At 73.2% G+C, this 115343-nt stretch carries 85 protein-coding genes, 6 pseudogenes and 1 riboswitch (1 of these 92 running past the window's edge); of the genes and pseudogenes, 62 read left to right on the top strand and 29 right to left on the bottom strand.

The genetic code is table 11. The features are described 5' to 3' along the window. Positions 1-674 carry the 5' portion of a M20 family metallopeptidase gene (locus GPA10_RS12715; protein WP_157165623.1) on the bottom strand. Its footprint begins 469 nt before the window's first position, so the window shows 674 of its 1143 coding nt (coding positions 1-674); it begins with the start codon at positions 672-674; the stop codon falls past the left edge of the window. A gap of 194 nt (positions 675-868) precedes the next feature. Between GPA10_RS12715 and GPA10_RS12710 the strand changes: the two genes are divergently transcribed. Genes GPA10_RS12710 through GPA10_RS12700 form a run of 3 tightly spaced genes read left to right on the top strand, consistent with a single transcriptional unit; the run spans position 869 to position 9863 of the window. Beyond that, positions 869-8152: an amino acid adenylation domain-containing protein gene (locus tag GPA10_RS12710; RefSeq protein ID WP_157165622.1), complete on the top strand. Its 7284-nt coding sequence runs from the start codon at positions 869-871 to the stop codon at positions 8150-8152. Between the two features lie 5 nt (positions 8153-8157). Then, complete coding sequence (locus GPA10_RS12705; RefSeq protein WP_157165621.1) at positions 8158-8391, top strand: MbtH family protein; 234 nt, start codon at positions 8158-8160, stop codon at positions 8389-8391. Next, the gene (locus tag GPA10_RS12700) at positions 8388-9863 is read left to right on the top strand and encodes a DHA2 family efflux MFS transporter permease subunit (RefSeq protein ID WP_343040731.1); all 1476 of its coding nucleotides are present in this window, start codon (positions 8388-8390) and stop codon (positions 9861-9863) included. The genes GPA10_RS12705 and GPA10_RS12700 overlap by 4 nt, the downstream gene beginning before the upstream one ends. A gap of 102 nt (positions 9864-9965) precedes the next feature. On the opposite strand, the gene GPA10_RS12695 is transcribed toward GPA10_RS12700, so the two are convergent. Further along, on the bottom strand, positions 9966-10868 hold the full coding sequence (locus GPA10_RS12695) for a LysR family transcriptional regulator (protein ID WP_157165620.1): 903 nt from the start codon (positions 10866-10868) through the stop codon (positions 9966-9968). Between the two features lie 87 nt (positions 10869-10955). On the opposite strand from GPA10_RS12695, the gene GPA10_RS12690 reads away from it, so the two are divergent. The 3 genes from GPA10_RS12690 to GPA10_RS12680 all read left to right on the top strand — a co-directional run bounded on the left by GPA10_RS12690 (position 10956) and on the right by GPA10_RS12680 (position 14204). Continuing rightward, positions 10956-12389, top strand: coding sequence for an aspartate aminotransferase family protein (locus tag GPA10_RS12690; RefSeq protein ID WP_157165619.1), 1434 nt, complete (start codon positions 10956-10958; stop codon positions 12387-12389). A 161-nt stretch (positions 12390-12550) separates the two neighbouring features. Beyond that, positions 12551-13153: a hypothetical protein gene (locus tag GPA10_RS12685; protein WP_157165618.1), complete on the top strand. Its 603-nt coding sequence runs from the start codon at positions 12551-12553 to the stop codon at positions 13151-13153. Between the two features lie 130 nt (positions 13154-13283). Continuing rightward, positions 13284-14204 carry a hypothetical protein gene (locus GPA10_RS12680; RefSeq protein ID WP_343040730.1) on the top strand — a complete coding sequence of 307 codons (921 nt, stop codon included), beginning with the start codon at positions 13284-13286 and terminating at the stop codon, positions 14202-14204. Here GPA10_RS12680 and GPA10_RS12675 read toward each other — a convergent pair. Both GPA10_RS12675 and GPA10_RS12670 read right to left on the bottom strand, forming a co-directional pair. Further along, positions 14116-15345: a cation diffusion facilitator family transporter gene (locus tag GPA10_RS12675; RefSeq protein ID WP_157165617.1), complete on the bottom strand. Its 1230-nt coding sequence runs from the start codon at positions 15343-15345 to the stop codon at positions 14116-14118. The genes GPA10_RS12680 and GPA10_RS12675 overlap by 89 nt on opposite strands. A gap of 84 nt (positions 15346-15429) precedes the next feature. Continuing rightward, positions 15430-16362, bottom strand: a complete 933-nt coding sequence (locus GPA10_RS12670) for a phosphotransferase (RefSeq protein ID WP_157165616.1) — start codon at positions 16360-16362, stop codon at positions 15430-15432. Positions 16363-16473: 111 nt separating this feature from the next. Between GPA10_RS12670 and GPA10_RS12665 the strand changes: the two genes are divergently transcribed. Then, on the top strand, positions 16474-17118 hold the full coding sequence (locus tag GPA10_RS12665) for a LysE family translocator (RefSeq protein WP_157165615.1): 645 nt from the start codon (positions 16474-16476) through the stop codon (positions 17116-17118). Between the two features lie 45 nt (positions 17119-17163). On the opposite strand, the gene fes is transcribed toward GPA10_RS12665, so the two are convergent. Both fes and fhuB read right to left on the bottom strand, forming a co-directional pair. Continuing rightward, positions 17164-18381, bottom strand: a complete 1218-nt coding sequence (gene fes / locus GPA10_RS12660; protein WP_157165614.1) for an enterochelin esterase — start codon at positions 18379-18381, stop codon at positions 17164-17166. Positions 18382-18437: 56 nt separating this feature from the next. Continuing rightward, entirely contained in the window at positions 18438-20915 is a 2478-nt protein-coding gene (fhuB, locus tag GPA10_RS12655; RefSeq protein ID WP_157165613.1) for a Fe(3+)-hydroxamate ABC transporter permease FhuB, read from the bottom strand. A 107-nt stretch (positions 20916-21022) separates the two neighbouring features. On the opposite strand from fhuB, the gene GPA10_RS12650 reads away from it, so the two are divergent. The 6 genes from GPA10_RS12650 to GPA10_RS12625 all read left to right on the top strand — a co-directional run bounded on the left by GPA10_RS12650 (position 21023) and on the right by GPA10_RS12625 (position 27171). Then, positions 21023-21865: a 2,3-dihydro-2,3-dihydroxybenzoate dehydrogenase gene (locus tag GPA10_RS12650; RefSeq protein WP_157165612.1), complete on the top strand. Its 843-nt coding sequence runs from the start codon at positions 21023-21025 to the stop codon at positions 21863-21865. 125 nt (positions 21866-21990) lie between these two features. Continuing rightward, positions 21991-23199 carry an isochorismate synthase DhbC gene (gene dhbC / locus GPA10_RS12645; protein ID WP_058847807.1) on the top strand — a complete coding sequence of 403 codons (1209 nt, stop codon included), beginning with the start codon at positions 21991-21993 and terminating at the stop codon, positions 23197-23199. Then, the gene (locus GPA10_RS12640; protein WP_343040729.1) at positions 23196-24878 is read left to right on the top strand and encodes a (2,3-dihydroxybenzoyl)adenylate synthase; all 1683 of its coding nucleotides are present in this window, start codon (positions 23196-23198) and stop codon (positions 24876-24878) included. Before dhbC ends, GPA10_RS12640 begins: the two co-directional genes overlap by 4 nt. A gap of 81 nt (positions 24879-24959) precedes the next feature. Then, complete coding sequence (locus GPA10_RS12635) at positions 24960-25592, top strand: isochorismatase family protein (protein ID WP_157165611.1); 633 nt, start codon at positions 24960-24962, stop codon at positions 25590-25592. A gap of 5 nt (positions 25593-25597) precedes the next feature. Beyond that, complete coding sequence (locus GPA10_RS12630) at positions 25598-25834, top strand: phosphopantetheine-binding protein (protein WP_058847809.1); 237 nt, start codon at positions 25598-25600, stop codon at positions 25832-25834. Between the two features lie 116 nt (positions 25835-25950). Beyond that, entirely contained in the window at positions 25951-27171 is a 1221-nt protein-coding gene (locus tag GPA10_RS12625) for a glycosyltransferase (RefSeq protein ID WP_157165781.1), read from the top strand. Between the two features lie 188 nt (positions 27172-27359). Here the strand turns inward: GPA10_RS12625 and GPA10_RS12620 are convergent, their stop codons facing one another. After that, entirely contained in the window at positions 27360-29729 is a 2370-nt protein-coding gene (locus GPA10_RS12620; RefSeq protein WP_157165610.1) for an MMPL family transporter, read from the bottom strand. Between the two features lie 154 nt (positions 29730-29883). Then, complete coding sequence (locus GPA10_RS12615) at positions 29884-32274, bottom strand: collagenase (protein WP_343040728.1); 2391 nt, start codon at positions 32272-32274, stop codon at positions 29884-29886. Between the two features lie 159 nt (positions 32275-32433). On the opposite strand from GPA10_RS12615, the pseudogene GPA10_RS12610 reads away from it, so the two are divergent. The 17 genes and pseudogenes from GPA10_RS12610 (at position 32434) to GPA10_RS12530 (ending at position 47372) form a co-directional block, all read left to right on the top strand. Next, positions 32434-33452: pseudogene (locus tag GPA10_RS12610) on the top strand (M24 family metallopeptidase). A 121-nt stretch (positions 33453-33573) separates the two neighbouring features. Next, positions 33574-34737, top strand: a complete 1164-nt coding sequence (locus GPA10_RS12605) for an NAD(P)/FAD-dependent oxidoreductase (RefSeq protein WP_343040727.1) — start codon at positions 33574-33576, stop codon at positions 34735-34737. 60 nt (positions 34738-34797) lie between these two features. Then, positions 34798-35118, top strand: a complete 321-nt coding sequence (locus GPA10_RS12600; protein WP_058847813.1) for a (2Fe-2S)-binding protein — start codon at positions 34798-34800, stop codon at positions 35116-35118. Next, positions 35099-36610: an FAD/NAD(P)-dependent oxidoreductase gene (locus GPA10_RS12595; RefSeq protein WP_157165609.1), complete on the top strand. Its 1512-nt coding sequence runs from the start codon at positions 35099-35101 to the stop codon at positions 36608-36610. The genes GPA10_RS12600 and GPA10_RS12595 overlap by 20 nt, the downstream gene beginning before the upstream one ends. Then, positions 36607-37530, top strand: a complete 924-nt coding sequence (locus tag GPA10_RS12590; RefSeq protein ID WP_058847815.1) for a dihydrodipicolinate synthase family protein — start codon at positions 36607-36609, stop codon at positions 37528-37530. The genes GPA10_RS12595 and GPA10_RS12590 overlap by 4 nt, the downstream gene beginning before the upstream one ends. 1 nt (position 37531) lies before the next feature. Further along, positions 37532-38536 (top strand): proline racemase family protein, encoded by a 1005-nt coding sequence (locus GPA10_RS12585; protein ID WP_157165608.1) that lies wholly within the window; start codon positions 37532-37534, stop codon positions 38534-38536. Beyond that, positions 38533-39936 carry an aldehyde dehydrogenase family protein gene (locus GPA10_RS12580; RefSeq protein WP_343040725.1) on the top strand — a complete coding sequence of 468 codons (1404 nt, stop codon included), beginning with the start codon at positions 38533-38535 and terminating at the stop codon, positions 39934-39936. Before GPA10_RS12585 ends, GPA10_RS12580 begins: the two co-directional genes overlap by 4 nt. Positions 39937-39998: 62 nt before the next feature. After that, positions 39999-40673: a GntR family transcriptional regulator gene (locus GPA10_RS12575; RefSeq protein ID WP_058847818.1), complete on the top strand. Its 675-nt coding sequence runs from the start codon at positions 39999-40001 to the stop codon at positions 40671-40673. 138 nt (positions 40674-40811) lie between these two features. Continuing rightward, a riboswitch (cobalamin riboswitch) is annotated at positions 40812-40993 on the top strand. 30 nt (positions 40994-41023) lie between these two features. Further along, positions 41024-41806: an energy-coupling factor ABC transporter permease gene (locus GPA10_RS12570; RefSeq protein WP_246259052.1), complete on the top strand. Its 783-nt coding sequence runs from the start codon at positions 41024-41026 to the stop codon at positions 41804-41806. Continuing rightward, positions 41806-42183, top strand: coding sequence for an energy-coupling factor ABC transporter substrate-binding protein (locus GPA10_RS12565; protein WP_157165607.1), 378 nt, complete (start codon positions 41806-41808; stop codon positions 42181-42183). Before GPA10_RS12570 ends, GPA10_RS12565 begins: the two co-directional genes overlap by 1 nt. A gap of 6 nt (positions 42184-42189) precedes the next feature. Then, the gene (cbiQ, locus tag GPA10_RS12560; protein WP_343040724.1) at positions 42190-42939 is read left to right on the top strand and encodes a cobalt ECF transporter T component CbiQ; all 750 of its coding nucleotides are present in this window, start codon (positions 42190-42192) and stop codon (positions 42937-42939) included. Further along, on the top strand, positions 42936-43811 hold the full coding sequence (locus tag GPA10_RS12555; protein WP_157165606.1) for an energy-coupling factor ABC transporter ATP-binding protein: 876 nt from the start codon (positions 42936-42938) through the stop codon (positions 43809-43811). Before cbiQ ends, GPA10_RS12555 begins: the two co-directional genes overlap by 4 nt. 64 nt (positions 43812-43875) lie before the next feature. Next, positions 43876-44094: a hypothetical protein gene (locus tag GPA10_RS12550; RefSeq protein ID WP_157165605.1), complete on the top strand. Its 219-nt coding sequence runs from the start codon at positions 43876-43878 to the stop codon at positions 44092-44094. Positions 44095-44234: 140 nt separating this feature from the next. Beyond that, complete coding sequence (locus tag GPA10_RS12545) at positions 44235-44417, top strand: hypothetical protein (RefSeq protein WP_157165604.1); 183 nt, start codon at positions 44235-44237, stop codon at positions 44415-44417. Continuing rightward, positions 44414-45256 (top strand): hypothetical protein, encoded by an 843-nt coding sequence (locus GPA10_RS12540; protein ID WP_343040723.1) that lies wholly within the window; start codon positions 44414-44416, stop codon positions 45254-45256. Before GPA10_RS12545 ends, GPA10_RS12540 begins: the two co-directional genes overlap by 4 nt. Continuing rightward, positions 45253-46185 (top strand): DUF6895 family protein, encoded by a 933-nt coding sequence (locus tag GPA10_RS12535; RefSeq protein WP_157165603.1) that lies wholly within the window; start codon positions 45253-45255, stop codon positions 46183-46185. The genes GPA10_RS12540 and GPA10_RS12535 overlap by 4 nt, the downstream gene beginning before the upstream one ends. Next, positions 46182-47372: a serine hydrolase domain-containing protein gene (locus tag GPA10_RS12530; RefSeq protein ID WP_343040722.1), complete on the top strand. Its 1191-nt coding sequence runs from the start codon at positions 46182-46184 to the stop codon at positions 47370-47372. The genes GPA10_RS12535 and GPA10_RS12530 overlap by 4 nt, the downstream gene beginning before the upstream one ends. 51 nt (positions 47373-47423) lie before the next feature. Here GPA10_RS12530 and GPA10_RS12525 read toward each other — a convergent pair whose 3' ends face one another. Beyond that, positions 47424-48524 carry a S1 family peptidase gene (locus GPA10_RS12525; protein WP_157165776.1) on the bottom strand — a complete coding sequence of 367 codons (1101 nt, stop codon included), beginning with the start codon at positions 48522-48524 and terminating at the stop codon, positions 47424-47426. A gap of 450 nt (positions 48525-48974) precedes the next feature. Then, the gene (locus GPA10_RS12520; protein WP_157165602.1) at positions 48975-49409 is read right to left on the bottom strand and encodes an ATP-binding protein; all 435 of its coding nucleotides are present in this window, start codon (positions 49407-49409) and stop codon (positions 48975-48977) included. Between the two features lie 175 nt (positions 49410-49584). Between GPA10_RS12520 and GPA10_RS12515 the strand changes: the two genes are divergently transcribed. Further along, positions 49585-50427 carry a DUF1206 domain-containing protein gene (locus GPA10_RS12515; RefSeq protein ID WP_157165601.1) on the top strand — a complete coding sequence of 281 codons (843 nt, stop codon included), beginning with the start codon at positions 49585-49587 and terminating at the stop codon, positions 50425-50427. Positions 50428-50570: 143 nt separating this feature from the next. Here the strand turns inward: GPA10_RS12515 and GPA10_RS12510 are convergent, their stop codons facing one another. From GPA10_RS12510 to GPA10_RS12500, 3 genes are all read right to left on the bottom strand, one after another. Beyond that, positions 50571-51395 carry a peptidase associated/transthyretin-like domain-containing protein gene (locus GPA10_RS12510; protein ID WP_157165600.1) on the bottom strand — a complete coding sequence of 275 codons (825 nt, stop codon included), beginning with the start codon at positions 51393-51395 and terminating at the stop codon, positions 50571-50573. A gap of 251 nt (positions 51396-51646) precedes the next feature. Continuing rightward, positions 51647-52834 carry a glutamate--cysteine ligase 2 gene (locus GPA10_RS12505; RefSeq protein WP_157165599.1) on the bottom strand — a complete coding sequence of 396 codons (1188 nt, stop codon included), beginning with the start codon at positions 52832-52834 and terminating at the stop codon, positions 51647-51649. A 102-nt stretch (positions 52835-52936) separates the two neighbouring features. Then, the gene (locus tag GPA10_RS12500) at positions 52937-53344 is read right to left on the bottom strand and encodes a RidA family protein (RefSeq protein ID WP_157165775.1); all 408 of its coding nucleotides are present in this window, start codon (positions 53342-53344) and stop codon (positions 52937-52939) included. Between the two features lie 377 nt (positions 53345-53721). On the opposite strand from GPA10_RS12500, the gene GPA10_RS12495 reads away from it, so the two are divergent. From GPA10_RS12495 to GPA10_RS12475, 5 genes are all read left to right on the top strand, one after another. Then, positions 53722-54918 carry a carboxylate-amine ligase gene (locus tag GPA10_RS12495; RefSeq protein WP_157165598.1) on the top strand — a complete coding sequence of 399 codons (1197 nt, stop codon included), beginning with the start codon at positions 53722-53724 and terminating at the stop codon, positions 54916-54918. Positions 54919-55287: 369 nt separating this feature from the next. Further along, positions 55288-56004 carry a GtrA domain-containing protein gene (locus GPA10_RS44020; RefSeq protein WP_425505724.1) on the top strand — a complete coding sequence of 239 codons (717 nt, stop codon included), beginning with the start codon at positions 55288-55290 and terminating at the stop codon, positions 56002-56004. Between the two features lie 143 nt (positions 56005-56147). Then, the gene (locus GPA10_RS12485) at positions 56148-57584 is read left to right on the top strand and encodes an FG-GAP-like repeat-containing protein (RefSeq protein WP_157165597.1); all 1437 of its coding nucleotides are present in this window, start codon (positions 56148-56150) and stop codon (positions 57582-57584) included. Positions 57585-57775: 191 nt separating this feature from the next. Continuing rightward, complete coding sequence (locus GPA10_RS12480; protein ID WP_157165596.1) at positions 57776-58504, top strand: helix-turn-helix transcriptional regulator; 729 nt, start codon at positions 57776-57778, stop codon at positions 58502-58504. Beyond that, complete coding sequence (locus tag GPA10_RS12475; protein WP_157165595.1) at positions 58504-59982, top strand: FAD-dependent monooxygenase; 1479 nt, start codon at positions 58504-58506, stop codon at positions 59980-59982. Before GPA10_RS12480 ends, GPA10_RS12475 begins: the two co-directional genes overlap by 1 nt. On the opposite strand, the gene GPA10_RS12470 is transcribed toward GPA10_RS12475, so the two are convergent. Both GPA10_RS12470 and GPA10_RS42380 read right to left on the bottom strand, forming a co-directional pair. Beyond that, positions 59912-60145: a DUF5133 domain-containing protein gene (locus GPA10_RS12470; RefSeq protein WP_157165594.1), complete on the bottom strand. Its 234-nt coding sequence runs from the start codon at positions 60143-60145 to the stop codon at positions 59912-59914. The two genes, GPA10_RS12475 and GPA10_RS12470, sit on opposite strands and share 71 nt — an antisense overlap. 271 nt (positions 60146-60416) lie before the next feature. Continuing rightward, positions 60417-61694, bottom strand: a pseudogene (locus GPA10_RS42380) (nSTAND1 domain-containing NTPase); the annotation flags it as partial. Between the two features lie 826 nt (positions 61695-62520). On the opposite strand from GPA10_RS42380, the gene GPA10_RS12455 reads away from it, so the two are divergent. Together GPA10_RS12455 and GPA10_RS12450 are read left to right on the top strand one after the other, a co-directional pair. After that, a complete protein-coding gene (locus GPA10_RS12455) occupies positions 62521-62970 on the top strand; it encodes a hypothetical protein (protein WP_157165591.1) in 450 nt (149 codons plus the stop codon). Positions 62971-63293: 323 nt separating this feature from the next. Next, a complete protein-coding gene (locus GPA10_RS12450) occupies positions 63294-63947 on the top strand; it encodes a hypothetical protein (protein WP_157165590.1) in 654 nt (217 codons plus the stop codon). A gap of 93 nt (positions 63948-64040) precedes the next feature. On the opposite strand, the gene map is transcribed toward GPA10_RS12450, so the two are convergent. Next, positions 64041-64817 (bottom strand): type I methionyl aminopeptidase, encoded by a 777-nt coding sequence (gene map / locus GPA10_RS12445; protein WP_058847833.1) that lies wholly within the window; start codon positions 64815-64817, stop codon positions 64041-64043. A gap of 64 nt (positions 64818-64881) precedes the next feature. On the opposite strand from map, the gene GPA10_RS12440 reads away from it, so the two are divergent. Both GPA10_RS12440 and GPA10_RS12435 read left to right on the top strand, forming a co-directional pair. Then, positions 64882-65193 carry a helix-turn-helix domain-containing protein gene (locus GPA10_RS12440; protein WP_157165589.1) on the top strand — a complete coding sequence of 104 codons (312 nt, stop codon included), beginning with the start codon at positions 64882-64884 and terminating at the stop codon, positions 65191-65193. Positions 65194-65345: 152 nt separating this feature from the next. Next, positions 65346-65786, top strand: coding sequence for a VOC family protein (locus tag GPA10_RS12435; RefSeq protein WP_157165588.1), 441 nt, complete (start codon positions 65346-65348; stop codon positions 65784-65786). 85 nt (positions 65787-65871) lie between these two features. On the opposite strand, the gene GPA10_RS42375 is transcribed toward GPA10_RS12435, so the two are convergent. Further along, the gene (locus GPA10_RS42375) at positions 65872-66168 is read right to left on the bottom strand and encodes an antibiotic biosynthesis monooxygenase family protein (protein ID WP_241844985.1); all 297 of its coding nucleotides are present in this window, start codon (positions 66166-66168) and stop codon (positions 65872-65874) included. 233 nt (positions 66169-66401) lie between these two features. On the opposite strand from GPA10_RS42375, the gene GPA10_RS12425 reads away from it, so the two are divergent. Then, positions 66402-67577: an LLM class flavin-dependent oxidoreductase gene (locus tag GPA10_RS12425; RefSeq protein ID WP_157165586.1), complete on the top strand. Its 1176-nt coding sequence runs from the start codon at positions 66402-66404 to the stop codon at positions 67575-67577. 195 nt (positions 67578-67772) lie between these two features. On the opposite strand, the gene GPA10_RS12420 is transcribed toward GPA10_RS12425, so the two are convergent. Beyond that, a complete protein-coding gene (locus GPA10_RS12420; protein ID WP_157165585.1) occupies positions 67773-69242 on the bottom strand; it encodes a trypsin-like serine protease in 1470 nt (489 codons plus the stop codon). Positions 69243-69295: 53 nt separating this feature from the next. Continuing rightward, positions 69296-70573 carry a S8 family peptidase gene (locus GPA10_RS12415; protein ID WP_079086320.1) on the bottom strand — a complete coding sequence of 426 codons (1278 nt, stop codon included), beginning with the start codon at positions 70571-70573 and terminating at the stop codon, positions 69296-69298. A gap of 360 nt (positions 70574-70933) precedes the next feature. Between GPA10_RS12415 and GPA10_RS12410 the strand changes: the two genes are divergently transcribed. Next, positions 70934-73915 (top strand): ATP-binding protein, encoded by a 2982-nt coding sequence (locus GPA10_RS12410; protein ID WP_157165584.1) that lies wholly within the window; start codon positions 70934-70936, stop codon positions 73913-73915. 10 nt (positions 73916-73925) lie between these two features. Here GPA10_RS12410 and GPA10_RS12405 read toward each other — a convergent pair whose 3' ends face one another. Further along, complete coding sequence (locus GPA10_RS12405; RefSeq protein WP_157165583.1) at positions 73926-74267, bottom strand: hypothetical protein; 342 nt, start codon at positions 74265-74267, stop codon at positions 73926-73928. 2062 nt (positions 74268-76329) lie between these two features. On the opposite strand from GPA10_RS12405, the gene GPA10_RS12400 reads away from it, so the two are divergent. Further along, the gene (locus tag GPA10_RS12400) at positions 76330-77073 is read left to right on the top strand and encodes a Crp/Fnr family transcriptional regulator (RefSeq protein ID WP_157165582.1); all 744 of its coding nucleotides are present in this window, start codon (positions 76330-76332) and stop codon (positions 77071-77073) included. 139 nt (positions 77074-77212) lie between these two features. After that, positions 77213-77686: a hypothetical protein gene (locus GPA10_RS12395; RefSeq protein WP_157165581.1), complete on the top strand. Its 474-nt coding sequence runs from the start codon at positions 77213-77215 to the stop codon at positions 77684-77686. Positions 77687-77809: 123 nt separating this feature from the next. On the opposite strand, the gene GPA10_RS12390 is transcribed toward GPA10_RS12395, so the two are convergent. From GPA10_RS12390 to GPA10_RS12380, 3 genes are all read right to left on the bottom strand, one after another. Continuing rightward, on the bottom strand, positions 77810-78547 hold the full coding sequence (locus GPA10_RS12390) for a VOC family protein (protein ID WP_157165580.1): 738 nt from the start codon (positions 78545-78547) through the stop codon (positions 77810-77812). A 203-nt stretch (positions 78548-78750) separates the two neighbouring features. Further along, on the bottom strand, positions 78751-79620 hold the full coding sequence (locus GPA10_RS12385; RefSeq protein ID WP_157165579.1) for an alpha/beta fold hydrolase: 870 nt from the start codon (positions 79618-79620) through the stop codon (positions 78751-78753). A 210-nt stretch (positions 79621-79830) separates the two neighbouring features. Then, on the bottom strand, positions 79831-80634 hold the full coding sequence (locus tag GPA10_RS12380) for an SDR family oxidoreductase (RefSeq protein WP_198351586.1): 804 nt from the start codon (positions 80632-80634) through the stop codon (positions 79831-79833). Between the two features lie 153 nt (positions 80635-80787). Between GPA10_RS12380 and GPA10_RS12375 the strand changes: the two genes are divergently transcribed. Then, on the top strand, positions 80788-81540 hold the full coding sequence (locus GPA10_RS12375; protein WP_157165577.1) for an SMI1/KNR4 family protein: 753 nt from the start codon (positions 80788-80790) through the stop codon (positions 81538-81540). A gap of 58 nt (positions 81541-81598) precedes the next feature. Beyond that, on the top strand, positions 81599-82480 hold the full coding sequence (locus GPA10_RS12370) for a DUF1963 domain-containing protein (RefSeq protein WP_157165576.1): 882 nt from the start codon (positions 81599-81601) through the stop codon (positions 82478-82480). 29 nt (positions 82481-82509) lie between these two features. On the opposite strand, the gene GPA10_RS12365 is transcribed toward GPA10_RS12370, so the two are convergent. Then, entirely contained in the window at positions 82510-83826 is a 1317-nt protein-coding gene (locus GPA10_RS12365; protein WP_343040720.1) for an aminotransferase class V-fold PLP-dependent enzyme, read from the bottom strand. 594 nt (positions 83827-84420) lie between these two features. Here GPA10_RS12365 and GPA10_RS12360 point away from each other — a divergent pair. The 3 genes from GPA10_RS12360 (at position 84421) to GPA10_RS12350 (ending at position 86249) form a co-directional block, all read left to right on the top strand. Next, positions 84421-85248 carry a methyltransferase domain-containing protein gene (locus tag GPA10_RS12360; RefSeq protein WP_157165575.1) on the top strand — a complete coding sequence of 276 codons (828 nt, stop codon included), beginning with the start codon at positions 84421-84423 and terminating at the stop codon, positions 85246-85248. A 66-nt stretch (positions 85249-85314) separates the two neighbouring features. Beyond that, positions 85315-85980, top strand: coding sequence for a hypothetical protein (locus tag GPA10_RS12355; protein ID WP_157165574.1), 666 nt, complete (start codon positions 85315-85317; stop codon positions 85978-85980). 98 nt (positions 85981-86078) lie between these two features. Then, positions 86079-86249 (top strand): hydrophobic protein, encoded by a 171-nt coding sequence (locus GPA10_RS12350; RefSeq protein WP_157165573.1) that lies wholly within the window; start codon positions 86079-86081, stop codon positions 86247-86249. A 168-nt stretch (positions 86250-86417) separates the two neighbouring features. On the opposite strand, the gene GPA10_RS12345 is transcribed toward GPA10_RS12350, so the two are convergent. Further along, complete coding sequence (locus GPA10_RS12345; RefSeq protein ID WP_157165572.1) at positions 86418-86822, bottom strand: STAS domain-containing protein; 405 nt, start codon at positions 86820-86822, stop codon at positions 86418-86420. A 277-nt stretch (positions 86823-87099) separates the two neighbouring features. On the opposite strand from GPA10_RS12345, the gene GPA10_RS12340 reads away from it, so the two are divergent. Both GPA10_RS12340 and GPA10_RS12335 read left to right on the top strand, forming a co-directional pair. After that, complete coding sequence (locus GPA10_RS12340) at positions 87100-87471, top strand: ATP-binding protein (RefSeq protein WP_157165571.1); 372 nt, start codon at positions 87100-87102, stop codon at positions 87469-87471. A gap of 218 nt (positions 87472-87689) precedes the next feature. Further along, complete coding sequence (locus GPA10_RS12335) at positions 87690-88559, top strand: SigB/SigF/SigG family RNA polymerase sigma factor (protein WP_157165773.1); 870 nt, start codon at positions 87690-87692, stop codon at positions 88557-88559. A 255-nt stretch (positions 88560-88814) separates the two neighbouring features. On the opposite strand, the gene GPA10_RS12330 is transcribed toward GPA10_RS12335, so the two are convergent. After that, a complete protein-coding gene (locus GPA10_RS12330; RefSeq protein WP_058847852.1) occupies positions 88815-89081 on the bottom strand; it encodes a hypothetical protein in 267 nt (88 codons plus the stop codon). Between the two features lie 181 nt (positions 89082-89262). Between GPA10_RS12330 and GPA10_RS12325 the strand changes: the two genes are divergently transcribed. After that, the gene (locus GPA10_RS12325; protein WP_157165570.1) at positions 89263-89661 is read left to right on the top strand and encodes a hypothetical protein; all 399 of its coding nucleotides are present in this window, start codon (positions 89263-89265) and stop codon (positions 89659-89661) included. A gap of 145 nt (positions 89662-89806) precedes the next feature. On the opposite strand, the gene GPA10_RS12320 is transcribed toward GPA10_RS12325, so the two are convergent. Then, entirely contained in the window at positions 89807-90502 is a 696-nt protein-coding gene (locus GPA10_RS12320) for a hypothetical protein (protein ID WP_157165569.1), read from the bottom strand. A gap of 306 nt (positions 90503-90808) precedes the next feature. Here GPA10_RS12320 and GPA10_RS41685 point away from each other — a divergent pair. From GPA10_RS41685 to GPA10_RS12305, 4 genes and pseudogenes are all read left to right on the top strand, one after another. Next, a pseudogene (locus tag GPA10_RS41685) lies at positions 90809-91099 on the top strand ((5-formylfuran-3-yl)methyl phosphate synthase); the annotation flags it as partial. After that, positions 91097-91468 (top strand): annotated as a pseudogene (locus GPA10_RS41680) (aldehyde dehydrogenase family protein); the annotation flags it as partial. The pseudogenes GPA10_RS41685 and GPA10_RS41680, both read left to right, overlap by 3 nt. A 5-nt stretch (positions 91469-91473) precedes the next feature. Then, positions 91474-92616, top strand: a pseudogene (locus GPA10_RS12310) (alcohol dehydrogenase catalytic domain-containing protein). A 101-nt stretch (positions 92617-92717) separates the two neighbouring features. Then, entirely contained in the window at positions 92718-93656 is a 939-nt protein-coding gene (locus tag GPA10_RS12305; protein ID WP_157165567.1) for a class I SAM-dependent methyltransferase, read from the top strand. 72 nt (positions 93657-93728) lie between these two features. Here GPA10_RS12305 and GPA10_RS12300 read toward each other — a convergent pair whose 3' ends face one another. Further along, the gene (locus tag GPA10_RS12300; RefSeq protein ID WP_157165566.1) at positions 93729-93959 is read right to left on the bottom strand and encodes a hypothetical protein; all 231 of its coding nucleotides are present in this window, start codon (positions 93957-93959) and stop codon (positions 93729-93731) included. Between GPA10_RS12300 and GPA10_RS43665 the strand changes: the two are divergent. From GPA10_RS43665 to GPA10_RS12270, 6 genes and pseudogenes are all read left to right on the top strand, one after another. Next, positions 93925-94063 (top strand): annotated as a pseudogene (locus GPA10_RS43665) (transcriptional regulator); the annotation flags it as partial. The gene GPA10_RS12300 and the pseudogene GPA10_RS43665 sit on opposite strands and share 35 nt — an antisense overlap. A 220-nt stretch (positions 94064-94283) precedes the next feature. After that, positions 94284-95609, top strand: coding sequence for a deoxyguanosinetriphosphate triphosphohydrolase family protein (locus GPA10_RS12290; RefSeq protein WP_157165565.1), 1326 nt, complete (start codon positions 94284-94286; stop codon positions 95607-95609). A gap of 154 nt (positions 95610-95763) precedes the next feature. Continuing rightward, the gene (locus tag GPA10_RS12285; RefSeq protein WP_157165772.1) at positions 95764-96639 is read left to right on the top strand and encodes an aminoglycoside phosphotransferase family protein; all 876 of its coding nucleotides are present in this window, start codon (positions 95764-95766) and stop codon (positions 96637-96639) included. 517 nt (positions 96640-97156) lie between these two features. Continuing rightward, positions 97157-99373 carry an MMPL family transporter gene (locus tag GPA10_RS12280; RefSeq protein ID WP_343040717.1) on the top strand — a complete coding sequence of 739 codons (2217 nt, stop codon included), beginning with the start codon at positions 97157-97159 and terminating at the stop codon, positions 99371-99373. A gap of 125 nt (positions 99374-99498) precedes the next feature. Continuing rightward, on the top strand, positions 99499-100815 hold the full coding sequence (locus GPA10_RS12275) for a sensor histidine kinase (RefSeq protein ID WP_343040716.1): 1317 nt from the start codon (positions 99499-99501) through the stop codon (positions 100813-100815). Then, positions 100812-101468, top strand: a complete 657-nt coding sequence (locus GPA10_RS12270) for a response regulator (RefSeq protein ID WP_058847860.1) — start codon at positions 100812-100814, stop codon at positions 101466-101468. Before GPA10_RS12275 ends, GPA10_RS12270 begins: the two co-directional genes overlap by 4 nt. Before the next feature lie 131 nt (positions 101469-101599). Here the strand turns inward: GPA10_RS12270 and GPA10_RS12265 are convergent. Further along, on the bottom strand, positions 101600-115343 hold a 13744-nt coding region (locus tag GPA10_RS12265), incomplete at its 5' end, for a non-ribosomal peptide synthetase (RefSeq protein WP_157165564.1).

The following is a 115343-nucleotide window of genomic DNA, read 5'->3' as shown; positions in this document are numbered from 1 at the left end:
ATGCCGTGCACCCGCCACTGCTGCGGCAGATGCTGACGCAGCAGCCCGAGCGCGACCTGCGCGACGGTCAGGGCGTCGGCGGCGTTGCGTCCCTCGTGCGGATTGAGGCTCGGGTGCGCGGCGCGCCCGGTGTACGTGACCGACAGCGTGCCGAGGGCGAAGGACGCGAAGTCGGACATCTCGAACGGGCACGGGTGCACCATCATCGCCGCGTCGACCCCGTCGAAGGCGCCCTGCTCCAGCATCAGGGCCTTGCCCGCGCCGCGCTCCTCCGCCGGTGTGCCGAGAACCCGTACGCGCAGGCCCAGTCGGTCGGCGAACGGGGCGAGACCCAGGGCCGCGCCGACGCCCGCGGCGGCGATCAGGTTGTGCCCGCAGGCGTGCCCGAGGCCCGGCAGGGCGTCGTACTCGCACACGATCGCCACGGTCCGGGGCCCCGAGCCGACGCTCGCCTCGAACGCGGTGTCCAGACCGTACGCGGGGGAGCGCACCGCGAAGCCCGCCGTGCCCAGCGCCTCGGCGCACCAGGCGGCCGCCCGGTGCTCGGCGAAGGCCGTCTCCGGGTGGGCGTGGATGCGGCGGCTGAGGGCCAGGAGGTCGTCGCGGTGGCGTGCTATCTCCTTCCGCACGGCGGACTTGACGTCCTCGTCGGGGGTGGCGGTGGTGCGGGGCATGGGTCCTCTTCGGGTTCGGGTTCGTACGAGGCGGGCTCGGGGCTGGGGCAGGGCGGGTTCCGGAGTCGTGCGGGGCGGGTGCGGGCGCGTGTAACGGGCACCGGGGCTCGCGTGATCGCACCCGGAGAACATAGCTTAGGCTTACCTAACTTCGCGCTGGTGGTCCGGTGCGCCTTGATCGAGGAGTTGTACGTATGCTTCAGCGTCCGGACGGCGCGTTCCCGCTGCTCGCCGCACAGGCCGGCATTCACTACGCACAGGAACTCGACCCCGGCAGCCCCGTCTTCCACACCGCGGACCTGACCGTGATCGAGGGACGGGTCGACGGGGACGCGCTGGAGCGTGCCGTGCTGCGGACCGTGGCCGAGGCCGAGACGCTCCGGCTGCGGGTGCGCGCGAGCGACGGCGAGCCGTACCAGTGGCCCGCGGACACCGCGTCCGTCCATGTGCACCGCCTCGACCTGCGCACCGCGGACCGGCCCGAGGAGGCCGCCCACGCCTGGATCGCCGAGGACCTCGCCCGCCCGGCCACCGCCGACGACGCCGAGGGCCTGATGACCCAGGCGATCATCCGCGTCGCCGACGACCGCACCTGGTGGTACCAGCGGGTCCACCACATCGCCGTCGACGCCTACGCCCTCCAGCTCGTCGGCCGCCGCGTCGCCGAGCTCTACACCGCCCTCACCCGCGGGGAGCAGGCGCCCGAAGCCCGCTTCGCGCCGCTGCGCGCGCTCGTCGACGACGAGACCGCGTACCTCGCGGGCGAGCACTACCGCGCCGACCGCGACTTCTGGTCCGGACGCATGGCCGGCGCCCCCACCCCGGTGACCCTGGCGAACCGCCCCGCCACCGGCAACGCGCGGGCCCCGCGCAAGGCGAGCGGCGAAGTGCCGGACCTCGACCGGCTCGCCGCCGCGGCGGCCACCGCCAAGGCCACCTGGGCGGAGCTCGTCGTCGCCGCGGCCGCCGTCCATCTGCACCGCGTCACCGGCGCGCCCGAGGTGGTGCTCGGGCTGCCCGTCACCAACCGCCGCGGCCCCGCCGCCCTGCGCACGCCCGCCATGACCGTGAACGTGCTGCCGCTCCGCGTCGCCGTACGCCACGGCGACAGCGTCGCCGAACTGCTGCGCCGGGTCGTCCTGGAGATCCGCGCCGTGCGCCGCCACCAGCGCTACCCCCAGGCGGACCTGCGCCGCGACCTCGGCCTCGGCTCCGCCGCCACCCCCCTCACCGGCCCCATGGTGAACATCAAGCCGTTCGACGCCGAACCCCTCGACTTCGCGGGCGTGCCCGGCGCCGTGCGCAACCTCGCCGCGGGCCCCGTCGAGGACCTGGCGATCGGTGCCCGGCCCGGCGCGGACGGGAGCCTCGCCCTCGACCTCGAAGCGGCGGCCGACCGCTACGGCGCCGACGAACTCGCCCGCCACCAGCGGGTGTTCGAGCACCTCGTCGCAGCCTTCGCCGAGCTGCTCCGCGCCGACCCGCAGCGCCCGCTCGGCACCCTGGACCTCCTCGACGCGGAGACCGTGCGCGAGGTGACCGCGGGCCGCGCCGAAGGGCCCGCGACGGAGACGCTGCCCGCGGCCTTCGCCGCGCAGGCAGCCCGCACCCCCGACGCCGTCGCCGTGCGCTCCGGCACGACGCAGCTCACGTTCGCGGAACTCGACGCCGCCGCCAACCGGCTCTCCCACGAACTGGCCGCCCACGGCGTCGGCGCCGAGACGCCCGTCGCGCTCGCCCTGCCGCGCGGCACCGACATGGTCGTCTCCCTGCTCGCCGTCCTGAAGGCGGGCGGCGTGTGCCAGCCCCTGGACCTCGGCCACCCGGCCGCGAGGACCGCCGCCGTCCTCGCGGACGCCCGCCCCGTCTGCGTCGTCGGCACCACCGGCACACTGGCCGCGCTCCCCGCCCACACCGCCACCGAACTGGCCCTCGACGCACCGGACCTGAGAGCCGCCCTCGCCGGGAGACCCGGCCTCGCCCCCGCGTCCGCACCCGCCCCCGGGGACGCCGCCTACGTCATCCACACCTCCGGCTCCACCGGCCGCCCCAAGGGCGTCGTCGTCACCCACGCCTCCCTGGCCAACCTCCTCGCGGGCCACGGCACCGACCACATCGCCCCGGCCGTCGCCCGCGCGGGCCGCCCCCGTCTTCGCGTCGCCCACAGTGCCTCGTTCGCCTTCGACGCCTCCTGGGACCCCGTCCTGTGGATGGTCCACGGCCACGAACTGCACCTGCTCGACGACGCCACGTACCGCGACCCCGCCGCCCTCACCGCCTATGTCGACGCCCACCGCGTCGACTACCTCGACGTGACGCCCTCCTACGCCGAGGCCCTGATCGCCGAGGGGCTCCTCGACGAGGGCCGACACCGTCCCGCCGTCCTCGTCGTCGGCGGTGAGGCGGTGCCCGAACCGCTGTGGCGGCGCCTGAGCGAGGTGCCGGACCTGCACCCGCTCAACCTGTACGGACCGACCGAGACGACCGTCGACGCCTACTACTGGACCGGCGCCGACGCCACCGGACGGCCCGTGCGCGCCAGCCGTGCGTACGTGCTCGACGCCGCCCTGCGCCCCGCCCCCGACGGGGTGGCCGGTGAACTGTACGTCGCGGGCGCCTGTCTGGCCCGCGGCTACCTCGGACGGCCCGACCTCACCGCCGAACGGTTCGTCGCCGACCCCTTCGGAGCCCTCCACGGCGAGCCGGGCGGCCGCATGTACCGCACCGGCGACCTGGTGTCCCGCCGCGCCGACGGCACCCTGGAGTTCCTCGGGCGCACCGACGACCAGGTGAAGATCCGCGGTTTCCGCATCGAACTCGGCGAGATCCAGAGCGTCCTGGCCGCGCACCCCGCCGTGGCCCACGCCGCCGTCATCGCCCGCGACGGCGCCACCGGCAAGCGCCTCCTTGCGTACGCGGTACCGCTGGCCGGAGCCGGAGCCGGAGCCGGAGCCGGAGCCGGAGCCGGAGCCGACGGCGGGGGCGGCGGGGGGACTCCGGCGGTAGCCGGGGCCGACCCCGTCGCGCTGCGCGACCACCTCGCCGCCGCGCTGCCCGCCCACATGGTCCCCGCCACCGTCACCCTCCTCGACGCGCTGCCCCGTACCGCCAACGACAAGCTGGACCACCGCGCCCTGCCCGAGCCGGAGACACCCGTCGTCACGGGCACACCCGTGAGCACCGACGACCCGTACACCGAAGTCGTGCGCGGGCTCTTCGCCGACCTCCTCGGCCTGGACGCCACCGTCGCCCCCGACGCCAACTTCCTAGACCTCGGGGGCCACTCCCTGCTCGCGGCCCGGCTCGCCGCCCGCGTCCGCGAGGCGTTCACCGCCGAGGTCTCCCTCGCCGACGTCTTCCGCACCCCCACGCCCGCCGGGCTCGCGGCCCTCGTCCGCGCCCAGGAGCGCGCCGCCACCGGGGAGCCCGCGATCCCCCTCACCCCCGTCGCCCGCATGTCACGCACCGGCGACCTCCCCCTGTCGCCCGCCCAGCAGCGGCTCTGGTTCCTGCACCGCCTGGAGGGCCCGAGCGCCACCTACAACATCCCCCTCGCCCTCACCCTCGAAGGCCCCGTCGACCACGGCGCCCTCACCCTCGCCCTGCACGACCTGGCCGCGCGCCACGAGACGCTCCGCACGCTCTACCCGGCGACGGACGGCGCCGACGAACTGCCCCGCCAGCGCGTCCTCGACGCGGACGACCCCGCGGCCCGGCCGGTCCTGCACCTCGCGGGGCCGGGCGAGGACCTCGCCGGAGCCTGCCGCCACTGCTTCGACCTCGGCGCCGAACCCCCGCTGCGCGCCACCCTGTTCAGCACCGCGCCCGACCGCCACACCCTCCTGCTGCTCCTGCACCACATCGCCGGTGACGGCGCCTCCACCACCCCGCTCGCCCGCGACCTCGCCACCGCCTACTCCGCCCGCGTCGCGGGCGGCGCCCCCGCGTTCGCGCCGCTTCCGGTGCAGTACGCCGACCACGCCGCCCACCAGCAGCGGCTCCTCGGCACGGCGCAGGCCCCGACCGCGCTCGCCGAACGGCACCTCGCGTACTGGAAGGAAGCCCTCGCCGGACTGCCCGACCAGCTGGAGCTGCCGACGGACCGGCCCCGGCCGCCGGTCGCCTCGCACCGGGGCGACACCGTCCCCTTCGCACTCGACCAGGCCACCCACACCGCCCTGACCCGGCTCGCCCGCACCACCGGCACCAGCGTCTTCATGACCGTGCAGGCCGGACTCGCCGCGCTGCTCACCCGGCACGGCTGCGGCACCGACATACCGCTCGGCACCCCCGTGGCGGGGCGCGACGACGACGCCACCGCGGACCTCGTCGGCTTCTTCACCAACACCGTGGTGCTGCGCACGGACACCTCCGGCGACCCCACCTTCCGTGAGCTGCTGCTGCGCGTGCGCACCGGCACCCTCGCCGCCCACGAGCACGACGCGCTGCCCTTCGACCACCTCGTCGAAGCGCTCAACCCGGCCCGCTCCCTGGCCCGGCACCCCCTCTTCCAGACGATGCTCGCCTGGCAGTCCGTCCCCGACACCGCCTTCGCGCTCGCCCCCGGTACCGGCGCCCGCATGACCGCCGTACCGTCCGGCACCGCCAAGTTCGACCTCACGCTGAACGCCGGGGAGCTGACCGGCGGCGGCATCGGCGGCTTCCTGGAGTTCCGCACCGACCTGTTCGACCGCGCCACCGCCCAGGCGCTCGCCGACCGCCTCGCCCGGCTGCTCACGGCCGCCGCGCACACCCCGGACACCCCGCTCGGGCTGCTTCCGCTGCTCGGCGACGACGAAGTGCGCCGCGCCCTGGTCGACGGCAACGCGCAACCGCTGCCCGGCGGCCGGGCCACGCCCACCACCCTGGCGGAGGTCTACGAGGAGGCCGCCCGCCGCCACCCCGACCGCATCGCCGTCAGCCACGACGGGGAACGGCTCACCTACGCCGAACTCTCCGCCCGCGCCCACCGCCTGGCCCGGCTGCTCGCCGCCCGCGACATCGGCCCTGGCGCCGTCGTGGCCCTGGCCCTGCCCCGGTCGGCCGCCCTCGTCACGGGCCTCCTCGCGGTGTCCCTGTCCGGCGCCGCCTATCTGCCGCTCGACCCGGACTACCCGCAGGAACGCCTCGCGTACATGCTGGACGACGCCCGGCCCGCCGCCGTCGTCACCGACACGGCCACCGCGCCCCGGCTGCCCGCCCACACGCTGCCCGTCATCACCGTCGACAGCCCTGTCGACGGTGCGGAGACCGCCGCGTACGCCGACACACCGCTGCGCCAGGAGGACCGCACCAGACCGCTCGCTCCGCAGGACCCCGCGTACGTCATCTACACGTCCGGCTCCACCGGCCGCCCCAAGGGCGTCGTGGTCTCCCACCACAACGTCACCCGGCTCCTGACCGCCACCGACCACTGGTTCGCCTTCGGACCCGACGACGCGTGGACGCTCTTCCACTCCTACGCCTTCGACTTCTCCGTCTGGGAGCTGTGGGGCGCGCTTCTGTACGGCGGCAAGGTCGTCGTCGTACCCCATCTGACCAGCCGCGACCCCGGCGCCTTCCTGCGGCTCCTGGCAGCGGAGCGCGTCACCGTCCTCAACCAGACCCCGTCGGCCTTCTACCAGCTCGCCGCCGCCGACCGCGATGAGCCCGGACACGAACTCTCCCTGCGCTACGTGGTGTTCGGCGGCGAGGCCCTCGAACTCGGGCGGCTCGCCGACTGGTACGAGCGGCACGCCGAGGACGCCCCGGCCCTGGTGAACATGTACGGCATCACCGAGACCACCGTCCACGTCACCTATTTCCCGCTCGACCGCGCCACGGCCGCCGCCGCGACCTCGTCGACCATCGGCGTCAACATCCCCGACCTGCGCGTGTACGTCCTCGACGACCGCCTCCAGCCGGTGCCGCCCGGCGTCACCGGGGAGATGTACGTCGCGGGCGAGGGCGTCGCCCTCGGCTATCTGGGCCGCCCCGACCTGACCGCGACACGCTTCGTCGCCGACCCCCACGCGCACCTCTTCGGTGAGAGCGGCACCCGCATGTACCGCTCGGGCGACCTCGCGCGGCGCCGCTCCGACGGCACCCTGGAGTACTTCGGGCGCGCCGACCAACAGGTGAAGATCCGCGGATTCAGGATCGAACTCGGCGAGATCGAGGCCGCGCTCGCCACCCACCCCGACATCGCCGACTGCGCCGTCGTCGTCCGCGAGGACACCCCCGGCGACAAGCGGCTCGTCGGCTACGCCGTGCCGTCCACGCCGACGCCGCCCGACCCCTCGGACCTGCGCGAGCACGCGGCACGGCGGCTGCCCGTGCACATGGTGCCCGCCGCGGTCGTCCTGCTCGACCGGCTGCCGCTGACCGGCAACGGCAAACTGGACCGCAAGGCCCTGCCCGCGCCCGGCGCCCCCGCCGCGGCCGGCCGCGGACGCGCCCCGCGCACCCCGCGCGAGGAACAGCTCTGCGCGATCCTCGCCGATGTGCTCGGCCTCGAACGGGTCGGCGCCGAGGACAACTTCTTCGACCTCGGCGGGCACTCCCTGCTCGCCGTGCGCCTCGCCGCCCGCGTGCGGGCCGCGTTCGGCACCGACGTGTCCATCGGCACCGTCTTCCAGTCGCCCACGGCCGCCGCCCTCGACGCCGTGCTCGACGGCGACCGGCACGACGACCCGCTGGACGTGCTGCTCCCGCTGCGCCCCGCCCGCGACGGCGACCGCGCGCCCCTGCACTGCGTGCACCCGGCGGGCGGCCTGAGCTGGTGCTACGCGGGCCTCATCCGGCATCTGCCGCCGGACGTGCCGGTCTACGGCCTACAGGCCCAGGGCGTGGGCCAGGACACCGCGGGCGACCCGCTGCCCGCCACCCTCGAAGAACTCGCCGCGCACTACGCCGCCCGCATCCGCGAGGCACAGCCCACCGGCCCCTACCGCCTGCTCGGCTGGTCCACGGGCGGCATCATCGCGCACGCCGTCGCGGCCCACCTCCAGGCCGGGGGACAGGACGTCGAACTGCTCGCGATCCTCGACGCCTACCCCGCCGAGGGCTTCCGCGACCTGCCCGTCCCCGACCACGCCGAGGCCCTGGAGTCGCTCCTCACCATGGGCGGCTACGGCCCCGACAGCCTCGGCGGCAAGGCCCTGAACACGGAGAACGTCGTCGAGGTCCTGCACCGCGAGAACAGCCCCCTCGCCGCCCTGCCCACCGCCACCATCGAGGCGCTCGCCGACATCTACCTCAACACCAACGACCTCGTACGGGCCTACGGCCACCGCAGGTTCGAGGGTGACGTGCTGTTCTTCCGCGCCACCGTCGACACCATCGACGACACCCTCACCCCCGACACTTGGGCACCCCATGTGAGCGGACGCATCGACAACACCGACGTCGCCTGCTCCCACAAGGACATGACCCTGCCCGAGCCGATCGCGCACATCGCCCGCGTGGTCGCCGACCGACTGACCGAGCTGGAGAAGTGACACCGATGGCCGTGACCGCCGACGCCCCCGCCAACCCCTTCGACGCGGACACCCCGTCCAGCACCTTCCTCGTGCTCGTCAACGACCGCGGCCAGTACTCCTTGTGGCCGCTGTTCGCCGACGTGCCTGAGGGCTGGACGACGGTGTACGGGCCCTGCTCGCGCACCCAGGCCCTGACGTGGGTCACCACCTGCGCCGTGGACCCCGGAGCACTGACCCCCGGAGCACTGACCCGGTGACGACCTCGCCCCTCCCGCTGTCCCCGAGAGCCGCCGTCGTCACCGTCTATGTGGCCGCCATGTGCATGAACGGCCTGGACTCCACGATCGTCAACCCGGCCCTGTTCACCATCGCCGAGGACTTCGGCCGCCCGGTCTCGGCCGCCAACGCCGTGGAGACGGCCTTCCTCGTGGCACTGGCCCTCGCCCTGCCCGTCGCGGGCTGGCTCGGCGACCGCCTCGGCACCAAGAGGGTGTTCCTCGGCGCGCTCGCGGTGTTCACCGCCGCCTCCGCCCTGTGCGGCCTCGCCCAGAACCTGCCCACGCTCATCACGGCCCGCGCGGTCCAGGGCCTCGCCGGAGGCCTGCTCACGCCGGTCGGGATGACACTCCTGTTCCGTACGTTCGCCCCGCACGAGCGCGGCAAGCTGTCCAAGGCGCTGATCGTCCCGACCGCCCTCATGCCCGCGCTCGGCCCGCCCCTCGGCGGCCTGCTCACCGAACACGCCTCCTGGCACTGGCTGTTCTTCGTGAACGTGCCCGTCGGCGCCGCCGCCCTCCTCATCGGCGCCCTCGGCCTGCGCGAGCACGTCGAGGGCGGCACCGGCCGCTTCGACCGCACCGGTTTCTGGCTCGCGACACCGGCGCTCGGCCTGCTCACCTACGCCCTCGGATACGGGCCGTCGCACGGCTGGACCCGTCCCGCCGTCGCCACCGCCGCCGTCCTCGGTACCGTCCTGCTCGTCGCCGCCGTCGTCCACCTGCGGCGCACCGAGGAACCGCTGCTGCGCCTGCGCCTGTTCGCGGACCGTGACTACGGCACCGCGTCGGTGCTCGCGGTGCTCACCGCCGCGGGCCTGATGGGCGTGCTCTTCGTGTTCCCGCTGCTCTACCAGGCCGCGCTCGGCGCCTCCGCGCTCGACGCGGGGCTGAGCGTGTTCCCCGAAGCGCTCGGCCTGATGCTCGCCTCGCAGGTCGTCGACCGGCTCCTGCCCCGCCTCGGGCCCCGCCGCCTCGCCGTGCCCGCCCTGCTGCTCGCGACCGCCGTCTTCGCGCTGCTCGCCGTGGACGGCGTCGCTGATCACGCCTGGGCCGTACGGGCCCTGATGTTCCTGGTCGGCCTGGTCCTCGGCACGGCGGTCCTCACCGTCCAGCTCGCCGGTTTCGACTCGATCGCGCCGCCCGACATGGGACAGGCCATGGGCCTCTTCCAGATCCTGCGCACCCTCGGCGGGGCCGCGGGGATCGCGGTCTGCGCGGCGGTGATCGGGGGCGGCGGCCACGGCGGCGCCGCCGATCCGGGCCCGTTCCGGGCGGCGGTGTGGGGAACGGCGGGGCTCGTCGCGGTCGCCGCCGCGGTGGCGCTGCGCCTGCCCGCGGCGGCGCGGCCGCCTGGGCCGCCTTTCGAGGACGAGTCCCCCCACGGGCCGTCGTTCGACGACGAGGCGGCCGAGGGACGGGTGGACGACGACGAGCCGTCCGGTGCGCGGTGATGTGTGACGCGGTGCGCGGTGATGCGTGACGCGGTGCGCGGCGGCGTGTGACGCGGTGTGCGGTGACGCGTGACGCGGTGCCCAGCGGCGCGTGACAGCGGCTCACCCGCTCTCCGGTCCCCCCGGGCCGTCGCGCAGGGCGTCGAGCACGACCCGTACCGCCGCGCGCGGGGGTGAGCCGCGCCGGACGGCCGCCGTGATCGTGCGCGTCAGGGGGCTCGCCAGCTCGCTGGTCGCGACGCGGTAGCGGCGGTCGACGGCGAGGTCGGGCAGGAGCATGACCGAGAGCCCGGCCTCGACGTGCTGGAGGGCCAGCATGTAGTTGCTGAACCGGCACACCACCCGCGGCTCGAACCCCGACTGACGGCACAGGCGCAGCGCGAGGTTCGCCATGTACGACTGCGGCATGTCGAACGCCCACGCCTCGTCGGCGAAGTGCGCGAGGTCCACGGAGCCGCGCCCCGCCGCCGGGTGGTCGGGCGGCACCACCAGCAGGACCGAGTCCGTGGCCAGCGGTACGAGGTCGATGTCGGGGCCGAGGGGCAGCTCGTCGAAGTCCGTCGTCGTGATGATGATGTCCGCGTCGCCGCCGCGCAGCGCGGGCATGCTCTCGTGCGGCTCCTGCTGAAGGAGCTGCACGTCCAGGTGCGGATACTCGCGGGCGAGCCTGGTCACCGCGGGCACGGCCATCGTGTGGATCGCGCTCTGGAACGCCCCGAGGCGCACGAGCCCCGCCGGTTCCTCGCCGAAGCCGCGCAGCTCGGCCTCGACGCCCTCCATGTGGTCGATGATCGCTCGCGCGCGGCGGGCCAGGATCAGGCCGGCGGAGGTCAGCCGCACCCGCCGCCCCGAGCGTTCGAGGAGCTGGGTGCGGGTCTCGGACTCCAGGGCGGCCAACTGCTGGGACACGCTGGACGGGCTCAGATTGGCGGCCTGGGCCACCGCCCGCACGGTGCCGAGCGTGTCCAGCTGACTCAGCAGCCGCAGCCTCCAGGGATTCATCATCCCCCTATTCTTGTGCGGTTCCACCGAACAGCAAAGCCGAAATTGTGAGATGGACGCGTCGCTCGGCCGCGCCCTACCGTCGGCTGCATGGCTGCTTCCCACACCACCGCCCCGACCGCCTCGTCTCCGACCGCCTCGTCTCCGACCGTCCCGTCCACGACTGTCCCGTCCACCGCCTCCGCCGACACCGCCTGGGGTTCCGCCGGTACCGTCCGCGGCTCCGACGAGGCCTTCTGGGCCGACGCCGACCGGCACCTCGTCCGCTACGGCCCCGCGTTCACCCCCGAGATCATCGAGAGCGCCGCAGGCAGCTTCGTGTACACCGCGGGCGGCCGGAAACTCCTCGACTTCACGTCCGGGCAGATGAGCGCCATCCTCGGCCACTCCCACCCGGAGATCGTCGCGACCGTCCAGCGGCAGATCGCGAGCCTCGACCACCTCTTCAGCGGGATGCTCAGCCGCCCCGTGGTGGACCTCGCCCGGCGGCTCGCCGAGACGCTGCCCGCGCCGCTGGAGAAGGCGCTGCTCCTGACCACCGGCGCCGAGTCCAACGAGGCCGCCGTCCGCATGGCCAAGCTCGTCACCGGCAAGCACGAGATCGTCTCCTTCGCACGGTCCTGGCACGGCATGACGCAGGCCGCCGCCTCCGCCACGTACAGCGCGGGCCGCAAGGGCTACGGTCCGGGCGCGCCCGGCAACTTCGCCATCCCGGTGCCGAACGCCTACCGGCCCGACTTCACCACGCCCGACGGCGCGCTCGACTGGCGCCGCCAGCTCGACTTCGCCTTCGACCTCATCGACGCGCAGTCGACGGGCAGCCTCGCCGCGTGCCTGGTCGAGCCGATCCTCAGCTCCGGCGGCATCATCGAGCCCCCGGCCGGGTACTTCGCCGCCCTCAAGGAGAAGTGCCGCGAGCGCGGCATGCTGCTGATCCTCGACGAGGCGCAGACCGGGCTGTGCCGCACCGGGACCTGGTACGCCCTGGAGCGCGACGGTGTCGTGCCCGACATCCTCACGCTCTCCAAGACCCTCGGTGCCGGGCTGCCTCTCGCGGCGGTCGTCACCAGCGCCGAGATCGAGCAGGAGGCGTACGAGCGCGGCTTCCTCTTCTTCACCACGCACGCCGCCGACCCGCTGGTCGCCGCCGTCGGCAACACCGTGCTCGACGTCCTGACCCGCGACCGGCTCGACGAGCGTGCCCGGTCCCTCGGCGCGTTCCTGCGCCGGGGCCTCGACGAGATCGCGGGACGCCACGACGTCGTCGGTGACATCCGCGGCCGCGGCCTGCTCGCCGGACTGGAACTCGTCACGGACCGGGAGACCAGGCGCAGCTCCAGCGACCTCGGCGCGCGCGTCACACAGCGCTGCCTCGAACTGGGCCTGCACATGAACATCGTGCAGCTCGCCGGCATGGGCGGAGTCCTGCGCATGGCACCGCCGCTGACCGCCACCGAGGAGGAGCTCTCGCTCGGCCTGACGATCCTGGACCAGGCGATCGGGGAGAGCGCCGCGGCGCGCTGAACGGGGGCCGGGACCGGGGCCCGTACCGCGGCCGAGGGCATCGGGGCGTCCCTCACCCGGCCCGGATTCCCTACGACAGCCGACGACCGTGCTGCGGTGCCCTGGGCACGGTGGGATCCTTCCCCCAGACAGCACTCGCACGGGCTGTCCAGGGGGAAACGATGCGGATCACACGGCGCGTCAGGTGCGCGGAAGCGGCGGTTCTCGCGGCGGTTCTCACGGTCGGCGGGACGACGGCCTGCGGCGGCGGAGCGGCCCCGGCAGGACCGCGCGACACCTCGCGGACCGCGGCCACGCCGTCCGGCACGGCACAGCCCGACGGCCCCGGCGCGGACACCGCGGGCGACACGGGCGGGCCACAGGACTCCGGCGGGAGCGGCGCGGAACGGCCCGGCGGCGGTGGCACCGGCGGCAGCGGGTCCGGTGGCGCAGGGGGCGAAGGCGGCGACGACATCCCGGGAGCATCCGCTCCGCCCGTCGACACCGGCGACTCCGGCGACGACAGCAACGGCGTGATCGGGGTGTATCCCGGAGGGGACATCGGCGGCGCCGACTCCCCGAGCCCGCACGACACCAGCGAATCCCCGCCACCACCGTGCGGCGGCACCCCCGAACGACCGTCCTCCTGCGCACCCACGTCCTCGTCCGGGGGCACGTCCTCGTCTGCGGGCACATCATCGTCCGAGGGCACATCGCAGTCCGCGGGCTCCCCGGACGCCGGAGGCACCCCCGTCGCCCCGCCCACCCCGGGCGCCGGGCCCTGAGACGCCGGTGACCGCGCCGGAACCGCCGCGACGGCCGGGGCCCCACCGGACGAACCCGCCCCCGGGCGCGGGTCCCCGCCCGCGTCCCCGCCCCGCGCCCCCGCGCCGGGTCCGCGCCCAGGCCCCGGCGGTGCGCCGCCGACCGCCCCGCCACCCCCGGCCCTCCCTCCGGCCGGACACCGAGCCCCCGCCCGACAGCGCGGCCGAGCGGCTCGACTACGCCAACTCCGTCCTCGGCACGGGATCGTTCGCCGTGGCCCTCATGCTGTACGCGGGCTACCTCTACATCACGGCGTTCTACAGCTACTTCCACCTCGGCACGTTCGCCGTCGGGTTCGACTCCCTGGAGTTCGCGCTGCGCAGTCTGCGCCTGGTCACCCTGCCGGTGTTCGCGGCGCTTGCTCTCGTCTTCCTCGTACCGCACGTTCCGGAGCTGCTGTCGCTGCTCGGCGTGGACGAGCCGCGCGTACGGGCCGTGCGGGAACGTGGCCACCGGCTCGCCCGGCTGGGTCCGCTGCTCATCGCCGTCGGCGTGGTCCTCATGGCGCTCTGGCGCCATCTGCACTCCTTCACCTGGCTGGCGCCCCTGTGCGTGGCCGCGGGCCTGCTGCTCGGCCAGACCTCCGCGGCGGCCCGCGGGCGTCGGCGGCGACGCGGCTGGGAGCGGGCGCTGTCCCTCTTGGTCGCCGGGGTGTTCCTGATGTGGGTCGTGGCCCTCGAAGCGGGGGACCTGGGCCGCAGGGACGCGCGGCGCGCCGGGGACCGCCTCATGAACCGGGTCGCCGTCGTCGTCCTCAGCACCGAACGCCTGAGCATGACGGGCCCCGGTGTCGCGGTCGAGGACCTGGGCCGTGACCTGCACTACCGCTACCGCTACAGCGGCCTGCGCCTCCTGGTGGAGCGGGACCACCGCTACTACGTCCTCCCGCTGGGCTGGCGGCACGACAGGGACGCCACGTACGTCATCGAGGACGACGACTCCGTACGCGTCGAACTGCGCCCCGGTTCCCGGCGGCAGGCAGCGGCGGCGCCGCGGGCCGGACGCCCTTGAGAGCGCTGCGGGGGGCGCTGTTCGCCGTCCGGACGGGGCGGCGGTGGTGCGCGAGGTCCGCGTGCGGGTCGGTGTCGGCGGGGGTGTGGTCGGTGTGGACGGTGGCGGCGGTCAGCCGGGGCACGGCGTGGATCAGGACGTGCTCGGCGGCGACGGCCACGGCGTGGGCCTCGACGACGGTCTGGTGCGGGTCGACGACGATGTCGGCCTCGGCGCGCAGGGCGTGCCCGATCCAGCGCATCCGGACCTGCCCCACGCCGCGTACGCCGTCCACCGCGTGCAGGGCGTCCTCGGCCGCCTCGACGAGACGGGGGTCGACGGAGTCCATGAGCCGCCCGAGCACGGCGCGCGCGGCGTCGCACAGGACGACCGCGATCGCGGCGGTGATGAGCAGGCCCACGACGGGGTCGGCGAGCCGCCAGCCGAGCGCGGCGCCCCCCGCGCCCAGGAGGACGGCGAGCGACGTGAAGCCGTCGGTGCGGGCGTGCAGGCCGTCGGCGACCAGGGCGGCCGAGCCGATCCTGCGGCCCGTGCGGATGCGGTACCGTGCCACCCACTCGTTGCCGGCGAACCCGACCACGGCCGCGGCGGCGACCGCCCACAAGTGGGTGACGTCACGGGGGTCGAGCATGCGGTCGACGGCCGCGTAGGCGGCCAGGGCGCAGGAGGCCGCGATCGTCAGGACGATCGCGACGCCCGCCAGGTCCTCCGCGCGGCCGTAGCCGTAGGTGTAGCGGCGGTTCGCCGCCCGCCGCCCCAGGACGAACGCGATGCCCAGCGGAACCGCGGTCAGGGCGTCGGCCGCGTTGTGGACCGTGTCGCCGAGGAGCGCCACCGAACCCGACAGGGCGACAATCACCGCCTGGACGGCGGTCGTCGCACCGAGGACCGCCAGGGAGAGCCACAGCGTGCGCAGCCCCTCGCGCGAGGTCTCCAACTCCGCGTCGACCTTGTCCATGGCTTCATGGCTGTGCGGCGTGACCAGGTGCGCGAGCCGGTGCCGCAGGCGCCCCCACCGTCCGCCGTGCCGGTCCGGCTCACGCGCGTGACGGTGACGGTGACCGTGAGCGTCGTGGTCGTGGCCCTGGTGCTCCGGACGCGCGTGGTGACGACCGTGCGGGTGGGGGTGGTTGGCTGTCATGCGCGTCACCATGACAGGTGAACCCGATTGCGGCTACAGCCGTCCTACCGCACGTGACCAGGTGCGATGCGCTTGCAAGTACGGTCAGCCGGACGGCGCCGGGAACGGGTTTGCCGACGGCCGTACCGCGCCGAGCAGCCGCGCGGCGCGCGCGAAGGAGCGGGCGCCCGTGACGACTTCGGCGGCGCGGTGCTCTCCGAGGTCCCGGGCGCGGGCGCTGTCCGTGGCGAGGCGGAAGACCAGGGCGCGGGCGACATACGGAAGGAACTCGGGCCCGCTCAGGGACACGGCGGCGCGCAGCAGGCCGGTGCCGGCGCCGTGCCACAGCAGCGCGTCGCCCACCACCACCGCCTCGGCGAAGGCCGGTGGACGCCAGTAGGGCGAGAAGTCGATGACCGCCGGGGGCAGTCCGGGGGCGTACAGCACATTGCCCGTCAGATCGCCGTGGACGAGCTGTGGCGGTGCGGAGGGCGGCGGCCCCGCCAACGCGCTGAGCATCTCGTACGGTTCGCGCAGCGCGGGCACCACGGCGGGCTCCCGCTCCTGCCAGGCGACCCGGTCACCGACGGCCCACCAGTCCGAGCGGCGGTCCAGGAAGGCCGGGCGCGGCACACCGGCCAGCGCGCGGTGGAAGGCGCGTCCGGCCGCGACGGTCTCCAGCCAGCGGGGCGCGCCCGCGTGGTCGGGCTCGGCCCCGGCGACGAAACGGGTGGCGCTCCAGCCCGCGTGGCTCCAGGCGCCGGAGCGGGCCCGCAGCGGGCGGCCGACACGGAAGCCGTCCTCCCGGACGCGGGCCATGACGTCCCCCAGCCACTCGGCGGACTCGGGGTCCCCGGCGTCCGGTTTGAGCACCGCGTCCCCCACCCGGACGCTGTTCCCCGCACCGCCGGGGAGGAGGGCGGGGGTGCCCGTGAGACGGAAGGCGTCGAGGACGTCGGGTCCGGGCAGGTCGGGTCCGGTGGGGTCGGGTCCGGGGAGGTCGAGTCCGGTGGGGGCGGGTCCAGTGGGGTCGGCCATGGGTGCCCATCGTGCCGGACCGTGTACGTTCACTGCTTCCGGGGGGACGGGGGTACGGCTCCTGGTCCCGAAGGTGCACGGACGGGGAAGGTCCACGGAGGAGGCGTAAGGATGGTGTCCGCGCAGAGCCTGCTCGCGTTCGCGGCGATGTCGCTCCTGGTGATCGTGATCCCGGGGCCGAGCGTGCTGTTCGTGATCGGCAGGGCCCTCGCGTACGGCCGTCGCACGGCCCTGGCGACGGTCCTCGGCAACGTGATCGGCTCCTACGCCCTGGTGGTCGCGGTGGCGTGGGGGCTCGGTGCGCTGGTGGAGCGCTCGGCCGCGGTGTTCATGGGCGTGAAGCTGGCCGGTGCGGCCTATCTCGTCCACCTCGGCGTGCAGGCGTTCCGGCACCGCAAGGACCTGCGGGCGGCGGACATGCAGGCGCCGCCGGGCGAGCGGCGCGGGGACCTGCGCACGGTCCTCGACGGCATCTTCGTGGGCGTCACCAACCCGAAGGGCATCGTCTTCTTCGCCGCGGTGCTCCCGCAGTTCGTCGACCACGCGGCGGGGCACGTCCCGCTCCAGATGCTGGTCCTCGGACTGGTGCCGATCACCATCGGCCTGGTCACGGACACCCTGTGGGGGCTGGGCGCGGCGGCGGCGCGTTCCTGGTTCGCCCGTTCCGACCGGCGCCTCTCGCTGGTGGGCGGAACGGGCGGGATCGCGATGATCAGCTTGGGGGTGACGGTGGCGGCCACGGGCCGCGCCGAGTAGGACCTGGCAGGACCGCGCAAGGGGAGGAGCGGCCGGGCGTCGCCCTCACGCGAGCAGCCGCGTGAGCCCCGACGCGAGGCCGCCCCGCCAGCAGGCGTAGTCGTGGCCGCCGTTGAACTCCTCGTACGACACGGCGTACCCGCGTTCCTGGAGGACGTCGTGGAACCTGCGGTTCTCGGCGAGGAGCATCCACTCCTGGACGCCGACTTCGAGGTGCAGCCGTACATCGCGCGGCGGCGTGGCCGCGTACCGGCGGGTGAGCCACTCCGCGCCGATCTCCTCGTCGTCGGACCACCAGAAGGACCCGGACTGGGAGAGCGCGAGCCCGAACCGCTCCGGGCGCCGGTGCACGGCGAACGCGGCGGTGAGGCCGCCCGCGCTCTGCCCCGCCACGACCGTACGCTCCGGCCGCGGCGCCACCGCGAACCGCAGCGCCGCCCACGGCAGCAGCACGTCGGCGAGCCAGTCCACGAACTCCCCGCTGCACGACAGGTCCTTGGGCCTGCGGCTCATCGTGTCCACGAGCAGGGCGACGGTCGGCGGCAGCGCGCCGTCCGCGTGCAGATTGTCCAGGGTGTCGCCGACGCCGAGCACGGGCCCCCACATCTCGCCGTCCAGGAGCACGGCGACGGCGTACGGGCCGCCTTCCGGCGTGTGGCCGGGCGGAAGGTGGGCGGTGACCTTGCGCCCCTCGACGTCGGCGGTCACCGCGCGGCCCCGGGGCACGCCCGGCCTGCGGGCGGTGTGCGGCTGCGGCGGGGCGTCCGGCAGGGACAGCACGGAGGCGGGGGAGCGGCCCTCGCGGGCGGGCAGGGCCGGGGCGGGGTTCAGGGGGTCCGGCACGGCCGCGTCGAGGGTCGCGACCCAGGACGCGCGGTCGGTGCGCAGGAGGTCGGCGCGGGTGCCGTGTCCGGTGACGAACTGGTAGGAGGCACGGTGGTCGGCGCGCAGGCGGTGGCTGATCGCCCACGCCGACGTGCCGTCGACGCGCCGCATCAGATGCCCGGTCAGGTCACCGGCGTGCCGGTCCTTGTCGGTGACGGTGTGCAGCAGGGTCAGGACGTCGGTGGCAGGACGCTCCGGGTCGTCCCGCCACAGGAACGTGACGAGGCGGTGGTCCGGGTCGCCCTCGGGGTCCGGTTCGACGAGCGGGGCGCCGGTGCGGCCCACCCGCAGCCAGAACTCGGCCTCCGCCGCGGGGACCTGGGCGCGGACGGCCTGGCGCAGGGTGCGCAGGAGCGGGCTCGGGGAGTCGTCGTGCATGGCTGGAGTACCTCTCGGGGAGCGGAGCGGTCGGGGGCCCTCGGTGCCGGGTGGCCCTAGACGCGGGTCGCCGCGGACCGGCCGAGCAGCACCCACAGCAGGAAGGGACCGCCCAGGACGGTCGTCACGATGCCCACGGGCAGTTCGGAGCCGGAGAACGCGATCCGCCCGAGGGTGTCGGCGACGACCACGAGCAGCGCCCCGGTGAGCATCGAGCCGATCAGCGGCACCCGCAGCGGCCCGGCGAGCCGCGATGCGATCACCGGTGAGGCGAGGGCGACGAAGCCGACGGGCCCGCAGACGCCGACGGCGAGGCCCGCGAGGGCCACCGCGAGCAGCAGGCAGACGGCCCGGGTGCGGGCGGGCCCCGCGCCGAGGGACGCGGCGGTGTCGTCGTCGAAGCGGAGCACCGCCAGGTGCCTGGCGACGGCCAGGGCGACCGGGATCAGGACGGCCAGGCCGATCAGGACCGGTACGGCGACGGAGTAGCCGCGCCCGTTGAGGCTGCCGGAGGTCCACACGTACAGGGAGCTCGCGGAGTTGAGGGAGCGCCGGGAGAGCACCACCTGGGTGACGGCGGAGGCGAGTGCCGACATCGCGAGGCCCACGACGAGGACCCGGTAGCCGCGCTGCCCGGCGCCGCCGGACACGGCGGTCACCACGACCACGGCGACCAGGGCGCCGAGCGGCCCTGCCCACCAGGCGCCGAACGTGCCGCTGGCGCTGAGCGTGGCGGACAGCAGGACGGCGGCGGTGGCGCCGTCGTTGACGCCGAGGAGTTCGGGGGTGGCGAGGCGGTTGCGCGCCAGGGTCTGGGTGAGACAGCCCGCGAGGCCGAGGGCGGCACCCGCGACGAGCCCTGCGACGATCCGGCCGAGCCGGAACTTCTGTACGAGCAGCACGTCGAAGCGGTCGCCCTGGCCGAGGACCGCGTGGAAGGTGCGCGAGATGCCCATGTCGCTCTGCCCGGCGTACGCGGACAGGACGACGGCACCGGCGAGCAGGGCGGCGAGTACCAGCGCGGCGAAGGCGGGGCGGCGCGCGACGAGCAGCGAGACCGGGCCGCCGCGCAGGACCATGAGCCCGTCGACGCGGCCGGTTCCGGTGCCGGTGGTGCGGTGGGCCTCTGCGGCGCGGTCCTCGCGGGAGCGGAGAGCGGCGCGGTCCTCGCGGGATGCGAGGCCGGGGCGGAGCACCGCCCGCACGGGCGCGAACCGTCGCTTTCCGCTGCCCCGGCTCTCCTCCGTGGCCGGGTCGGTCATGCCCATCGTCGCGAGCTGCCGCGACCGCACGATGCCGATGAGGACCGGCGCCCCGATGAGCGCGACGATCACGGAGACCGGTGCCTCGAAGGGGCGGGACACCACCCGCGCGGCCACGTCCGCGGCGGTGAGGACACCGGCGCCGACGAGCCCGGCGAGCACGAGGCGGGCGGGCAGCCGCGGCCCCGCGAGACCGCGCGCCGCGAAGCCCGCGACGAGGCCGAGGAAGGAGATGGGGCCCGCGAGCGCCACGGCCGCGGCGGTGAGCAGGGTGACCGCGACGGCGACGACGGTACGGGTGACGGACGGGCGGTGGCCGAGGCCCCGTGCCAGGTCGTCGCCTAGGGCGAGCGCCGACAGCGGTCGGACGACCAGCGCGGCGACGACGAGGCCGGCGCCGACGACCGGTGCGAGCCGGGCCAGTTCGCCGTACCCCTCGACGCCCGCGAGCGAACCGAGCACCCAGAACCGGAAGCGGTCGTAGGTCTCGGCGGAGTTCACCACGATCACGCTGGTGAGCCCGCCGAAGGTGGCGCCGAGCGCGGAGCCCGCGAGCACCAGGCGCATCGGCGAGCCGCCGCCCCGCCCGGCGATCAGGAGCACCAGGCCGCTGGCGAGAACGGCACCGGCGAACGCGCAGACGAGATAGGCGAACCCCGAGTCGAGCCCGAGCAGCGCGATGCCGGCCACCACGCCCAGGGAGGCGCCCGCGTTCACGCCGAGCAGGCCGGTCTCGGCCAGCGGGTTGCGGGTGACGGCCTGGAGCAGGCACCCGGCGACGCCGAGGGCGGTGCCGACGAGGACGGCGGTCAGGGTGCGCGGCAGCCGCAGATCGCCGATGACGAGGGACAGCCGGGAGTCGGCGCGGGCACCGCCGCGGTCAAGGAGATAGTCGAGCGCGCCCGACGCCCCCACCTCACCGGCGCCCACGGACAGCGACACGGCGCACAGCACGAGGAGGAGCGCGGCGAGGACGAGGACGCGCAGGCGGACCTTGCGCCCGTCGGCGTCCGGGACGCCCGCCGGAGGCGGAGCCGGGGTGGAGTTGCCCGCGGAGGTGATCCCGGCCGCTGAGGTGGTCTCGGCCGCCGAGGTGGTTTCGGTCCCCGAGGTGGCCTCGGTCCCCGAGGTGGCCTCGGTCCCCGAGGTGGCCTCGGCCGCCGAGGCGGAGTTGGCCGAATCACGCCCCTGCGAGGACGGAGCGGCCAACTGCCCCGCCGACGCGTCCTCTTCGGCGGTGAGCTGCGGTGTACCCGTGTGCTGCGACTGCATGAGGTGAGGTTAGCCTAACCAAACACATTCCCCGCCAGGGGCTGCGTTCAGAACACGCCGTGTCTGATTTAGGTTAGGCTTACCTAAGAATGAGGGGGGAGCTGCTCATGTCCGCACACATATCCGGCATAGGCGCCGAATTGGCCGGGAGAACGGCCCTGGTTACCGGAGCCGGGCAGGGCATCGGCGCGGCCGTGGCCAGGTGCCTCGCCGCCGAGGGCGCCCATGTCGTGGCCACCGACCGCACCGCCGAGGCACTTGACGGCATCGCCGCCGGCCCCGACCGCGCCGCCGACCGGCCTGAAGCACCGGCGCCGCACGACACGGCACCGCCGGGCACCATCACCGCACATGTCATGGACGTCACCGACGCCGCGACGGTCGACACCGTCGTGAACGACGTCGAGCGCGCCCACGGCCCGCTCGACATCCTCGTCAATGTGGCCGGAATCCTTCGCCCGGGGCCCGCCGCCGAACTCACCGACGAGGACTGGGCGGACACCTTCGCCGTGAACACCACCGGCGTCTTCCACACCTCGCGCGCGGTCGCGGCCCGCATGACCGCACGCGGCCGCGGCAGCATCGTCACCGTCGGCTCCAACGCCGCCGGAGTGCCCCGCACCGGCATGGCCGCGTACGCCGCCTCCAAGGCTGCCGCGGCCATGTACACCAAGTGCCTGGGCCTCGAACTCGCCCGCAGCGGCGTACGCTGCAACATCGTCGCCCCCGGATCCACCGACACCGCGATGCAACGCGCCCTGTGGTCCGACGCCGCCGCCCCGCAGCGCGTCATCGACGGCGACCCCGCCACGTTCCGCACCGGCATCCCGCTCGGCCGTATCGCCGCACCCGACGACATCGCCGAGGCCGTCCTCTTCCTCGCCTCCGACCGGGCGCGGCACATCACCATGCAGGAGCTCTACGTCGACGGCGGCGCCACCCTGCGGTGACGCCCCGCACCCCGCCCCGCGCACACGGCCCACACCCGACGGGCCGCACGCGCACCCCATCCACCCCCGCACTCGCGGCCGTGCCTCCCCCTGGAGCACGGGCCGGGAGAGAAACGGAGCCCCCGGTGTCGACGGCACCCGATGTCGCCACACACGTCCCCGCCCTCGCCGACCCGGCCCACCCCGCCGTGGGCGCGGCGACCGCACTCCTCGCCGACTACCGTCCCGGCGAGCGCTTCCTCGGCACGCCCACCCGCACCCTGCTCGGCCAAGGAGTGCACAGCGAAGTGCCGCACGACGAGAGACCCTTGGCGGCGCGCGTCGCCCAGACCCTCACCCGCGCCCGCGCCGACGGCGCCGCGTCCCCGGTCGTCGTCGGAGCCGTGCCGTTCGACCAGAGCGCACCGGCCGCGCTCGCGGTGCCGCAGTCGCTGCGCGACGCACCGCCGCTCGCCGCGGACCCGCTGATCGCCCTGCCCGCCGAGGCACCGGGGCGCGCCGACTGGCGCATCCGGCAGGTGCCGGCCCCCGAGGTGTACGGAGCCTCCGTGGCCGCCGCCGTCGAGCGCATGTGGCGCGGCGACTTCAGCAAGGTCGTGCTCGCCCGCACCCTCGAACTAGACTGCGCCGAGCCCCTCGACGTCCCCGCCATGCTCCAGCGCCTGGCCCGCCGCGATCCCGGCGGCTACACCTTCGCCCTGCCCACGGGGCCCGAACGGACCCTCATCGGCGCCAGCCCCGAACTCCTGGTCTCCCGCCGGGGCCGCCACGTGGTCGCCAATCCGCTGGCCGGCTCCATTCCGCGCAGCGACGACCTCGCCGAGGACGTGCGCAGGGCCGCGGCGCTGCTCCAGTCGGCCAAGGACCTGCACGAGCACGCCGTCGTCGTCCACGCCGTCCACCAGGCACTCGCACCGCACTGCACGGACATGACCGTCCCGGCGAAGCCCACGCTGATCCGCACCGCCGCCATGTGGCACCTGTCCACCACCGTCACCGGCACCCTCGCGGGCCCCGGCGCCTCCGCGCTCGAACTGGCCTGCGCCCTGCACCCGACCCCCGCCGTGTGCGGCACCCCGACCGCGACGGCCCGCGACGTCATCCGGGACAGCGAGCCCTTCGACCGCGGCTTCTTCACCGGCATGGTCGGCTGGGGCGACGCGGCGGGCGACGGCGAATGGGTCGTCACCATCCGCTGCGCCGAGGCCGAGCCGAGCTCGCTGCGGCTGTACGCGGGCGCGGGCGTCGTGGCCGCCTCCGAGCCGGAGGCCGAGACCGCGGAGACCGCCGCCAAGTTCCGGACCTTCCTCGCCGCGGTGGGGGCCGAGCTGTGAGCACCGCCTCCACCGGCCCCGCGGGCGCCTCCACCGGCCCCGCGGGCGCCGCCCCCACCTGGCCTGCCGAGTTCGCCGAGCGCTACCGCGCCGCGGGCTGGTGGCGCGGCGAGACGTTCGGCGGCATGCTGCGCGAGCGCGCGGCGGCCCACCCCGAGCGCGTCGCGATCGTCGACCCCGCCACCGACCGCCGCTGGACCTACGGCGCCCTCGACGCGCGCGCCGACCGGCTCGCCGCGGGCATGGCCGCGCGCGGCATCACCGCGGGCGACCGCGTGGTCGTGCAACTCCCCAACATCGCCGAGTTCTTCGAGGTGATCTTCGCGCTGTTCCGGATCGGCGCGCTGCCGGTGTTCGCGCTCCCGGCGCACCGCGAGACGGAGATCACCTACTTCTGCCGGTTCACCGAGGCCGCCGCCTACGTCGTGGCCGCCGAGCACGGCGGCTACGACTACCGCGCGCTCGCCGCCCAGGTCCGCGCCGAGGTGCCCACGCTGCGCCACGTGTGGGTGGCGCAGGGCGATCCGGGGGAGTTCGAGGCGCTGGCCGACGTGCCCGCCGAGCCCGTGGACCTGCCGGGGCCCGCCCCGCACGACCTGGCGTTCCTGCAACTGTCGGGCGGCTCCACCGGCGTGCCCAAGCTCATCCCGCGCACCCACGACGACTACATGTACTCGCTGTGGGGCTCCAACGAGCTGTGCGGCGTCGACGAGGACAGCGTCTATCTGTGCGCGCTGCCCGCCGCCCACAACTTCCCGCTGTCCTCGCCCGGTTCCCTCGGCGCGCTGTACGCGGGCGCCAGGGTCGTGCTCTGCCCGCAGCCCGCGCCCGAGACCGCGTTCCCGCTGATCGAGCGCGAGGGCGTGACGATCACCGGGCTCGTCCCGCCGCTCGCCCTGGTGTGGACCGAGGCCGCCGCGACGACGCCGCACGACCTCGGCAGCCTCCAGGTCCTGCTCGTGGGCGGCGCCAAGTTCAGCGAGGAGGCGGCGCGCCGGGTCAGGCCCGCGCTCGGCTGCACGCTCCAGCAGGTGTTCGGGATGGCCGAGGGGCTCGTCAACTACACCCGGCTCGACGACCCCGAGGAGACGATCGTCACCACCCAGGGGCGGCCCATCTCGCCGGACGACGAGATACGCGTCGTCGACGACGAGGACAACGACCTGCCCCCCGGCTCCACCGGCCACCTCCTCACCCGGGGCCCCTACACCATCCGCGGCTACTGGAACGCGCCCGAGCACAACGCGCGTTCCTTCACCGCCGACGGCTTCTACCGCACCGGCGACATCGTCCGGCTCACCCCGACCGGCCACCTGGTCGTCGAGGGCCGCGCCAAGGACCAGATCAACCGCGGCGGGGAGAAGATCGCCGCCGAGGAGATCGAGAACCACCTCCTGGCCCACCCCGCCGTCCACGACGCCAACGTCGTCGGCGAACCCGACCCGTACCTCGGCGAGCGCACCTGCGCCTATGTGATCCTGCGGGCCGGCGCGGAACCGCTCAAGCCCGTCGCCGTCAAGCGCTTCGTCCGCGAACGGGGCCTCGCCGCCTACAAGGTCCCCGACCGCGTGGAGTTCGTGGACGTCTTCCCGCAGACCGGCGTGGGCAAGATCTCGAAGAAGGACCTCCGCTCCGCCGCCACCGCCGACCCCGCGCCCCCGCGGCCCGCCACCCCCTGACCCGCCAGGGCTCGGCGCCCCCGGGCCCCTGGCAGCACAGTCCCCGACACCCCGACTCACCCGAACGGAACTCCCCGCACCATGGCCCTGCCCGCCATCAGCTCCTACCCGCTGCCCGCCGCCGCCGAGCTGCCCCGCAACCGCGTCGACTGGAAGGTCGACCCGGCGCGCGCCGTGCTCCTCGTGCACGACCTGCAGAACTACTTCCTGTCGGCGTACGAGGCCGACGCCGCGCCCGTGCCGCAGCTCCTGGCCAACGTACGCACCCTCAAGGAACGTGCCGCCGCCCTCGGCATCCCGGTGCTCTACACCGCGCAGCCCGGCGGCCAGACACCCGAACAGCGCGGCCTCCAGCAGGACTTCTGGGGTGCGGGGCTACCGGACGACGCGCACGCCGCGGCCATCGCCGACGCCGTCGCCCCCGGCCCCGGCGACAAGGTCCTGACGAAGTGGAAGTACAGCGGGTTCGTCCGCACGGGCCTGGAGGAGCACCTGCGCGACCTCGGCCGCGACCAGCTCGTGATCACCGGGATCTACGCCCACATCGGCGTCCTGATGACGGCGGCCGACGCCTGGATGCGGGACCTGAAGGCCTTCGTCGTGGCCGACGCCGTGGCCGACTTCTCCGCCGACGACCACGCGATGGCGCTGCGCTGGGCCGCCGGACGCTGCGCCGTCGTCACCACCACCGACACCGTCCTCGAAGGGAACTGACCACCGTGAGCGCGACCCTGACCCTGGATCAGCTGCGCAAGGACATCGCCGACGTGCTCGGCGAGGAGCCCGGCGACATCCCCCTCGACGAGAACCTCATCGACTACGGACTCGACTCCGTACGCCTGATGACGCTGGTCGGCCGCTGGCGGGAGACGTACGGCGTGGAGGTGGCCCTGACCGACCTCGCCGAGCGGCCCGCCGTGGACGCCTGGGCGGCGCTGCTCGGGCTCACCGCCTGAGGGAGCCCGGGGCCACCGCCGGACGTGAGAGGGCGGGGCGGTCCGGCCGTGTCCGTGCGTTCCTCCCACTACGAGGTGCCGGTGTCGCCATACTGGGCACCGTGCGTGTAGCGATCATGACTGCCGGTTCACGAGGTGACGTGGCCCCGTTCACCGGACTCGGGGCGGGGCTCGTCGCGGCGGGGCACGAGGTGACCCTGGTGACGCACGGCCGGTTCGAGGAGCTGACGGCGGGCTCCGGCGTCCGCTTCCACGCCCTGCCCGTCGACCCGCGGGCAGAACTGCACTCGGAGCGCGGCCGGAGCCTGCACCGCAGCCGCACCGGGCCCGGCAGGCTGCTGCGCGTCATGACGATGGCCAAGGACGCGGCGGCGCAGATGGCCCCCGGGCTCCTCGCGGCCGCCGAGAACAGCGACGCGCTCGTGGTGTCCGGCGCGGTGGCGCCGCTCGGCTGCACGATCGCCGAAGGGCTCGGCCTGCCGAGCGTCGGCGTGAACCTCCAGCCCTTCTACCCCACCGGTGTCTTCCCGCCCCCGATGACGGGGACGCGCTCCCTGGGCCGGACCGGCAACCGCCTCGCCGGACACGCCGTCCTCACCCTCATCGAGCGGATCTTCCACGACACCGCCCGCGACCTCAGGAAGCAGCTCGGCCTGGCGCCCCGCACCCTCGCGGCGTCGCGCCGCGCCCACGAACACCGGCGGTGGCCGGTCCTGCACGGCTTCAGCCCGCGGATCGTGCCCCGGCCCCACGACTGGCGCCCCGGCCTCGACGTCGTGGGTTACTGGTGGCCGCACGACACGGGTCGGCTGCCCGCCGACCTGGAGGACTTCCTGGCCGCGGGCCCGCCGCCCGTCTACGTCGGCCTCGGCAGCGCCACCGTCCCCGACCCCGACCGCCTCAGCGCCCAGGTGGTGCGCGCGCTGCGTGCGGCGGGCCTGCGCGGGGTGGTCCAGCGGGGCTGGGCCGGGCTCGCCGCCACCGGCGACGACGTCCTCACCATCGGCGACGTGCCCCACAGCGCCCTGTTCCCGCGGATGGCCGCCGTCGTCCACCACGCGGGCGCGGGCACGACCGCCGCCGGGCTGCGCGCGGGGGTGCCCGCCGTGCCGGTGCCCATCCAGTTCGACGAGACGTTCTGGGCCGAACGGCTCACCGCCCTCGGCGTCGCGCCGTGCGCGGTGCCCCTGCGCGGGCTGACCACCGCCCGCCTCGCCGACGCCCTGGTCCGCGCCACCGAGGACCCCTCCCACCGGTCCCGCGCCCACGCCCTGGCGTCCCGCCTCGCGACGGAGGACGCGGTGGCCCCGGTGGACGCGGCCCTGGCCAACTGCTGAGGCGCTCCCCTCGCGCCCTGTTGCGGGCTGAGAACAGCTGCCCGGCGATCTCCCGTCGGACAGGCCCTCCGCGATCCACGACGTCACCTCGCGCTCACGGGCCGTCAGAGAGGCCCACCGCTCGGGCCGTACGGCGTCGGACACCGAGCCGGGGGTGGCGAGGAAGCGGCGGATGAGGGTGCGGGTGGTCATGCGCGGTCGTTCCCCTGGCCGGCGCCACGGGGGGAGTCCTGCCGTGCCGAGGACGCCGCGAGGGCGGGGGCGTCGGCCGCGGGGCGGGGGACCGCTGCCCGCGTCAGCGCCTCGCCCTCCACGTCGACCCGCGGCAGGAGCCGGCCGACGGCGCGCGGCAGCCACCACGCGCGGTCGCCGAGCAGGACGAGGGCGGCGGGCACCAACGCCATCCGGACGACGAAGGCGTCGAACAGGACCGCGACGGCCAGTCCGAAGCCGACCATCTTGAGGAGCGTCTCGCCGCCGGTCATGAAGCCCGCGAAGACACACGTCATGATCAGCGCCGCCGCCACCACGACCCGGCCGCTGTGCCGGAACCCGGCGACGACGGCGTCCCCTGGCCCGCTGCCGCGCACGTATGCCTCCCGCATCCGGGACACCAGGAACACCTGGTAGTCCATGGCGAGGCCGAACACGATGCCGACGAGGACGAGCGGCATCTGGCTCATGACCGGTCCTGTCTGGTCGATACCGAGGAGCGCGGCGCCGTGCCCGTTCTGGAACACCGTGACCAGCGCGCCGAAGGACGCGGCGACGGACAGCAGGAAGCCGAGGGCCGCTTTCAGCGGGACGAGCAGGGAACGGAACACCACCGTCAGCAGGAGGAAGGCCAGGCCCACCACGACGAGGAGGTAGGGGATCAGAGCGGCCGTCATCTTCTGGGCGACGTCGATGTTCAGCGCCGTGGTGCCGGTCACCTCGAAGGTGGCGCCGGTGGCCGACTCGGTGCGGGGGCGCTCGTCCCGGATCGTGCGGACGAGGTCCTTCGTGCGTTCGCTGGTGGGCGCGGTGGCGGGGGTGACCCGCAGGACGGCGGTGTCCTCGGCGGCGTTGAACCGGGGCGGGGAGACGGCGACGACGCCCTCGGTGGCCGCGATCCTGTCGGCGACCGCCCCGACCGACGCGGCCGCGTCCTCGGGGGAGCCCGCGTTCCGGGCGTCCACGACGACGGTCAGCGGGCCGTTGAAGCCGGGGCCGAAGCCGTCCGCGAGAGCGTCGTACGCGCGGCGCTCCGAGGTGGAGGTGGGCTTCGCCTCGTCACCGGGCATGCCGAGGCGCAGATCGAGTGCCGGTACGGCGAGTGCGCCGAGGGCGGCCACCGAAGCGAGCAGGACCGGCACGGGGCGGCGCAGGACGAAGCGGGCCCACCGCACACCCATCCGCCGGTCCTCGGCGCGACGCGTCCGGCGCGTACGGAACTCACGCGTACGGAATGCCCGCGTACGGAACCAGCGTGTACGGAACCGGCGCCCCGCCGTTCCACCCGTGCGGCCGCGGCCCCGCCGCCCGCCGCGGACCGCCTCCGGCCAGAAGCCGAGGAGCGCGGGAACGAGCGTGAGCGTGACGAGCACGGCGATCACGACGGCGCCCGCGGCGGTCAGGCCCATCCTGGTCAGCGTCGGCACGCCGATCACGGAGAGACCGGCGAGCGCGATGACCACCGTGAGACCGGCGAAGACGACCGCGGAACCCGCGGTGCCCACGGCGAGGCCGGCCGCCCGCCGGGGATCGTGGCCCCCGGCACGCTCCTCCCGGTAGCGGGAGACGACGAACAGGGCGTAGTCCACCCCGACGGCGATGCCGATCATCAGGGCGAGTTCACCGGTGGACGACGACAGGCCGAGCACGCCGCCCAACGCCATGATCGCGGCCATGCTCAGACCGACGCCGACCACGGCGGAGACGAGCGGCAGCCCCGCGGCGGCCAGGGATCCGAAGGTGATCAGCAGAACGCCCGCCGCGACGACGAAGCCGAGGATCTCGCCGAGGCCCCCCGCGGCCTCGCTCGTCACGGCGTCACCACCGGTCTCGACGGTGAGGCCCGAGTCCCGGGCCCGCTCGACCGCACGCTCCAGAGCGTCCTTGGACGCGCCGGTGAGGTCGTCGGCCGTCACCTTGTAGGTGACGGTGGCGTACGCCGTCGACCGGTCCTCGCTGACCTGGTCCCTGCCGACGTCGTCCGTGCCGGCGCCGGAACCGGTCAAGGGCCCGGTGACGTCGGCGACCTGGCTGCCCCTGCCCACCTCGGCCACCAGGGCCCCGACCGCCGCCCGGTAGCCGGCCGCCGTGACCCGCTCGCCGCCGGGGGCGACGAAGACGATCCGGGCGCTCGCCCCGTCGGCGGCGGAGCCGGGGAACCGCTCGTCGATCAGGTCGAAGGCGCGTCGGGACTCGATGCCCGGTATCGCGCCCTCGTCCTCGGGCGCGTCGCCGGCGCCCAGGGCGCCGAGACCGACGGCGGCGAGGACGGCCACCCACAGCAGGGCCACCCGGCCCCGCCACCGGAAGGCGGCGAGGCCGAGACGGTACAGAAAGGTCGACATGGAAGGACTCCGCATCTGGACGGGAGGGAACCCGACCAGGCTTCCCGCTGCGCCCCGCGCACGTCGTCCGCGCTGCCGACCGTCCCGGCTACTCAGTTTCGTGTACTGATCGCCTTCGGGGTACTCGACCGGTGCCGGGCACGGCCCGGCCGCGTCAGCGGCGCAGCGGACCCTCGCAGCTGAAGGCGGACGTCCCCGCCCGGCCGTCCGTCCAGATGTCCACCGTGCCGAACGAGCAGTTCATGTCGGTCAGGTTGTTGTCGCCCTTCGCGGCCCGGTCGAGGACGAAGTAGTCCACCGTCTCGGACATGTCCTTGAAGACGCGGTCGGGGCTCCCCGAGTCGCCGAGGGCCGCGGTGACGCGGCCGTCGCAGACGAAGCGGGGACGGTCCTGCGACCCGGTGGCCGTGCACTTCGGGGTGATGCCGGTGGTGGCGGCGAAGGAGGCGCGGACCTGGTCTGCTGACGTGGCGCGCAGCTGGTCCAGGGGCGTGTAGGAGGTGTCGGGCACGAACAGGTCGTCGACGTGGGCGATCTGCCGGTCGAGGAACGCGTCGTAGGCGCGCTGCAGCCCCGCGTCCTTGCCGAGCCGGTCGCGCCAGGCGTCGAACGCCGCCGGGGCGTCGGCGCGCAGATGGCCGTACATCTCCTTGAGCAGGGCGGGCCGTTCGGTCCACAGGAACTCGAAGAACGTGCCCGCGTAGTCGTAGAAGCGGAACCCGTCGCCGTCGTAGGTGGCGTGCAGGAGCTGGTCGACGGTCATGCGCGGGCCGCCGTCCGCGGTGTCGGCGATGATGCCCTTGACGAGGGACTTGCGGACCTTGATGCCGTCGTCGCGCGTCGCGCCGTCGAAGAACTCCGCCGTGCCCTCGTCCATCGCGGTGGTCCGGTCACGCTCGTACCAGGGGCCCTCGCCGAACGAACCGGGCACCGCCCAGCGTCCGTTCAGGTAGTGCGTGTACTCGTGCCGGAACAGCTCCTCCAGGGTCAGCGAGGAGTCCTGCGGGACGCGCCGCTGGTAGGTGTAGAACGTGGCGCCCCGCTCGATGTACATGCCGCCGTTGTCGGTGCTCAGGCCGGTCAGGAGCGGCTGGAAGTTCTCGTACTCGGCGCGGGAGGCGTACAGGACGATGTTCAGGGTGGAGTTGGTGTCGCCGGAGAGCGGTTCGAGGGTGCCGAGCACGCGGTGGAACTGGGCCTTGACCTGGGTGCTCGCGTAGTACAGCTGGTCGACGGTGTCCCGGGAGAGGCCGCTGCGTACGCGCAGGTCGTTCGCGCCCTTCTTGCCGTACGCGTAGGTGTGCGGGAAGAGGCGCTTCTCGATGTCCGTCCTGCACACCTGGTGGGGCGCGCACGCGTCGAACTCGTTCAGCCAGGTCGCCACCCTCGCCCAGGGGGCGCTCAGGTCGCCGAAGTTGCGGGCCGTGGTGGCGAGGAGCGGGCCGAGCGCCGCGACGATCTCACCGCGGAGCGCGTCGATCTGCCCCATCCGCCCGTACTCGCCGATCGCGTCGCGCACCACCCACGCGTTGGTCGAGCCCTTCAGGTGGGTGTGGTCGGCGAACGCCTTGAAGGCGGCGCGGTAGGAGGGGTCGGCGGCCACGGCGGCGCGGAACGCGGCGTCCTGGTTGCCGGGGTGGATGCCCAGGTAGTTGAGGGTGAGCGCGGAGAGGGCCGCACCGCCCCAGGAGGCGTCCTTCGCGGTGTCGGGGTGGGCGGCGTCCATGGTGGTCAGGACCCGCTTCACCAGGGGGAGGTGGTGCTGGCGCAGGCCCTCGGCGCCGGCGGTGGTGAGGGCCTCGCGCAGGGTCTCTGCGTTGCTGCGGGTGACGTCGAAGGAGCGGGCGGCCGCCCCGAACGCGTCGATCGACCGGCGCACGGCGGCCAGTGTCGCCGGGTCGGAGATGTCGACCTCGTCGTGCGAGAAGGCGTGGTAGGCGACGGCGTGCAGATAGGTGAACATCTCCAGGAGGTGCGTGCCGTTCCTCCCGTCGTGACCGGCGGCGAGCCGTTCCGCGCGGTCGGCGACGGCCTGGATGTGCGCCTTGGACATGACGGGGGCCAGGCGCTGGTCCCAGGTCCATATCAGCGTCCGCAGACAGCCGTCCGCGGTGACCTCGCCGGCGGCGAGGAAGTCGGCGAACCGCTCCGGCGACAGGCCCTTGACGCCGTCGAGCGTGCAGGGCACGGCCGTCCCGCCGATGACAGCGCGCGGCGCCGCCTTGCCCTGGTGGGTCTTCGGGGCGGGCGTGCGAGGGCCGGGAACGCGACCGTCCGTGACGCCTCCGGGCGCGGGCAGGACACGGGCCGCGGGCCTGGGTGCCGTGGCCCTGCGGTCCACCGTGTCGTGCGGCTTCGGGCCGGGGGCCGCGGCGGGTTTCTGCGCCGCCGCGGCGACGGTCGGCGCCTTGGGGGCCGCGGGGGCCGCGGGCTTCTGCGCCGCCGCCACACCGGCCTCGGTGGCCGTGACGCACAGCACGACGGCCGTGGCGGCCGTGAGCAGCGATCTGCGCAGGGTTCTTGAGGGTTTCTTCGGCTGGGACACCGATCACTCCAGAGCGTGGGGGAGAAGAGAGTCGTACCGGGTACCGAACGCGCCCTGATACAGGGCGATATGAGGATGCGTCAGCTAAGTGACCGCTCCGCCATGTGATGCGTAACGTAGTAATGTGAAATTGCACTGACAACCCCTTGGTGCCGAGGAATGTGCCCTGCGCCCGAAGGGGCTCCCGTGACCGAACCCGCCGCCGCGCCCCGCACGGTCAGCCACGACCCGCCGATGTCCGAGGAGTTCGAGGAGTCCATGACCCGGGACTGGGCCGCGACACCGCTGCCCGGCGACATCCGGCTGCCCGCAGCGGCCCTCACCCCCGGGCGCCTCGCCCGGCTGTCCGCGCGCTTCCCCGGCGAGCGCCTCCTCGTCCCCGCCGGTGAGCTGCGCGTCCGCTGGTCCTGGAGCCGGTTCTGGGTCGGCCGCTGGACGTCGTACGTGCCCTGCCGCGTGCCCTCGCGCACCCGCGGGGCGAGCGCTGGATCGAGGAGGTCTTCAACCTGCGCGCCCGCGCCGAGGGCAACGGCACCGGGTACGAGACCATCGCCGCGTCCGGCGCGCACGCCTGCACCCTGCACTGGATCCGCAACGACGGCCCCCTGGACGCGCGTGAGTTGCTGCTGCTCGACGCGGGCGTGGAGACCGACAGCCTCTACACGGCCGACATCACCCGCACCCTGCCGCTGTCCGGCCGCTTCACGCCGGTGCAGCGACAGGTGTACGAACTGGTCCTCGCCGCGCTGGAAGCGGGCATCGCCGCGCTGCGGCCGGGCGCGTGCTTCCGTGACTTCCACCGCGCGGCGATGCGCGTGATCGCCGAGGGGCTCACCGAATGGGGTGTCCTGAAGGGCCCCGACGGAGACGCGCACCGGCGCTACACCCTGTGCAGCAGCGGCCACATGCTCGGCCTCGACGTGCACGACTGCGCGCAGGCGCGCGCGGACGCCTACCTCGACGGAGTCCTCGAAGCGGGCCAGATGCTCACCGTCGAGCCCGGCCTGTACCTGCAACCCGACGACGAGACGCTGCCGGCCGAACTGCGGGGCACCGGCGTCCGGATCGAGGACGACCTCGTGATCACGTCCGAGGGGGCGCGTCTGCTGTCCGGCGCCCTGCCGCGGACGCCCGTCGGGATCGAGGCATGGATGGGGGAGTTGACCGAGCGACGGTAGAACGCTCGTTTTAGAGAGGGAAGTTGAGTGCGGCTTGAGTGCGGTTTGCGGTTTGCGTGCGGCGCGGGCCGCGTGTGTGGGATCCCTTGGCAAGCGATGTGCCATGTGAAATATTACTGAGGTGCCCACGAGAAGCTCCTCGGACCTCATCGTCGTCGGCGCCGGAGTGGTCGGCGCCGCCTGTGCCCACTACGCCGCCCGGCGCGGTCTCGACATCACCGTGGTCGACCGCGGCCCCGTCGCGGGCGGCACCACCGGCGCAGGCGAAGGCAACCTCCTGGTCTCCGACAAGGAGCCGGGCCCCGAACTCCGACTGGCCCTGCTCTCCGGCAGGTTGTGGCGGGAACTCTCCGACGTGCTGCCCGCCCGCGTCGAGTACGAGGCGAAGGGCGGCCTGGTCGTCGCCTCCGGGGAGACGGGCCTGACCGCGCTGCGCGCCTTCGCCCACCGGCAGGCGCGGGCAGGCGTGACGGCCGAGGAGGTGGCGGGGGAGCGGCTCCACGATCTGGAGCCGCACCTCGCGCCGGGCCTCGCCGGCGGCTACCACTACCCGCAGGACGCCCAGGTACAGCCCGCTCTCGCCGCCGCCCACCTGCTGCGCGCCGCGGGCACGCGGGTGCGCCTGCGGCTCGGCGAAGAGGTCGTGGGCGTGCTGACACGGACCGACGGCACCGTGCGCGGGGTGCGGACACCGGCGGGGGAGCTGCACGCCCCGCACGTCGTGAACGCCGCCGGCACCTGGGGCGGCGCGTTCGCCCGCGTCGCCGGGGTCGCTCTTCCCGTACAGCCGCGAAGGGGCTTCGTCCTCGTCACCGAGCCGCTGCCGCGCGTGGTGCGCCGCAAGGTGTACGCGGCGGACTACGTCGCGGACGTGGCGTCCGGGTCGGCCGCCCTCCAGACGTCCCCCGTCGTCGAGGGCACCCCCGCGGGGCCGGTCCTGATCGGCGCGAGCAGGGAGCGCGTCGGCTTCGACCGCACCCTGTCCACCGAGGTGCTGCGCCGCCTCGCCCAAGGGGCGGCGCGACTGTTCCCGGTGCTCGCCCGCGTACGGGTGCTGCGCACGTACGCGGGCTTCCGCCCCTACCTGCCCGACCACCTGCCCGCCGTCGGAGCCGACCCGCGCGCACCCGGACTGCTGCACGCCTGCGGCCACGAGGGAGCGGGGATCGGCCTCGCCCCCGCCACGGGGGCGGTGATCGCGGCACTGGTGGCGGGGGACGAGCCGCCGCTGGACGCCGCCGACATGCACGCGTTCCGGCCGGAGCGCTTCCATGGCACACCCTGACGGCCTCGGCCCGCACCGGCCTTCCACGCTGTGCCCCTCGCCCCCGAAAGGAGCCGCGTCATGACGCGTGACCGCAGCCCCCTCGGCCTCGTCGGCGCGGACGCCGAGGCCGCCTTCGAGATCACCTTCGACGGCCGGACGCTGAGTGCCCTGCCCGGTCAGTCCGTCGCCGCGGCGCTCTGGGCGGCCGGTGTCCTCGCCTGGCGCACCACCCGCGTCGGCGGCCGTCCGCGCGGTGCCTTCTGCGCCATCGGGCAGTGCTACGACTGCCTCGCCACCATCAACGGCCGCCCCAACCGCAGGGCCTGCCTCGTCCCCGCCCGGCCCGGCGACGCGATCACGACGCAGGAGGGGGACGGCCATGCCGGACTCACCGTCTGAGGAGGGTCACGCCACCTCGTACGACCTGGCGGTGATCGGCGCCGGAGCGGCGGGCCTCGCGGGTGCCGTGGCCGCCGACCGGCTCGGGCTCCGCGTCGCCCTCCTCGACTCCTCCGGCGAGGTGGGCGGCCAGTTCTACCGGCACCCCGCGCCCGCCCTCGGCGCCGTCCGCCCGGAAGCCCTGCACCACGACTGGAAGGCCTTCGCCGGGCTGCGCCGCGGCCTCGCGGACAGTGGCGTCCTCCACCTCGCCGGGCACCATGTGTGGACGGTCGCGCAGGACGGTGAGCTGTGGGCCGCGCACGCGGTCACCGGCGCGGACGGCGACGGCGAGCGGCCCGTGTGCGTACGGGCCCGCACGGTCCTGTTCGCCACCGGTGCGAGCGAACGCCACCTCCCCTTCCCCGGCTGGACGCTGCCGGGCGTCGTGGGCGCGGGCGGCGCCCAGGCCATGCTGAAGTCCGGCCTCGCACTGCCTGGCCGACGGATCGTGGTGGCGGGCAGCGGGCCGCTCCTGCCGGCCGTCGCCGTCTCGCTCGCCGCCGCGGGCGCCCGCGTCCCCGCCGTCGTCGAGGCGTCCGGCTACCTCGGCTACGCGCGCAGCCCCGCGGCGCTCGCCGCGAACCCCCGCAAACTCGCCGAGGCCGCCGCGTACGGCACGGCACTGCTGCGGCATCGCATCCCCCTGCGCACCCGCAGCGCGGTCACCGAAGTCCACGGCCGGGACCGGGTGGAGGGCGTCACCGTCTGCCGCGTCGACCGCGACTGGCGGCCGCTGCCGCACACGGCGGACCGGATCGCCTGCGACGCGCTGGCGGTGGGCCACGGACTCGTCCCGCAGATCGAGCTGGCCACCGGCATCGGCTGCGCGACCCGGCGCACCCGCGACGGCGCCCACGCCCTCGTCCTCGACGCGTTCCAGGAGACCTCGGTGCGCGGGCTGTGGGCGGCGGGCGAGACCGGCGGCGTCGGCGGCGCCCCGCTGGCCCGCGTGGAGGGGGAACTGGCGGGGATCGCGGTGGCCGCCCGGGTACGCGGGCGGGAAGCCCTCGTCCGCGGGAGCCACGCTCGTGCGCTGCGGCGCAGACGGGACCGGATGCGGGCCTTCGCGACCGCCATGGCCCGCGCGCACGCCCCGGGACCCGGCTGGACCGCGTGGCTCGACGACGCCACCGACGTGTGTCGCTGCGAGGAGGTCACCGCAGGCACCGTCCGTGAGGCCGTCCGCGACTACGGCGCCCGGGACGCCCGTAGCGTCAAGCTCCTCACCCGCGCGGGCATGGGCTGGTGCCAGGGCCGGATCTGCGGGGCGGCCGTGGCCTGCCTCGCGTCCCCGACCGGGCAGGAGGGCGGGGGCCAGCCCGCGCTGCCGCCCTCGCCGGAGCGCCGCCCGCTGGCCGTCCCCGTGACGCTGGCGGCGCTCGCGGCCCTCCCACCCCCGAATGACAGGTCTCACCCCTCAGGTCACACCCCACAGAAGGGCCCTTCATGACGACCCCTGCCACCCCCGGCGCCACCTGGCAGCCCGACCGCCCCTGGCGCGGCATCATGGTCGCCACCGCGCTGCCCCTGCGCGCCGACCTCTCCGTCGACCACGACGCGTACGCCGAGCACGTCCGCGGGCTCGTCGCCGACGGCTGCGACGGCGTCGTCCCCAACGGCTCGCTCGGCGAGTACCAGACCCTCACCGACGAGGAGCGCGCCCGCGTGGTGCGCACCGCCGTCGAGGCGGCGGGCGACGGCGCCCGGGTGATGCCCGGCGTCGGCGCGTACGGCAGCGCGGAGGCGCGCCGCTGGGCCGAGCACGCGGCCGAAGAGGGCTGCGGCAGCGTCCTGTTGCTGCCGCCGAACGCCTTCCGGGCCGACGCCGCGGCCGTCCGGGCCCACTACGCCGAGGTCGCGCGGGCAGGTGTGCCGGTCGTCGGCTACAACAACCCCTTCGACACCAAGGTGGACCTGACCCCGGACCTGCTCGCCCGGCTGCACGGCGACGGCAGCATCGTGGCCGTCAAGGAGTTCAGCGGCGACGTGCGCCGCGCCTACGAGATCGCCGAACTCGCCCCGGACCTCGACCTGCTGATCGGCGCAGACGACGTACTCCTCGAACTGGCCGTCGCCGGTGCCGTCGGGTGGATCGCCGGGTACCCGAACGCGTTCCCCGCCGCCTGCGCGGAGCTGTACCGCGCGGCCGTCGACGGCGACCTGACGCGGGCCCTGCCGCTGTACAGGTCCCTGCACCCACTGCTGCGCTGGGACTCCAGGACGGAGTTCGTGCAGGCGATCAAGTTGTCCATGGACATCGCGGGGCGGCGCGGCGGCCCGACGCGCCCGCCCCGCGCCCCGCTCACGGGAGCGGCGGAGGCGGCCGTCCGCTCGGCCACCGAGAAGGCACTCGCGGAAGGGCACCGCTGACATGCGCACCCGGCACGTCTACCACGCCGTCGACTCGCACACCGAGGGCATGCCCACCCGCGTCATCACCGGCGGCGTCGGGGTGCTCCCCGGCGCCACCATGGCCGAACGCCGGCAGCACTTCATCGAGCACCGCGACGACCTGCGCACCCTGCTCATGTACGAGCCGCGCGGGCACGCCGCGATGAGCGGTGCCGTCCTCCAGCCGCCCACCCGGCCCGACGCCGACTACGGCGTGCTGTACATCGAGGTCTCAGGACTGCTCCCGATGTGCGGACACGGCACCCTCGGCGTGGCCACCGTCCTGGTCGAGACCGGCATGGTCGCCGTCACCGAACCGGTCACCACCGTCCGCCTCGACACGCCTGCGGGCCTCGTCGCCGTCGACGTGCAGGTCGAGGACGGCGCGGCGAAAGCGGCGACCCTCACCAACGTGCCCGCCTTCTCCGCGGGACTCGACCACAAGGTGGAGGTGCCCGGATACGGCACCGTCACCTACGACCTGGCGTTCGGCGGCAACTTCTACGCGTTCGTGCAACTGGAGGAGCTGGGACTGCCGTTCGACCGGGCCCGCAAGAACGACGTGCTCGCCGCCGGGCTCGCGATCATGGAGGCGATCAACGCGTCCCCGGCGCGCCCGGTCCACCCCGCGCAGTCCGACATCGCCGGACTCAAGCACGTCCACCTCGCCGCCCCCGGCTCCGACGCCCGGCACTCACGGCACGCCATGGCGATCCACCCCGGCTGGTTCGACCGGTCCCCGTGCGGCACCGGCACCTCCGCGCGGATGGCGCAGCTGCACGCCCGCGGGGAACTGCCCCTGCACCAGGACTTCGTCAACGAGTCGTTCATCGGCACCCGGTTCACCGGCCGCCTGATCGGGGCGACCGAGGTCGCCGGGGTCCCGGCCGTCGTACCGCGCATCACGGGCCGGGCCTGGATCACCGGCACCGCCCAGTACTTCCTCGACCCCGACGACCCCTTCCCCGGAGGTTTCCTCCTGTGACCGCCGCCCCGGCCCTGGTGGAGTCGCGCAACCCGGCCGACCCCGCCGACCTGATCGTCCAGGTGCCCGCCCCGGGGGCGTTCGCCGCCGTCGACACCGTGGAGCGCGCCCGCGACGCGCAGCCCGGCTGGCACCGCGAGGGCGCCGCGGCCCGCTCGGCGGCGCTCACCGCCGTCGCGGCCGCCGTCGAGGCGGCCGCCGGCGAACTCGCCGACCTCGCCGTGCGCGAAGTGGGCAAACCCGTCACGGAGGCCCGCGCCGAGGTGGCCCGTACCGTCGCGATCTGGCGGTACTACGCGCAGGCGCCCTACGAGCCGACCGGTGCCGTCCACGATCCGGCGGCCGGGTCCGGGCTGCTGTTCACCCGGCGCCGCCCGCACGGCGTCGCCGGACTCGTCACGCCCTGGAACTTCCCCTTCGCCATCCCCAGTTGGAAGGCGGCGCCCGCCCTGGCGGCGGGCAACACCGTCGTCCTCAAACCTGCGCCCGAGGCCACCGCCTGCGCGCGGCGCCTTGCGGACATCGTCCGCCGGGCCGTGCCCGATGGGGTGTTCACGGCCCTGCCCGGCGGCCCCACCGAGGGCAACGCCCTCCTGTCCGTCGCCGACGTCGTGTCCTTCACCGGCTCCACCCCGGTCGGCCGGGCCGTGGTGCGCGCGGCCACCGCGCGCGGCGTCCCCGTCCAGGCCGAGATGGGCGGCCTGAACGCCGCGATCGTGCTGCCCGACGCGGACATCGACACCGCCGCCGCGCACATCGCCGCCGCGGTCGCCGGTTACGCGGGCCAGAAGTGCACCGCGACCAGCCGCGTCATCGCCGTCGGCGGCGCACTCGGCCCCCTGCGCGAGGCCCTCGGCGCGCAGCTGCGGACACTGCGCGTGGGGGACCCGGCCGACCCGGCCACCGTCTGCGGCCCGCTCATCGACGAGCGCGCCCGCGACCGCGTCCTCGGGGCCCGCGCGGGCCTGACCGAACTCACCGGCGCCACCGGCCAGGCGACGGCCGCCAGCGACGGCTGGTACACGGCACCGGCCCTGGTGAGCGACGTGCCGGCGGGCCACCGGCTGCTGCGCGAGGAGGTCTTCGGGCCGCTCGCCGTCCTGCTGCCCGCCGACGACCTCACCCACGCCGTCCGCCTCACCAACTCCGCCGCCCACGGCCTGGTCACCTCGGTCCACACGGCGTCCCTCGACACGGCTCTCGGCGCCCTCGACCACCTCGACACCGGCATGATCCGCGTCAACGCGCCCTCCACCGGCGTCGACTTCCACCTGCCGTTCGGCGGCACCAAGGGATCAGGGCACGGCCCGCGCGAACAGGGCCGCGCGGCCCTGGAGTTCTACACCTCGGGGCGCACATACACCCTGGGCCCCGCGCACGAGCCCGGGAAAGCAACGTGACATTGTACGCTGGTGATCCCCTCGGCCACGGTGGCGCGGGGGACGAAGGGAACACCACGGGCATGGGGCACCTCAAGCAGCGCAACCTCATCACCACCCGGGAGCGCCTGCGCGACCAGGTGGCACACGCCCTGCGCGCCGCGCTGATCTCCGGCGAACTCCAGCCGGGGCAGGTCTACTCCGCGCCGGGCCTCGCCGAGGACTTCGGCATCTCCGCGACGCCCGTGCGCGAGGCCATGCTCGACCTCGCCCGCGAGGGCCTGGTCGAGCCCGTCCGCAACAAGGGCTTCCGCGTCACCGAGGTCGACGAGCGCGACCTCGACCAGTACTCGGAGATCCGCATGCTGATCGAGGTGCCGATGGTCGGCCGGATCACCCGCAGCGCCGCCCGCGAGGACCTCCAGGCGCTGCGGCCCGTAGCCGAGGAGATCGTACGGGCCGCCCGCGAGCACGACCTCATCGGCTATCTGGAGGCCGACCGCCGCTTCCACCTCTCGCTGCTCGCCCTCGGCGGCAACGACCGGCTCGTCGAGACCGTCGGCGACCTGCGCAAGCGCTCCCGTCTGTACGGTCTGACGGCCCTGGACGAGAGCAACCGCCTGATCCCCTCCGCCGAGGAGCACCTCGAACTGCTCGATCTGATGATCGCGGGCGAGGCCAAGCGAGCCGAGAAGTGCATGATGCGGCATCTGGGGCATGTGCGCTCCCTGTGGGCGAAGGACGCGGCCGGTCGCTGAAGGTGCCGAAGGCGCCGGGGTGCTGCGGCGCCGAACCCGGCGGACGCGGCTTGACCAGGGGCGTACGCGAAGGTGACACGCGCGTGCCCGCACCTCTACTGCCACCGGCCCCCAGTTGTCAGACTTCTCTGTCGCGCACTAATGTCACCACGCCTTGGTGAACGGGAAATCGGTGTGATGCCGGTGCGGCCCTCGCCACTGTGATCGGGAAGTCCGGCTCCAGCCTCACGGCAGCCACTGGGCGCGCACGCGCCCGGGAAGGCGGAGTCCGGTCGGTACGACCCGTCAGCCAGGAGACCGGCCAAGGCGCGTTGTCCATCCACGAGGTGCTGGAGAGGGTCTGCTGAGCCATGCACATAGCCGAGGGTTTCCTCCCGCCGGCGCACGCGATCGCCTGGGGCGTAGCGTCCGCGCCGTTCGTCGTCCACGGAGTCCGCTCCCTCACCCGTGAGGTCAAGGAACACCCGGAGAGCACGCTGCTCCTGGGGGCCTCGGGTGCCTTCACGTTCGTCCTGTCCGCCCTGAAGATCCCGTCCGTGACGGGCAGTTGCTCGCACCCGACGGGCACGGGCCTCGGAGCCATCCTGTTCCGGCCGCCGATCATGACGGTGCTCGGCACCATCACGTTGCTCTTCCAGGCCCTGCTGCTCGCCCACGGCGGGCTCACCACCCTGGGCGCCAACGTCTTCTCGATGGCGATCATCGGACCCTGGGCCGGATACGCCGTCTACAAACTCCTCAAACGGTACGAAGTGCCGCTCATGGTGGCCGTGTTCTTCGGCGCCTTCGTCGCCGACCTGTCGACGTACTGCGTCACCAGCGTCCAGCTCGCCCTGGCCTTCCCCGACCCGAGCAGCGGTTTCCTCGGCGCCCTCGGCAAGTTCGGCGGCATCTTCGCCGTGACGCAGATCCCCCTCGCCGTCAGCGAGGGCCTGCTCACCGTCCTGGTGATGCGCCTCCTGGTGCAGTCGAGCAAGGGCGAGCTGACACGGCTCGGCGTGCTCCTGCAGAGCAAGGGCACACGGCCGGGTACGCGTACGGAGAAGAGCGAGGCGACCGAGGACGCCGGGGCGCCCGGCAAGCCGGCAAAGAGCGAGGCGTCGCGGACGTCCGAGACGGGGGCAAGCACCTGATGAACCGCAACACGAAGATCAACATTCTCCTCGTCGTCATCGTCGTCGCCCTCGCGGTGCTGCCCCTGGCCCTCGGCCTCGGCGACCACAAGGACGAGCCGTTCGCCGGTGCCGACGCCCAGGCGGAAACGGCGATCACGGAGATCGAGCCCGACTACGAGCCGTGGTTCACGCCGCTGTACGAACCGCCGTCCGGCGAGGTCGAGTCCGCGCTCTTCGCCCTCCAGGCGGCCATCGGCGCGGGTGTGCTCGCGTACTACTTCGGGCTGCGCAGGGGCCGCCGCCAGGGCGCCGAGCGCGCGCGGGCGCAGGAGGCCGACGCGGCGCGAAGCGGCGGCGAGGCAAAGGACACCCGGTCCCGGACCGAACAGGTCTGACCCGGAGTGCTCCCCATCGACGCGGCGGCGCACAGCAGTCGCTGGCGCCGCCGCCATCCCGTGGACAAGGCCGTCCTGGGCCTCGGCCTCACGGTCCTCGCCATCTCCCTGCCGCCCTGGCCCGGCGCCGCCCTCGTCCTGGTTGCCGCGCTCGTCCTGCTGCTCGGCCCGGCGGGGGTGGGCGCCCGCCAACTGTGGCGGGCCTACCGCGTACCGCTCGGGTTCTGCGTGACCGGTGCCCTGACCCTGCTCGTCCAGATCGGCGGCCCCGACGGATTCGTCACCCTCGCCGACGGGGGGCCCGCGCGCGCGGGCGGCCTGCTGCTGCGGACGTCGGCGGCCTCGCTCGGGGTGCTGCTCCTCGCGTTCACCACGCCGATGTCGGACCTGCTGCCCCGCCTGGTGAAGGCGGGTGTGCCGGCACCGGTGGTGGACGTGGCACTGGTGACGTACCGGATGAGTTTCCTGCTCCTGGACTCCATGAGCCGCATCCGGCAGGCCCAGGCGGCCCGGCTCGGACACACCACCCGGGCGGCGGCCTGGCGTTCCCTCGCCGGGCTCGGCGCCACCGCGTTCGTGCGGGCCTTCGACCGGGCGGGCCGGCTCCAGGCGGGGCTGGCCGGGCGCGGCTACGACGGGACGCTGCGTGTGCTCGTGCCCGATGTCCGCGTCTCGCGGGGCTTCGTGGCGGCGAGCGCGACGCTCCTCACCGGCCTGGTCGCCCTCACTCTCGTACTGGAAAGGTTTCTGCCATGAGCGAGCCGAGCGCCGCTCCGTACGGGGCGGCCGCACCCCTGGTCGCGCTGCGCGGCGCGTCCTACGCGTACGAGGACGGGCCCACCGTGCTCAGCGGCCTGGACTTCGACGTCGTCGAGGGGCGTGCCGTCGCCCTGCTCGGCCGCAACGGCAGCGGCAAGACGACGCTGATGCGGCTGCTCAGCGGCGGCCTGCGCCCCCGCACCGGCACCCTCGGCGTCGAGGGCGTCCCCGTCACCTACGACCGCAAGGGCCTGACGCGGCTGCGCACCACGGTGCAGCTGGTCGTGCAGGACCCGGACGACCAGCTGTTCGCCGCCTCCGTCGCACAGGACGTGTCCTTCGGGCCGCTGAACCTCGGGCTGCCCGACGGCGATGTCCGCTCCCGCGTCGCGGAGGCGCTGGCCGCACTCGACATCGCCGACCTGGCCGACCGCCCCACCCATCTGCTCTCCTACGGCCAGCGCAAGCGGACCGCCATCGCCGGGGCCGTGGCCATGCGGCCCCGTGTGCTGATCCTCGACGAGCCGACCGCGGGGCTCGACCCCGACGGCCAGGAACGGCTCCTCGCCACCCTCGGCCGACTGCGGGACACCGGCACGACCGTCCTCATGGCGACCCACGACGTGGACCTCGCCCTGCGCTGGGCCGACGACGCCGCGCTGCTCACTCCCGAGGGGGTGCGCACCGGGCCGGTGGCGGCGACCCTCGCCCGGCGCGACCTCCTCGCCCAGGCGGGCCTCGGCCTCCCGTGGGGGGTCGCCGTGGCGGAACTGCTGCGGACCCGGGGGCTGCTGACGGGGGCGGACGAGGAGCCGCGCACCCCGGACGAGCTGGCGGCCCTTGCCGCACGGGCGGTGCCCGGAGCGTGAGCGGAACGTGCGCGGAGCGTTAATCCGATGCCGCTGACCAGGGCCGCGACCTACCATCCGCTGCATGCCGAGACCTCAGGGATTCACGTACGAGCAGCGCGCCGACGGAACCGTCGTGATCACACACGGCTCCCGCAGGGCGGCGACGCTCCGCGGTGCCCGCGCCGCGGAGTTCGTCGCGCAGGCGGAGTCGGGCGACGCCCAACTGGCGATGGCCCGTTGGACGGCCAACTACCGGCGGGGCAACGAGCGGACGGCTAAGGCGCATCCGCGCAACGGCTGACTCCGTCCGCGGGCCGCCGCCCGTGGCGGCCGACTCCGACAAGTTCACAACTAAACAGACAATATGGATAAATTGCCCTAAACTAGTCCGAGGGTGGGCGCCACTGGACAGAGTGGCGACGTCAATATGAGGAGGCACTGATGCTTACTCAGCACACACCGCTTCTGATCACTCCGACGGACACCTCGGCACTCGATGCGGCCATGGTGGAGCCCGAGGCGGTGCTGAGCGACGCGCCGACATATGCGCCGGAAGCCTCAGCTGCCCTGCTCCTCCTGGCTCTCATCTCGCCGAAGCAGCCGAAGGAGCCGAAGGGCAAGTGAGCCCCGATCGGTCGCAGGCCGCATATGCCGCGTCGGCGGCTGACCTGGCTCTTCGTGCCCTCGACGCCCTCCAGGGCGCCGGGGGCACCGCCATGGTCGCCGACCATGTCGAACGTACGGACGACCCCAAGGCGGCGCTGGCCGCGATCCGCATTGTCGGCGCCGATGTCTTCGCCCCCTGTCTCTTGGCGGGCGAGGGCCTCCACCCCGCGGACGCGGCAGCCGTCGCCCAGTCCTTCGCGGTGTTCCCGCCCCCGGTGAGCACCCCCGCCCCGCCCCCGGCCGGGGCTGCCGAGCCGTGGCTGGCCGCCTGGCGTGACTGGGGCACGGCGTCGCTGCTCGCCCGGTTCGCCGGTACGGACACGGGCGCGATGCCCGTCGGCACGGACGCCGACGGAATCCCCGCCGCCGCGGAGGGCACGGAGAGGAACGGTCCCGTCACCGCGGGCGTCGCCGGCGCGCTCGCACCCCGGCCCACCGGGGCCCCGCAGCTGGCGGAAGCAGGCAGCGACCCGGCCGAAACCACCTGGCAGACCTGGTCCACGCGCATGGGGCAGCTCTCCCCGCTCGCCCTGCCCGGACTCGAAAGCCCCGTGCACGCCATGGCCCGCGCCGCCCCGCAGGCCCTCGCACGCGGCGCCACCCGCGCCGTCCTGCGCCGTGACTTCCCCACCGCCGCACGCGTCGCGCGCTGGCTCGCCCTGCTGGCCGCCGAGGGCGAGCCGCTGCCGCTCGACCCCGCGCCCCTGGTCGAACACCTCCGCCTGCACGGCGGTGGCCCGCGCCTCGCCCTCGACGTGGCGATCGCCCGGCGGCTGCTCGGAGTGGAGGACGTATGACGGCGTCCGTGACACGCACCGCACACGACGTGAGCGCGCAGGCCCTCGCCTGGCTGCACGCCCACCGCGAGCGAGGCGGCCTGCCCGCCGACGCGACCGCCGAGCTCGGTGACCCCAACGGCGTCTACAAACCCCTGGGCGAGAGCGCCCTCGCCGCCTCGCTCGTGCTGCGGGAGTCGGTCGCGGGCGGCACGGAGCTGCGCCTGGCCCGCGAGCTGCTGGACTTCTGCTGGAGCCAGTTCCGTGCCGGCGACATGCTGTACGAGCGCCAACTGCGGTTCTCGCTGATGACCGACCCGCTGGAGACATACGTCCCGTTCGCGCGGAGCGGCCTGCGACACGCGGCCCTCGACGGACTGCTGGCCCACACCAGCGCACTGCGTTCCGTCCGGGGCGCCGAGATGCTGCCCAACCGGCGCCTCGCCGTCGCCAACGCCGCCCGCGTCGTGGGCCTCGACCAGGACGGACGCGTCTACGACTGGGCGGCGCTGACCCGGGCCACATGGCTCGCGGCGACCCCCGAGCCCTGGCTCATCGACTGGATGACCGGCTACTGCGTCACCCACACGGTCTTCCACCTCACCGACTGGGGCGCCCGCCCCACCGGCCTGCCGGAGGAGCTCGCCGACTACGTGAGCACCTGGCTGCCGGTGTGGATCGACATCTGGGCCGAGATCGAGCAGTGGGACCTGGTCGCCGAGCTGATGATCGTCGGCTGCTGCCTGCCGGAGCCCCACTGCGCGGCGGCCGACTGGGATCGCCTGGCCGCGGCCCAGCACCCGGACGGTCTGGTCCCGCGCGACGGCGACCCGGTCGCCGACGACCCCGACCAGCGCTTCGCCGACCATCAGCACACCGCCGTCGTCGCCGCGGTCGCGGGCACCCTCGCGGTGTCCCGCACGCTCGGCGGGACGGGGCAGCGGCTGTGAGCCGGGACGGCGGGCGACCCGGCTCCGAGGGCCCCGGACCCGAGTGTTCCGGACCCGGGTGCCCCGTCCCTGCCGGTCCTGTCCCCGAGGGCGGCGAGCCCGAGGGCTGCGGCCCGGGGGACCCCGGGAATCCCGCCTGGGCCCACGACCTGCTCGCCGCCCTGCGCACCGCCGCACCCGGCGCGAGCGCGGTGGCCGTCGCCGTCCGACGCGGACCCCGGCGCGCGCTGCTCGCCACCGGCGGCACGGCCCTGCGCGGCGGCACGCCCGCCGACCCCGACACGCGCTTCGAGATCGGCTCCCTCACCAAGACGTTCACCGCGCTGCTCCTCGCCGAGATGGTCGCCCGCGGCGAAGTGGCGTACGACGACCCGGTCACCCGCTTCCTGCCCCGCGCGGCGGCCCCGCCGGTGCGCGGCGCCCCCATCACCCTCCTCCACCTGGCCACGCACACCTCGGGCCTGCCGCGCCTGCCGCCCGGCCTGGTGCGCAGCGGCGCGCCCGCCTGGTACAGCAATCCGTACGCGGCCTACTCCGCCGACGCGTTCCACCGCGCCCTGGCCCGCACCCGGCCCCGAGCCGCCCCCGGCACCCGCGTGCGCTACTCCAACTTCGGCGTCGCCCTGCTGGGGGACCTGCTGGCCCGCGCCGCCCACGGCCCGGGTGACGGCGCCTACGCCCCGCTGCTCGCGGCCCGCGTCCTCGACCCGCTCGGCCTGACCCGCACCAACTGCGCCGCGAACCCGCCGCAAGCCACCGGCTACTGGCACGGCAGGGTACGCCCCGCCTGGGAGATCCCCGGGCTGCCCGGCGCGGGAGCGGGCCGCTCCAGCGCCCGTGACCTGCTCACCACCCTGGACGCCCTCCTCGACCCCGACGCGGTGCCCGCCGACGTCCCCCGGACGCTGCGCACGGCACTCGCCGACGTCACCGTCCCGCGGATCGCCCTGCCCCGCACGCACCACCGCATCGCCCTGGTCTGGAACATCCGTTCCAGACATGACCGCGACCTCTTCCACCACTCCGGCGGCACCAGGGGCTTCACCACGTTCGCGGGCTTCAGCCCGCAGCGGGACGTGGCACTGACCGCCCTGGCCAACACGAGCCCCACGCTCAACGGCGCCTTCATCCAGCGCGCCTACCTGGAACTGTGGGCACTCGCCCAGCCTGCCGCGCGCCGGACGTGACGCACGCGCCGGCGGCCTCCCCGGACCGGAGGCCGCCGGGGCCCGGCCGGATCAGGCGGTGTGCAGCCTCAACCCGTACCGGTTCAGGATCTCGTTCACCGGCTGGTACCACGTCTCGCCACCGCTGCCGCAGTTGCCCCAGCCGCCGGACGTGACGCCCTGGGCCTGGTCGCCGCTGAGGAACGAGCCGCCCGAGTCGCCGCCCTCGGCGCACACGCTGGTCTTGGTCAACTGGTGCACCACGGTGCCGTCCGAATAGTTCACGGTCTCGTTCTTGGCGAGCACCCGGCCGCAGTGCCACTTGGTGGTCGAGCCGGACCGGCAGATCGAGGACCCGACCGGTGCCTCCGCCGAGCCGCGCACCAACTGGTCCGGGACGGTGCCCCAGCCGAGGACGACGGGCACGGTCCACCAGCCGTGCCCGATGGACACGTACGCGTAGTCGTCACCGGGGAACGACGAGCCCTGGAACGTCCCCATGGCGGAGCCGTCCCAGCCGCGCACGGACGCGCCCGCACGCCCGCAGTGCCCGGCCGTCACGAAGCCGCCGTGCACCGAGAAGCCGATGGAACAGCGGACGTTGCCGGTGTAGTACGGGTCGCCGCCCACGGTCCCGGCGGCGAAGGTGCGGGGGCCTTCGGGGACGGTCGCCACGCGGACGGGGGCCACCGCCCGGGCCCGCTCCAGGAAGGTGCTGACATCGTTGTCGGTCCGGTGTCGGGCGACCACGCTCACCACGACGCCGTTCGTCTCGGGGTCGACGCGCCAACTCGCCACCCCCGCGGGTGCGTCGAGCTTGTCGACGCGTGCCTTCGCCGCGTCGAGCTCCGCGGCGCCGCGCGCGACCAGCCGCACCGCGGCGCCGGTCGCGCGCACCTCCGCGGCGGCCTCCCGTCCGGTGACGGCCACGGTGAGCCTGCCCCGTTCGGCGTCGAACCAGGAGCCGCCGTACGCGGCACCCGCGGCCGCGCGGGCCGCGCGCTCGGTCCTCGCGGCCCGCTGTTCGTCGGCGAGCCGCTCGCGGGCGGCGGCGGGGGTGAGCCCGAGGTCGCGCTGCATGGCGTCGAGCAGCGACGGGGAGGCGGGCGGTCGGGACGTCTGGTCGGCGGCGGCAGTGGTGGGGACGAGCGCGGTGCCGGCGCAGGTGGCCATGAGCAGCAGGGCGGACAGGCCGAGGCGTGCTCCAGTCGTGCGTTTCGCAGTGGCTGTGCGTCTCACGGTGGGGGACCTCTCGTCGTGCCAACAGGAATGGGGTGGACCAGAGTTGCTGAGAGCGCTCTCATCGATGTGCGGCAGAGCGTAGAGAGACCCTGCGGGCAAGTCCATACCTGGCCCCGCGGTTGCCGGGGCGGACGACGTGGCGGGCGCCGTCGAGGACGACGTGGCGGTCGGCCCTATCGGTGGTCGACTCGGTGGTCGACCGGGCGATCGACGGCACGGCCCGTCATGAGGAGGCGGCCTACGGTGTCTGCCGTAGGACCGTTGGACGCAGCGGGCCCAGGTCGACGAGACGGCGAGACGGCCGAGGCGGCTGGGTAGACCCGGGAGGCCGGGTCGGTTCGGGTCGGGCAGGGCGGTCCGGGAGGCCGGGGCGGGCCGCCCTCAGGAGTCGTCCTTCTTCTGGCAACTGGACCCTCCCGGCAGCCTGAAGCAGGCCGTGATGGTCTTGCCGTCCGCCGTGGGGTGGATGCTCCACGTGTCCGCGAGGGCGTCGACGATGGCGAGACCCCGGCCGCCGAGGCTGCCCTCGTCCGCCTTGCGCGGCTCCGGCGCGCCGGGCCCCGAGTCGTGGACGCTCAGGTGCAGCGCCTGCCCGTCCCAGGTCAGCACCACCTGCGCGCCGGTGCGGGCGTGGTGGTGGGCGTTGGTGACGAGTTCGGAGACCGCGAGGACGACGGAGTCGACCGCGTCGGGGTCCGTGTGCGTCCACCCCAGGGAATCCATGTGGGCGCGCGCCCATTCCCGTCCCGCCCTGACCCCGCGGGCAACGGGGAAGGACTGGGCCCAGCCGACGGCCCGTACCGATGCTTCCGACATGACCACCCTCACTTGTTCGTGCGGCTGCTGTTCGTGCGGCTGCCTGCCGTCCGACTACCCCGCGCGGACGTGCTCCAACGGGCCGGTTCCGAACGAGCAGGTCGGGGCGGAGACGGAAGCGGCGCTTCCGAATACCGCGCGCATCCAGCGGCCGAAGGGGGGCATCCGCCGACACATGGGATTCGACGGTGCGGTACGCAGCGGGACCAAGCAGGCGCGGAGAGTGGCCAGAGGGCCCGCGATCGAGACGGCGGCACGGGCGGGATTCGTGGCACGCGGGGTGCTGTACGTGCTGGTCGGGATCATCGCTCTGCGTGTCGCGTTCTCCGACGACGGCGGCAAGCAGGCCGACCGCGGCGGCGCTCTGACGGAGCTTGCGGACAAGCCGTTCGGGAACGTCCTGCTGTGGCTCCTCGGGCTCGCGCTCGCGGGCATGGCGCTGTGGCGGCTCTCGGAGGCGCTGTTCGGCCAGGCGGGACCGGACGGGCGCAAGGCGGGCAAGCGGCTCTCGTCCGCCGCCCGGTTCGTCTTCTACTGCGTGGTCAGCTACTCGGTCCTCGCCTATGTCGCCGGTGACAAGGGCAGCGGCAGCGGCTCCACCGACCGGCAGAGCGACGACGTCACGGCGACCGCGCTCGGCTGGCCCGCCGGGCAGTGGATCGTCGGTGCGGCGGGCGCCGCCGTGGTGGTGACCGGCGGCGTGATCGCCGTGCGCGCCATGCTGCGCAAGTACCACAAGCGCCTGCGGATGAGCGAGATGTCCGTGCCGGTGCGCAGGACCGTGGACGTCCTCGGCGTGACGGGCGGCAGCGGCCGCGGCTGTCTCTTCGCCGCCGTGGGTGTGTTCGTCATCGTGGCCGCCGTACGGCACGAGCCCGGCGAGGCCAAGGGCATGGACGACGTCCTGCGCTCCTTCCGCGAGACACCCGCGGGGCCCTGGCTGCTCGTCGCGATGGCCCTCGCGCTCGTGGCGTTCGGCTTCTACTCATGGGCGTGTGCGCGGTGGCGCAAGGTGTGAGCGCCGTGACGCGGGGCGTCGCGGGGGAGGGTGGCCGGCCGACGGGTGCATGGGCCCGACGGCCGGCGTTCCGTTCAGCGGGTGACGTACCGGTGTCCGTCAGCGGGTGACGTACCGGTGTGCGTCAGGGAGTGACGTACCGGTTACGGCCGGGGAGTGACGTTCTTGACGGGCAGGTCCGCGCTCGCGCCCGCCACGTAGTAGTCCCGGGGAGCGGAGAAGACCACGAACTCGTGGTCGTACCCGCGGATCTTGGCGCGGACGGTGAAGTTGCCCCGTGCGTCCGTGGTGGTCTTCGCGTCGTAGGCGGACTCGTAGTAGGTGCGCAGCAGGACCCGTGTGCCCGCGACCGGGCCGTGCCCGGTGGGCCAGGTGACCTTCCCGGTGACGACGAGGGTGTCACCGGCGCGGACCTTGGTGCGGTTGACCTTGTAGGTGATGGTGCTCGGCACGGCCTGGGCGTGCACCGTGGTGTCACCGAAGTAGATCTCGTTGTCGTCGGGCGGGCCCGGGTCGTACGAGGCCTGGAACTCCACCTGATGGCGCGGGAACAGATGCACGCTGTCCGTGGTCTCCCAGCGGTCCGCCGTCACGTCGGGAAGCGAGAACCGCCCCTCGGCGTCCGTGCGTACGGTGCCGAGCTTCAGGAACTCACGCTCGGTCGGGTCGATGGGGTCGCCCCACGGATTCCAGGTGTTGAACAGGACGGACTTGCCGAGCTTCACCGGCGCGTCGGCCACGGGGGTGCCGTCGGCACGGGTCACGGAGCCGGTGACGTCCACCGTGCGGCGGCCGAAGTCGGTCGACGAGGTGTCGGTGGTGACGGACACCGTGTACGCGCGCTCGGGCGGGCCGCCGGGCACGGACGCGGTGTCCGCGCCGTGGGCGGGTGCCAGGCCGAAGGCGAGGGTGGCGAGGGCGAGGGCGGCGGTCGCGGCCAGTCGCGCAACCGGTGAGGGCGGACGCATGTGCACGTGGACTCCGTCGAGATCGCGGTGAAGTCGGTACCGGTCCCGCCGGGGGCGCGGAGGAGCCCCCTTGGTGCCGGGGACTCCTCCTCCTGGTGGCGCGGGTGCACCCGCCGGAGGTACCGGTGCTGCCTGCCGGAGGTACCGGCGCAGGATTCGACTCGCGGAGCACCGGGCGTGGTTGTAGCGGGCGCCGAGTGTGCATGTCCCGTACGGCGTACGTTCGACGCCCTGTCGCCCTCAGGACAGGTTCACGCCTGCGTGCGCCGCACGCACTCCGTGACGACCGCGCCGAGGCTGCCCGTCCGGTCGAGCAGGTCACGCTGCACACGGGCGCCCGTGCCGTGCTCGAACAGGCCCGCCGCGGACTTGCGCGCCATCCCGAGGTCGCCGTTCGCGTCGAGGGCGCCCTGGGCGTGGTCGAGCAGCGCCGCCACCACCTCCTCCGCGGGGGCGGGCCGCATCGTCACCGGGTGCAGCAGGGGGCCCTCCAGGCCGGAGCGCGCGGCACGCCACGCCGCGAGCCGCAGCACACTGACGCCGTGCCCGAGCGGCGGCGTCCCCGCGCGCCACTCCGCTACGGCCGTGTCCACCAACGCCCGCGCGAGCGCGGCGACGAGGACGGTGGTGCCGGCCTCCAGGCAGACGTCCGCGACACGGATCTCCACGGTGGGGTAGCGGTGGGAGAGGCGGGCGTCGAAGTACACCATGCCCTCGTCCCGCAGGACGCCGGTGGCGATCATCGTCTCCACCTGCTCGTCGTAGCGCTCCGCGGAGCCGAAGATCTCCGCGGGGCCCGCCATGGGCCAGCGCCCCCACACCCTGCTGCGGTAACTGGCGTACTTGCTGTCCCTGCCCTGCCAGAAGGGCGAGTTGCAACTGAGCGCGACCAGGACCGCGAGCCAGGAACGGATCCGGTCGACGACCGCCACACCCTCCTCCCGTGACTCGACCGCCACGTGCACATGGCAGCCGCACGTGAGCTGCTCCCGGGTGGTGAGGCCGAACTGCTGCTCCATCCACGCGAAGCGCGGCCCCACGTTCACCGCCGGACTCGCCGGCAGGGGGGAGGTGGCGAGAGCGGCGACGGCGCCGCCCACGTCGTCGGCGTGCCGGGCGGCGTCGGCACGCCACCGCCGGATCTCGTCCGCGAGGTCGCCCATGTCGGTGTGCGGCTGGGTCGCGAACTCGATCTGCTGCCGGTGCAGCTCCTTCTCGAAGGCCTCGTCCTCGGGGTCGCGGTAGTCCGTGGACCGGCCGGGGCGGCCGTCCGTCCCGGGGACTTCCCCGCCGTCGGCTCCGCTGCTCGCTGTTCCCGCTGCGGCGTCCTCCGCGCTGTCCTTGGCCGCGCGGGCGATGACCGCGGAGGAGAGGGCCCGCGGCTCCCCGCTCTGCCGGTCGAACAGGAGGAGTTCCTCTTCCACTCCCACGGTACGCATCCGCCACCGCCTCTCTTCACCCTGCCTCTTCGGCCGGTTCGGGCATCCGCCCAGGTGCACGTGTACCCCACGTGGCGTAGGCATTCCGGCAGCACATGCGGGTCAGGCAGGGCGCACGGCGACCGCGTCGACCTCGAAGAGCATCCCCGGCAGGGCGAGGGACGCCACGCCGCTCAGGGTCTGCGCCGGCAGCCGGTCGCCGAAGCGGGCGTGCAGGGCCTTGCCGAGGACCGCCAGCTTGTCGACGTCGTGCGCCACGATGTACGTGCCGAGCCGGACCACGTGCTCGAAGCCGAGGCCCACCGCCGCCAGGGCGGCCCCGAGCCGGTCGAAGGCCAGGTCGACCTGCGCGGCGAAGTCGCCAGGCACCGGGGCGCCGGTGGCGTCCGAAGCGTACTGGCCGCCGATGAAGACGAGTTCCCCGGGGGCCGAGACGGCATGGCTGTAGCCGAACGGCGTGGGGTCGTGCAGGGTTTCGGGGTTGGTGATCGTACGCCCGTCGCGCGTCATGGCCGGGGCCCTTTCCGTGGAGGTCGGCCGCCGTGCCGGTCCTGCCCGGGACGGCGTGTCCGGGGCGCCGGGTCCGGCTCCCCGCTCCCTGCAACCCGGCCACGTCATGATCCATTCCGACGCCCGCGGACGAGCCGTCATGTCTGCGTCCGGAACCGCCATGCCTTCGACGGCGACGGCGACGGCGACGGCGGCGGGCACGGCAACGGCCATGCCCGCGTCCGAAACCGCCGCGCCCGCGTCCGGAACCGCCGCGCCCGCGTCCGGAACCGCCACGCCCCCACGAGGTCCGGTGGCCCCCTGCGCGGAATCGCCACCGCCTCTGGCGCGGTTCAGCCCCTACCTGAACGACCACTGTCTGCGACCATGCAATCACCATGGCATCCCCACCTCCTGACGAGGCATCGTCGAACCACCTCCTCGCCCCCGCCGGCGGCACCGCACCATCGAGCAGAAGCTCCGACCCGGCGCGCGGTCGTGCCCCGCTCACCGTGGGCATCGAGGAGGAACTCCTCCTGGTCGACCCCGTGTCCAGGGCCGTGAGCCCGCGGGGACCGGAGGTGGCGCGCAGCGTCGCCGGTGAACTCGGCGGCCGGGTCGGCACCGAACTGACCCGCTATCAGGTGGAGTTGCGGACCGATCCGCACACCGGCCTGGCGGCGGCGGGCGAGCAGATCCGCGCTTCGCGGGCGGCCCTCGTGCGCGCGGCCGCCCGCCACGGCCTGCGCGTCGCCTCCTCCGGGACGCCTGTATTCGGCCAGGCGTCGCCGCTCCCGGTCACGCCGGGCCCGCGCTACGCACGCAGCGTCGCCACCTTCCGCGCCCTGGACGACGAGCAGAGCACCTGCGCCTGCCACATCCACGTCGGCCTCCCCGACCCCCGGGACGCGGTGCAGGTGAGCAACCATCTGCGACCCTGGCTGCCGACGCTGACCGCGCTCGCCGCGAACTCGCCGTACTGGGCGGGGCAGGACACGGGGTACGACAGTTGGCGCGCCACGTGCTGGGGGCGGTGGCCGGTGGCCGGTCCGCCGCCCTACTTCGAGTCGCCCGCCCACTTCGACGAACTCGTGCACGGTCTTGTCGAGGCCGGGGCGGTCATGGACCGCTCCGGCCTGTACTGGGACATCCGCCCCTCCCACCACGTCCCCACCCTGGAGGTGCGCGTCGCCGACGCGGCCCTCACCGCCGGGGACACCGTCCTGCTCGCGGCCCTCGTCCGCGCCCTGACCACCGCGGCCCTGCACGCGGTGCGGACCGGCGAACCCGCACCGCGCCCGGCCCCCGAGATGCTGCGCGCCGCCTGTTGGCGCGCGGCCCGCGACGGCCTGACCGGCGACGGCATCGACCCGGTCACCGGTGGCCTGGTGCCCCAGACCGAACTGGTGGAGCGGCTCCTGGCCCGGGTCGCCCCGGCGCTGCGCCGCCACGGGGACCTCGATCTGACGCGGGAGCAGTGGGCGCGTCTGCGTGCCGAGGGGAACGGGGCCGAACGTCAGCGCGCCGCGTTCCGGCGCCGCTCCAGCCTCCACGACGTCGTCGACTACGTGGTCTCGGTGACGAGCCCCGGCTGAGCCTGAGGGGCGCGGGGTGCGGGGCGCGCGGGACAGAGGGCGCGGGACGCGGCACGCGGTACGCCCGACGGGGAACGCGGCATGGCGGGCGCTCGATGCCGGACGCGTTACGGCGGGCACCCGATGCCGGACGCGGCACGCCCGACGCCCGATGTTGGACGCCCACCGCCCACCGCAGTCGCAGAAGCGGCGCCAGGCGGCCCCTGGCCCTCTTCCTTCGCCCCACTGGACGCACGAACACCGTACGCAGCAGCCGTACGCTGGCCGACTTGCGCACGCTGTGCGGATTCCGTACGGTGTTCCAAGAAGACGCACACTGTTCGGATCGGTCGCACCCGGCTCGCCGAACGGGAGGGAAGAGGAGCCCCGATGGAACGTCACGCACGACCCTCCCGTGACCTGGCGTGGGGCTCGGCCGTCCCGGCCCCCGCGGAGTTCGGGGCCGCGCCCGCCAGGCCTGCCGCCGGGAACCCGCCGGGGCCGCTCACCGCGTTCGCGCGCTTCGTGTTCTGCGGCGGCGGCATCGGCCTCGCGTCCAGCTTCGCGGTGGTGCTGCTCGCGGACTGGATGCCGTGGGCGGCGGCGAACGCGGTGATCACGGTCGTGTCGACGATCCTCGCCTCCGAACTGCACGCGCGCTTCACCTTCGGCAAGGGCGGCCGGTGCGGGCTGCGCGGCCACCTCCAGTCCGCGGGCACGGCAGCGGCCGCCTACGTGGTCACGACCGCCGCGATGATCGCCCTGCACGCGGTGCAGAGCGCGCCCGGCGCGGTGTACGAGCAGATCGTCTACCTCTCCGCGTCGGCACTCGCCGGGGTGGCCCGCTTCGTGGTCCTGCGCCTCTTCGTCTTCTCCGGCGACCGGCGGAGGCTGGCCCTCGGCGCACCGGCGCCCCGCCTCGGCAAGGCGGTGCACTCCGGCGTCACCGTGGAGGTCACCTTCGACGTGACGGAGCAGGGCGTGAAGTGGTCCTACGCCTGGGAGACCGGCCAGGGCGCCGCGCGCAGGTCCGGCTCGGGCTCGGGCCGGGTCAAGGGGCGGTCGTACGGCTGGAAGCCGGGGACGTACGCGGCGCTCGCAGGCTGACGGCGCACCATCTCGGTGATCCACGTGGGCGCCGAGACGGTCAGGTGTGAAGCGGCGCAAATATCCGTACAACCGTTCCAGTACGTCGGAGGTCTTGGAGGCGTCTTTCTGATCGAATCACCGATTCCTAGGGGGAAGCGGACGTGCGACGCCACATCCGTCACGCCATCGCGATCGCCGCGGCGGCCACCACGCTCACCGGAGGCCTGCTGGTCTCCACCGGCAGCCAGGCCGAGGCCGCCGCGGGCCCCGCGCCCACCCGGTACGCCGACGACTTCAACGGCGACGGCTACCACGACCTGGCCATCGGCTCCCCGGACGCCGGGGTGAAGGTCACCGGGACGGACGGGGCCACCACGACGCTCACCGGCGCGGGCTACGTCACCGTCTCCTACGGCGGCAAGAACGGCGCGCAGAAGACCGGCCTGAAGGCCCTCAGCCAGAACAGCCCCGGCGTGGGGGGCGAGGCGGTCCAGGGCGGCCGGTTCGGGAAGGTCCTCGCCAGCGGCGACTACAACGCGGACGGGTACGCGGACCTCGCCGTGGGCGGGCGGGAACAGGTCAGCCTGCTCTGGGGCAGCCGTACCGGCCTCAAGGGCGGCACCTCGGTGGCCGACCCCTACGACTGGCCCGGCTTCGGCTCGGTCCTGAAGGCCGGTGACTTCACTGGCGACGGGAAGACCGACCTGGTCGTCGGCTACGGCACCGTGCTCCGCCTCTTCAAGGGCCCCTTCAAGGCGGACGGCACGCCCGTCTCGACACAGGAGGTGGACACCGGCCGCAACTACCCCGTCTACGGCGAGGGGGCGCAGGACCGGATCGCGGTGGGCCGCGTCAACAAGGGGTCCATCGACGACCTGGTCGTCCTCGGCGAGGAGCGCATGCGGGGCCGGGTGCTCCTCGGCGGGGCGTCCGGCCTTCGCCTGACCCCGGTCACCATCCGGGGCGGCAACAGCGTGACGGTCGCGGACTTCGACAAGGACGGCTACGGCGACGTCGCGGTGGGCGACGCGGCGTCCACGCTGGACACCGAGACCGGCGCGGGCGTGGTGCGGATCAACTACGGCTCGTCCAACGGCGTGGACGAGAACCGCAGCATGCGGATGTTCACCGAGGACACCCCCGGCGTCCCGGGCGGCGTGCAGAAGGGCGACCGCTTCGGTGCCGCCGTCGCCGCGGCCGACCTCAACCGGGACGGCTACGCCGACCTGGTCGTCGGCGCCCCCGGCGAGCGCAAGTCCACCTGCGAGCACTGCTACATCACCGGCGGCGGCCTCTACGTGCTCAAGGGCTCATCCCGCGGCGTCACCGGCACCGGCTCCACCTTCTACGCCTACAACGCCCCCGGCCTGCCCCGCCCCACCGGCACATACCGCATCCCCACGCAGCTCAAGACCACCGACCTGAACAAGGACAAGCAGCCCGAGATCACCATCCCGGTCCGCTCGACCACGCCGGAGGTCTGGTCGGTCGGCACGAAGAGCGGCAAGGTCGCCGGGTCCTCGCCCACCCGAGTCGTGAAGGCACCGGTCGACCCGCAGGTCACCCCCGGCAACGAGTTCGGCGTGCTGGCCCGCTGACAGACCCCGTACGAAGCTGAACCAACCCCCCCCGGGGGGTCGGCGCGCCGCTGCGGCACGACGATCCCCGGGGCTGGTGGAAGCGTGCGGACGATGCCCCAACTTCCCTGCGCCCCGGGCGAGTTGACGGGATTGACGGCCGCCGCTCGGGGCCCGATACTCGGTTCCGAGTAGTAGGGGGCGATTACTTGATGACGAGTCGTCGAGGCAGAGTGTCGAACCCGCTGGGCCTCGCAGTCCTGGGCCTGCTGATGGAGTGCCCGATGCACCCCCACGCCATGGCCGCCCACCTGCGGGAACGCGGTATGGACCGCGTCTTCAAACTGACCACGGGCTCGCTGTACGACGTGGTCCGTGCCCTGGAACGCGCCGAGTGGATCGAGGCCCGGGAGACCCTGCGCGTCGGCGCTCGCCCGCAGCGGACCGTCTACCAGCACACGGCACTCGGACGCGCGGAGTTCGTGAGCTGGGTGGATGAGCTGATTCGCGTCCCGGCCGCCGACGAGTACCCGAAGTTCCTCTCCGCCGCCAGCTACTTGGGCGCGCTCGACCCGCACGTCGCCGTGGCGGCGCTGCGGGAGCGGACCGGCCGGCTGCGCACGCTGCTGGCAGAAATCCGCGCCGCGCACCGTGCCGTACTGGCCGCGGATGAGGTGCCGCGACTGTTCGGGGTGGAGACCGAGTACGCGGTGCGGATGTACGAAGCCGAGCTCGGCTGGATCAGGGAGATCGTCGCCGACATCGAGGAAGGCCGCCTGACCTGGCCGGAATCGGGGTCCGGGCCCGCCGGTCCGGGTTGGATCCACGACAAAGACGCAGACGCAGACGCAGACACAGAAACAGACATAGACACAGAAACAGGCACAGAAACAGACACGGACGGGGACGGAGACCAAGGCGGAGACCCGGGGGAGGGCTGATGCAGGTCGTGGTGGCCGGTGCCGGGCCGGTCGGGTTGATGGTGGCCGCCGAACTGGCCCTGGCGGGCGTCGAGGTGAAGGTGGTGGACCGGTCGCCGCACCGTTCGCCGGTGTGCCGGGGGTTCACCCTCAACGCACGCAGTCTCGAACTCCTGGACCGACGCGGCCTCGCGGACCGTTTCCTGGCTGAAGGCCCGACGGTGCCCTACGCGATGTTCGCCGACCCGGATCGGCCGCTGGACCTGACCGCGATGGACACCGATCACCCCTGTCTGCTCGGCATCGCGCAGACCCGCGTCGAAGAACTCCTTGAGGAGCGGCTGGCCGCACTGGGTGTGCCCGTGGCCTGGGGGCACGAGGTCGTCGGCCTCGTCCAGGACGGCGACGGGGTGGACGTGGCCGTGCGGAGCGGCGGCCGTCGTACGAAATGGCGGGCGCAGTACCTCGTGGGCTGCGACGGCAGCCGCAGCACCGTCCGCAAACACGCCGGAATCGGCTTCCCCGGCACGGAGGCGACCGCGTTCGGCCTCCTGGCGGACGTGGAACTGGCCGACCCGGCCACCTTGCTGCCCGGCCGCAGCGAGGGCGAGCGGGGCTCGGTGTTCGTCATCCCGCGGCCCGGTCACGTACGCATCGTGCTCGACGAGCCGACACCGCCCCCGGACCGCGACCAGCCGGTGCGACTGGACTACTTCCAGCACCTGTTGAACCAGGCACTCGGCCGCCCCGTGGCCCTGCGCGAGCCGCGCTGGCTCACCAGGTTCTCCGACGCCGCCCGGCAGGCCGACCACTATGTCGTCGGCCGGGTCATGCTGGCCGGCGACGCCGCGCACATCCACCCTCCCGCAGGGGCCGTGGGGGTGAACGCGGCGCTGGCGGACGCCGTCAACCTCGGCTGGAAACTGGCGGCGACCGTACGCGGACACGCACCGGAGGGTCTGCTCGCCAGCTACCACCAGGAACGCCACCCGGCCGGGGCACGGGTGCTGCGCACCACCCGTGCGCAGACGCTGCTCGCCCGCCGCGATCCCCGGCTCGCCCCGCCACGGGACCTGTTCACCGAACTCATCGGCCTGGCACCGGTCGGCACCTACCTGACCGAGCTGATCACCGGCCTGGACACCCGGTACGACCCGAAGGTCCCCGGCACCCACCCCTGGCTGGGCAGGCTCACCCCGAACCTGGAGCTGACCATCGGCGACGAGCACACCAGCATCGCCGAACTGCTCACCCCCGGCCGTCCCGTCCTCCTCCACCACGGCTCCCACACCCTGCCCGAGGGCTGGGCGAACAACGTGGACACCTACCGCGTCCACTGCCCCGCCCACCCCGAACTCCAAGGACTGCTGATCCGCCCCGACGGGCACACCGCATGGATCTCCACCACGCCGGACCCGCAATCAACGGTCACCCTTGCCACTGCCCTTGCCACCTGGTTCGGCCCCCCGGACCAGGGAGCCGCTGATAGGCGGCGCTGAGCGCGGTGTCGACATCGCGGGTGCCGGTGGACACGCACAGGGTGTAAGCGGCGTCGTCCATGCGCCGACGGGCTTGGTCGGTGCCCGTTTCGGCGTGCAGGGTGCGCAGCGTCTCGTACTGCTCGACCAGGTCCTTCAACACGGCCGGGTGTGCCATGAGCATGGATGCCTCCTTGGTGCCTACTGGTTCACGCGGGTGTCTCCCGCCCCAGGGGCCCCGGGACCAGCTCGCCCTCTCCCGCATCCCCCATGCCACGTTGACCAGCAGGACTCGCATACGGCTCGCGCTCAACCGGATCCCCGTACCCGACGCGGGAGGCAGGAGCGGGCCAACCTTTCAGCATGTGGAACGGTAGGGCGTGTCGGGCAGGTACGCCCTCCATTCCTTGCGCGGAAGTCCCGCGCCCGCTCGGCCGCCCAGGCGTGCAGGCGTGCAGGCGAGGCCAGCCGGAGATGAGCGCCTCGTGGGCGAGTTCCACGGTGTCCTCGTCCATGGTGATCAAGCGGGCCCGCACCAAGCGGTCCGTGACCTGACCGACCTCGTCCGAGCCCTCGACCAGGTCGAGCTCGGAACGGAGAACGGGGCGGCGGGTGTCCTGAGAACCGTCGCCCGGTGAGATGAGGCGGAGCAGCAACGTCCGGGCCAGATCCGCCTGCGCAGCGGTGAGCTGTGTGTAGAGGGTCTCGGCGGTCTGGGCGATCGCTCCGTGCAGGCCGCCTGCCGCCTCGTAGGCCTTCTTCGTCAGGGCTCGTCCACGGCTGCGGCGCCAGGTTTCCAGAAGCACGTGTGACAACAGTGGCAGCCCGCCCGGCTCATCCTTGCTTTCGCTGATCAACTGCGCGGTCAGGTCGCGCTCCACGATCAGCCCGGCCGCCTGGGCCGGTTTGATGATGGCCGCTCGCAGTTCCGCCGGATTCATCGGGCCGACAAGGAGGGTGGCTGCGGTCAGCGCGTCGGCCAGGGCGCGGTGTTCGGCGCAGTGACCGTAGAAGTCGGCCCGCACGGCGATCACGATGCGCAGCCTGCTGGCCGGATCACGGGCTGTGAGCAACTGCTCGATGAATCCGGCACGTTCTTCCGGATCGGCGCACAGGGTGAAGACTTCCTCGAACTGGTCGATGACGACGACGTGTCACCGTCGCCGTCGGCAGGCTCCAAGGCCCGGGTGTGGGTGCTTGACGGGTGAGAGCCCGGGGTGAGGATGCGGATCGCCGCCAAGCTGCCTGTCTTGTTCCGCAGCGCGGGGATCAGCCCAGCACGTAGCAGTGAGGACTTGCCGCTTCCGGAGGGGCCCAGCACCGCTGCGAACCGATGTGTCGCAACCAGGGACCGGACGTCCGCCACCAGGGTGTCGCGCCCGAAGAACCGGTCGTGATCGCCCGGTTCGGACCGTGCCAGGCCTTGGTAGGGCGGTTGCATCGTGGCATCGCGTGGTTCCGCGAGCACGCTCGCCTCGTGGGCTTCCTGCCACCGGCGTTCCCAGTCCGGCTCGGTTCCGCCACAAGCGCGGACGTATGCCAGGGCGACCGCGAGGGAGGGGAGGTGCGTGCCGGCGGCAGCCTGCGAGAGGGACGTCGCCGAGTAGTTTTGCGGTGCGCGCCATCTGACGGTACGTAGGGCTGCCCGCGTCCTGACGTAGTTGCCGTAACGCGTGCGCGAAATTCTGCACTGGTCCCGCGCCCGGGTCCAGAGACGTTTCCGGTCGACCCATCGGATGCGCTCCCCCTGGATGCCGTCACGGCTGCCGCATGCGCGAGCCAGGCTATGAACGGGAACGAAGGCGCGGCAAGAGCCGCTTCTAGCCCACCACTCCCAGAGTCGCCCATCACTCCCTGAGTTGATGAATGCGGCGAAAGGGGCCTGCTCAACAACTCGACAGCCGGTGAACTGCTGTCTGTCGGCGAGCGGATCGCTGGCAGACGCCGAAGGCAAGGCGCAGCAGGAACGCGCATCACATCAGGCAGGCACCGGGTGTCGGCAGATCGAAGCAAGGAGAACCATGCCCATGCAGGAAGCGACGGCAGCTCATTCATCAGGGCCCAGCACGCATGGCGCGAGGCCATGGGCAACCGTGGTCGACAGTGGGTGGGGCAGGTGGTGGATGTGCGCTGAGTCGCGAGGCCGTTCCGGGCCGTGAACACCCGTTGGAACAACTACCACGGCACTCACACACCTCGTACGGCGCAATCGCTGGCAGCCAGCCACCGGAATTCCGTCACCGCTGTCTCTGCCGATGAAGAGTCCGGCCGAAGGTCCGACTGCGCACTTTCGGCGTGGCCACGCGAAGGAGCTGACCACGCCGTTTGGACGGGCGGGACTTACTGTGGGCGCGTCCATCGGGCGGACAGCGCGTAGAAGCCATCTGGTGAGCGCGCTGGTGTTGACTCCCTCTCGTTCCGGCACATCGGTACTTCGGCACACCGGCGCAAAGGAGAGACTTGCGGCTCCTGAACGGTGATCTTGCCTGGATGGGGCGCGCTTCGTACAGCTTCTTCTGCGCGCTTTCGCAAAAACCGACAGGAGAGTGGGTTGGGAACATGACCAGACGTACTGGCTTACGGAAGAGGCTCGCCGTCGCCACCGGGCTGACTGCCTTGGTCGCGGCGGGAACCGTCGCGTTCGGCGCGGCGCCGGCATCGGCGGGGGAGAACTGTGCTTCGGGGTACCACTGCGTCTTCTACCTGGGCATAGACGACTCCGCCCGGCACTCGTACTTCAACACGGACTCCGACTTCCGCAATGACACGTTCAACCAGCTGACCGGACGCGCAGGGGGCGGTCAGACCGTGCACAACAACGTGGTGTCCGTGAGCAACTCCAGCAGCGGCGGCTACGAAAGCCACTACTACACCGGCGTCGGCACCGACTGGGAGGGCTTCATCTTCTGTGTGAACCCCGGTCGCACGGTCGACTACCTGAAGGACGCTCACCAGGACAGGGCGAGCTCACTGAGGGTGCGCGGTACGACATCGGTCGACTGCTACTGATCGGCTGAATCCGGTCCGCCGGAGCGATCCGACGACCACGGCCCGGTGTCACGTACGCAGTGACGCCGGGCCTGACTCAGGGGGGAAAGATGTCGCGACACGCCAGGGCCCTCTCGTTGGCCGTACTCACACTCGTACTGCTGGCCGGAGCGGTCACCTGCATGTCCACCGACCGGGCTGGGGAATCGCGGGAATCGTGGCCGGGTGGGGCGCCGGACACGGAGGCACTGAGCAGACGCCTGCCGTTCCACGACATCCTCTACACGCGGACCGCGGCGGACGAGAGAATCGAGCGTGCTCGGCGGCACCTAACCGCTGCCTGTATGACCAGACTCGGATTCCGCTATACGCCTGCGCCACTCGTGAAGGGGACAGCGGCACGTGCGATTCCCTTCGGCCTCGAATCGCTCACTCCGTCCGACCCGGGCCGAATCATTAAGGAAGCGGAACCCGCCGAGAAGCCGCAGAGCAAGGCCTTCGGACGGGCGCTCTACGGCGACCGTGACCGGCGGATCTCGGTACGGGGGAGACTGTACGAGGTGACCGCGCCGGCTACCGGCTGTCAGGCGCAGGCGGAGACCCGCCTGCTCGGCGACGGACGGAAACGGCACATGCGGCTTCGGCTGCTTCTGGGCGAGGGGGAGAAGGCGTCGCGGGAACAGCTGGCGCAGGACCGTGAGTTCGTCGCCGCGAACGAGCGGTGGCGACAGTGCGTCCGCAAGGACGGGGTCAAGGCGAAGAACCCTGTCCAACTGCTGCAACAGCTGCCTCGGAACGTGGATGTGCGCAAGCATTCCGCCACGCGGGCGGATGTGCGCTGTAAACGCCGAACGGGCTATCTGCCCGTCGCCTACGCCACGCTCGCCGTGGCGCAGCAATCATGGCTGGACAAGCACGCGCATGTCCTCGCCGGCTGGCGGGAACTGCAACGCCGGCAAGATGCCGCTGCCCGTGCGACGGAAGCGGCGCGTGACTGACTGTCCACACCGTTCCGCCAACCTGGGCAGGAGTATCCGTTGCGTGGACGTTCGTGGGGGCCGGCTTGCCGCGGGTGCGGCCATCCTTGGTGGTCATGCCTGCGTCGGCAGGGTGAGGATGTCGGCGCCGTCGTCGGTGATGGCGATGGTGTGCTCGGTGTGTGCCGTCCGGCAGCCCGTCGCGCTGCGCAGCGTCCAGCCGTCGGCGTCGGTGACGAGCTGGGCGGTGTCTGCCATGACCCAGGGCTCCAGCGCGAGCAGCAGTCCCGGGCGCAGCTTGTATCCGCGGCCGGGTCGGCCGTTGTTCGCGACGTGCGGGTCCTGGTGCATGGTCGAGCCGATGCCGTGACCGCCGAACTCCAGGTTGATGGGGTAGCCGGCTTCGCTGAGTACGGTGCCGATGGCGTGGGAGAGGTCACCGATGCGCGCCCCCGGGCGGGCGGCGGCGATACCCGCGGCGAGCGCGCGTTCGGTCGTCTCGATCATCGCGACGCTCTGTGCGGGCCGGGCCTCGCCCACGAGGAAGCTGATCGCGGCGTCCGCCGCCACTCCGCGCGTGGAGACGGCGAGGTCCAGGGTCAGGAGGTCGCCGTCGGCCAGCGTGTAGTTGTGGGGCCGCCCGTGGAGCACGGCATCGTTGACGGCCGTACAGATGTAGTGGCCGAACGGGCCGCGGCCGAAGGACGGCGCATAGTCGACGTAGCAGGACTGCGCACCCGCATCGGTGATCATTTCCTTGGCCCACTGGTCGATGTCCAGCAGGTTCGTGCCGACCGTGCTGCGCCGCTTCAGCGTGTGCAGGATGTCGCCGACCAGCGCTCCGGTCACCTTCGCCCGGTCGAGCCGGGTGGAGTTCAAGATCTCGATCATGAGGGCCCCTCATCTGGTGCCAATAACTATACCGGTCTAACTGTACCGGTATTAGAATGGGGGCATGGTCAGGTTGCCACTCACCCCCGCCGAGGTCGAACGCGGGCAGCGCCTCGGCGCCCTGCTCCGCAGGGCACGGGGGCACCGCTCGATGCTCGACGTCGCTCTCGCCTCCGGCATCTCGCCGGAGACGCTCCGGAAGATCGAATCCGGCCGTGTGGCCACCCCGGCCTTCCCGACCATCGCGGCGATCGCCGACACGCTCGGGCTCTCCCTCGACGCGGTCTGGACCGAGATCAGCCGGACGGATCATGAGCGCGCTTGCCAGGACCGATCGGTCCTGCCCGTGGCCCGGCACGCGCTGGCCGCCTCGTAGCCCGCCGGGCTGCTGCCAGTCGGTGCTGAGCCGCGATGCGGATCCCTTCTTCGGATCCCGGTGGTCTGTGGATGTCGAGAACGCGACACCGGCTCCGTCCCAGGGACGGCAGCAGCCACCACCGGCCGCGCGGAGAAGAAGGAGAGACCAGCATGGCGATCCAGCGGATGGACAACGTCGGCATCGTCGTCGAGGACATGGATGCCGCGATCGCGTTCTTCGCGGAACTCGGGATGGAACTGGAGGGCAGGGGAGAGGTCGAGGGCCTCTTCGCCGACCAGTGCACCGGGCTCGACGGCGTCCGCTGCGACATCGCGATGATGCGGACCCCGGACGGTCACAGCCGGCTCGAGCTGGCGAAGTACCGCAGCCCCGAAGCGGCCGGCGCCGGGCCGCGCGACCGGCCGCACAACATCGTGGGCACGCACCGCGTCATGTTCGCCGTCGACGACATCAAGGACACCGTTGCCCGCCTGCGCCCGCACGGCGGCGAACTCGTCGGCGAGATCGCCCGGTTCGAGGACAGCTATCTGCTCTGCTACCTCCGCGGTCCGGAGGGCATCATCGTCGGGCTGGCCGAGCAATTGCGCTGAGGAGGCCGGGAGGGCGCCGTTGCCATGGGCGGCGCACCGCCCGTCCCGCGGTGGCGCGGAGCAGGTGAGTACTGCCGGCTGTCCGTCAGGTCAGGGGTGCGCGTACGAAGTGCCGTACCTGAAGCGGCCCGACGAGGTACTCCTCCTCGCCCGGCAGGACCACGGGCTGGTCGCGCCAGTGCTCACCGGCGTAACCGGCCAGGTCCTCCTCGCTGCGCCAACGACTGACGTACAGCAGCGAGTCGGGCGGCGCGAGCAGTACCTCGTGGTCCACGAGGCCCGGATGGCGGGCGGGGAATTCGCGTACCGCGGAGACGATCATTTCGCGGAACGCCTCGAAGCGTTCAGGGCGTACGCGCGCCTCACTCACTCGTATGATCACGGCGATCAGCGTGGCACACGGACGGACGCGGTGTCTCCCTCTCACCGGCCTGACCACCGGCCGACATCGCGCACGGGCACCCGATGCGTGGAAACGGGCTGGGGCGGGAAGGCCACTCTCGTCGACCACCACCCGCGGATCCTCCGCACTCAGCCCCTTGGCCATCAACGGAACGACAGCGAACAGCAACCGGATTGGTGCAGCCACCTCACTCGACGGCGGGGAGAGTCGCCATGCGGACCGGTATCGTCATGACAGCGGGGCCGGGTGTGGAACACCTGGCCGCGCGCGCGGAAGAGCTCGGCTTCGACAGTTTCTGGGTGTACGACTCGCCGATGGTCCACGGCGATCCGTTCGTGAGTCTCGCACTGTGCGCCAAGGCCACCCACCGGATCAGGCTCGGCCTCGGTGTCACCTCACCGGCCCTGCGTTCCGCGCCCGCGGCGGCGGCGGCCATCAGCAGCCTCAACGCCCTCGCCCCAGGGCGCGTCGTCTGCGGGGTCGGCACCGGCAACACGGCGCGCCGCACCCTCGGCATGCGGCCCGCGAGGATCGCGGAGCTGGAGTCGTTCACCAGTGCCCTGCGGGATCTGACCGCGGGCCGCGAGACCGACTACCGCGAGGGGAACCGGTCGAGCCGCGTGCGGTTCCTGCACGTCGGACCGTACGTCGACGTCGAGGCTCCGGTGGAGTTCGTCGTGGCGGCGTTCGGCGTGAAGGCCGCCGCGGTCGCCGGGCGGCTGGGCGCGGGACTGATCTCCTTCGGGCTGCACGACCCCGCGGCCTGGTCCGCCATCGTCCAGGCCCGGCAGGCTGCGGCGCGGGACGCGGAGGCCCGGCGGGCTGCGTCGCGGGAGGCAGAGGCCCGGCGGGCTGCGCCGCGTGAAGGGGAGGCCCCGCGGGCGGATGCGCGGGAAGCGGAGGCCCCGCAGGCGGCGACGCCTGAAGACGGCTCGGGCAGCGCCGGGAGGACCCGCTCGTACCTCATGTCCTCCCTCCACGTTCTCGCCGACGGCGAGGACCGCTACGGCGATCCGGTCAAGGACACGATGGGGCACATCGCGCTGGCCGCACTGATCCTCGGAGCGGAGAACCCCGCCTTCTACGCCGCCCTGCCTCCGGAGGAGGCCGCGGCGGTCGACCGGCTGCTCCAGCTGCGCGGCACCACCCCCACCGATCCCCGGTTCCACCAGGCGCTCTACCGCAACTACCTGGGCCGTCCTTCCCCGGAGGACCGCGAGCTCATCGTGCCCTCCCTGGTGGACAGGTTCGGCCTGGTCGGCACCAGGAGCGAGATCGCCGAGCGGATCGACACCCTGGAGAAGGCGGGGGTCGACGAACTGGTGGTCCAGCCAGTGACGGACGACCCGGAGGCCGAATTGGCCGCGCTCGCACGGCTGCTGGCCTGACACCTGGCATGCGAGACGAAGGCCGGGTGAGAGGCGTCTGCTGGGGCCGGGTGAGGGGCGTCTGCTGGTCTGCTGGAACCTCCTGCGGGCCCGATCGCCCCCCCCCGGGCCCGCGGCGCCGCGGGACGCGACGCGCGCGGAGGGCCCGCGAACGAAGTCGTTCGCGGGCCCCGCGCGAGGCGGTGGATCAGCCGGTCAGCGCACGGTCAGGGCGTAGTCCGCGCTGCCGGTCCTGCCCGCCGTGTCGGTGGCGGTCACGGTGATCTTGTAGGTGCCCGCCTGGTAGGGGGCCATGACGGTCATCCGCGAGGTGCCGCCGGCCGGGACCGACCGCGGGGAGAACGTCGGCGCCGACGGCAGCCCGGTGGCGCTGAGCTTGCTGACGCCCTGCCCGCCGGCCACCGTGACGTCGGCGTTGACATACCGGCCTCCGCTGACGGTGCTCGAAGAGGGCGAGACCGTGGGCCGGGGCCCTTCGGCGCCGCCCGCGTCGCCCACCGTGAGGGTGTAGGTCGCGGACCTGGTGCCGGAGTCGCCCTTGGCGTGGACGGTGACGGTGTGGCTACCGGCAGGCGTCTGTGCCGAGGTCTGGAAGGTGACCTTCGACGTGCCGCCGGACTGGAGGGACGGGGGCTGGAACACCGCGCTCGCACCGGTGGGAAGCCCGGTGGCCGACAGATCGATCCTCTCCGCGCCCGCGTCCCCGGCCTTGCTGGTCAGCGTGGTGGACACATGCTTGCCGGGGGTGACGCGCCCGCTGGACGGGCTCAGCTCCACGGCGAACTTCCCGTCCCCCGGCCGGCCGTCGATCTGCGCCTTGGCCCAGTCGCCCATCTCGTTGGTCAGCCGCGCCATGATGCTGTAGCGGTCGCACTTGCTCGACCCCCACGAGACCACGCCCACCACGACGCCGTCCACGGTGAACGGTCCGCCGCTGTCCCCCGAACAGGTCCCGGTGCGGCCGTCGTCGTAGCCCGCGCAGACCATCACGTCGGGGTTGACCTTGATGTCGAACACCTGGCAGCGACCGGCGTCGTTGACCGGCATCGTGGCCTTGTACAGCACTCCCGAGGAGCCGCCCGCGGCCACCTTGCCGTAGCCGAGTGCCGTCCCCGACCTGCCGGGCTCGGTGAGCGCGGCGTCGGCGGAACCGGCGACCTTCGCCCACTGGCTCTCGGGTACCGGGATGTCGTCCGCGGTGGTGACCACGGCGACGTCGTACCCCTGCCGCCAGCCGTTGGCTCCGGAGTACTTCGGATGTGCCTTGTACGAGGTGACCTCGGTACGGAAACTCTCGTCACCGGGGGAGTTGAGGTCGTCGTCGCCGTACAGGTAGCTCTTGTCGCCGGTCGCGTCGATCATGCAGTGCGCGGCGGTGAGGATCGTGCGCTTGCCGACGACCGAGGCGGTGCAGGAGGCGCCCTGCGGTCCGCCGCCGCCCACCCGCAGGCCGGTGATGACGGACGGGTTCTCCCGGACCGTGGTGCGCTCCCCGCCCACCATCCGGGGGTCGGAGCCGCGGCCCGGACGCAGCTGGTCGGTGGGGGTGGCCGCGGTGGCCGGTGCCGGTACGGGGGCGGGGTCCGCCGCCGCCGGCACGGCGGCCGGTGCGACGGCCACCGCCAGCGCGCAGACCAGGGTTCCTATCAGGTGTCGTGCTCTCATGGTCGATTCCTCGCAGAGGTCGGGGACGGGGGACGGGGGCGGGCGGCGATGGATCAGCCGGCCGCTTCCTCGTCGTCGGCCCTCGTTCCGGAGACCTGCTGCGGGCCGCCGCCGAGGGAGCCGGTGTACAGGAGCTTGTTCGGGGAGCCGGTGCCGGGGCTGGTGACGAGGTTCGGCGTGGCGGCGCCGACGAGTGCGTCCCGCACCTGCTGCGGTGTGGCGCTCCTGTGGGCCTCCAGATACAGGGCCGCCGCCCCGGCGACGTGCGGTGAGGCCATCGAGGTGCCGCTGCCGGTGCGGTAGCGGCCGGTGTGGTCGGCGGAGTGGATGTTGCCGCCCGGTGCGAACAGGTCCAGGCACCTGCCGTAGTTGCCCTTGCGGCTGCCGCCCTTGTCGATCCAGCCGACGGTGATCGCCTCCGGTACCCGGGCCGGGCTGACACCGCAGGCGTCGGTCCCGCTGTTGCCCGCCGAGACCACGACCGTGAAGCCCTTGGCGGTCAGGGCCTTGACCTGCTGGTCGCCCACGCCGACGGTGTCCATGCCGAGGCTCATGTTGACCACTGCCGGGGCCTTGCCGTGGGTGGCGACCCACTCGAGGGCGCTGACGGTGGCCGAGTCGGGCCCGGAGCCGTTGCAGCCCAAGGACCGGACCGCGACGATCCTGGACTTCTTCGCGACGCCCACGGTCCTGCCGGCGATGGTGCCGCTGACGTGGGTGCCGTGCCAGTAGCAGTCACTGGCGTCGGCGTCGTTGTCCACGAAGTCGTAGCCGTACTGTGCCCGGCCCTCGAACTCGCTGTGGTTCTTGTTCACCCCGGAGTCGACGACGTAGGTGGTGAGGGAGTCGGCGGTGTTCGGATAGGTGTACTTCTTGTCGAGGGCGGTGGTGCGCTGGTCGACCTGGTCGAGGCCCCAGGAGGGCGGGTTGGGCTGCTCGCCCGCGGCCCGGGTGGTGCCGTCCTCGTACACCGCCGCCACGGACGGATCGGCCGCCAGCCGGGCGGCCTCCCGCTCATCCGCGCCGCGGACCGCGAATCCGTTGAAGGTGGCCGAGAACGTCCTGGTGACCTCGGCGCCGTAGCGGTCGGCCAGTGCCTCGGCCTGACCGCGGGCGGCCTTGGGGGCGTCGTCCTTCAGCGCGACGACGTACTGCCCGGCGACCGGCCTGTCGGCCTGCACGACGCGGGCCCCGGCCCGGCCGTCGGGGCGCCGGTGGTCGTCGTCGGCGGTGGCCACGCCACCGGTGGTCACGGTACCGATGGTCAGGGCGGCGACACAGCAGGCCGCCGCGAGGGCGTACCGGCTCGCGCTCAGAGATCTGTTCCGCATGACTGCTCCGTCTCCCGCTCGGTGCCCGGCGGAACCGGACCCGAGAAGTGGCCGTCGGGTGGGGGGAAGGGAACGGAGGGCCACTCGGGGGGCAACGATCCGTCCTGCGATCACCCCCGAACAACCGTGGCAACTCCCCGTAGGGGTACGGGATTTATGCGAAGCGCGGGCTTCCGGAAAGCCGCGGCGGTGCCTATCCTCGGGACACCTCAACCACTCGGGACACCCCGACCACGCGGGGCGCCCCGACCACCCGGAACCTCTCGACCACCCGGCACCCTCGCCCCCCCGGGGGGGAACCCCGGGACACCTCAGCCAGCAGTCGACGGCCATGCCGGGCACCTCAGCGGGAGCAGAGCGATGACGCGCGGTACCCAGTCGGCCAGGACCGCCCCCGCCCCTGCCCACGCCTCGGCCACCCCGGCGCGGACCTCCGCACCGCTGCCGCGCACCACCTCACCGGTACTGATCGGCCGCTCCCGCGAACTGGAGACCCTGACCGCCACCGTGGCCGCCGCCCCGTCCGTGGCGTTCGTCGAGGGCGAGGCGGGCGTCGGCAAGACCCGGCTGGTCGCCGAGATGGTCGCCGAGCTGGTCGACGAGCCGGACGACGGCCCGCGCGGCGACCCTCCGTGGACCGCGGTCGCGTACTGCCAGCCGCTGGGCGACCCCTTCCCGTACGGCGTCGTCCTGGAGTGCCTGCGCCTGTGCGCGCAGCAGGTGGAGCGGGTGCGGGGGCGCCTCGGCCCGGTCACCGGGGTGCTGCGCCGCCATCTGCCCGAGCTGGCCGACGCGCTGCCGCCCGCCCCGCCGGGGCCGGGGGACGCCGCCGCCGAACGGCACCAGGTCTTCCGCGCCGTCCGCGACCTGCTGGCGGCACTGGGGCCGACGGTGCTGGTGATCGAGGACGTGCACTGGGCGGACGAGGGCAGCCGCCAGCTGCTGCGCTTCGTGATGACCGATCCGCCGCCCGGCCTGTCGCTGGTCATGACCTACCGTCGCGAGGACCTGCCGGGCGACGCCCCGCTGGGCCGCACGTTCCGCCCGCCGCCGGGCACCACCGGGGTGCATCTGTCGCTCGCGCCCCTCGACGCGGCCGGGGTGCGCGGCCTGGTCGAGGGGATCCTGGGCCGTCCGGTGGAGGCCGGGTTCGCCGAGACGGTGCGGGAGCGCACCGCCGGCATCCCGTTCGTCGTGGAGGAGATCACCTGCGCGCTGCGCGCCCTGCGGGGACGGCTGCGCACCGACGGGACGACGGCGCGCAGGCTCCTGGACGACGTACGGGTGCCCGTACTGCTGCGCGAGGCGATGGCCGAGCGCATGCACGCGCTGCCCGGCGACACCCGTGCCGTTGCCGAGGCGTCGGCGGTGCTCGGCGTGCCGGCCACCGTCGAACTGCTCGGCGCGGTCGCCGGGGCGGACCACGGGCGGGCGCAGGTCGCCACCCTGCTGGAGCGGGCCGTACTGGTGGAGGCGGCCGAGAACGCCTACGGCTTCCGGCACGCGCTCGCACAGCGCGCGGTGTACGACACGCTGCCCGGACCCCGCCGCCAGGAGCTGCACCTGCGTGCCGTCCACGAGCTGGCCCGGCTCACCCCGCGGCCGCTGGTGCGGCTGGCCGCGCACTCCCGGCGGGCGGGACTGACCGAGGACTGGCTCCGCTACAGCGAGGAGGCCGCCGACGCGGCGGTGCGCGCCAACGACACCTCCACCGCGATGGAACTGCTGCGCGCCGCGGTGGCCGAGCCGACGGTCCGGGCCGAGGACGTCAACCGGCTCGCGCTCAAGCTGTGCGAGTGCGCGCTGATCGGCCTGCACCACCGGGAGGTCACCGACCGGATCGAGCAGTTGTCCCGCGATGCCCGGCTCACCGACGAGGTGCGTGCCGAGATGCATCTGTGGCTGGGGCTGCTGCTGATCCGGGAGACCGGCGCCTTGGACCGCGGCCGGGCCGAGATCGAGCTGGCCGTCGAAGCGCTGCACAGCCGGCCCGAACGCCGGCTGCGCGGCATGTCCGTGCTGGCCGTGCCGTGCATGGGCACCGTCCCGTTCACCACCGACCTGATGTGGCTCGAGCGGGTGGAGGCGGCCGTGGACACCCTGGCGCAGGGCTCGCTGCGCACCGCGCTGCTCGCCAACACCCTCTGCGCCCGGACGATCTCCGGCTCACCGGGCGCGGCTGAGCGCCTCCGTCTGCTGCCCTCGGTGTCCGAGGCGGAGGCCGCCGGTGCGTTGCACGACCTGGCCCGGGTGTACTCCAATCTGGCCGACGGCTGTTCCTGGACCGGGCACTACGGGCGGGCCCGGGACTTCCTGCACAGCGGTCTGAGCCTGGCGGGGCGGGCCGGCGCGTCCTACATCGCGGGGACCGCTGAGGCCACCCGCGTGCGCCTCGACTGGTACTCCGGTGCCTGGGACGGCCTCGCGGAACGCGCCGACCGGCTCGCCCGCACCTATGCACACCTGCTGCCGGTCACCAGTGAACTCCACCTGGTCAAGGGCTGGCTGGCCACCGCGCGCGGCGACTGGGACGGCGCCGAGGCGGCCTTCCGGGACACCCGCATGGACCAGCCCGAGTCGGCCGTCGTCCCGGTCGCCGTCGCCGCCACCGGCGGCACGATCGCGCTGCTGCTCCACCGTGACGACACCGCGGCGGCCTGTGCGTACGCCGACCGGGGCGCGGCGCTGCTGCGCCGCAAGGGCCTGTGGGTGTGGGCGGGCGAGGTGGCCTGCCAGGCCGTGGAGGCGTACCTGGCCGCCGGGCGCCGCGACGACGCGCACGCGTTCGCCGACGAACTGGCGGCGGGTATCGCGGGCTTCGACGCCCCGCTGGCGGACGCCGCCCTGACCGCCTGCCGGGCGTGGCTCGCGGATGCCGACGGGGACGGCGCCGCCGGGGCCCGCCTCTTCGAGGACGCGGTCGTCCGCTTCCGGGCCCTCGACCTCCCCTACCGGGCAGCACGGTGCACCGAGTGGGCGGCGACGCGCGCCGCCGACACCGCCACGCTCACCGCTCTGGTGCGCACCTACGAGAAGCTGGACGCGCCCGTGGACGCGGCCCGCTGCCGCCACCTGCTCCGCGGCACCGGCACCGCGACCCCCTCCCGGCGCGGGCGGCGCGGCTACGGCAACGAACTCTCGCCCCGGGAACGCGAGGTGGCGACCTGGCTGGCCGAGGGCCGCACCAACCGCGAGATCGCGCGGACCATGTTCCTGTCCCGCCGTACCGTCGAGGAACACGTGGCCAACGTGCTGCGCAAGCTCGGGGCGGCCTCGCGCCAGGAGGTCCGGCACCGCCTGGGGCACCACCGAGACCAGCCCCGGACGCCCGTTCCACCGTGACGCGGCCGCGTCAGACCTCCACCAGATGCAGCCCCTGGATGTGGTCCCAGCCGTGCTCGGATATCCGTTCCCGCAGCCCGAGTTCGGGGCCGGCGCGCACGAGCAGGCTCTGGGGCGGGGTCAGGCGCCGGGCGAGGACGGTGAGGATCTCCAGGACGCTGTTGGACACGAACCGGGTCTCGGTGAGGTCGAGGACGATCTCGTCGGTGTCGTCGGTGTCGGCGGCTTCGTCGGCCAGGGCCAGGGCGAGGGGGCCGCGGTGGGGGCTGAGGACCTCGCCCCACAGACGTACGCCTGGCTCGTCGGCCAGAGGCAGCATGAGGAGGAGTTCGTCGGCGAAATAGCTGCGCATGACTGCTCCCGTGGACTGGGGGAGAGACGCACCGCTGAGAAGAGGGCGACGACGTGGAGCCAGGGGAGGCCGTGGCGGCTTCTGAGCGGCGCTGTGGGCGGGCGCAGGCTCCCGCTGGATGCAGCCGCTGGCGAAGAGGGCCCCAACCTGGGCCCGAGAGATCGCCGGTAGGTCGGCCGCCGCGCTAACGGCAACCGATCGACCACGGACTGCTATCACCGTACTGCGGACCGCTCCTATCCGACAGGCATATTCCACGTCGGTCTGATGAGACGTGACCTGCGCGGATTAGGGGCGGGTGGGGTGTGCGGGGGACCGGCGCGGTCCTGTTTCCGGCGTAGCGCGTGCGGGCTCGGCCGCGGTACCGGTCGAGAGCGCCCCTGCTCGGCGAACCGCCCGGATATCGGGAAACGATTCCGTCGTATCGGTCCCTTTTCCGGGCCGCGGCAACGCCCGCCCGCTTTCGTGTGCGGGCGATGTGCGGGCGATGTGCAGGCGAGGCGATGCGCGGGCGAGTCGCGCGATAGTCGCCCCATTTGAGTTCTGCGGCGAATCCAGCGGTGGCGCGGAGCCCCGACGGCGGAGCTCCCGACGGCAGAGATCCCGACGGCGGAGCTCTCGACGGCCGCAACGACCGCGGCATGTCACGGCCTTGGTCCACACCAGCGAGTGGCCGACGACTCGCCGGAGCGAGCAAGGCGGCGACATACGCGAAGCAGGGCAGTGGCGTACGTGGAACGCAACAGTGGCGTACGTCACAGGCATTTCCGGGTGGCCGGAGGAGGTGCTGGAGCGCCTTCCGGGGCCGGGGTCCGTTACGGGCTCCGACTCGCGTGCCGCCGGCGGTGGTCGAGGGGAAACGCAGTGGACACCTGGGTGTCACCCGTCCCTCGCGGCAAGCCGCTGAGGCGGCGTCAGTGAACAGCCGTGCGTGCGGCACATCCGCAGACGCCTTTCATATGTCGTTGCCTTTTCGATTAATTATTGAGGAGAAAAAACGTCACCGCTTGAATAGTCGCTCGGCGGATGAGTGTCTTCTTCGCTTCCTGTGTGCGGGGAATTTCCTTGGGCGTCTTTTCTGGGGGCGTACATGTGTTGCATATATGCGTCCGGTCGCTCGCGCCGGTAGTGATCGAACGCCTGCGCGCCACGATGAACTGGCCAGGGTGTCCAATGCGTAGTGGTCGACTTCCGCTCCGGCGTGATCGTTGTTCGCCACTCTCGCTCCGTGATGAAAATGGAGCAGAGAATTCCGCATCAAAAATCTGCTCATTCTGCGCAAACCGGCCCTATCGGTCGACGAGACTGAACGTCTCGGTGCGCGTGCTGTCATGCCCGAAGACGCGCGGTGAAACCCCTGCCAGTAGGGGATGGGGAGCATCCGATAGCACTGCGGTGTGACCTTTTCGCTGTCCGTGGTGTTTACTGGAAGTCGGTCTGAACCTTGGTGGGTCCAGGCCCTTTCGGGTGGAGCTCTGGGTGTGGTAACCCGGGGCTCCGCCCTTTTTGCGTGTGCCGCCCTTGCCGCCTGTCGTCCATGCGAACATTTTTGCTTTGACGGCCCCAAAGGGTGGCGCGTGATCCGCGTGCCGAAGATTGCGAAAAGGAATCACGCGATCCGTATGTGGAAAGGAAATCCTGTCGGGGTCGCGGAAAGGGCGAGGGCTCGCCGGTGCGGCGCAGGCGATTGGTGTGGCAACCCCTCGGGCGAGGGAATTGATGTTGGGAACGCGGCTGGCGATTGGCTCGTACGGCGGGGTAGCGTTGTCGCCCTGACGACTTCGCCGCGCAGCCGCATAACCACCGGCATCAACGCGACGGGGAGGGCGCTGGACCCACCACCTCCGGGTGCGTCCGCTGCACTGACGCACCCGGAAAAACGCATCCGCGAGACGGAAGGACCTCAGACCCATGAAGACCGCCATCGTCGATGGCGCTGTCGCTCCGCAGCCTGCGTATCTCCCGCAGGGGACCTGGCTGGGCTGCGCGACTGTCCCCGCACGCCGGCGAGCACTCAGCCGTACGCGTGTGAAGCCGCCCCGCACGACCGGGGGCTGACACCGTGGTTCCCAAGATGGAGGCCTTCCAGACGACGGACGTCCTGGCCGGTCGCCGGACGATGCCGGAAGGCAGCTTCCTGCGGTACCTCCCCGTCGACATGTGGCCGCTGTTCGTCCACGCCTGGGGCTCCGACGCACGCATCTACGAGCGCGAGGAGGCGCTGCCGATCGGAGCCGCGGACGAGCACGTGTACATCATCCTCGGCGGCTATGTGCGCCAGGAGCGCGTTCCCTTCGGTGCGCGGGACGGCGCACCGAAGATCATCCGGTTCCGTGGCCGTGGCCAACTCGTAGGGGAGGCCAAGCTCATCGAGCCGTCCGCGTCGGTCGGCACCACCTGCATGACCCCTACCTGGGTCATGCCCTGTCCGGTCGCCCGCATGAACTTCTTCCTGCGCAAGCACCTCACCATCCAAGAGGCGCTGCTGCGCAGCCTCGAAGACCGCGTCCGTAGTGACGAGACCATCTACAGCACCGCCACCCGCACCCCTATCCAGAGGGTCAGCGGGTTGCTCGCCCACCTCGCCGACACCACCGGCACCAGCAGCGCGAGCACCAGGCCCGGCCACGTCGCCTTGACGGGCCTGAGTCAGAAAGACCTGGCGGACGCACTCATGATGGGCGTCTCCACCGTCGAGAACACCCTTCGCACCCTCCGCGAGGAGCACGGTGCGGTCATCAGCCACTACCGGAAGCTCACGGTGACGGACCTCCCGGTCCTCCGCGGCATCGCCACAGCTCCGTAGCCCCATCTGGTCCCCCCGCCTGCTTTGAAGGCCTCCCGTTGGCACCGGCACGGGACGGCCCTGTGCGCGTTCCCATGAATGGACACCAACGATGTTGCTCAGTTCGACCCTTCTCGCTTCCGGTTCCGGTACCCGCACCATGACGGTCAGCGCACTCGTCGGCGCCGCCGCCACGCTGCTCGCCGTCCTGAGCCTGCGTCACCACAAGCAGGTGTGGGCCTGGATGAAGCGGGTCCGCAGGACCGACGAAGACACCAAGGACCTCGACGACGCCGCCGCCTATCTGCGGGAGCTGTTCGAGAAGCAGTGCGAGTACGCACAAAAGCCCTGCGGAGCAGCCGAGTTCGCGCCGCTTCGCCGCTTGCTGAACCTCTTGAGCGCCACGGCGGAGGAAACAGAGATGATCAGCCATGAGCTGCACGGTGTCGTCGAGCGGCTCGAACGCTACCTCAACACCGAACTCCACACCGCCGCCGGCACCGCCAAGGCGTCGGCCGCGAGCCGTACCCTGCAACTGGAGAAGGCCATGAAACAGGAGCATGCCAGGATCGAACTCAAGACAGCGATCAGCGCGGCGCAACAGAAGATCCGAACCCTGCGCAGGGCGGTCTGAGGCCGCCTCCCGCCCCACTGGACGCCGCCGCACACCTGCCACAAGGCCTTCAGCTCGGGAGGGAAGCCGAAGCCCAGCGCCTGCGTCAGAGACGCTTCCGCCAGCAGACGTGCCTTCGGAGGGTCAGCGAGGGGTGAGCAGGCAGAACTCGTTGCCCTCCGGGTCGGCCAGGATCGTCCAGGAAATGGCGGACTGGTCGATACCGGGGTCACCGGCGCCCAGGGCGCGCAGCCGGGCCTCCTCCGCGGCCAGGTCGTCACCGAGGTAGGGGGCGACGTCGAGGTGGACGCGGTTCCAGCCGCTCTTGGCGTCGCCGGTACGGAGGAACTCCAGATACGGGCCGACACCCGCGGCGGAGCGGAAGGTCGCGTGGTCGTCGGTGACCTCGTGCAGCGTCCAGTCCATCGCCTCTCCCCAGAACCGGGCCATCTCCCGGGGATCGGCGCAGTCGACCACCACCGCGGCGATCGGCCCGGTGTCCCGGTAGATCGGACGGGGCTCAAGGACGCAGAACTCGTTGCCCTCCGGGTCGGCCAGGACCGTCCAGGGGACGTCGCCCTGACCCACATCGGCAGGCGTCGCGCCGAGATCCTTCAGGCGCGTGACCAGCTCCTCTTGATGGGCGGCCGAGACGGTGGCCAGATCGAGGTGCACGCGGTTCTTCACCGTCTTGGGTTCCGGGCGGGCGACGAGGTCGATGCAGACGGCCGCCGGGTCGGGGTAGGTGAAGCCCACGGGTTCGAGGTTGGTCACCCCGGGGCCCTCGCTGTCGACACCCCAACCGAGCGCCTCCGCCCAGAACCGGCCGAGCGCGGAGTCGTCATGGGCCTTCATGTTGATCTGCACGAGTCGTGTTGCCATGCCGAGGATCTTAGAAGCTGCCGCGCGGCGGCCCGACGCCGCCACCGCCCGCACCCGTCCGGGCGTCCTCAGGTGGGAGAACTGCCCGGTCGGCGGCCGCCGGTCGGCGGTCGGCGGCCGGCCCATGAGGTGCGGGGCCGGCGGTCGGACTGTGAGGCGTCGAGCCTGCGGTCGGTCCGGGCGACGCCGGGCCTGAAGTCGGCCTACGAGGCGCCCGCGAGAACCTGGCGCAGCCGCTGCGCGAACTCGTCCGGCTTCCCCGGATATCCGAACTCCCCGTCGCAGAAACCGCCGTGATGACTCGGGAACACGGTCACCGGCTTCCCGAGCAGTTCGGCGGTCGCGACGGAGGTACGCCCCGTCTGCACACCCTCGGACTCCTCGCCCACAGCGATCACGACGCGGGTCGGTGCGGCGGCGAGCGCGTCCGTGTCCGGCCGGTAGCTGCTGACGGCCCAGGACCGGTCGGACAGCAGCGGGTCGTCACGTGGGCCGTCGTCCTCCGTGGGCATTCCGAACGCGGCGGGGTCGGCCTCCGGCTGAGCGAAGTAGGCGTCGGTGAATTCCCCCTCCCACGAGGTCATGGCCACGAACGCTGCCATCCCGGCGCCCCATCCCCGCTTTTCGTAGGCGTCCCGGACCCCGGCCCGCGCCCGCAGTGCCGCCTGGCCGTCCGGCGTGAGGGTGATGAGCGGCGGCTCGTGCGCGACCAGAGTGGTCACGTCCCCGGGATACTTCGCCACCACCGCGAGCGCGGTGATCGCTCCGCCACTGCTGGCGAACATCTCGACAGGCCCGGCCCCGAGCGCCTCGATGACGGCGTGCACGTCGTCGGCCTGGGTCTGCGGTGTGTGGTCGACCCGCCCGTCCTTACGGGTGCTGCGCCCGAGCCCGCGCGGGTCGTAGGTGGCGACGGTCCGCTCGGGGAAGCGCGCGGCGAGCGCGGCGAAGCCCGCGGCGTCCATGGGCTGCCCGATCATGAGCAGTGGCGGGCGTCCGTCCGCGGTCGGCAGCGGCCCACGAACGTCGTAGACGAGGTCGGCGCCGGTCGTTTCACATGTGTAGGTCTCCATACCCGTGCAGACCGGCCCCGTCCCGAAAACTCATCGGCGCGGAGGGGCGCCCCGCGAGGGGCGAACTCCGGCGGACCTCGTGGACACAGCCTCCCTCGTGGACACAGCCTCCGAGGCAGGCAACGGGCCCCGCGCCACACGGCGTCGACCGACCGTCACCAACGAGAACGAGTGTCGCGCGAGCCCTCGTGGGCCTTGCGGCGACACGCTTCAGCCGATACCGCCGTCGCTCCGCAGGAGCTGGCCGTTGATCCAGCCGCCCTCCGCGGAGCAGAGGAACGTGACGAGATTCGCGCAGTCCCGCGGCACCCCGAGGCGCCCCAGCGGTGTGGAGCGGATCATGTCCGCCTTCTGCTCCTCGGTCATCCAACCGGTGTCGGTCGGCCCGGGGTTGATCGCGTTGCAGGTCACCCCCAGGTGGGCGAGTTCCTGGGCGGCGGCAAGCGTGATCCGGTCCATCGCCCCCTTGCTCGCTCCGTACGGCAGATTGCCTGCGGTGTGATCGCTGGTCAGGCTGATGATCCGCCCGCTGCCGTGCTGCCCGCGGAACCGCAGTCCGTACTCCCGGATCAGCAGCCAGGTCGCCCGCGCATTGACTGCGAAGTGCAGGTCGAAGCTCTCCACCGTAGTGTCCAACAGGCCGGAGTCGACCGACTCGCAGTGGCAGAGCACGAGTGCGGTGACGTTCCCCAGCTCGCGTTCGACACTGTCGAAGAGCCGTGCCGGCACGGCGGGGTCGCTCAGGTCTGCCTCGATCGGCAGTGTCCTCGCGCCGAGGGACACGACCTTCTTCCGCAGCTCCTCGGCCGCGCCGGGCTCCTTGCCCCACTCCATCCGTGCGTCGTACGGAGTCCAGTAGGTGAAGGCCACGTCCCATCCGGCCCGAGCCAGACCCAGTACCACGGTCGTCGCGATCCCCGCAGCACGCCCTGCCCCTGTGACCAGGGCGAGCGGACGCTTCTCTGCGGTGCCCTGTCGGTTCCCCGCGCGTGTCCCATCAGCCATGGTTCTCATCCTGGTGGGTCGGCGTTCGCATGACGCATCCGGGGGACCACTCCGGGCCGGGCGGAGCGAGCTTCTCGAGCCACGCCCCGCGATGGCCCCACCCCCAGCCGGGCAAGGAAGCCCGCCCGGAGCGCGTTGAACGCCTCTGCCAAACTCGCGTCCATGAGCGCTGACTTCGCGCCCCTGCGCGAACTGATCGAAACGTCCCCCTTGATCACCACCGCGCGCGCCCGCGGCAGCGGGAAGCCGGAGGCCGCCGTCGAAGCCGCGGAAGGCGTGGTGGGGCCGCTGTCACAGTCGTACCGGTGGTGGCTGACCGAGTACGGCGAGGGGGCCTTCAACGGGTCGGAGATCGCCTCCGTCGCCCCGCCGACACCGGACACGGTGGACGTCACGACCGAACTCGAAGGTGAGCGGCTCTGTTTCTACCGGGAGTCCGACGGCTGCGGCGGCAGCTTCCACTTCGCGCTCGACCAGTGGGACGGTGAGGAGCATCCCGTGGTCCGGCGAGATCACTTCACCGGGGAGGAGGACGAGGAGTTCGCCGATTCCTTCGCGGGTTTCCTGACGGTGCAAGTGGCGCTCCACTCCGGACTCGGGGAGGGCCCGAACCCCACCATCGCCCGTCTCTGGCGTTCCACGCCGGGCGTCCTTCTCCCCAACGGCGTGTCGGTGTACGGGCCGCATGTCATCCGTGAACGCAACGACACCTACGAAGTCCGCGAGTACGCGCCGGACTGGGTGCTCGTCGGCGATGACAGCGGCGGGAGGGGGTTGTTCATGCGGCACCACGGCCGGGACCGCACCTCGGTGTACGCCCTGGAGCTCGGTGCCGTCGAGCATGACGTCGAAGCCAACGGTGAGCTGCTGACCGGTGATCTCGTCGGTTGGCTCGCCGCTGAAGCGTACGGCTGATGTCAGTGGCGTCTGAAGCGTACGGCTGATGTCAGTGGCGTCGTGAATGATGAGCCGCATGACGGATGAGCCATACTCCCGGCTTGCTGCCGAGCACCTTCCCGACGCGCTCGCCCGGCGCTGGACAGCACTCCTGCGCCCGTGCGTACGCCTGCGCCGGGCCGAGGGCGACGAGCAGGTCGTGGCCGTCCTCGGCGGGACCCCGGAACTGCCGGCCGGGGTCGCCTGGCCCGAGTGGCCCGGGTACGGGCCCTTGTCCTTCGTCGCGTCGGTACGGTGTGCCGCACTGCCCCGAGGCGGACTCGCCGCCGAGTTCCCCCAGGAGGGGACCCTGCTCTTCTTCTCCTTCTCCGTCGACGGTCAGGCGGAGGAGGACGCCTTCATGTCCGCCGACGACCCCGAGACCTGGCCAGGGGCCCAGGTGCTGTACATCCCGGAGAACACCCCCGTCGTCCCGGCGGACACCCCCTCGGGCCTGGCGCCGTTCCCGCGCGTGGACCTCGGTGCGGCCACCGGACAAAGCGCCCCGGACCTGTGGCTGCCCCAGGCCCGCCAGGCCTTGCTCGGCGACAGTGGGCACTGGCCCCACCCACGCGACACCCCGGCCGAGCTCAAACCGTTCGTCCGCGCCTTCGGGCAACTGCGCACCCGCGTCGGCCACCAGATCGGCGGCCACGCGGTGCCGATCCAGGGCCCGGTGGAGTACGAGATCGCGAACGCGGTCCTCAGCAACGGCACCCACGCCTGGGGAGACCCACCGCTGGACCGCGAAGCCGCACAGTGGGCTCTGCTCGCCCAGTTCAGCAGCGACAGTGACCCCGACCCCGACCGCGACGCGAAGACGGCCTGGGGCGACGAGGGCACCCTCTACTGGCTCATCCGCTCCGAGGACCTCGCCGCCCGTCGATTCGACCAGGCCCGACTGACGGTGCAGGTCTAGCCGCTCCACCCGGCGCTGCCCGTTCGGCACTACCCGCGCGCGATGTCCCGTACGACACGCAGCGCCGCGTCGACGTCCTGCGGGGAGTTCATGATGCCGGTGCCGATGCGGGCGTACCCCAGGCTGTCGCGGTACAGGGACGACAGGCGCACCTTGCGTTCGGCGGCCATCGTGACCACGTCGCTGCCGCGGTGGTCGCGGACGCTGAAGCAGGTGATGCCCGCGGACATGCCGGGTGCCGTGGGCGTGTGCACGGTCACGCCGGGGATGCGGGCGAGCCCTCGTTTGGCGCGTGTGGACAGCTCGGTGATCCGCGCGGCGACCCGGGAGCGGCCCAGGGCCTGCTGGAAGGCGACGGACACCGGCAGCGCGAAGGCGTGCTCGAAGGCGAGGAACCCGCCCGGTGACAGCGCGGGGGTGCCCTCGCTCGCGATGAAGCTCGCGAACGTCGGCCGTACCTGCTCCGTCGCCCACGGCGCCAGCCACACCACGCCGGTGCCGCGCGGGCCGAGCAGCCACTTGTGGGTGCCCGCGACCACCGCGTCGGCGCCGAGGCGCGCGGCGTCCGCGTCCACCGCGGCGAGGCCGTGCACCCCGTCGACCACCAGCAGACAGCGGTCGGTGTCCTTGCGGCCCCGGTTGGCCTCCGCCACCACCTCCGCGATGCGCGCGACCGGCATCCGCACTCCTGTCCTCGACTGCACCCAGGTGACGCCGAGGACGCGGGTCGTCGGGCGCAGTTGGGCGCGGATCGCGCTCACCACTTCGTCGGCCGTGGCCTGCGCGGAGTCGGCGAACCAGGAGGGGACGAGCCGCAGGCGCGCCCCATGCTTCTCCGCGGCGAGCCGGGCGGCGCCCCGGTGCACGTCGTGGTCGTCGTCGCTGAGCAGGAACTCCTGGCCGGGGCGGGTGATCACCCCGTTGTAGACCAGGCCGAGGCCGATGGTGGTGCTTGCGGCGAGCGCGAGGTGCTCGGGCTCGCCGCCCAGGTAGCCGGCCAGGGACTGACGTACGCGGTCCCAGCCCGTCGGACCGTCGGGCAGCGTCAGGTGCGTCGGCAGCAGCATGGGGTCGGCGTCGAGCTGCCGGGCCAGATGTGCCACGGCTTCGCGTACCGCACGCGGCTGCGAGGCCAGGTAGAAGGTGGCGAGGTGGACCCAGTCGGGGTCGAGGCGGAACTGCGCGCGCACCGCGCCCCAGTCCGGCCGCCCGTCCGCCCCGAGCAGCCCGTCTGTCCCGAGCAGCCCGCCCGCTCCGTCGCCCGTGACCGCGTCCGCGGTTCCGCCTCCCCACGCGGCGACCGCCGCCGTTCCTACGGCACCGGCCAGCACACTTCGCCTACGCACCTCTGCACCCCCAGGGATCGGAACGAGCGATCGAGCGTCGAGGTCAGCACGCGTGGCGCGGCCCGCGTGTGCCTGCGCGCGGTCAGCGTAGCGTCGGCCGTCCGGCTGATGCGGTCGAGGCGGTCGAGTTGGCTGAGAGTGCGTCGGCAGGCGGCCGGACGCCCACCGGCTGTCCCTCCGCGTCACCCATGAGGAGCCGTCGCCCCGGCCTGCGGCAGCGTCCGTCGTCGGAGTGGCTCATCTGCAACGCCTGGTTCCGGACGATCTTACGGCCGCTCACAGGTGGCGCGGACGCCACCGCGGCCCCTGCCTGAGCTGGTCCGACGGGACGGCCGACGGCCGTCGAGGACCCGTGCGGCGGCGGCCCGAACTGATCCGTTAGAAAGACGAGTTGCTGGTCAGACCGGCTACTGGGCAGGGAGGAGTTCTGACAGGGTTCCTCGCATCGAGATCAGGCGCCGCCAGCACTTGCTTGCCTCCAGTGACCACCTGCGGCGTGGCGCGCAGTACTCGGAAAGAGACCTCAGCGGGCCTGGGCGCGACGCTCTTGTGGCCGACAGGCGCTGGAACCCTCACATGTCAAGGAGCCCCACCGTGACCGTGGCAGACAGGTACCTCATGGGTGCCTCCACCAGTGAGCTGGACCGCATGCTGTTCCAGGGCGAGTTGTTCCGCCCGGAGGCCGAGCGGCTCCTGGAGCGGTGCGGCCCGGGGCCCGGCGCGCGAGCCCTCGATGTCGGCTGCGGTCCGCTCGGCATCGTCGATCTGCTCGCCGGGCGCGTCGGGGCGGACGGCGAGGTCGTCGGGCTCGACGTACAGGAAGAGATGGTGGAGCGCGCCCGGCTGGAGGCGGCCGAGCGCGGTCTGGGCAACGTACGGCTGGTGCACGGCGACGCCGCGAGGAGCGGGGAGCAGCCGGCCACCTTCGACTTCGTACACACCCGTCTCGTACTGATGAACGTGCCCCACTGCGACGCCGTCCTGAAGGAGATGATCGCGCTGGCACGGCCCGGCGGGATCGTCGCCGTGCAGGACGTCGACTGGGTGACCCGGCTGTGCGACCCGCCGCACCCGGCGTGGGAACGGCTCGTCGAGGTCATCACCGAACTGTGGCGGCTCAACGGCATGGACGTACATCTGGGCCGCCGACTGCCGCGGCTGCTGCGCGACGCCGGGCTCGTGGACGTGCGGGTGGACGCCTCCGCCCGGGTGTTCCAGCCCGACCACCCCTACCAGACGCTGCTGGTGGAGCGCGCCGAGCTGTGCCGGGACGCGCTCGTGGACCGCGGCCTGATCACCTCCGGCGAGCTGGACCGCTGCGTCGCCGAGCTGCGGAGCCACTTGGCCGAGCCCGGCACCGTGGTCGTCCACCCGCTGCTCTTCCAGGCCTGGGGCCGACGCCCCGAGGACACCGCGGCCTGAACGGTCGCGCCCACGGGCGGGCGACCCGCCGAGGCTGTGTCCCGCCCCGGCCCCTACGCTGCCCGGATGAGTGTCACGGACGAGGTGCGAGGTCTTCCCGACTGGCGGGTGCTTGTCGTCGGGGGTGCGTCGGGGATGGGGAAGACCGGTGTCAGCCGGGAGCTGGCGCGACGGTACGACGTCCCCGTCGTGGAGGTCGACGACATCGTGGAGGCCCTCCTCGCGGTGACGCTGCCGGAGCACCTGCCGGACGTCCACTTCTGGCGCACCCACCCACAGGCCGCGGGCCTGGCGCCGGAGTCGGTGGTCGAGCGGCAGATCGCGGTCGCCGAGGCGCTGGCGCCGGCGATTGAGGCGGTGGTGTCCAACCATGTGGACACCGACACCCCGGTGATCCTGGAAGGGGACTACGTCCTGCCCGGTGCACTGTCCGGTGTCCTGCCCGGTCCCACGACGACCGAAGGCCCCGTACGCGGCGTCTTTCTCCACGAGGACGACACGGCGCAGGTGACGGCCAACTATCTGCGCCGGGAGCCGGAGGCCGGGCCGCAGCGCCAGCGCGCACGCGCCAGTGTGCTGTACGGCCGGTGGCTCGCCGAGCGGGCGCGGGCGGCCGGGGTGCCGGTCATCGCTCCGCGCCCGTGGCACGACCTGGCCGACCGTGCCGCCGTGGCGGCCGATGGCGGTCACGCCGTCCTCAGCTGCGTGAACGACGTGCGAGAGGGCACTTGAAAGGGCGACCGAATGCCCGGTATCCAGTGAAAGTAACGCCCCTTTTGGCTGTTTGTAGGTGCGGGTTAAGAGCATCCGATGGCCAGGAGGTAATAACAATGGTTCCCCTGCTCGTGGTTCTTCTTCTGGCTCTGCTCCTCTTCGGCGCGGGTTTCGCCCTCAAGGCGCTGTGGTGGATAGCAGTCATCGTGTTGGCGGTGTGGCTGCTCGGCTTCGTGATCCGGCCCGCGGCCAGCGGCGGCCGCAGGGGCCGCTGGTACCGCTGGTGACGACCGCCTGACCGCCTGGTGGGTGCGAGTTCGCGGTGCCGGCTGTGACGAGGTGGGCCCGGCCTGGGACGGCCGGGCCCACCTCTCTTGTTTCTGTGTACGTGTATGACCGCGGTACGGGGGGCCGCCGCGGCGGCCCCCCGTACCGCGGACCGCCGCGGCGCCCGGTCAGTGCCGGGTGTCCTCCGGCGCGGAGGCTCGGGCGGTGTCGCAGAGCAGGTGGACGCGCCGGATACCGTCCTCGACAGTGTCGGACAGGTCCAGGACGTCGGTGACGCCGGTGACTTCGAAAAGCCGCGCGACGCCGCTCCGGTAGGGGCCGGCGAGGACGAAGGGGCGCAGCGCGTCCTGGTGCTCGGCGTGTGCGCGCAGGATCACGTTGAGCTGAGTGCTGTCGGCGAAGGTGAGGCCGGACAGATCGAGCAGGGTCCCCGCGGTGCTGGTGTCCGTGAGCGCGCGGGAGAGCGCGAGCGTGGCCTCGGCTGTGTCCTTGAGGTCGAGCTCGTCGCGGAAGGAGACGACGGCGACCCGTTGTTGCCGGGTCACGTCGATGCTCTGTCTGTCGGAAACCATGCCCAGACCTTCCCACACCGGTCACGTCATGTGATCACAGGATGTCCTGACAGACCCGTGAGAAAGTCGACAACGGTGTGCCCCGTGCGGGGAGAGGTCCCGACGCCGGGCCGACTTCAGCAGGCGGGCAAGGCCCGGACGGGTGTGGTTCGGGCCACGTCGGGCAGGCGAAAAGGGACCCACGAGACCAGAGCGGTATCCGGGGCTGTGCCGGGAAAGGAAAAACAGTGCGATGCGCATTGCCGAGGCAGTGGAACCACTGACGACAGTGGAGACGGTGGAGACAGAGGACATCAGCTGTGCGGACGCACGGTCCGCGGTCCGCGAGGTGCTGAAGGAGATGTCCCGCGGCCTGCCGCAGCCCCAGATGCAGCGCCTGCGTGACGACGCGCTGCTCGTCGCCAGCGAGCTGACCGCCAACGCCCTCCTGCACGCCGGACACCTCACTCATTTCAGCGCGCGCCTGACGGGCGACGAGATCGAGCTGCGCGTGGGGGACGCCAGCACGGAAGTGCCGCGCCGACAGCCCGCGGCTCCGGGCAGGCCGGGAGGGCACGGCTGGATGGTCGTCCAGCGTCTGTGCTCGCGCCTCGACGTCGTGGTCGAACCGGACGGCAAGACGATCGTCGCGGCCCTGGAACTGCCCTGACCGAGGCCGTGGAACTGCCTTGACCGAAGCTGTGGAACTGCCCTGACCGAAGCTGTGGAACGGCCCTGGCCGAGGGGCGGACCAAGCGTCTTCCCGGGCCGGGCAATTCCTCACTCGCCGCACGCATACCCTTCCGAGCCGGGGGCACCAGCACGCACGCAGGTCCGTCGACGGCGACGGACGACGAGCACATGACGAGCAGACAGGAGCGGATCACCATGGCGACCGCGGCAGTCGAGGAGCACAGACATGCGACGACCGGGACAGTCGAGAACACTCTGATCGCGCGCGCCTACGCCGAGCCCTCCTCCATCCGCCCCAAGGATGCCCGCGAGATCGGACGGCACTTCTTCGACCGGCTGGCCGGGCTGGAGGAGGGCACGCACGAGTACCAGTACGTGCGCAACTGCCTGATCGAGATGAACCTCTCCCTCGTCCAGTACGCGGCCTCCCGCTTCAAGCACCGCGGGCCGCAGGAGATGGAGGACATCGTCCAGGTCGGCACGATCGGCCTGATCAAGGCCATCGACCGGTTCGAGCTGACCCGCGAGGTCGAGTTCACCTCCTTCGCCGTGCCCTACATCACCGGTGAGATCAAGCGGTTCTTCCGCGACACCTCCTGGGCCGTGCACGTACCCCGCCGCCTCCAGGAGGCGCGGACGGAGCTGTCCAGGGCCACGGAGGAGCTGCGCACGCGCCTGGGGCGCTTCCCGTCGACCGCTGAGCTCGCGGAGCTCATGCAGCTGGAGCAGGCGGAGGTCGTCGAGGCGCAGAAGGCGTCCAACGGCTATGCCAGCGTCTCCCTGGACGCCGCCACCTCCGGCAAGGACGACGAGTCCGAGACGATACTCGCCGACTTCATCGGCGTCGACGACGACCGCTTCGAGCTCGTGGAGAACTTCCACTCGCTGGCACCACTGATCGCCGGCCTGGGCGAGCGCGACCGCCGCCTGATCCATATGCGCTTCGTCGAGGAGCGCACGCAGAGCGACATCGCCGCTGAACTGGGCATCTCGCAGATGCAGGTCTCCCGCCTGATCAGCAAGCTGCTCGGCAGACTGCGCACAGGCCTGGCCGTCGCCGAATAGCCCGTACCCGCCGCTCTCGCCCGGCCCCGGGCGCCGCAGACACCTGCGGCGCCCGGGGCCGGGCCGCGTGTGCGGGCCTTCTGGGAGGACAAGGTGACGGCGAGAGGCCCGGACATGGCTTCGGCGGCCTGAAGCCCGCGCTCTGCACGCGGGATCAGGCCGCCGAGGTGACACCTCACTGAGTCAGGGAGGTGACTGTGTCAGGGAAGTGAAGCTGGTCACTGCACTGTGTCAGGAGGCGCGAGGTGGCGGGTGCTAGCCGGCCACTATCGCACCGAGGATCATTCCGCCGATCAGTCCGACCGCGCCGACGATCAGCGCGATGGTGGAGAGCCGCTCATGTCGGGCGAACTTGGCGACGACGGCCAGGATCAGCCCGCCCAGTCCGAACACGATGGGCAGGAAGAGGAGGCCGATCGCGCCCAGTACGATCGCGATGATGCTGAGGACGTTCTCGCTGGCACCGCTCCTGGTCGTGGCGTGGTGCTGCCCGACGGGCTGGTTACCGTACGGCGTGGTCATCTCTCGCTCCTTCGGATCGGTCGCTCCAGGTTCCGGTCTTCAGGCGACCGGCCTGACGTTCGGTTGCCCCGAACTGCCCTCCTTAGACGACCAGTTGTCGGACCACCTCACTCCGGCCGCCGGGGCACCCCTCGTGTCCGCTCCCGCGCCGACCGGCGCCGGCCTCCCGGAAGGACCACCCATGGCCCTGGTCACTCGCTCACTGCCCGCCGCTGACTGCCGCGCGCTGCTCGCCTTCCTCGCCGACAGGATCGCCGAGCTGCCGCCTGCACAGGAAGAGCCGCTCATCGCCGGAGTCAACGCACAACTAGGCGTCTACGGTGCGCTGTTGCGGCACCTGAGTCACGGCGAGGTCGGCGCCCGCGACGCCGGGTTCCTCGACGGCATCGGCCTGGCGCTGCGCCACGTCGCCGTACGCTGGAACGGCCATCCGGACTTCAAGGAGCACTGGTCGCCGCCGCGCGTCCCCGTCGAAGAGCTCCTGGAGCACGGCGACGGTGCGCAGCACCGGGCCTCGGGCCGGATCTCCGGGACCTCTGTCCCGCAACGGCCCTCCTCCGGCGACCGGCCCGGCCCGTAAGGGAACCGGGCCAGCTCAAAAGCGTCCGCACAGTCGATCGCCACGTTCTGCACCATCGAAACCATGCGCGTGAGCCTGCCCGCCTGTGCTTCCGGACGTCACCGAATTGTGGGCGGCCCGCGCGAACCTCCGCGAGCCTCCGGCGTCAGCGCAGATCGCGTGCGGCTCGACGGATCCGCGCGGCTTTGCGGCGTGCGTGTGCGGCGAGGTCGCGGTGATCTGCTGCGATCGCTGTGTCGTTGCTGCTGATGTCGGCGTAGTGGTCCGCCAGCAGTTCATGGGCGTCGGCCAGGGCGGCCGCGGCCGCCCCGAAACGCGCGTGCAACCGTACGACCAGGGACTCCAGAGCCTCCTGTCGGGAGGGGGTGTTGGCGGCCTTCTGCGGCGCCGGGCTGCTGCTGGTGGGCAGGTGGAGTGATGAGGCGGCGATCTCACGCTCGACGCTGTACTGCTCGCGTATCTCGCGGGCCTCCGCGCGGGTGAGGGCCGCTTGGGTGCGGTTCAGACGGTCCTGACTGGCCGCGAGCAGAGCCCGCGCCCGGCCGATCGCCTCCTGCGCGCGCTGTCGGCGGCCGGCGGCCATCTCGCCCGCTTGGCGCGCCATGCGATCGGAGTGGATCTCGCGTATGTCCAGGGCACGCTCCCGTTCATCGGCGGCGACCTCCCGGGCATCGGCGAGCCGTTCACGCTGGTCGGCGGCTTCTTCGCGCTCGTCGGCGACACGGTCGCGCTCATCGGCCATGCGCTCGCGCTTCCTGGCGAGCTCGCGCTCGTCGACAAGCCCGCCAGGGTGCCCTGCCGCTTCCGTCGCGCCGCGGCCGTCCGGTGCTTGGGTGCTCACAGAGTGCAGTATGCGCCGCCCCTCTCCGGCGGTGGAGAGAGGCATCCCGGCAGCCCGACCGCCGGGCACCGACCGGACATCCGTCGGTCGGCGACCCACCAGGGGCTGCGACGAGACATTGCCAGTGGGGCTCGTTCGCTCCGATATGAACGGCGCACTGTAAAGAGACAAGAGCACCCTACGGGCACTCTGCGCGCCCTCCCGGTTCCTGGGGGTGACGGAAATGACGAGCACACCGCACATGAACCAAGTGAACCGCGCCCCCCGTCCGCTCGGCCGGGCGGACCCGCGCCGAAGGAGGTCATGGTGTTGCTTCTCATCTCCCCGGCCGGCATCGAAGAGGCCCGCGATTGCGTGAAGGCGGCGGAGCACCTCGACGTCGTCGACGTCAAGAAGCCCGACGAGGGCTCGCTCGGCGCGAACTTCCCCTGGGTCATCAGAGAGATCCGCGACACGGTCCCGGCGGACAAACCCGTGTCCGCGACCGTGGGGGATGTCCCGTACAAGCCCGGCACGGTGGCTCAGGCCGCGCTCGGTGCGGTCGTCTCGCGGGCCACGTACATCAAGGTCGGCCTCTACGGATGCACGACGCCCGACGGGCCGGGTTACTTATTCGTTCCCACGATCCTCACCGACGTCGAGCCCGGCAGCGCGGTGGTGACCGGGGAACAGTTCGGCCCCGTGCTGCCGGTGCTGCCGTACCGGAACCTCGACGAAGCCGTCGAGGCGGCCAACAGCACCGGTTTCGGACTGGGCGGCTCGGTGTGGGGCACCGATCCCGACCGGGTCGAGGCGGTCGCCGAGCGGCTCGAATGCGGCACGGCCTGGATCAACCACCACGCCGAACTCTCCCTCGCCCAGCCCTTCGCCGGAGTCAAGGACAGCGGCGTCGGCGTCGCGGGCGGGCCCTGGGGGCTGTACGGCAACCTCCGGCCGTTCGTCGTCCACCGCCCGCAGGAGGTGTGACGACGATGAGGCGCCAGGCGGCCGTAGTGCGCTCGCGCGAGGACCCGTTCACGGTCGAGGAGGTGGAGTTGCGTACGGAGCCCGCCCCCGGCGAGATCCTGGTCGAGATCGCGGGCGCGGGGATGTGCCGGACCGATCTCGCGGTCCGGCGACCCACCAGCCGCAGCCCCCTGCCGGCCGTCCTCGGCCACGAAGGCGCCGGGGTCGTGGTGCGCACGGGAGACGACCCGGACACCCCGATCAGCGTGGGCGACCACGTCGTGCTGAGCTTCGACTCCTGCGGACACTGCCCGAACTGCCGCGGCGCGGCCCCCGCCCACTGCGACTCCTTCGCCTCCCTCAATCTCCTCGGGGGACGCGAGGAGCAACCGCCGCGGCTCACCGACACGACCGGCACAGCACTGGCCCCCCGGTGGTTCGGGCAGTCCTCGTTCGCCCAGTACGCACTCGTTGCGGCGCGCAACGCCGTACGGGTCGACCCGGCGCTGCCGCTCGAACTGCTCGGCCCCCTCGGCCGCGGTTTCCTCACCGGCGCCGGAGCCGTGCTCCGGCCGCGGTTTCCTCACCGGCGCCGGAGCCGTGCTGAACACCTTCGGCGCGGGTCCCGGCGACACCCTCGTGGTTCTGGGCGCGGGAGCGGTGGGCCTGGCCGCGGTGCTGGCGGCCACCGCCGCCGGCGTGGCGACCGTCGCCGTCGACCGCCATCCTGAACGGCTCGCTGTGGCCGAACGGTTCGGCGCGACCCCGCTCCACGCCGCCGCGTCCGGACTGGACGAACGGATCCGGCGACTGACCGCCGGTGGCGCCCAGCACGCCCTGGACACCACGGCCTCACCATCACTCATCAACAAGGCGCTGCACGCCCTGCGTCCCACCGGCAGCCTCGGTCTGGTGCACGCCTGCACACCCCGCTGCACCTCGAACCGGGCACGCTCGACCGGGGCCGCAGCATCCGCCACGTCTGCGAAGGGGACGCCGTACCCGCAGCGCTGATACCCCGGCTGATCGGGCTGTGGCGGGCCGGACGCTTCCCTTTCGACCAGCTGATCCGCACCTATCCGCCGGCCGCCGTCAACGACGCCGAACGCGACAGCGACGCGGGCCGTGTGGTCAAACCCGTCCTGCTCCCGCCAAGGCCCGGCCGGTGAGCAAGGCCCGGCCGATGAGCAAGGACCGGCCGATGAGCGAGGCACACGCCACCACCGAGTACCCGCACCCCCCACTCCCCACTCCTGCCGACGGAGGACACATGGCTGGCGCGACGCCACAGCACACGGACACGGAAAGCGTGCACGCGGGGGTGGGCGCGACCGCCCTCCTGGTCGCCGCGGCACGGGCGATCGAGACCCACCGCCACGACAGTCTGGCCCAGGACGCCTACGCGGAACACTTCGTGCGCGCGGCCCGTGGCTGTGCACACTGGCCGGTGCGCGTCGAGCAGGCCCCGGACGGCGACGACAACCCGCTGTGGGGGAGGTTCGCCCGCTACTTCGGTCTGCGGACGAGAGTCCTCGACGACTTCGTCCTCCGGTCGGTCGACACGAGCGCCCGCCAGGCCGTCCTGCTGGGAGCGGGTCTCGACACCCGCGCCTTCCGGCTGGATCTGCCGACCGGCTGCGTCGTCTTCGAGATCGACAGGGCGGGCGTGCTGGCCTTCAAACAGCAGGTGATCGAGGACTTGTCGGCCGCCCCGAAGGCGAAGCGCGTCCCCGTACCGGCCGACCTGCGCGCGGACTGGGGCGGCGCGCTGACCACCGCCGGCTTCGACGCGGGCGCTCCCAGCGTCTGGCTGGCCGAGGGGCTCCTCTTCTACCTTCCGGGCCCGGCCGAGACGTATCTCGTCGACACGGTGGACGGGCTGACCTGCCCGGGAAGCGCTCTGGCCTTCGAGGCCAAGCTGGAGAAGGACCTGCTGGCGTACCACGACAGCGCGATCTACACAGCGACGCGCGATCAGACCGGCATCGACCTGCTCCACCTCTTCGACAAGGGGCCAAGACCCGACTCGGCGGGCGACCTGACGGCCAAGGGCTGGTCCACCGCGATGTACACGCCCTTCGACTTCACCCGCCGGCACGGGCGGGGCCCCCTCCCCGCGCCGAACGACGCGCTGGAGGGGAACCGGTGGGTCTTCGCGTGCAAGGGCGTGGATGTTCGCCTCCTCGAAGCCGATCGCTGTCATCAGTGATACGAGGGGTGGGTGCGCGACAGTGATACGAGGGGAGGGCGCTCGACAGTGACACCATGGGAGGGCGCTCGATCAGGCCGTCGTTGTCACGGCGATGGCGATCTTGCCGCGGGGGCGCCGTCGGTGGCCCTCTCCAGTGGCGGGACCGCCTTCCAGCAGCGCGTGCGCCTGCGCGACGTCGGCCGGCGGCAGGACGGCTCCCAGTGCAGCGGCAACCTGGACGGCGGCCGAGCCGACCCCGCCCGCGCCGCCGTGCACGAGGACCCGTTCCCCGGCCCGCCGCCAGATGCTGGTCTGGCTCAAGGACCCGATGAGCGCCCCCGGCCAGGAGGCCGACGACGTCGAGCTACTACCGCCGCGACGAGGCGAACATCGCCCGCCTTCTTGAGACCCTGCGCGACGTGTTCTGGGCCCTGCACCGTTCGGTGCGGATCCGCCGCGGGCGGGGCCTCCGTTCGCAGTCGGCCGCGACGGTGGACGTCCCGCGGCCGGGACTGCCGTGGCGGGCATCGGTCCGACGTGAGGGGTTCCGAGGCCGCGCGGCCCGCCCACCGGGCGCGCCGCAGAGGGGGCCGCGGCCCCGCCGGGGCTGGCTGGCCCGCGCCACCAGCCAGTAACATCCCGTTCATGCGCCCTGCCCACTACAGCGATGAAGACCTGGAGCAGCACTCCCTGTGCCGACGGGTCGCGGACGACGGGCAGCGCTCGGGGTTCGAGCACGACGTGGACCGGATCCTGTACTCGACGCAGTGGCGCGCGCTCGCAGGCAAGAGCCAGGTCGTCGCCAGCGCCGAACTCGGCGCCTACCACACCCGCCTGACCCACTCGATGAAGGTCGCCCAGCTGGGCCGACGGATGGCCGAGCGCCTGGAGCGGCGCTACGGCGGCCCGAACCCGGCACTGGTGGAGGCGGCGTGCATGGCGCACGACATCGGCCACCCGCCCTTCGGGCACGCCGGTGAGACCGCGCTGCGCGCGACGATGGACGAGCTGCACTTCGCGGCGGGTGTGCTCGACAGCTTCGAGGGCAACGCCCAGACGCTGCACATCCTCACCTTCCTGGCCGCGCACAAGCACGGCGGCCACCGCGGTCTGCACCTGACCAGGGCGTGCCTGGACGCGGCCACGAAGTACCCCTGGGAGCGCGCGCCGCGCGACACCGACCGGGCCCGGCACGCCAAGTGGGGCGTCTACGCGGTCGACCGGCAGGCGTTCGCGTGGGTGCGGGCGGGGCGCGCCGACGAGGCGGTGCCGGTCGAGGAGCAGGTGATGGACTGGGCCGACGACGTCACCTACGCCTGCCACGACGTGGAGGACTTCTACCGCACCGGGCTGATTCCGCTGGCGGCGCTGTTCCCCCCGCCGGGGGCGGCGGGCGGCGACACCGAGCGTGAGACGCAGCGCTTCCTGGACTACGTGGAGGCCAAACGCCGCCGCACGGGCGCGGGCTTCGACCGCGACGAGGCGCTGCACCTGCTGGCGGACATCGCCAAGGCGCTGTCGATCGCGGGCCCCTACTCCGGCCGGCACGCGGACGACGTGGCCGTCAACGCCCGTACCGCCAAGCTGATCGACCACTTCACCCGAGACATCGAGCTGGAGGTCACCGGCACCGCGGCGATCCGCTACGGCGCCCGGCTCGTCGTGCCTGCCGAGCGCCGGGCCGCCTGCGAGCTGCTCAAGGAACTCGTCTGGTGCTACGTCATCGACCGTCCGGCCCTGGCCACCCAGCAGCACGGGAAGCGGCGCATCGTCTCCGAACTGCTGCGCTGGACGCATGACTCACCGCGGCTGCTGCCCGCCGACCGGGCCGAGGAGCTGGAACTGCACGGCGACGCGCTGCGGGCCGCCGCCGACCACATCGCCTCGCTCACCGAGGACCAGGCCATCGCCCTGCACCGCCGCCTGTCCGGCACCGCCCTGGGATCCGTGAGCGACAACGTCTGGCTCTGACCGCGGCAGTCGGTCCGAGACAGCCTCCCGCTCCCGCCCGGGCCGGTCACGCCCCGCAGCACGAGCCCCACAGGGCCGCAGCCCCAACTCGCGCCCGCAGCCGGGAAAACCGTTGGATCCCCGGCTGCGGGGGCCGCAAGCTGTCCGCGTGGACATGAGTGAGGTCGGCGCCCGTCTGGTGGCTCGATTCGGCCCCGGGGCGAGGGGCTGGCTCGCTTCGGTTCCCCACCTCGCCGCCCAGTCGGCGGCGCGCTGGGGGTGCGAGCTGGGTGCGCCGTTCGGGGGCGGTGCCTCCTCGCTCGTGTTCCGCTGCGACTGGCCCGACGGAACACGAGCGGTCCTGAAACTCAGTCCGGACCGGGCCCTGCTGGCCAGGCAGGTGGAGATGCTGCGCGTACTCGCACCGTCCGGTCGTGTGCCGGCGGTACTGGCTGCCGATGCAGGGGCCGGGGCCATGGTGTTGGAGGAGGTGCTGCCCGGCACCGGTGCTGAGGACCTGCCGCGGGCGTCACTGCCGCAGCAGTGGGGGGAACTGCTGGCCGCCCTGCACTCCGTGCCTCCTCCCGCGCACTGGCCGCTGGATCTGCGCGGTCGGTTCGACGAGGCCTTCGTCCGGATCGGCCGGCGGCTGTCCGAGCCGTCCATCGCCGCACGGATCGCCCCCGCCACCTGGCAGCGGACGATACGGCGTTGCGAGACATTGCTGGACAGCCAGACCGGGGTCGTGTTGCTGCACGGCGATCTGCACCTCGGCAACGTCCTGGACGGCGGCCCCTCGCGCGGTCTCACCGCGATCGACCCCAAGGCATGCATCGGCGACCCCTGCTTCGACGCCGTCGACTACACGGTGGCCGGAGCCGGACACGAAGGCGTCGGAGCCCGCTGCCGGAAAGTGGCGGCCGCGTGTGCGCTCGACGAGGACCGGCTGTATGCCTGGAGTCGAGTCGTCGCACCCATGGCAGCGATCGCACATCTCACCTGGGGCGGCCCGGAGTCAGTGGTCGACGAACTGCTCGCTCTGTCGTCCTGAGCCTGAGCGAGTGGCCGTTCGTCCGGGTCGGGCAGGTGCCCGGAGGTTCCGCGCTGTCGGCCTCGCCACCGCCCTCCCGCTCACGGCCTGCGGGGGCGACGACTCCGGAACGGACACATCCGCCCAGGGCTCCGCGTTCTCCGGCTCCAACTCCGTCCTCGGACGGTGACGCGAAGTCGGAGGGCGGCTCGGGCTCGGGCAGCTCCGCGGCCGGCGACAAGGAGTCGGGTTCCGGTGCGGACGTCAAGGGCGATGCGGGCGCGGGCGGGGCACCACCCTCAAGCCCGGCACTGGTACGGGCCACCCCAGCAGCAGAGCAGGAGCAGACCCGCCCGCGGAACGCGCGGCCGCATGGGCCCTCATCCTCAGGGATGAGACCCCCCGGCACCGCGGTACCACCGCCCGGCCCGGTATTCACCTCCGTGGACTCAAGGGGCGGTGCCCAGGCGTTCGTAGCGTGAGTCGTGGGCCGGAACGCGGCCTGCACCACCCGCTGCATGCCTTCCGGGAGTACTCCGTGGCAACCTTCCTCTACCGGCTGGGCCGGTTCTCCTTCCGGCGACGACGGCTCGTCCTCGTGCTCTGGATCGCGGTACTGGCCGCCGTCGGCCTCGGCGCGGCCAGTGTGTCGAGCAGTACGACGGACAGCTTCAGCATCCCCGGCACCCAGTCCCAGCAGGCGACGGACCTGCTGAAGAAGGAGTTCCCGCAGGCGTCGGCCGACGCGGCCACCGCGCAGGTCGTCTTCAAGGCGGCCGACGGACAGAAGCTGACGTCCGGCGCCGCCAAGTCCGAGATCGAGTCCCTGGTCTCCGGGCTCGGCACGGCACACCAGGTGGCACGGGTCGCCGACCCCTACGACGAGGGCGCCGTCAGCAGGGACGGCACCGTCGCCTACGCGCAGGTGACGTACAAGGTCGCGCAGGTCGACGTCACCGACCGGGCCCGCGACGACTTGGCGGACATCGCCGCGAAGGGGGAGCGCGCGGGCCTCGATGTCAGCCTGCGCGGACCTGCCGTCGCCGAGGAGACGCACCAGAGCGCGTCCGAACTGATCGGCATCCTGGTCGCCGCGGTCGTCATGGTCATCACCTTCGGCTCGCTGGTCGCGGCCGGACTGCCGCTCCTGACCGCCCTGTTCGGCGTCGGGATGGCGATCACCGGGATCACCGTCGCGACCGCCTTCATCGACCTCAGCTCCAACACCAGCACGCTCGCGCTGATGCTGGGCCTGGCCGTCGCCATCGACTACGCCCTGTTCATCGTCTCCCGGTACCGGAGCGAACTCCAGGCGGGCCGCGCCCCGGAGGAGGCCGCCGGGCGGGCGCTCGGCACCGCGGGCTCGGCAGTGGTGTTCGCCGGTATGACCGTCGTGATCGCTCTGGTCGGCCTCGGCGTCATCGGCATCAAGATCCTCACTGACATCGGGCTCGGCGCCGCGTTCGCGGTGGTCATCGCCGTACTCATCGCGCTGACGCTGCTGCCCGCCATGCTGGGCTTCGCCGGGGCGCGGGTCGCGGGCGGACGGTACAAGACGCGTCGGATGCGGGCCGTCGAGGACGGCCGCCGCGAGGCGATGGGGGTGCGCTGGGTGAAGTTCGTCCTGCGCAACCCCGTCAAGGTGCTCGGTACCGCGGTCGCCGGTCTGCTCCTGCTGGCGGCTCCGGCCCTGTCGCTCCAGCTCACCATGCCCGACGACTCCACGGCAGCGCCCGGCAGCACCCAGCGCGTCGCCTACGACACCGTCAGTGACGGCTTCGGCCCCGGCTTCAACGGCCCCCTGACGGTCGTCGTCGACGCCCGCGGCAGCGAGGCCCCCAAGGCCGCGGCGAAGGACGCGGCAGCCCTGCTCAAGGACCTGCCCGACGTCGCCTCGGTGAGCCCGGCGACCTTCAACAAGGGCGGCGACGTGGCCCTGATCCGCGCCGTCCCGGGCTCCTCGCCCAGCAGCGAGGAGACGGTCGACCTGGTGTCCACCATCCGCGACCGCAGCGCGGCCCTCCACGGCGAGACCGGCGCCGACCTCATGGTCACCGGCACCACCGCCCTCAACATCGACGTCTCCGACAAGCTGAACGCGGCCCTGATCCCCTACCTGTGCGTGGTCGTCGGCCTGGCGCTGGTCCTGCTGATGCTGGTGTTCCGCTCGCTCCTGGTCCCCGTCAAGGCCGCCGCCGGATTCCTCCTGAGCGTCCTCGCCACGCTCGGAGTCGTCGTCGCCGTCTTCCAGAAGGGCTGGTTCGCGGACGTCTTCGGTGTGGACCAGACTGCCCCGATCGTCAGCATCCTGCCGATCTTCATGGTCGGTGTGGTGTTCGGCCTCGCGATGGACTACGAGGTCTTCCTCGTGACCCGGATGCGGGAGGAGTACGTCCACGGCGCCGGACCGCGCGAAGCCGTCGTCGCCGGGTTCCGGCACGGGGCCCGGGTGGTCACCGCCGCCGCGATCATCATGATCGCCGTGTTCGCCGGGTTCGTCTTCAGCGACACCACGATGATCAAGTCGATGGGCCTGGGCCTGGCCGCCGCCGTTCTCCTGGACGCCTTCGTGGTGCGGATGACCATCGTCCCCGCGGTGATGGCCCTGCTCGGCGACCGCGCCTGGTCGCTCCCCGGTCCGCTGGACCGGCTGCTGCCGAACGTGGACGTGGAGGGCGAGAAGCTGCGCCACCTGCTCGACGACGACGCCGAGCACACGGTCCAGCTCGCCCCCGTGCCCGTCAGGAAGGGCTGAGCCGCCGCACCGTACGATCCGGAGCGGGGCCCGAGCCGCCCCGCCGCCCCACAGCACCCCTGTCGGCCCTACCCCCGGGGACCGGCAGGGGCTCCCGCGTCGAGAAGGTGTACGAGGTGTACGACGTGACCGCACCGACCGCTGCCCGGCCATCGGCACCGACGTCCTCCGGCACGCCCGAAACGCTGCTCGGCGGGGTCGAGAGACGCTCCGACGCCGCGGTCCTGCGCTGGCTCATGCGCGTCCGGCAGGCGGATCTGAGCCATCCCTGGGTCCGGCGCTGGACGATGCCGGTGATCTGCGCGCTGTTCGCCGTCCCGGCCCTGCAACAGGCCGCGGACGGCGCGAGCCCCGGCCTGCCGTGGATGCTGGTGCTGACGGCCGTCCTGTGCCTGCCGCTGCTGTGGCGGTGCCGACGGCCCATCCTGACCTTCGCCATCACCTCCGCCGCGTCCCTGGTCGTCCTCGCCCTGGACACCGCCACCGGCGCGGAGGCCGCCCGGGTGGCGGCGCTGCTCAACGTGGGCCGCAGCGCCCGCCCCGTACAGCTGGCGGTCTGTGTGGCGGTGGCCATCACGCAGACGTCCGTGGCCGCCTTCGCCCAGAACCAGAGCCACACCACCGGCATGCAGACCGCGGTGGTGGCGATCGTCCAGGCGCTCCTGGTGGCCGCGGTCGCCGCGGCGGGCGTGGTCGGCCGCGTCGTCAACGCCTACGTCGTGGCGCTGAAGGAACGCGCAGCCCGCCTGGAGGTCGAACGCGACCAGCGCGCCCGCCTCGCCGCCGCCACTGAGCGCTCCCGTGTCGCCCGCGAGATGCACGACATCCTCGGCCACACCCTCGCCGTCATCGTCGGCCTCGCGAACGGCGCCGCCGGACTGACCACCACGAAACCCGAACGCGGCGCCCAGGCCCTGCGCATCATCGCCGACAGCGGCCGGGGCGCCCTGGCCGAGCTGCGCCGTCTGCTCGCCGTCGTCGGCGACGACGAGAAGGCCACGTCCGCGGACGCCCCGCTCGCCCCGCAACCGGGTCTCGACGACCTCGACGCGCTCCTGGAACGGGTGCGCGCCGCAGGCCCCGCCGTCACCCTGCACACCGAGGGCTCCCCGGCCGGCCTGCCGCCCGGCCTCCAGCTCGCCGTCTACCGCGTTGTCCAGGAGGCGTTGACCAACACCCTCAAGTACGCGGCGCCCACCACGAGCGTGCGCATCAGGATCACCGTCGACGAGGCGGCCGTGGACCTGACGATCGAGGACACCGGACCGTCGCTCGCTCCCGGCGACGACACCGAAAGCCGCGGCCTGGTCGGCATGCGCGAACGGGCCGCGCTGTACGGAGGCGGCGTCACCGCGGGCTTCAACGACCGCGGCGGCTGGACCGTCCGCGCCCACTTCCTGCTCGCCACCGCCCCCGCACCCACGGAGAAGCGACTCGTATGACCACCGTCCTCATCGTCGACGACCAGGCCCTGCAACGGCTCGGCTTCAGCATGCTGATGGAGCAGTACGCCGACCTGAGCGTGGTCGGCGAGGCCACCCACGGCGGCGAAGCGGTCCGCATGACCGCCGAACTCCGCCCGGACGTCGTGCTCATGGACGTCCGCATGCCCGGCATGGACGGCATCGAGGCCACCCGCCGCATCGTCGGCTCCGGCGGTCGCTCACGGGTCCTCGTGCTGACCACGTTCGACCTGGACGAGTACGCGTACGAGGCGCTGCGCGCCGGTGCCAGCGGTTTCCTCCTGAAGGACGCCCTGCCCGACGAACTCGTCGGCGGGATCCGGGCGGTGGCAGCGGGGGACGCCGTCATCGCCCCCGGCCTGACCCGCAAGCTCATCGACGCCTACACCGAACGCCTGCCGGGCCGCACCCCCGACCAGGAGCGCAGGCTCTCCGCGCTCAGCGAACGCGAACGCGAGGTCCTCACCGCGATGGCCACGGGCTGGAGCAACGCCGAGATCGCCGAGGGGCTGTGCCTGGCGGAGTCCACGGTCAAGTCCCATGTGAGCCGGGTGCTGGGGAAGATCGGCGCGCGGGACCGGGTGCAGGCAGTGATTTTCGCCTATGACACGGGGCTTGTGCGGCCGGCGTGAGGGCAGTTCCGGTCCGGTCGGCGGATGAAGGGGGACCGCCGCAAGGACCGGCGCCACGGGGGCGATGATCGGGGCAGCCCGGAGGGGGCACGCCGCGGTGCGCGGCGTGCCCCCTCGGTGCCCGGGGCGGGTCAGTCCGTGAGCAGGTCCGCCACCTCCCGCGCGCGGTCCTTGACGAAGTAGTGGCCCCCGCCCTCGACGACCGCGAGGGTCACGTCGTGGGCGTAGTGCTCCCAGGCGCGGTAGCCGGTGGTGTAGTCGGCGGTGAGCGGGTCCGCGTCGCCGATCAGTACGTGCACCGGGGTGCGCAGGCGGTCGAAGGTGGTGGCGGTGTCGCGGTGGAGTCGCGCGCCCTCCAGCATGTCGTGGCGGACGACGGACAGGACGCGGTGGCGGTCGGTGCCGTCCAGGGCGCCGGAGAAGCCGCCGACGGCGTGCAGATCGGCGTACAGGCGGTCCTCCTCGACGGCCGCGAGGCGGTCGACCGCGGTGGCCGCGTCGCCCTGCGGGAACGCCGCGCCGAGTACCAGCCGCGCGGCCGGCGTGCCGCGGTCCTCCAGGGCGCGGGCGACGGCCACGGCGAGGAGCGTGCCGACGCAGTGCCCGTACAGGGTGTACTCCCCGCGCACGGTGTCGGTGATCTCCTTGGCGAGGAGTTCGACGGTCTCCGCCCAGGGCTGCAGCGGTTCGTCGGGGCGCACCGGATCGTGGCCCGGCAGTTCGACGGCCCACAGGTCCGTGTGCGCCGGGAGGTGCCCGGCCAGGGCCTGGTAGGCGGTGGCGTTGCCGCCGCCGTAGGGGACGCAGACCAGGGTGTGGCGGGGGGCGTCCGCGGCGGCCGGGCGGTCGGGGGTCAGGCGGTGCAGGAGCCGGGGCGCGCCCTGGGCCGTGTCCGTCGAGGCGAGGCGGGCGGCGAGGCGGCGCGGCGTGGGGTGCTTGAAGACCTCCACCACGCGCAGGCCGTGGCCGATGGCGCGGGCCAGCGCGACCGCCTTGAACGAGTCGCCCCCGGCGTCGAAGAAGTCGTCGTCGACACCGACCGCGTCGACGTCGGTGTCGAGGACCTCGCTCCAGGCCCGCACGACATGCAGTTCGAGGGCGCCGGCGGCCCGGTCGGCCGCGGGCGCCGAGGCGGCGCGCGCCGGTGCGGGCAGGGCCGCGCGGTCCAGCTTGCCGTTGCCGGTCAGCGGGATGGCGGCGAGCGGCACGAAGGCCGCGGGGATCATGTAGTCGGGCAGGACGGTGCGCAGCGCGGCTCGCAGCGCCGCCGGTGCGGGCAGGGCCCCGGACGCCGCCGGTACGACGTACGCCGTCAGTGCCTTCTCCCCGGCGGCGTGCACACGGGCGTCGACGCGGGCGTCGGCCACGTCGGGGCGCGCGAGCAGCGCCGCCTCGATCTCGCCGGGCTCGATGCGGAAGCCGCGGAGCTTGATCTGGTCGTCCGAGCGCCCCACGTACTCGAGGCGCCCCAGCGGGGTCCAGCGGGCCAGGTCGCCCGAGCGGTACAGCCGGCCGCCGGGCGTCCCGAACGGGTCGGCCACGAACCGCGCCGCGGTCAGACCCGGCCGGTTCAGATAGCCCCGCGACACCTGGTCGCCGCTCACGTACATCTCGCCCACGACACCGGGCGGCACGGGCCGCAGCGCGGCGTCCAGGACCCGCACCCCGAGGCCGGGCAGGCCCACACCGATCGCGCTGCCCACCGCGTCCCGCACCAGGGCGGCGTCCAGCGGGCCGTACGTGACATGCACGGTGGTCTCCGTGATGCCGTACATGTTCACCAGGCGCGGCGCGTCGTCGGCGTGCCGCCCGTACCACTCGGTGAGCCGCGGCAGGTCCAGTGCCTCGCCGCCGAACACCACGGTGCGCAGCGCGAGCCCGGACCCGAGCGCCGGGTTCTCGCGGTCGGCGCGGATGAGCTGGTGGAAGGCCGAGGGCGTCTGGTTGAGCACCGTCACCCCCTCGCGGACCAGCAGGGCGAGGAAGTCCTCCGGCGACCGGCTGACCTCGTACGGCACGGTCACGAGCCGCCCGCCGCGCAGCAGCGGCCCCCACAGCTCCCACACCGAGAAGTCGAAGGCGGGGGAGTGGAACATCGTCCAGACGTCGTCGGCGCCGAACGCGAACAGGTCCTGGGCGCGGGTCATCAGACCGATCACGTTGCGGTGGGTGACGAGGACACCCTTGGGGCGGCCCGTGGAACCCGAGGTGTGGATGACGTACGCGGCGTCGTCGGGGTGGGGCGTGCCGCCGCGCTCGGCCGGAGTCAGGTCGTGGGCGGGAAGCCCGGCGAGCGCGGCCTCCGTGGCCGGGGTGCCGAGGACGACCCGCGGCCCTTCCGGCAGCCGGTCTGCGAACCCGGCGGCGGTGACGACGAGTTCGGGGCGCGTGTCGGTGAGCGTGTACGCGATCCGGTCCGCCGGGTGACCCGGGTCGACCGGCACGTACGCGGCCCCCGACTTGAGGATCGCGAGGACGGCGACGACGAGTTCGGGCGACCGGGGCAGCGCCACGGCCACGAACCTGCCGGGTCCGGCGCCGTGCCCGCGCAGGAGCCGGGCGAGGCGGTTCGCGGACGCGTTCAGCTCCGCGTAGCCGAGGGTCCGGCCGTCGCCGGTGACGGCGGGCCGCAGCGGGTGGGCGCTCACGGTCGCCTCGAAGGCACGGTCCACGGTGAGGTCGGGCACCGGGGCGCCGGGGCCGCCCGCCCGCGCCCACCGCTCCAGGGTCCCGCGCTCCTCCGGCGCGAGGACGTCCACGGCGCCGACGCGCCGCTCGGGCCCGGCCACCAACTGCTCCACGACCCGCACGAAACGCTCCGCGAACTCTTCGGCCGTGGCCCGGTCGAAGAGGTCGGTCGCGTACTCCAGGTGTCCGAGGACGCCGTGCCCCGGCAGCGCCGCCAGGCTGAGGAACAGGTCGAACTTCGCGGTCCTGCCGCGCAGCGGCTCCAAGGCCGCCCGCAGGCCCGGCAGGGCGAAGTCCTCGCGGGCGAAGTTCTGCCAGGCGAGCACCACCTGGACCAGTGGGGCGTACGCGGTCGACCGCTCGGGGTTGAGGACCTCCACCAGGCGCTCGAAGGGCACGTCCTGGTGCTCGTACGCCGCCAGGGACTTGGCGCGCACCTGGTCGAGCAGGTCGAGGAAAGTCGGGTTGCCCGCGAGCCGGGCGCGCAGCACCCAGGTGTTGACGAAGAACCCGACCAGGTCCGCGAGGTTCTCGTCGGTGCGGTTGGCGATGGGCGAGCCGACCGCGATGTCGTCACCGGCCCCGAGCGCGTGCAGGAGGACCGTGAGCGCGGACTGGAGCACCATGGAAGAGGTGGCGCCGCGCTCGCGGGCCAGTGTCTCCACCGCTTCGGCGGTGCGCTGGTCGAGGGCGAACTCCACCACGTCGCCGCGGTGGCTCGCGACCGGCGGCCGGGGCCGGTCGGTGGGCAGGCGCAGGGGCTGCGGCAGGTCCCGCAGCTCGTCCTTCCAGTAGGCGATCTGCGCGGACAGCAGGCTGTCGGGGTCGTCCTCGCCGCCGAGCAGCTCCCGCTGCCACAGGGTGTAGTCGATGTAGCTCACGGGCAGCTCGGACCACTGCGGTGCCCGGCCGCGCAGCCGGGCCGTGTAGGCCAGGGAGACGTCCCGGGCGAGCGGCGCGAACGACTCGCCGTCCCCGGCTATGTGATGGATCATCAGGAGAAGTACGTGGTCCTGCTCGGCGAGGCGCAGCAGGCAGGCGCGGACCGGTATCTCGGACGCCAGGTCGACGGGGGCCGCCGCCGCCTCGCTCAGGGCCCGGTCGAGGTCCTGTGCGGCGACCTCGACCACGGGCAGGTCCAGGCGCAGCTCCGCGGCGTCCACGACGTGCTGGCGGGGCTCGCCCGCGGCGTCCTCGGGGAACAGCGTGCGCAGGCTCTCGTGGCGGACGACCACGTCCCGCAGCGCCGCGGCGAGCACCGGCACGTCCAGCGTGCCGGTCAGGCGCAGCGGGAACGGCGCGTGGTACGTGGCAGACTCGTCCTCGAACTTGTCCAGGAACCACAGGCGGCGCTGCGCGAACGACAGCGGCACGGCCTCGGGGCGCACGGTCGCGCGCCGCAGCGGCAGCCGGGTCACGGAGTCCGTGGGCAACTGCTCGGCCATGGCGAGGACCGTGGGCGCGGCGAACACGGTCCGCAGCGGCACCTCCACCCCGAGGACCGCGCGGATCCTGCTGACGAGGCGGGTCGCGAGGAGCGAGTGGCCGCCGAGGGCGAAGAAGTCGTCGTCGACGCCGACCCGGTCCAGGCCGAGCACCTCGGCGAACAGGCCGCACAGCAGCTCTTCCCGCGGCGTGCGCGGCGCCCGGCCCGTCGCCGCCGGGGCGAAGTCCGGTACGGGCAGCGCCCGCCGGTCCAGCTTCCCGTTCGGCGTCAGCGGCACCTCGGCCACGGCCACGACGGCCGCGGGCACCATGTGCGCGGGAAGCCGCTCGCCGAGGTGCCCGCGCAGCGAGCCCACCAGAGCGCCGATGCGGGGGGCGGCGGAGGGGTCGGTGACCCGGGCGGCGCTCGGGCCCGAGCCCGGCAGGGGGAGGGGAGCCATGACCCGGCCCGGGGCCTGCGCGCCGTGCAGCGGTACGGCGTCCTTCCCGTGCGTCAGCACGGCGTCGAAGCACTCCACCCCCGCCCGGGAGAAGGAGGGCTCCGCGGTCAGGCCCTGTCCGGTCGCCCACGCCCACAGGTCGTGCGGGTCCAGGGCCGTGCCGCCGGTCACCGGGGCGTCGCCCAGGCCCAGTTGGGCGGCCGTCGCCGCCTCGGCGGTCAGCCGTGCGTTCGGGATGCCGGTGACACGGAACGGACCCGTGTCCTGCCGGGCCCGGCACAGCTCCGCCAGCTCGGCGAGGTCACCGGCGTCGCGGCCCCAGACCACCTCGTCGAGCCGCTCCGGGTCGAGCGCGGCCGCGGGCGGAGCCGGGTGCAGGACGACGTCGTAGCGGTGCCGGGTGAGTTCGTTGTGGACACGGCCCGCCTTGATCCGCACGTTCACCCCGGCGACGCCGTTGCGCGCGGCCCAGTCGGTGAACCACTCCGGGGCGAGGGCCAGTTCCGGCTCCAGGAGCAGCGCGCGGGCCACGGCGTTGCGGGCCGCCTGCGGGGTGTCCTCGGGGCGCTGCGCGCGCTGCACACCGGAGTGGAACAGGTGCAGGGTGGCGGCGTTGCGCACGTCACCGACGAGGATCCGGCCGCCCGGGGCGAGGAGCGGCAGCGCCCGGGTGAGGACGCGGTCCAGATAGCCGGCGTCGGGGAAGTACTGCGCCACCGAGTTCAGGACGACGAGGTCGAAGTGGCCGTGCGGCAGCCCCGACACGTCGTCCGCGGCCTGGTGGCGCAGCGTGGCCACGTCCGCGTACCCGGCCTCGGCGACCTCCCCGCCGAGGCGTTCCACGACCTCCGCCGACAGGTCGGTGCCCCAGTACTCCGTCACCCGGCCGACGAGCCGCGCCATCAGCAGTCCCGTGCCGACGCCGAGTTCCAGCACCCGGGACGGCCGCTCGGCGGCGATCCGCGCCACCGTCGCGTCCCGCCACTCCCGCATCTCCGCCGGCGGGACGGGGCGGCCGGTGTAGCTGGAGTCCCACCCGGTGAAGTCCTCCCCCCACGGGGCGCGCGCGTCGGCGTACACCCGGTCGTAGATCCGCGCCCAGCCCTCGACCTGCTGCTCCGCGGCCACGGCTGCGGGCAGATCGGTGCCCGGCACCACATAGCCGACCAGGCGGCGCTCACCGGTGCGGTCCTCGACGAACGACACCACGGCCTGGGCGACGCCCGGGTGGGCGTCGAGGGCGGCCTCGATCTCACCGGGCTCGACACGGAATCCACCGATCTTGAGCTGGGCGTCGGCGCGCCCCAGGAAGGCGATCTCGCCCGTGCCCGCGTCCGTCTCCGTCCACGCCGCGATGTCCCCCGTCCGGTACATGCGCTCGCCCGGCTCCCCGAACGGGCAGGCCACGAAGCGTTCCGCCGTCAGCGCGAAGCGGCCCAGATAGCCGCGGGCGAGGCCGTTGCCCGCCACGTACAGCTCCCCGGGCACGCCCGGCGGCACGGGCCGCAGGGCGGAGTCGAGGATGTAGGTCCGCATGCCGTCCATCGGCCGGCCGATCGGAACCGGGTCCTGCACCGGCAGGACGGGCGGGACGACGTGGTACACGCCCGCCGTGGTGATCTCGGTGGGTCCGTAGCCGTTCACGACGGACACCCCGGGGCAGGCCCTGAGGACCTGCTCGACCTCGGCCACGGGGACCACGTCGCCGCCGACCCACACGTCCAGGAGCCCGGCGAACGCCGTGGGGTCCTCGTGCACGACCACCTTGAACAGGCCCGCCGCCACGCACACCGCGGTCACGCCGTGCGCGGCGACGAGTCCCGCGAGACCGCGCGCGTCCAGGCGGCCCTGCGGCGCGACCACGACCGTGCCGCCGTGCAGCAGCGGGGTCCACAGCTCATAGGTCGAGGGGTCGAAGGACTGCGGGGAGTGCAGCAGGATCCGCCGGTGCGCGGGGCCCGCGTGCCGCCGGTCGAGGGCCAGGCCCGCGACGGCGCGGTGGGTGCAGCCGACGCCCTTGGGCACCCCCGTGGAGCCGGACGTGTACATCACGTAGGCCAGTTCGTCCGGGTGCCGCTCGCGTACGGGGGCCCGGTCCGCGGCCAGGTCGATCTCCCGGGCGGTGTCCGGGTCGTCGAGGAGCAGGTACGGGCAGCCGCTCCGCGGGAGCCGGGCCGCGAACTCCGTGTCGGTGAGGACCAGGACGGGAGCGGAGTCGCGCAGCATGAACTCCAGGCGCTCGGCCGGGTAGTCCGGGTCGAGCGGCACGTACGCGCCGCCCGCCTTGAGGATCGCCAGCTGGGCCACGACCAGGTCCGCCGACCGGGGCAGGGCGAGGCCCACGAGCGTGTCGCGGGCGACGCCGCGCCCGGCGACGACCCGCGCGAGCCGGTTGGCCCGCGTTTCGAGGTCCCGGTAGGTGAGCCGCTGTTCCCCGAAGACCACGGCGGGCGCGTCGGGTGCCGCGGCGGCCTGCTCGGCGAACAGCACGTCGAGGGTGCGGTCGGGCAGCGGCACGGCGGAGTCGTTCCAGTCGGTCAGCACGCGTGCCCGCAGGGCGTCGGGAAGGACGGCGACACCGCCCACCGGCACGTCGGGGTCGACGGCCAACTGGTGCAGGATCCGCGCGTACGCGGCCGCGATGTCCGTGACCCGGTCGCGCGGGAAGAGGTGGTGCTGGTACTGGATCACCGCCTTGAGGTGCGGCTCGGCCATCGCGAGGACGCCCATCGGGTAGTGGGTGCCGCTGAGCGGGCTGATCCCGGTGATGCGCACGCCCGCCGCGTCGGTCGCCTCGCCGATGCCCGCGCCGTCGATCGGGTACGACTCCAGGCCCACCATCGTGTCGAAGAGGGTGCTCAGGCCGAGGGCCTGCTGGATGTCGAGCAGCCCGTGGTGATGGTGGTCGAGGAGCGCGGCCTGCCGTTCCTGCAACTCCGTGAGGACCTCCCGCAGGGTCCGTCCGGGCGCGCAGCGGACCCGGACCGGCAGGGCGTTGATGAACAGGCCGACCATGGCGTCCACGCCCGGGAGCTGCGGCGGCCTGCCGGACACGGTCGTGCCGAACACGACGTCCGCACGCCCGGTGAGACCCGCGAGGAGCACCGCCCACGCGCCCTGCAGCAGGGTGCTCGGGGTCACCCCCCACTCCGCCGCCGACCGCGCGAGGGCACGTGCCGTCCGGGGCGGCAGCGGTACGTCGACGAGGCCGGTGCCGTCGCTGTGCCCGTCCACCGGCGTGCCCGGAGCGAGCAGCGTGGGCTCTTCGACCCCGGCCAGCTCGGCGGCCCAGGCCCGCGCGGCCGCGTCCTGGTCCTGCCGCGCCAGCCAGGCCAGGAAGTCGCGGTACCCCGTGGTGCCCGCCAGAGCTGCCCCGTCGCCCTCCGCCGCGTACAGTAGCGGCAGTTCCCGCATCAGGACCGGCAGCGACCAGCCGTCGATCAGTACGTGGTGCACCGCGAGGACGAGGTCCCAGCGGTCCGCGGCCAGCTTCACCAGGGAGAGCCGCAGCAGCGGCGGCGCGGCCGGGTCGAAGTAGGCGCGGCTGTCGGCGGCAAGGAAGCGCCGCAGTTCCTCGTCGCGCTCCTGGTCGCCCAGCGCGCTGAGGTCCAGGAGGTGCCAGGGCAACGCGACCCGCTGGGACACCAGCTGCCGCCATCCGCCCGCCGGGTCCTGCGCGAACGCCACCGTCAGGTTCGGGTGCCGGTCGAGCAGCGCCTGCCCGGCCGTACGCATGCGCTCCGGGTCGACCGTCCCGGACAGGTGGAGGACGAGCTGCATGTGGTAGGCGTCCACCGGGGCGCCGTCACCGCCAGGGCCGCTGCCGGCGGACCGCGGACCGCCCGCGTGGCCCGGGGCGCCGTCGGAACGGGCACCGGCGCCCGCGGACACCCCGGTGAGCATGCTGTGGAACAGCAGACCGGACTGCATCGGCGTGAGCGGCCACACGTCCGTGAGACCGGGGTACCTGCGCTGCCACAGGTCCAGTTCGGTCTGGTCGATGTCGACCAGGGGCGTGTCGGAGGGGGTCAGGGAGCCCGCGCCGGGCTGCTCCGCGTGCCGGGCGAGCGCTTCCAGGGCGGTGCGCCACGCCTGCGCGAGCTCTTCCACGTCGGCGCCGGGGAGCAGCTGGTCGGGGTGGCTGAGGCGGGCGCCGAGGCGGGGTCCGTCGGCGGCGTCGGTGACGTACGCGTTGATGTCCAGGGTCGCCAGGGCGGGCATGCCCGCGTCCGGCTCGGGGACGAGGGCCTCGGTGCCCTCGGCGAAGGTGAAGCCGAGGCCGCGCAGGTGCTCGGGCATGTTGCCGGACGCCGCGTAGTGACCCAGGTAGTTGAAGGAGATCTGCCCGGCGGAGTGCCGGGCGAGTACGTCAGCGGTGCCGGGGTTGAGGTGGCGGAGCATGCCGTAGCCGACGCCCTTGTCGGGGACGGCGACGAGCTGTTCCTTGACGGCCCGCACGGCAGCTCCGGCGGCGGCGCCGCCCGCGAGGGCGTCCTCCACGTCGACCCCGCTCACGTCGAGCCGTACGGGGAACACGCTGGTGAACCAGCCCACCGTGCGGGACAGGTCCGCGCCCGGCGCTGCGGCCTCCTCCCGGCCGTGGCCCTCGACGCGCATCAGCAGCGTGCTCTCGTCGGTGCCGCGGCGGGCCCGCCACCGGCCCACGGCGAGGGCGAGCGCGGTCAGGAGCCCGTCGTTGACGCCGCAGCGGAAGGCGCCGGGCAGCGTGGTGAGCAGGGTCCGGGTCAGGGACGCGGGCAGTTCCAGGTGCACGTGCCGGACGGTGGCCGCCACGTCGACGGCCGGGTCGAACGGGCGCGGGCCGAGGTCCGGGTCGGGCCCGGCGAGGATCCCGCGCCACAGCGCGAGTTCCCCGGTGCGGCGCTCGGACGCCGCCTCCCGCGTCAGGGCGTGGGCCCAGCGGCGCGCGGACGTGGCCACCTCGGCGAGGCGCGGGGCGTGGCCCTCGCGGACCTGCTCCCAGGCGGCGGCGAGGTCGGGCAGGAGGATGCGCCAGGAGACGCCGTCGACCACCAGGTGGTGCAGGACGACGATCAGACGACCCGCGGCGCCCGGCCCCGCGTCGCACCACACGAACTGCGCCATCACCCCGGCGGCCGGGTCCAGGCGGCCCGCCGCGGCGTCGAGTTCGGCCTGGGCGACACCGTGCCACGCCTCGTCCCAGCGGCCGTCGCACGGCACCCGCCGGATCAGGCCCGCCGGGTCGACCGCGCCGGCCGGCGCCACGTCGAGACCGGGTGCGGCCCCGGTCACCAGGGTCGAGCGGAGCACGTCGTGCCGGTCGAACACCGCGGTCAGCGTCGCGGTCAGGCCGGCCGCGTCGATGCCGGCGGGCAGGTCCACCACCGTGGACATCGCGAACCGGTCGTAGCCGCCGAGGGCCGTCACGAACCGGGCCGCGGGCAGCAGCGGCATGAAGCCGACACCGCCGGTCGCGTCCTCGGTGAGGAGCGCGTCCTCGCGTCCGGCCGTCGCGACCTCCGCGAGGCGGGCCACGGTGCGCTGCTCGAAGATCTGCCGGGGAGTGACCTCGACGCCGTGCGCGCGGGCGCGGGAGACGACCTGGATGGACCGGATGCTGTCGCCGCCGACGACGAAGAAGTCGTCGTCCACACCGACCCGGTCCGCGCCGAGCACCTCGGAGTAGACCGCGGCCAGCGCCTCCTCCACGGCCGTCCGCGGCGCACGGTAGGCGCCCCCGCCGAACTCCGGCTCCGGCAGGGCCCGGTGGTCCACCTTGCCGTTCGGTGTCAGCGGCAGCCGGTCGATGAGGACGAACGCCGCGGGCACCATGAACTCCGGCAGCTTCCCCGCGAGGAACTTCCGCAGCTCACGCGCCGACACCGCGCCCGTGAGGTCCATGTCGAAATCGGCGAGGCTGTCGGCGCCGTCGCGCACGCCCAGGTCCACCGGCACCACGTGCGCCACGAGCCGCCGCTCCCCGGCCTCCGTCCCGCGCGCGGTCACCACGGCCTGGGCGACGCCCGGGTGGCCGGTCAGGGCGGCCTCCACCTCGCCCGGCTCGACGCGGTAGCCGCGGATCTTGATCTGGGAGTCGGCGCGGCCGTGGAAGAGGAGCCGCCCGTCGTGCGTGCGCACGACGACGTCACCGGTGCGGTACATGCGCTCGCCAAAGCCGCCGAACGGGCAGGCGACGAACCGCTCGGAGGTCAGGGCGTGCCGCGTCGGATAGCCCCGGGCGAGCTTGTCACCGGCGATGTACAGCTCGCCGGGCACGCCGGACGGCACCGGCCGCAGCGCCTCGTCCAGGACGTACAGACGGGTGTTGTCCAGGGGCCCGCCCATCGGTACCACCGCTTCGACGTCGGCGGGCGACGCCATGGTGTGGGCGGACGCGGCCACCGTCGCCTCGGTCGGACCGTACCCGTTCACGACGACGATGCCGGGGCAGGCCTCCATGATCCGCTCCACGGACTCCGGGGACACGACGTCGCCGCCCGACCACACCTCGCGGACACCGGCGAACGCGGCGGGCATCTCGTCGGCGACCACCCGGAACAGGCCCGCGGCCATGACGACGGACGTCACCCGGTGCTCGGCGACGACCCGGGCGAGGGCGGCCGGGTCGGGGCGACCGGCCGGGCCGACCACGAGCGCCCCGCCGCGCAGCAGCGCCACCCACAGTTCCATGGTGCTCGCGTCGAAGGCCTGGGCCGAGTGCAGCAGGACGCGTTCGTGGGCGTCGCCGTCGAAGCGGCGGTCGAGGGCCAGGCCCACCACGCCCCGTTGGGTCACCCCGACGCCCTTGGGCAGCCCGGTCGACCCGGACGTGTACATCACGTACGCGAGTTGCTGCGGGTCACCCGCACGGACGGCGTCCGGTGCCGGGGCCGAGGCCCGCGCGATCTCCCGGGCGGTGTCCGGATCGTCGAGCACCAGCAGCGGGCAGTCGTGCTGCGGCAGTTCCGCGGCGCCCGCCGTGTCGGTGAGGATCAGCACGGGTCGCGTGGCGCACAGCATGAACGTGAGCCGCTCGGCCGGGTAGCCGGTGTCGACGGGCAGATAGGCGCCGCCCGCCTTGAGGACGGCGAGGAGCGCCACGACCTGCTGCGCGGAGCGCGGCAGCGCGAGACCCACGACGGACTCCCGGCCCACGCCGTGCGCGGCGAGCACCCGGGCGAGCCGGTCGGCGCGGGCGTCGAGGTCCGCGTAGGTCAGGACGTTCGCACCCTCGTGCACGGCGACGGCGGCCGGCTGTTCGGCGGCCCGCAGCGCGAACACTTCGGCGACGGTCAGCGCGGGCAGCTCCGTCCGGGTGGCGTTCCCCTCGGTGTGCAGCCGCTCCCGTTCGGCCCGGTCGAGGAGGTCCACGGTGTTCACCGGGGCCTCCGGCGCGGCCACCAGCCGGCGCAGGGCCCGGACGAAGCGCTCCGCGAGCCGCTCCACCGACACCCGGTCGAAGAGGTCGGTGGCGTACTCGATCAGCCCCTGGCCCTCGGTCCCGTGCGTGCCCTCGGCCTCCGCGAGGTGCAGCGACAGGTCGAACCGCGACGTTCCCGTCCTGGCCCAGAACTGCTCGACGCGCTCGATGCCGGGCAGGTCGAGCACGGCAGGGTCGGTGTTCTGCCAGCCGAGCACGGTCTGGAACAGCGGATGGTACGCGCCGGAACGCTCCGGGTTGAGGAGTTCCACCAGGCGCTCGAAGGGGACGTCCTGGTGGTCGTACGCGGCCAGGGCCTTCTCCTGGACCTGCGTGAGGAGCTCGGTGAAGCTGTGCCGTCCGCCGACCCGGGCCCGCAGCACCCAGGTGTTGACGAAGAACCCGATCATGCCGTCCGCGGCGGCGTCCGTGCGGCCCGCTGTGGGCGTACCTATCGGAATGTCGTCGCCGCCGCCCGACCGGTGCAGGAGCACGGCCAGAGCCGCCTGGAGCACCATGGAGACGGTCATGTGATGGCGCCGCGCCAACTCCGCCACCGCTGCGAGCAGTTCGGTGTCGAGTGTGAACTCCACGACGTGGCCGCGGTGACTGGCGCGTGCGGGACGGGGCCGGTCGGTGGGCAGCGGCAGCGGCTGCGGCACCCCGGCCAGCTCCTGCTGCCAGTACGCGGCCTGCCGCGCGAGCAGGCTGTCGGGGTCCTCCGGGTCACCCAGTACGTCCCGCTGCCACAGCGCGTAGTCGGCGTACTGGAGGGGCAGTTCGGGAAAGCGCGGCTCGTGGCCGCCGGCCCGGGCCGCGTACGCGGTGGACAGGTCCTGGAACAGCGGCGCGAGCGACTGCCCGTCGGCGGCGATGTGGTGGATCACGAGGCAGAGGACGTGCTCGTCGGGGGCGACGCGCAGGACCGCCGCGCGCACGGGGACGTCCGCGGCCAGGTCGAACTCGTGCCGGGCGAGCCGCGTGACCTCGTCGTCGCCCGCGGCCGCGGACAGCTCCCCTACGGACACCTCCAGTCGCGCACGGGCCTGCGTGACGTCCAGGACCTGCTGGTAAGGGGTGCCGTCCGGTTCCTGCCGGTAGACCGTGCGCAGGATCTCGTGCCGGGCCACCACGTCCGCGACGGCCGCGGCCAGGGCGTCGGCGTCGAGCGTGCCGTGCAGCCGCAGGGCCACCGGGATGTTGTACGTCGCCGACGGGCCCTCGAAGTGGTCGATGAACCACAGCCGGTGCTGGCCGTACGACAGCGGCACCCGCTCCGGGCGTTCGGCGCGGCGCCGCAGCGCGGTCCGCTCGGTCCCGCCCGTGCGTACGTGCGCGGCCAGGCGCGCCACCGTGGGGTGGTCGAAGACCGCGCGGATCGGGACCTCGGCGCCGAGCGCGGTACGGATCCGCCCCGTGAGGCGCATCGCCAGGAGCGACTGCCCGCCCAGGTCGAAGAAGTCGTCGTCGACGCCGACCTCGGGCACGCCGAGCACCTCGGCGAACAGGGCGGCCAGCTCCGCCTCCTGGGGCGTTCCGGGCGCGCGGAAGGGCGTGGTGGTGGTGCGGTCGGGGGCGGGCAGGGCCTTGCGGTCGAGCTTGCCGTGGGGGGACAGGGGCAGCCGGTCGAGCGTCACATAGGCGCTGGGGATCATGTACTCCGGCAGCTGTCCCGCCAGGTGGGCGCGCAGCCGGTCGGGGTCGGGCCGGGTCGCGTCGTCGGCGGGGACGACGTAGGCGACGAGGTGGTCCGTGCCGTGGATGTCGTGTGCGAGGACGGCGGCTTGGGTGAGGTGGGGGTGGGTGGTGAGGGCGGTCTCGATCTCGGCGGGTTCGATGCGGTAGCCGCGGATCTTGGTCTGGGTGTCGGTGCGGCCGAGGTAGTGGAGGTGTCCTTCG

This window comes from Streptomyces typhae, assembly GCF_009755605.1.
GTDB classification, from domain to species: Bacteria; Actinomycetota; Actinomycetes; order Streptomycetales; family Streptomycetaceae; genus Streptomyces; species Streptomyces typhae.
The sequence above is the reverse complement of the archived record's forward strand: the minus strand, read 5'-3'. Positions and strand labels throughout refer to the sequence as shown.

Excerpts from the sequence above, each read along its gene's own strand:
- GPA10_RS12380 (WP_198351586.1), bottom strand. The coding sequence starts at position 80,634 with ATGAGAACCATGGCTGATGGGACACGCGCGGGGAACCGACAGGGCACC.
- GPA10_RS12325 (WP_157165570.1), top strand. The coding sequence starts at position 89,263 with ATGGCCCTGGTCACTCGCTCACTGCCCGCCGCTGACTGCCGCGCGCTG.
- GPA10_RS12535 (WP_157165603.1), top strand. The coding sequence starts at position 45,253 with ATGACGGCGTCCGTGACACGCACCGCACACGACGTGAGCGCGCAGGCC.
- GPA10_RS12345 (WP_157165572.1), bottom strand. The coding sequence starts at position 86,822 with ATGGTTTCCGACAGACAGAGCATCGACGTGACCCGGCAACAACGGGTC.
- GPA10_RS12575 (WP_058847818.1), top strand. The coding sequence starts at position 39,999 with ATGGGGCACCTCAAGCAGCGCAACCTCATCACCACCCGGGAGCGCCTG.
- GPA10_RS12545 (WP_157165604.1), top strand. The coding sequence starts at position 44,235 with ATGCTTACTCAGCACACACCGCTTCTGATCACTCCGACGGACACCTCG.
- GPA10_RS12635 (WP_157165611.1), top strand. The coding sequence starts at position 24,960 with ATGGCCCTGCCCGCCATCAGCTCCTACCCGCTGCCCGCCGCCGCCGAG.
- GPA10_RS12375 (WP_157165577.1), top strand. The coding sequence starts at position 80,788 with ATGAGCGCTGACTTCGCGCCCCTGCGCGAACTGATCGAAACGTCCCCC.
- GPA10_RS12305 (WP_157165567.1), top strand. The coding sequence starts at position 92,718 with ATGGCTGGCGCGACGCCACAGCACACGGACACGGAAAGCGTGCACGCG.
- GPA10_RS12670 (WP_157165616.1), bottom strand. The coding sequence starts at position 16,362 with ATGGCCGACCCCACTGGACCCGCCCCCACCGGACTCGACCTCCCCGGA.
- GPA10_RS12510 (WP_157165600.1), bottom strand. The coding sequence starts at position 51,395 with ATGCGTCCGCCCTCACCGGTTGCGCGACTGGCCGCGACCGCCGCCCTC.
- GPA10_RS12435 (WP_157165588.1), top strand. The coding sequence starts at position 65,346 with ATGGCGATCCAGCGGATGGACAACGTCGGCATCGTCGTCGAGGACATG.
- GPA10_RS12675 (WP_157165617.1), bottom strand. The coding sequence starts at position 15,345 with ATGACAGCCAACCACCCCCACCCGCACGGTCGTCACCACGCGCGTCCG.
- GPA10_RS12330 (WP_058847852.1), bottom strand. The coding sequence starts at position 89,081 with ATGACCACGCCGTACGGTAACCAGCCCGTCGGGCAGCACCACGCCACG.
- GPA10_RS12270 (WP_058847860.1), top strand. The coding sequence starts at position 100,812 with ATGACCACCGTCCTCATCGTCGACGACCAGGCCCTGCAACGGCTCGGC.
- fes (WP_157165614.1), bottom strand. The coding sequence starts at position 18,381 with ATGCACGACGACTCCCCGAGCCCGCTCCTGCGCACCCTGCGCCAGGCC.
- GPA10_RS12600 (WP_058847813.1), top strand. The coding sequence starts at position 34,798 with ATGACGCGTGACCGCAGCCCCCTCGGCCTCGTCGGCGCGGACGCCGAG.
- GPA10_RS12420 (WP_157165585.1), bottom strand. The coding sequence starts at position 69,242 with ATGAGAGCACGACACCTGATAGGAACCCTGGTCTGCGCGCTGGCGGTG.
- GPA10_RS12525 (WP_157165776.1), bottom strand. The coding sequence starts at position 48,524 with ATGGCCACCTGCGCCGGCACCGCGCTCGTCCCCACCACTGCCGCCGCC.
- GPA10_RS12710 (WP_157165622.1), top strand. The coding sequence starts at position 869 with ATGCTTCAGCGTCCGGACGGCGCGTTCCCGCTGCTCGCCGCACAGGCC.
- GPA10_RS12690 (WP_157165619.1), top strand. The coding sequence starts at position 10,956 with ATGGCTGCTTCCCACACCACCGCCCCGACCGCCTCGTCTCCGACCGCC.
- GPA10_RS12500 (WP_157165775.1), bottom strand. The coding sequence starts at position 53,344 with ATGACGCGCGACGGGCGTACGATCACCAACCCCGAAACCCTGCACGAC.
- GPA10_RS12395 (WP_157165581.1), top strand. The coding sequence starts at position 77,213 with ATGACGGTCAGCGCACTCGTCGGCGCCGCCGCCACGCTGCTCGCCGTC.
- GPA10_RS12555 (WP_157165606.1), top strand. The coding sequence starts at position 42,936 with ATGAGCGAGCCGAGCGCCGCTCCGTACGGGGCGGCCGCACCCCTGGTC.
- GPA10_RS12550 (WP_157165605.1), top strand. The coding sequence starts at position 43,876 with ATGCCGAGACCTCAGGGATTCACGTACGAGCAGCGCGCCGACGGAACC.
- GPA10_RS12505 (WP_157165599.1), bottom strand. The coding sequence starts at position 52,834 with ATGCGTACCGTGGGAGTGGAAGAGGAACTCCTCCTGTTCGACCGGCAG.
- GPA10_RS12285 (WP_157165772.1), top strand. The coding sequence starts at position 95,764 with ATGAGTGAGGTCGGCGCCCGTCTGGTGGCTCGATTCGGCCCCGGGGCG.
- GPA10_RS12475 (WP_157165595.1), top strand. The coding sequence starts at position 58,504 with ATGCAGGTCGTGGTGGCCGGTGCCGGGCCGGTCGGGTTGATGGTGGCC.
- GPA10_RS12390 (WP_157165580.1), bottom strand. The coding sequence starts at position 78,547 with ATGGCAACACGACTCGTGCAGATCAACATGAAGGCCCATGACGACTCC.
- GPA10_RS12335 (WP_157165773.1), top strand. The coding sequence starts at position 87,690 with ATGGCGACCGCGGCAGTCGAGGAGCACAGACATGCGACGACCGGGACA.
- GPA10_RS12625 (WP_157165781.1), top strand. The coding sequence starts at position 25,951 with ATGACTGCCGGTTCACGAGGTGACGTGGCCCCGTTCACCGGACTCGGG.
- fhuB (WP_157165613.1), bottom strand. The coding sequence starts at position 20,915 with ATGCAGTCGCAGCACACGGGTACACCGCAGCTCACCGCCGAAGAGGAC.
- GPA10_RS12355 (WP_157165574.1), top strand. The coding sequence starts at position 85,315 with ATGAGTGTCACGGACGAGGTGCGAGGTCTTCCCGACTGGCGGGTGCTT.
- GPA10_RS12520 (WP_157165602.1), bottom strand. The coding sequence starts at position 49,409 with ATGTCGGAAGCATCGGTACGGGCCGTCGGCTGGGCCCAGTCCTTCCCC.
- GPA10_RS12590 (WP_058847815.1), top strand. The coding sequence starts at position 36,607 with ATGACGACCCCTGCCACCCCCGGCGCCACCTGGCAGCCCGACCGCCCC.
- GPA10_RS12415 (WP_079086320.1), bottom strand. The coding sequence starts at position 70,573 with ATGCGGAACAGATCTCTGAGCGCGAGCCGGTACGCCCTCGCGGCGGCC.
- GPA10_RS12370 (WP_157165576.1), top strand. The coding sequence starts at position 81,599 with ATGACGGATGAGCCATACTCCCGGCTTGCTGCCGAGCACCTTCCCGAC.
- GPA10_RS12585 (WP_157165608.1), top strand. The coding sequence starts at position 37,532 with ATGCGCACCCGGCACGTCTACCACGCCGTCGACTCGCACACCGAGGGC.
- GPA10_RS12455 (WP_157165591.1), top strand. The coding sequence starts at position 62,521 with ATGACCAGACGTACTGGCTTACGGAAGAGGCTCGCCGTCGCCACCGGG.
- GPA10_RS12565 (WP_157165607.1), top strand. The coding sequence starts at position 41,806 with ATGAACCGCAACACGAAGATCAACATTCTCCTCGTCGTCATCGTCGTC.
- GPA10_RS12350 (WP_157165573.1), top strand. The coding sequence starts at position 86,079 with ATGGTTCCCCTGCTCGTGGTTCTTCTTCTGGCTCTGCTCCTCTTCGGC.
- GPA10_RS12620 (WP_157165610.1), bottom strand. The coding sequence starts at position 29,729 with ATGTCGACCTTTCTGTACCGTCTCGGCCTCGCCGCCTTCCGGTGGCGG.
- GPA10_RS12450 (WP_157165590.1), top strand. The coding sequence starts at position 63,294 with ATGACCAGACTCGGATTCCGCTATACGCCTGCGCCACTCGTGAAGGGG.
- GPA10_RS12570 (WP_246259052.1), top strand. The coding sequence starts at position 41,024 with ATGCACATAGCCGAGGGTTTCCTCCCGCCGGCGCACGCGATCGCCTGG.
- GPA10_RS12410 (WP_157165584.1), top strand. The coding sequence starts at position 70,934 with ATGACGCGCGGTACCCAGTCGGCCAGGACCGCCCCCGCCCCTGCCCAC.
- GPA10_RS12405 (WP_157165583.1), bottom strand. The coding sequence starts at position 74,267 with ATGCGCAGCTATTTCGCCGACGAACTCCTCCTCATGCTGCCTCTGGCC.
- GPA10_RS12495 (WP_157165598.1), top strand. The coding sequence starts at position 53,722 with ATGGCATCCCCACCTCCTGACGAGGCATCGTCGAACCACCTCCTCGCC.
- GPA10_RS12665 (WP_157165615.1), top strand. The coding sequence starts at position 16,474 with ATGGTGTCCGCGCAGAGCCTGCTCGCGTTCGCGGCGATGTCGCTCCTG.
- GPA10_RS12425 (WP_157165586.1), top strand. The coding sequence starts at position 66,402 with ATGCGGACCGGTATCGTCATGACAGCGGGGCCGGGTGTGGAACACCTG.
- GPA10_RS12480 (WP_157165596.1), top strand. The coding sequence starts at position 57,776 with ATGACGAGTCGTCGAGGCAGAGTGTCGAACCCGCTGGGCCTCGCAGTC.
- GPA10_RS12650 (WP_157165612.1), top strand. The coding sequence starts at position 21,023 with ATGTCCGCACACATATCCGGCATAGGCGCCGAATTGGCCGGGAGAACG.
- GPA10_RS12470 (WP_157165594.1), bottom strand. The coding sequence starts at position 60,145 with ATGCTCATGGCACACCCGGCCGTGTTGAAGGACCTGGTCGAGCAGTAC.
- GPA10_RS12705 (WP_157165621.1), top strand. The coding sequence starts at position 8,158 with ATGGCCGTGACCGCCGACGCCCCCGCCAACCCCTTCGACGCGGACACC.
- GPA10_RS12385 (WP_157165579.1), bottom strand. The coding sequence starts at position 79,620 with ATGGAGACCTACACATGTGAAACGACCGGCGCCGACCTCGTCTACGAC.
- GPA10_RS12290 (WP_157165565.1), top strand. The coding sequence starts at position 94,284 with ATGCGCCCTGCCCACTACAGCGATGAAGACCTGGAGCAGCACTCCCTG.
- GPA10_RS12685 (WP_157165618.1), top strand. The coding sequence starts at position 12,551 with ATGCGGATCACACGGCGCGTCAGGTGCGCGGAAGCGGCGGTTCTCGCG.
- GPA10_RS44020 (WP_425505724.1), top strand. The coding sequence starts at position 55,288 with ATGGAACGTCACGCACGACCCTCCCGTGACCTGGCGTGGGGCTCGGCC.
- GPA10_RS12440 (WP_157165589.1), top strand. The coding sequence starts at position 64,882 with ATGGTCAGGTTGCCACTCACCCCCGCCGAGGTCGAACGCGGGCAGCGC.
- GPA10_RS12515 (WP_157165601.1), top strand. The coding sequence starts at position 49,585 with ATGGGATTCGACGGTGCGGTACGCAGCGGGACCAAGCAGGCGCGGAGA.
- map (WP_058847833.1), bottom strand. The coding sequence starts at position 64,817 with ATGATCGAGATCTTGAACTCCACCCGGCTCGACCGGGCGAAGGTGACC.
- GPA10_RS12695 (WP_157165620.1), bottom strand. The coding sequence starts at position 10,868 with ATGATGAATCCCTGGAGGCTGCGGCTGCTGAGTCAGCTGGACACGCTC.
- GPA10_RS12595 (WP_157165609.1), top strand. The coding sequence starts at position 35,099 with ATGCCGGACTCACCGTCTGAGGAGGGTCACGCCACCTCGTACGACCTG.